General features: G+C 60.8%; 117 protein-coding genes and 2 pseudogenes (1 of these 119 only partly in view). 55 read left to right on the top strand and 64 right to left on the bottom strand.

Annotated features, from left to right (window positions below; genetic code table 11):
* Positions 1-189 precede the first annotated feature (189 nt).
* The 9 genes from aceA to ACEN93_RS06035 all read right to left on the bottom strand — a co-directional run bounded on the left by aceA (position 190) and on the right by ACEN93_RS06035 (position 10,722).
* Positions 190-1,515, bottom strand: coding sequence for an isocitrate lyase (gene aceA / locus ACEN93_RS06075; protein WP_192561603.1), 1,326 nt, complete (start codon positions 1,513-1,515; stop codon positions 190-192).
* A gap of 476 nt (positions 1,516-1,991) precedes the next feature.
* Positions 1,992-2,744, bottom strand: a complete 753-nt coding sequence (locus ACEN93_RS06070) for a secretin N-terminal domain-containing protein (protein WP_490840826.1) — start codon at positions 2,742-2,744, stop codon at positions 1,992-1,994.
* Positions 2,745-2,989: 245 nt separating this feature from the next.
* On the bottom strand, positions 2,990-3,415 hold the full coding sequence (locus tag ACEN93_RS06065; protein ID WP_495611185.1) for a GNAT family N-acetyltransferase: 426 nt from the start codon (positions 3,413-3,415) through the stop codon (positions 2,990-2,992).
* On the bottom strand, positions 3,408-4,583 hold the full coding sequence (locus tag ACEN93_RS06060; protein WP_414882737.1) for a ribosomal protein uL16 3-hydroxylase: 1,176 nt from the start codon (positions 4,581-4,583) through the stop codon (positions 3,408-3,410). Before ACEN93_RS06060 ends, ACEN93_RS06065 begins: the two co-directional genes overlap by 8 nt.
* Before the next feature lie 86 nt (positions 4,584-4,669).
* Positions 4,670-6,040 carry an adenylosuccinate lyase gene (gene purB, locus ACEN93_RS06055; protein WP_039767413.1) on the bottom strand — a complete coding sequence of 457 codons (1,371 nt, stop codon included), beginning with the start codon at positions 6,038-6,040 and terminating at the stop codon, positions 4,670-4,672.
* 127 nt (positions 6,041-6,167) lie between these two features.
* On the bottom strand, positions 6,168-6,791 hold the full coding sequence (gene hflD / locus ACEN93_RS06050; protein ID WP_039767411.1) for a high frequency lysogenization protein HflD: 624 nt from the start codon (positions 6,789-6,791) through the stop codon (positions 6,168-6,170).
* Positions 6,788-7,912 carry a tRNA 2-thiouridine(34) synthase MnmA gene (mnmA, locus tag ACEN93_RS06045; protein ID WP_007951446.1) on the bottom strand — a complete coding sequence of 375 codons (1,125 nt, stop codon included), beginning with the start codon at positions 7,910-7,912 and terminating at the stop codon, positions 6,788-6,790. The genes hflD and mnmA overlap by 4 nt, the downstream gene beginning before the upstream one ends.
* A 59-nt stretch (positions 7,913-7,971) precedes the next feature.
* Positions 7,972-8,418, bottom strand: a complete 447-nt coding sequence (locus tag ACEN93_RS06040) for an NUDIX hydrolase (protein ID WP_007951445.1) — start codon at positions 8,416-8,418, stop codon at positions 7,972-7,974.
* Between the two features lie 78 nt (positions 8,419-8,496).
* Positions 8,497-10,722 carry an NADP-dependent isocitrate dehydrogenase gene (locus tag ACEN93_RS06035; protein ID WP_085667536.1) on the bottom strand — a complete coding sequence of 742 codons (2,226 nt, stop codon included), beginning with the start codon at positions 10,720-10,722 and terminating at the stop codon, positions 8,497-8,499.
* 481 nt (positions 10,723-11,203) lie between these two features.
* Between ACEN93_RS06035 and icd the strand changes: the two genes are divergently transcribed.
* Positions 11,204-12,460, top strand: a complete 1,257-nt coding sequence (gene icd, locus ACEN93_RS06030) for an NADP-dependent isocitrate dehydrogenase (RefSeq protein WP_007951441.1) — start codon at positions 11,204-11,206, stop codon at positions 12,458-12,460.
* A gap of 79 nt (positions 12,461-12,539) precedes the next feature.
* Here icd and ACEN93_RS06025 read toward each other — a convergent pair whose 3' ends face one another.
* On the bottom strand, positions 12,540-12,821 hold the full coding sequence (locus tag ACEN93_RS06025) for a cold shock domain-containing protein (protein ID WP_039767406.1): 282 nt from the start codon (positions 12,819-12,821) through the stop codon (positions 12,540-12,542).
* 224 nt (positions 12,822-13,045) lie between these two features.
* Here ACEN93_RS06025 and clpS point away from each other — a divergent pair, with 224 nt between their 5' ends.
* Together clpS and clpA are read left to right on the top strand one after the other, a co-directional pair.
* The gene (gene clpS, locus ACEN93_RS06020; RefSeq protein WP_011334948.1) at positions 13,046-13,429 is read left to right on the top strand and encodes an ATP-dependent Clp protease adapter ClpS; all 384 of its coding nucleotides are present in this window, start codon (positions 13,046-13,048) and stop codon (positions 13,427-13,429) included.
* A 30-nt stretch (positions 13,430-13,459) separates the two neighbouring features.
* Positions 13,460-15,730 carry an ATP-dependent Clp protease ATP-binding subunit ClpA gene (clpA, locus tag ACEN93_RS06015; RefSeq protein WP_007951436.1) on the top strand — a complete coding sequence of 757 codons (2,271 nt, stop codon included), beginning with the start codon at positions 13,460-13,462 and terminating at the stop codon, positions 15,728-15,730.
* A 787-nt stretch (positions 15,731-16,517) separates the two neighbouring features.
* Here the strand turns inward: clpA and infA are convergent.
* From infA to aat, 3 genes are all read right to left on the bottom strand, one after another.
* Positions 16,518-16,736, bottom strand: a complete 219-nt coding sequence (infA, locus tag ACEN93_RS06010; RefSeq protein WP_002553999.1) for a translation initiation factor IF-1 — start codon at positions 16,734-16,736, stop codon at positions 16,518-16,520.
* A gap of 112 nt (positions 16,737-16,848) precedes the next feature.
* Positions 16,849-17,556 (bottom strand): arginyltransferase, encoded by a 708-nt coding sequence (locus ACEN93_RS06005; RefSeq protein WP_007958178.1) that lies wholly within the window; start codon positions 17,554-17,556, stop codon positions 16,849-16,851.
* Between the two features lie 58 nt (positions 17,557-17,614).
* Positions 17,615-18,295: a leucyl/phenylalanyl-tRNA--protein transferase gene (gene aat, locus ACEN93_RS06000; RefSeq protein WP_085667537.1), complete on the bottom strand. Its 681-nt coding sequence runs from the start codon at positions 18,293-18,295 to the stop codon at positions 17,615-17,617.
* A 522-nt stretch (positions 18,296-18,817) separates the two neighbouring features.
* On the opposite strand from aat, the gene ACEN93_RS05995 reads away from it, so the two are divergent.
* The 6 genes from ACEN93_RS05995 to cysG all read left to right on the top strand — a co-directional run bounded on the left by ACEN93_RS05995 (position 18,818) and on the right by cysG (position 26,337).
* Complete coding sequence (locus tag ACEN93_RS05995) at positions 18,818-21,226, top strand: DNA translocase FtsK (RefSeq protein ID WP_011334945.1); 2,409 nt, start codon at positions 18,818-18,820, stop codon at positions 21,224-21,226.
* 78 nt (positions 21,227-21,304) lie between these two features.
* A complete protein-coding gene (gene lolA, locus ACEN93_RS05990; protein ID WP_011334944.1) occupies positions 21,305-21,925 on the top strand; it encodes an outer membrane lipoprotein periplasmic chaperone LolA in 621 nt (206 codons plus the stop codon).
* 24 nt (positions 21,926-21,949) lie between these two features.
* Positions 21,950-23,272, top strand: coding sequence for a replication-associated recombination protein A (locus ACEN93_RS05985; RefSeq protein ID WP_007958186.1), 1,323 nt, complete (start codon positions 21,950-21,952; stop codon positions 23,270-23,272).
* Positions 23,272-23,646 (top strand): fluoride efflux transporter CrcB, encoded by a 375-nt coding sequence (gene crcB, locus ACEN93_RS05980; RefSeq protein WP_007958188.1) that lies wholly within the window; start codon positions 23,272-23,274, stop codon positions 23,644-23,646. Before ACEN93_RS05985 ends, crcB begins: the two co-directional genes overlap by 1 nt.
* 15 nt (positions 23,647-23,661) lie before the next feature.
* On the top strand, positions 23,662-24,942 hold the full coding sequence (serS, locus tag ACEN93_RS05975; RefSeq protein ID WP_495611184.1) for a serine--tRNA ligase: 1,281 nt from the start codon (positions 23,662-23,664) through the stop codon (positions 24,940-24,942).
* A complete protein-coding gene (gene cysG / locus ACEN93_RS05970; protein WP_210709782.1) occupies positions 24,943-26,337 on the top strand; it encodes a siroheme synthase CysG in 1,395 nt (464 codons plus the stop codon). It begins immediately after the preceding gene.
* A gap of 45 nt (positions 26,338-26,382) precedes the next feature.
* On the opposite strand, the gene ACEN93_RS05965 is transcribed toward cysG, so the two are convergent.
* From ACEN93_RS05965 to ACEN93_RS05930, 8 genes are all read right to left on the bottom strand, one after another.
* On the bottom strand, positions 26,383-27,384 hold the full coding sequence (locus ACEN93_RS05965; protein ID WP_495611183.1) for a glutathione S-transferase family protein: 1,002 nt from the start codon (positions 27,382-27,384) through the stop codon (positions 26,383-26,385).
* Positions 27,385-27,476: 92 nt separating this feature from the next.
* Positions 27,477-28,478 (bottom strand): glycosyl transferase family protein, encoded by a 1,002-nt coding sequence (locus ACEN93_RS05960; protein ID WP_495611182.1) that lies wholly within the window; start codon positions 28,476-28,478, stop codon positions 27,477-27,479.
* Positions 28,475-28,810, bottom strand: a complete 336-nt coding sequence (locus ACEN93_RS05955) for a TusE/DsrC/DsvC family sulfur relay protein (RefSeq protein WP_039767398.1) — start codon at positions 28,808-28,810, stop codon at positions 28,475-28,477. Before ACEN93_RS05955 ends, ACEN93_RS05960 begins: the two co-directional genes overlap by 4 nt.
* Positions 28,807-29,100, bottom strand: a complete 294-nt coding sequence (gene tusB / locus ACEN93_RS05950; RefSeq protein ID WP_039767396.1) for a sulfurtransferase complex subunit TusB — start codon at positions 29,098-29,100, stop codon at positions 28,807-28,809. The genes ACEN93_RS05955 and tusB overlap by 4 nt, the downstream gene beginning before the upstream one ends.
* Positions 29,100-29,456 (bottom strand): sulfurtransferase complex subunit TusC, encoded by a 357-nt coding sequence (gene tusC, locus ACEN93_RS05945; protein WP_085667539.1) that lies wholly within the window; start codon positions 29,454-29,456, stop codon positions 29,100-29,102. The genes tusB and tusC overlap by 1 nt, the downstream gene beginning before the upstream one ends.
* Before the next feature lies 1 nt (position 29,457).
* A complete protein-coding gene (tusD, locus tag ACEN93_RS05940) occupies positions 29,458-29,850 on the bottom strand; it encodes a sulfurtransferase complex subunit TusD (protein WP_074689306.1) in 393 nt (130 codons plus the stop codon).
* Between the two features lie 100 nt (positions 29,851-29,950).
* The gene (locus ACEN93_RS05935; RefSeq protein ID WP_163975819.1) at positions 29,951-30,652 is read right to left on the bottom strand and encodes a YoaK family protein; all 702 of its coding nucleotides are present in this window, start codon (positions 30,650-30,652) and stop codon (positions 29,951-29,953) included.
* Positions 30,653-30,676: 24 nt separating this feature from the next.
* Entirely contained in the window at positions 30,677-31,006 is a 330-nt protein-coding gene (locus ACEN93_RS05930; protein ID WP_039767391.1) for a DUF6388 family protein, read from the bottom strand.
* A gap of 135 nt (positions 31,007-31,141) precedes the next feature.
* Here ACEN93_RS05930 and ACEN93_RS05925 point away from each other — a divergent pair, with 135 nt between their 5' ends.
* Positions 31,142-31,492, top strand: a complete 351-nt coding sequence (locus ACEN93_RS05925; RefSeq protein WP_039767389.1) for a hypothetical protein — start codon at positions 31,142-31,144, stop codon at positions 31,490-31,492.
* Positions 31,493-31,553: 61 nt separating this feature from the next.
* On the opposite strand, the gene ACEN93_RS05920 is transcribed toward ACEN93_RS05925, so the two are convergent.
* Positions 31,554-31,979, bottom strand: a complete 426-nt coding sequence (locus ACEN93_RS05920) for a GNAT family N-acetyltransferase (RefSeq protein ID WP_074688926.1) — start codon at positions 31,977-31,979, stop codon at positions 31,554-31,556.
* A gap of 137 nt (positions 31,980-32,116) precedes the next feature.
* On the opposite strand from ACEN93_RS05920, the gene ACEN93_RS05915 reads away from it, so the two are divergent.
* The 4 genes and pseudogenes from ACEN93_RS05915 (at position 32,117) to ACEN93_RS05900 (ending at position 35,211) form a co-directional block, all read left to right on the top strand.
* Positions 32,117-32,554, top strand: a complete 438-nt coding sequence (locus tag ACEN93_RS05915; RefSeq protein ID WP_039767386.1) for a hemerythrin domain-containing protein — start codon at positions 32,117-32,119, stop codon at positions 32,552-32,554.
* Positions 32,555-32,777: 223 nt separating this feature from the next.
* A complete protein-coding gene (locus tag ACEN93_RS05910) occupies positions 32,778-33,413 on the top strand; it encodes a lytic polysaccharide monooxygenase auxiliary activity family 9 protein (RefSeq protein WP_039767385.1) in 636 nt (211 codons plus the stop codon).
* 39 nt (positions 33,414-33,452) lie between these two features.
* Positions 33,453-34,478, top strand: a pseudogene (locus ACEN93_RS05905) (chitinase); the annotation flags it as partial.
* 142 nt (positions 34,479-34,620) lie between these two features.
* Complete coding sequence (locus ACEN93_RS05900) at positions 34,621-35,211, top strand: NUDIX domain-containing protein (RefSeq protein WP_064380653.1); 591 nt, start codon at positions 34,621-34,623, stop codon at positions 35,209-35,211.
* Here the strand turns inward: ACEN93_RS05900 and ACEN93_RS05895 are convergent.
* Complete coding sequence (locus tag ACEN93_RS05895; protein WP_103385913.1) at positions 35,208-35,723, bottom strand: methylated-DNA--[protein]-cysteine S-methyltransferase; 516 nt, start codon at positions 35,721-35,723, stop codon at positions 35,208-35,210. The two genes, ACEN93_RS05900 and ACEN93_RS05895, sit on opposite strands and share 4 nt — an antisense overlap.
* 136 nt (positions 35,724-35,859) lie before the next feature.
* Between ACEN93_RS05895 and ggt the strand changes: the two genes are divergently transcribed.
* The 3 genes from ggt (at position 35,860) to ACEN93_RS05880 (ending at position 39,315) form a co-directional block, all read left to right on the top strand.
* Complete coding sequence (ggt, locus tag ACEN93_RS05890) at positions 35,860-37,587, top strand: gamma-glutamyltransferase (protein ID WP_495611181.1); 1,728 nt, start codon at positions 35,860-35,862, stop codon at positions 37,585-37,587.
* A 65-nt stretch (positions 37,588-37,652) separates the two neighbouring features.
* Entirely contained in the window at positions 37,653-38,186 is a 534-nt protein-coding gene (locus ACEN93_RS05885; RefSeq protein ID WP_039767374.1) for a cysteine hydrolase family protein, read from the top strand.
* A gap of 109 nt (positions 38,187-38,295) precedes the next feature.
* Complete coding sequence (locus tag ACEN93_RS05880; protein WP_490840830.1) at positions 38,296-39,315, top strand: lysozyme inhibitor LprI family protein; 1,020 nt, start codon at positions 38,296-38,298, stop codon at positions 39,313-39,315.
* 9 nt (positions 39,316-39,324) lie between these two features.
* Here the strand turns inward: ACEN93_RS05880 and ACEN93_RS05875 are convergent, their stop codons facing one another.
* Positions 39,325-39,966, bottom strand: coding sequence for a TetR/AcrR family transcriptional regulator (locus ACEN93_RS05875; protein ID WP_103386010.1), 642 nt, complete (start codon positions 39,964-39,966; stop codon positions 39,325-39,327).
* A gap of 123 nt (positions 39,967-40,089) precedes the next feature.
* Between ACEN93_RS05875 and ACEN93_RS05870 the strand changes: the two genes are divergently transcribed.
* Together ACEN93_RS05870 and ACEN93_RS05865 are read left to right on the top strand one after the other, a co-directional pair.
* The gene (locus tag ACEN93_RS05870; RefSeq protein ID WP_074688916.1) at positions 40,090-40,548 is read left to right on the top strand and encodes a GNAT family N-acetyltransferase; all 459 of its coding nucleotides are present in this window, start codon (positions 40,090-40,092) and stop codon (positions 40,546-40,548) included.
* 123 nt (positions 40,549-40,671) lie between these two features.
* Positions 40,672-41,286: a hypothetical protein gene (locus ACEN93_RS05865; protein WP_236177582.1), complete on the top strand. Its 615-nt coding sequence runs from the start codon at positions 40,672-40,674 to the stop codon at positions 41,284-41,286.
* A 56-nt stretch (positions 41,287-41,342) separates the two neighbouring features.
* Here ACEN93_RS05865 and ACEN93_RS05860 read toward each other — a convergent pair whose 3' ends face one another.
* Entirely contained in the window at positions 41,343-41,888 is a 546-nt protein-coding gene (locus ACEN93_RS05860) for a hypothetical protein (protein ID WP_039767367.1), read from the bottom strand.
* A gap of 77 nt (positions 41,889-41,965) precedes the next feature.
* The gene (locus ACEN93_RS05855) at positions 41,966-42,262 is read right to left on the bottom strand and encodes a DUF7693 family protein (RefSeq protein WP_495611180.1); all 297 of its coding nucleotides are present in this window, start codon (positions 42,260-42,262) and stop codon (positions 41,966-41,968) included.
* Positions 42,263-42,436: 174 nt separating this feature from the next.
* Between ACEN93_RS05855 and ACEN93_RS05850 the strand changes: the two genes are divergently transcribed.
* Positions 42,437-43,882: a SulP family inorganic anion transporter gene (locus ACEN93_RS05850; protein WP_495611179.1), complete on the top strand. Its 1,446-nt coding sequence runs from the start codon at positions 42,437-42,439 to the stop codon at positions 43,880-43,882.
* A 19-nt stretch (positions 43,883-43,901) separates the two neighbouring features.
* Here the strand turns inward: ACEN93_RS05850 and ACEN93_RS05845 are convergent, their stop codons facing one another.
* Complete coding sequence (locus ACEN93_RS05845) at positions 43,902-44,420, bottom strand: carboxymuconolactone decarboxylase family protein (protein WP_074688909.1); 519 nt, start codon at positions 44,418-44,420, stop codon at positions 43,902-43,904.
* A 134-nt stretch (positions 44,421-44,554) separates the two neighbouring features.
* On the opposite strand from ACEN93_RS05845, the gene ACEN93_RS05840 reads away from it, so the two are divergent.
* Positions 44,555-45,376, top strand: coding sequence for a cupin domain-containing protein (locus tag ACEN93_RS05840; protein ID WP_495611178.1), 822 nt, complete (start codon positions 44,555-44,557; stop codon positions 45,374-45,376).
* Positions 45,377-45,379: 3 nt separating this feature from the next.
* Here the strand turns inward: ACEN93_RS05840 and ACEN93_RS05835 are convergent, their stop codons facing one another.
* Positions 45,380-46,273 (bottom strand): DMT family transporter, encoded by an 894-nt coding sequence (locus tag ACEN93_RS05835; RefSeq protein ID WP_495611177.1) that lies wholly within the window; start codon positions 46,271-46,273, stop codon positions 45,380-45,382.
* Positions 46,274-46,362: 89 nt separating this feature from the next.
* Here ACEN93_RS05835 and ACEN93_RS05830 point away from each other — a divergent pair, with 89 nt between their 5' ends.
* From ACEN93_RS05830 to ACEN93_RS05820, 3 genes are all read left to right on the top strand, one after another.
* A complete protein-coding gene (locus tag ACEN93_RS05830) occupies positions 46,363-47,694 on the top strand; it encodes an aminotransferase-like domain-containing protein (protein ID WP_495611176.1) in 1,332 nt (443 codons plus the stop codon).
* A gap of 55 nt (positions 47,695-47,749) precedes the next feature.
* Positions 47,750-48,133, top strand: a complete 384-nt coding sequence (locus ACEN93_RS05825) for a c-type cytochrome (RefSeq protein WP_074688901.1) — start codon at positions 47,750-47,752, stop codon at positions 48,131-48,133.
* A 153-nt stretch (positions 48,134-48,286) separates the two neighbouring features.
* A complete protein-coding gene (locus tag ACEN93_RS05820; protein ID WP_163975800.1) occupies positions 48,287-48,982 on the top strand; it encodes a hypothetical protein in 696 nt (231 codons plus the stop codon).
* Between the two features lie 6 nt (positions 48,983-48,988).
* Here ACEN93_RS05820 and ACEN93_RS05815 read toward each other — a convergent pair whose 3' ends face one another.
* Together ACEN93_RS05815 and ACEN93_RS05810 are read right to left on the bottom strand one after the other, a co-directional pair.
* Entirely contained in the window at positions 48,989-49,219 is a 231-nt protein-coding gene (locus tag ACEN93_RS05815; protein ID WP_414882792.1) for a hypothetical protein, read from the bottom strand.
* A complete protein-coding gene (locus tag ACEN93_RS05810; protein ID WP_074688895.1) occupies positions 49,212-50,891 on the bottom strand; it encodes a sensor domain-containing diguanylate cyclase in 1,680 nt (559 codons plus the stop codon). The genes ACEN93_RS05815 and ACEN93_RS05810 overlap by 8 nt, the downstream gene beginning before the upstream one ends.
* Positions 50,892-51,065: 174 nt before the next feature.
* Between ACEN93_RS05810 and ACEN93_RS05805 the strand changes: the two genes are divergently transcribed.
* On the top strand, positions 51,066-51,401 hold the full coding sequence (locus ACEN93_RS05805; protein ID WP_039767351.1) for a hypothetical protein: 336 nt from the start codon (positions 51,066-51,068) through the stop codon (positions 51,399-51,401).
* Positions 51,402-51,474: 73 nt separating this feature from the next.
* On the opposite strand, the gene ACEN93_RS05800 is transcribed toward ACEN93_RS05805, so the two are convergent.
* Positions 51,475-51,915, bottom strand: coding sequence for a phage infection protein (locus ACEN93_RS05800; protein WP_495611175.1), 441 nt, complete (start codon positions 51,913-51,915; stop codon positions 51,475-51,477).
* A 126-nt stretch (positions 51,916-52,041) separates the two neighbouring features.
* Positions 52,042-52,611 (bottom strand): chorismate mutase, encoded by a 570-nt coding sequence (locus ACEN93_RS05795; protein ID WP_495611174.1) that lies wholly within the window; start codon positions 52,609-52,611, stop codon positions 52,042-52,044.
* A 66-nt stretch (positions 52,612-52,677) separates the two neighbouring features.
* Here ACEN93_RS05795 and ACEN93_RS05790 point away from each other — a divergent pair, with 66 nt between their 5' ends.
* The 4 genes from ACEN93_RS05790 to ACEN93_RS05775 all read left to right on the top strand — a co-directional run bounded on the left by ACEN93_RS05790 (position 52,678) and on the right by ACEN93_RS05775 (position 55,737).
* Entirely contained in the window at positions 52,678-53,004 is a 327-nt protein-coding gene (locus ACEN93_RS05790; RefSeq protein WP_414882871.1) for a low molecular weight protein tyrosine phosphatase family protein, read from the top strand.
* A 57-nt stretch (positions 53,005-53,061) separates the two neighbouring features.
* The gene (locus ACEN93_RS05785) at positions 53,062-53,622 is read left to right on the top strand and encodes a nucleotidyltransferase family protein (protein WP_495611545.1); all 561 of its coding nucleotides are present in this window, start codon (positions 53,062-53,064) and stop codon (positions 53,620-53,622) included.
* A gap of 115 nt (positions 53,623-53,737) precedes the next feature.
* The gene (locus tag ACEN93_RS05780; RefSeq protein WP_074688883.1) at positions 53,738-55,093 is read left to right on the top strand and encodes an MATE family efflux transporter; all 1,356 of its coding nucleotides are present in this window, start codon (positions 53,738-53,740) and stop codon (positions 55,091-55,093) included.
* Positions 55,094-55,179: 86 nt separating this feature from the next.
* Positions 55,180-55,737 (top strand): YceI family protein, encoded by a 558-nt coding sequence (locus ACEN93_RS05775; protein ID WP_074688882.1) that lies wholly within the window; start codon positions 55,180-55,182, stop codon positions 55,735-55,737.
* A gap of 6 nt (positions 55,738-55,743) precedes the next feature.
* Here the strand turns inward: ACEN93_RS05775 and ACEN93_RS05770 are convergent, their stop codons facing one another.
* Positions 55,744-55,971: a YXWGXW repeat-containing protein gene (locus ACEN93_RS05770; protein WP_039767335.1), complete on the bottom strand. Its 228-nt coding sequence runs from the start codon at positions 55,969-55,971 to the stop codon at positions 55,744-55,746.
* 182 nt (positions 55,972-56,153) lie between these two features.
* Between ACEN93_RS05770 and ACEN93_RS05765 the strand changes: the two genes are divergently transcribed.
* The gene (locus ACEN93_RS05765; protein WP_495611173.1) at positions 56,154-56,840 is read left to right on the top strand and encodes a GNAT family N-acetyltransferase; all 687 of its coding nucleotides are present in this window, start codon (positions 56,154-56,156) and stop codon (positions 56,838-56,840) included.
* 71 nt (positions 56,841-56,911) lie between these two features.
* On the opposite strand, the gene ACEN93_RS05760 is transcribed toward ACEN93_RS05765, so the two are convergent.
* A complete protein-coding gene (locus tag ACEN93_RS05760; protein ID WP_495611172.1) occupies positions 56,912-57,352 on the bottom strand; it encodes a hotdog fold domain-containing protein in 441 nt (146 codons plus the stop codon).
* 156 nt (positions 57,353-57,508) lie between these two features.
* Here ACEN93_RS05760 and ACEN93_RS05755 point away from each other — a divergent pair, with 156 nt between their 5' ends.
* The gene (locus tag ACEN93_RS05755; RefSeq protein ID WP_074688878.1) at positions 57,509-58,135 is read left to right on the top strand and encodes a TetR/AcrR family transcriptional regulator; all 627 of its coding nucleotides are present in this window, start codon (positions 57,509-57,511) and stop codon (positions 58,133-58,135) included.
* A 193-nt stretch (positions 58,136-58,328) separates the two neighbouring features.
* On the opposite strand, the gene ACEN93_RS05750 is transcribed toward ACEN93_RS05755, so the two are convergent.
* Entirely contained in the window at positions 58,329-58,961 is a 633-nt protein-coding gene (locus tag ACEN93_RS05750; protein WP_103385928.1) for a TetR/AcrR family transcriptional regulator, read from the bottom strand.
* 114 nt (positions 58,962-59,075) lie between these two features.
* Here ACEN93_RS05750 and ACEN93_RS05745 point away from each other — a divergent pair, with 114 nt between their 5' ends.
* A complete protein-coding gene (locus ACEN93_RS05745) occupies positions 59,076-59,660 on the top strand; it encodes an NAD(P)H-dependent oxidoreductase (RefSeq protein WP_163975786.1) in 585 nt (194 codons plus the stop codon).
* 3 nt (positions 59,661-59,663) lie between these two features.
* Here ACEN93_RS05745 and ACEN93_RS05740 read toward each other — a convergent pair whose 3' ends face one another.
* Positions 59,664-60,782 (bottom strand): DmpA family aminopeptidase, encoded by a 1,119-nt coding sequence (locus ACEN93_RS05740; RefSeq protein ID WP_163975784.1) that lies wholly within the window; start codon positions 60,780-60,782, stop codon positions 59,664-59,666.
* 39 nt (positions 60,783-60,821) lie between these two features.
* Positions 60,822-61,925 carry a polyamine ABC transporter substrate-binding protein gene (locus tag ACEN93_RS05735; protein WP_163975782.1) on the bottom strand — a complete coding sequence of 368 codons (1,104 nt, stop codon included), beginning with the start codon at positions 61,923-61,925 and terminating at the stop codon, positions 60,822-60,824.
* A gap of 112 nt (positions 61,926-62,037) precedes the next feature.
* On the opposite strand from ACEN93_RS05735, the gene ACEN93_RS05730 reads away from it, so the two are divergent.
* Entirely contained in the window at positions 62,038-62,811 is a 774-nt protein-coding gene (locus ACEN93_RS05730) for a helix-turn-helix transcriptional regulator (protein ID WP_163975780.1), read from the top strand.
* 5 nt (positions 62,812-62,816) lie between these two features.
* Here ACEN93_RS05730 and ACEN93_RS05725 read toward each other — a convergent pair whose 3' ends face one another.
* Entirely contained in the window at positions 62,817-63,758 is a 942-nt protein-coding gene (locus ACEN93_RS05725) for a class I SAM-dependent methyltransferase (protein ID WP_210709799.1), read from the bottom strand.
* 188 nt (positions 63,759-63,946) lie between these two features.
* On the opposite strand from ACEN93_RS05725, the gene ACEN93_RS05720 reads away from it, so the two are divergent.
* A complete protein-coding gene (locus ACEN93_RS05720) occupies positions 63,947-64,360 on the top strand; it encodes a response regulator (protein WP_039767308.1) in 414 nt (137 codons plus the stop codon).
* A gap of 63 nt (positions 64,361-64,423) precedes the next feature.
* Complete coding sequence (locus ACEN93_RS05715) at positions 64,424-65,092, top strand: HAD family hydrolase (RefSeq protein ID WP_039767305.1); 669 nt, start codon at positions 64,424-64,426, stop codon at positions 65,090-65,092.
* Here ACEN93_RS05715 and ACEN93_RS05710 read toward each other — a convergent pair.
* Entirely contained in the window at positions 65,086-65,745 is a 660-nt protein-coding gene (locus ACEN93_RS05710; protein WP_074688868.1) for a methyltransferase family protein, read from the bottom strand. The genes ACEN93_RS05715 and ACEN93_RS05710 overlap by 7 nt on opposite strands.
* A gap of 88 nt (positions 65,746-65,833) precedes the next feature.
* Here ACEN93_RS05710 and ACEN93_RS05705 point away from each other — a divergent pair.
* Both ACEN93_RS05705 and ACEN93_RS05700 read left to right on the top strand, forming a co-directional pair.
* Positions 65,834-65,971, top strand: a pseudogene (locus ACEN93_RS05705) (pyridoxal-phosphate dependent enzyme); the annotation flags it as partial.
* 108 nt (positions 65,972-66,079) lie between these two features.
* Positions 66,080-66,679, top strand: coding sequence for a DinB family protein (locus ACEN93_RS05700; RefSeq protein ID WP_039767301.1), 600 nt, complete (start codon positions 66,080-66,082; stop codon positions 66,677-66,679).
* On the opposite strand, the gene ACEN93_RS05695 is transcribed toward ACEN93_RS05700, so the two are convergent.
* Together ACEN93_RS05695 and ACEN93_RS05690 are read right to left on the bottom strand one after the other, a co-directional pair.
* Complete coding sequence (locus tag ACEN93_RS05695) at positions 66,594-67,520, bottom strand: LysR substrate-binding domain-containing protein (protein WP_039767299.1); 927 nt, start codon at positions 67,518-67,520, stop codon at positions 66,594-66,596. The genes ACEN93_RS05700 and ACEN93_RS05695 overlap by 86 nt on opposite strands.
* Positions 67,521-67,583: 63 nt before the next feature.
* Positions 67,584-68,477: a LysR substrate-binding domain-containing protein gene (locus ACEN93_RS05690; RefSeq protein ID WP_414882798.1), complete on the bottom strand. Its 894-nt coding sequence runs from the start codon at positions 68,475-68,477 to the stop codon at positions 67,584-67,586.
* 112 nt (positions 68,478-68,589) lie between these two features.
* On the opposite strand from ACEN93_RS05690, the gene ACEN93_RS05685 reads away from it, so the two are divergent.
* From ACEN93_RS05685 to ACEN93_RS05675, 3 genes are read left to right on the top strand one after another with little or no spacing between them, the layout of a single operon-like run.
* Positions 68,590-69,612, top strand: coding sequence for an aldo/keto reductase (locus tag ACEN93_RS05685; RefSeq protein WP_495611171.1), 1,023 nt, complete (start codon positions 68,590-68,592; stop codon positions 69,610-69,612).
* The gene (locus ACEN93_RS05680) at positions 69,609-70,406 is read left to right on the top strand and encodes an SDR family NAD(P)-dependent oxidoreductase (protein ID WP_495611170.1); all 798 of its coding nucleotides are present in this window, start codon (positions 69,609-69,611) and stop codon (positions 70,404-70,406) included. Before ACEN93_RS05685 ends, ACEN93_RS05680 begins: the two co-directional genes overlap by 4 nt.
* 25 nt (positions 70,407-70,431) lie before the next feature.
* Entirely contained in the window at positions 70,432-70,842 is a 411-nt protein-coding gene (locus ACEN93_RS05675) for an SRPBCC family protein (RefSeq protein ID WP_262161188.1), read from the top strand.
* A 121-nt stretch (positions 70,843-70,963) separates the two neighbouring features.
* Here ACEN93_RS05675 and ACEN93_RS05670 read toward each other — a convergent pair whose 3' ends face one another.
* Positions 70,964-72,358 carry a sensor histidine kinase gene (locus ACEN93_RS05670; RefSeq protein WP_134333886.1) on the bottom strand — a complete coding sequence of 465 codons (1,395 nt, stop codon included), beginning with the start codon at positions 72,356-72,358 and terminating at the stop codon, positions 70,964-70,966.
* Positions 72,336-73,019 (bottom strand): response regulator transcription factor, encoded by a 684-nt coding sequence (locus ACEN93_RS05665; RefSeq protein ID WP_007952956.1) that lies wholly within the window; start codon positions 73,017-73,019, stop codon positions 72,336-72,338. Before ACEN93_RS05665 ends, ACEN93_RS05670 begins: the two co-directional genes overlap by 23 nt.
* A gap of 297 nt (positions 73,020-73,316) precedes the next feature.
* Here ACEN93_RS05665 and ACEN93_RS05660 point away from each other — a divergent pair, with 297 nt between their 5' ends.
* From ACEN93_RS05660 to hcnC, 4 genes are all read left to right on the top strand, one after another.
* Positions 73,317-74,255, top strand: a complete 939-nt coding sequence (locus ACEN93_RS05660; protein WP_085667552.1) for a hypothetical protein — start codon at positions 73,317-73,319, stop codon at positions 74,253-74,255.
* Between the two features lie 406 nt (positions 74,256-74,661).
* Positions 74,662-74,976, top strand: a complete 315-nt coding sequence (gene hcnA / locus ACEN93_RS05655) for a cyanide-forming glycine dehydrogenase subunit HcnA (protein WP_064384070.1) — start codon at positions 74,662-74,664, stop codon at positions 74,974-74,976.
* Positions 74,973-76,382 carry a cyanide-forming glycine dehydrogenase subunit HcnB gene (hcnB, locus tag ACEN93_RS05650; protein ID WP_495611169.1) on the top strand — a complete coding sequence of 470 codons (1,410 nt, stop codon included), beginning with the start codon at positions 74,973-74,975 and terminating at the stop codon, positions 76,380-76,382. The genes hcnA and hcnB overlap by 4 nt, the downstream gene beginning before the upstream one ends.
* A complete protein-coding gene (hcnC, locus tag ACEN93_RS05645) occupies positions 76,375-77,634 on the top strand; it encodes a cyanide-forming glycine dehydrogenase subunit HcnC (RefSeq protein ID WP_103385935.1) in 1,260 nt (419 codons plus the stop codon). Before hcnB ends, hcnC begins: the two co-directional genes overlap by 8 nt.
* Positions 77,635-77,694: 60 nt before the next feature.
* Here hcnC and ACEN93_RS05640 read toward each other — a convergent pair whose 3' ends face one another.
* The gene (locus tag ACEN93_RS05640) at positions 77,695-79,503 is read right to left on the bottom strand and encodes a monovalent cation:proton antiporter-2 (CPA2) family protein (RefSeq protein WP_414882804.1); all 1,809 of its coding nucleotides are present in this window, start codon (positions 79,501-79,503) and stop codon (positions 77,695-77,697) included.
* 164 nt (positions 79,504-79,667) lie between these two features.
* Here ACEN93_RS05640 and ACEN93_RS05635 point away from each other — a divergent pair, with 164 nt between their 5' ends.
* Positions 79,668-80,582, top strand: a complete 915-nt coding sequence (locus ACEN93_RS05635; protein ID WP_495611168.1) for a LysR family transcriptional regulator — start codon at positions 79,668-79,670, stop codon at positions 80,580-80,582.
* Here ACEN93_RS05635 and ACEN93_RS05630 read toward each other — a convergent pair.
* The 5 genes from ACEN93_RS05630 to ACEN93_RS05610 all read right to left on the bottom strand — a co-directional run bounded on the left by ACEN93_RS05630 (position 80,572) and on the right by ACEN93_RS05610 (position 85,528).
* Positions 80,572-81,342: a substrate-binding domain-containing protein gene (locus ACEN93_RS05630; protein ID WP_074688852.1), complete on the bottom strand. Its 771-nt coding sequence runs from the start codon at positions 81,340-81,342 to the stop codon at positions 80,572-80,574. The genes ACEN93_RS05635 and ACEN93_RS05630 overlap by 11 nt on opposite strands.
* 10 nt (positions 81,343-81,352) lie before the next feature.
* Positions 81,353-82,645 (bottom strand): MFS transporter, encoded by a 1,293-nt coding sequence (locus tag ACEN93_RS05625; RefSeq protein WP_495611167.1) that lies wholly within the window; start codon positions 82,643-82,645, stop codon positions 81,353-81,355.
* Between the two features lie 143 nt (positions 82,646-82,788).
* On the bottom strand, positions 82,789-83,850 hold the full coding sequence (locus ACEN93_RS05620) for a M48 family metallopeptidase (protein ID WP_414882805.1): 1,062 nt from the start codon (positions 83,848-83,850) through the stop codon (positions 82,789-82,791).
* 10 nt (positions 83,851-83,860) lie between these two features.
* A complete protein-coding gene (locus tag ACEN93_RS05615) occupies positions 83,861-84,907 on the bottom strand; it encodes a M48 family metallopeptidase (protein ID WP_074688848.1) in 1,047 nt (348 codons plus the stop codon).
* A 24-nt stretch (positions 84,908-84,931) separates the two neighbouring features.
* Positions 84,932-85,528, bottom strand: coding sequence for a LemA family protein (locus ACEN93_RS05610; protein ID WP_495611166.1), 597 nt, complete (start codon positions 85,526-85,528; stop codon positions 84,932-84,934).
* A 200-nt stretch (positions 85,529-85,728) separates the two neighbouring features.
* Here ACEN93_RS05610 and ACEN93_RS05605 point away from each other — a divergent pair, with 200 nt between their 5' ends.
* Positions 85,729-86,037: an RcnB family protein gene (locus ACEN93_RS05605; RefSeq protein WP_011334872.1), complete on the top strand. Its 309-nt coding sequence runs from the start codon at positions 85,729-85,731 to the stop codon at positions 86,035-86,037.
* Positions 86,038-86,045: 8 nt separating this feature from the next.
* On the opposite strand, the gene ACEN93_RS05600 is transcribed toward ACEN93_RS05605, so the two are convergent.
* A complete protein-coding gene (locus ACEN93_RS05600; protein ID WP_495611165.1) occupies positions 86,046-87,122 on the bottom strand; it encodes a diguanylate cyclase domain-containing protein in 1,077 nt (358 codons plus the stop codon).
* A gap of 160 nt (positions 87,123-87,282) precedes the next feature.
* Between ACEN93_RS05600 and ACEN93_RS05595 the strand changes: the two genes are divergently transcribed.
* Entirely contained in the window at positions 87,283-87,621 is a 339-nt protein-coding gene (locus ACEN93_RS05595) for an FKBP-type peptidyl-prolyl cis-trans isomerase (protein WP_007952931.1), read from the top strand.
* Positions 87,622-87,707: 86 nt separating this feature from the next.
* Here ACEN93_RS05595 and ACEN93_RS05590 read toward each other — a convergent pair whose 3' ends face one another.
* Together ACEN93_RS05590 and ACEN93_RS05585 are read right to left on the bottom strand one after the other, a co-directional pair.
* Positions 87,708-87,989: a hypothetical protein gene (locus ACEN93_RS05590; RefSeq protein ID WP_039767262.1), complete on the bottom strand. Its 282-nt coding sequence runs from the start codon at positions 87,987-87,989 to the stop codon at positions 87,708-87,710.
* 9 nt (positions 87,990-87,998) lie between these two features.
* A complete protein-coding gene (locus ACEN93_RS05585) occupies positions 87,999-88,370 on the bottom strand; it encodes a DUF6124 family protein (RefSeq protein ID WP_039767261.1) in 372 nt (123 codons plus the stop codon).
* Positions 88,371-88,881: 511 nt separating this feature from the next.
* On the opposite strand from ACEN93_RS05585, the gene ACEN93_RS05580 reads away from it, so the two are divergent.
* Complete coding sequence (locus tag ACEN93_RS05580; protein WP_039767259.1) at positions 88,882-89,196, top strand: helix-turn-helix domain-containing protein; 315 nt, start codon at positions 88,882-88,884, stop codon at positions 89,194-89,196.
* Positions 89,197-89,215: 19 nt separating this feature from the next.
* On the opposite strand, the gene ACEN93_RS05575 is transcribed toward ACEN93_RS05580, so the two are convergent.
* Complete coding sequence (locus ACEN93_RS05575) at positions 89,216-90,316, bottom strand: cytochrome P450 (protein ID WP_495611164.1); 1,101 nt, start codon at positions 90,314-90,316, stop codon at positions 89,216-89,218.
* 662 nt (positions 90,317-90,978) lie between these two features.
* Here ACEN93_RS05575 and ACEN93_RS05570 point away from each other — a divergent pair.
* Complete coding sequence (locus ACEN93_RS05570) at positions 90,979-91,740, top strand: ArsR/SmtB family transcription factor (protein WP_495611163.1); 762 nt, start codon at positions 90,979-90,981, stop codon at positions 91,738-91,740.
* Here the strand turns inward: ACEN93_RS05570 and ACEN93_RS05565 are convergent.
* The gene (locus tag ACEN93_RS05565) at positions 91,737-92,480 is read right to left on the bottom strand and encodes an SDR family NAD(P)-dependent oxidoreductase (RefSeq protein ID WP_074688838.1); all 744 of its coding nucleotides are present in this window, start codon (positions 92,478-92,480) and stop codon (positions 91,737-91,739) included. The genes ACEN93_RS05570 and ACEN93_RS05565 overlap by 4 nt on opposite strands.
* Before the next feature lie 262 nt (positions 92,481-92,742).
* On the opposite strand from ACEN93_RS05565, the gene ACEN93_RS05560 reads away from it, so the two are divergent.
* The gene (locus ACEN93_RS05560; protein ID WP_163975743.1) at positions 92,743-93,963 is read left to right on the top strand and encodes a putative DNA modification/repair radical SAM protein; all 1,221 of its coding nucleotides are present in this window, start codon (positions 92,743-92,745) and stop codon (positions 93,961-93,963) included.
* Entirely contained in the window at positions 93,960-94,799 is an 840-nt protein-coding gene (locus ACEN93_RS05555; protein WP_495611162.1) for a TIGR03915 family putative DNA repair protein, read from the top strand. The genes ACEN93_RS05560 and ACEN93_RS05555 overlap by 4 nt, the downstream gene beginning before the upstream one ends.
* Before the next feature lie 52 nt (positions 94,800-94,851).
* Here the strand turns inward: ACEN93_RS05555 and ACEN93_RS05550 are convergent, their stop codons facing one another.
* The 5 genes from ACEN93_RS05550 to ACEN93_RS05530 all read right to left on the bottom strand — a co-directional run bounded on the left by ACEN93_RS05550 (position 94,852) and on the right by ACEN93_RS05530 (position 101,053).
* Positions 94,852-95,871, bottom strand: a complete 1,020-nt coding sequence (locus ACEN93_RS05550; protein WP_085667560.1) for a branched-chain amino acid aminotransferase — start codon at positions 95,869-95,871, stop codon at positions 94,852-94,854.
* A gap of 236 nt (positions 95,872-96,107) precedes the next feature.
* The gene (gene lpdA / locus ACEN93_RS05545; RefSeq protein WP_085667561.1) at positions 96,108-97,481 is read right to left on the bottom strand and encodes a dihydrolipoyl dehydrogenase; all 1,374 of its coding nucleotides are present in this window, start codon (positions 97,479-97,481) and stop codon (positions 96,108-96,110) included.
* Between the two features lie 4 nt (positions 97,482-97,485).
* Entirely contained in the window at positions 97,486-98,757 is a 1,272-nt protein-coding gene (locus ACEN93_RS05540; RefSeq protein ID WP_414882812.1) for a dihydrolipoamide acetyltransferase family protein, read from the bottom strand.
* A complete protein-coding gene (locus ACEN93_RS05535; protein ID WP_003224000.1) occupies positions 98,758-99,816 on the bottom strand; it encodes an alpha-ketoacid dehydrogenase subunit beta in 1,059 nt (352 codons plus the stop codon).
* A gap of 1 nt (position 99,817) precedes the next feature.
* Positions 99,818-101,053 carry a 3-methyl-2-oxobutanoate dehydrogenase (2-methylpropanoyl-transferring) subunit alpha gene (locus ACEN93_RS05530; protein WP_007965287.1) on the bottom strand — a complete coding sequence of 412 codons (1,236 nt, stop codon included), beginning with the start codon at positions 101,051-101,053 and terminating at the stop codon, positions 99,818-99,820.
* 185 nt (positions 101,054-101,238) lie between these two features.
* On the opposite strand from ACEN93_RS05530, the gene bkdR reads away from it, so the two are divergent.
* Entirely contained in the window at positions 101,239-101,727 is a 489-nt protein-coding gene (gene bkdR / locus ACEN93_RS05525; protein WP_025111414.1) for a Bkd operon transcriptional regulator BkdR, read from the top strand.
* 71 nt (positions 101,728-101,798) lie between these two features.
* Here bkdR and ACEN93_RS05520 read toward each other — a convergent pair whose 3' ends face one another.
* Positions 101,799-102,662: an MBL fold metallo-hydrolase gene (locus ACEN93_RS05520; RefSeq protein ID WP_163975737.1), complete on the bottom strand. Its 864-nt coding sequence runs from the start codon at positions 102,660-102,662 to the stop codon at positions 101,799-101,801.
* Between the two features lie 104 nt (positions 102,663-102,766).
* Here ACEN93_RS05520 and ACEN93_RS05515 point away from each other — a divergent pair, with 104 nt between their 5' ends.
* Genes ACEN93_RS05515 through ACEN93_RS05505 form a run of 3 tightly spaced genes read left to right on the top strand, consistent with a single transcriptional unit; the run spans position 102,767 to position 105,198 of the window.
* Positions 102,767-103,105, top strand: coding sequence for an ArsR/SmtB family transcription factor (locus ACEN93_RS05515; protein ID WP_007952897.1), 339 nt, complete (start codon positions 102,767-102,769; stop codon positions 103,103-103,105).
* 38 nt (positions 103,106-103,143) lie between these two features.
* The gene (locus ACEN93_RS05510; RefSeq protein ID WP_495611161.1) at positions 103,144-104,388 is read left to right on the top strand and encodes an NAD(P)/FAD-dependent oxidoreductase; all 1,245 of its coding nucleotides are present in this window, start codon (positions 103,144-103,146) and stop codon (positions 104,386-104,388) included.
* Positions 104,389-104,397: 9 nt separating this feature from the next.
* Positions 104,398-105,198 carry a sulfite exporter TauE/SafE family protein gene (locus tag ACEN93_RS05505; RefSeq protein WP_064597548.1) on the top strand — a complete coding sequence of 267 codons (801 nt, stop codon included), beginning with the start codon at positions 104,398-104,400 and terminating at the stop codon, positions 105,196-105,198.
* Between the two features lie 48 nt (positions 105,199-105,246).
* Here ACEN93_RS05505 and ACEN93_RS05500 read toward each other — a convergent pair whose 3' ends face one another.
* The 4 genes from ACEN93_RS05500 to ACEN93_RS05485 form a co-directional block, all read right to left on the bottom strand.
* Positions 105,247-106,527, bottom strand: a complete 1,281-nt coding sequence (locus tag ACEN93_RS05500; protein WP_039767236.1) for a TRAP transporter large permease — start codon at positions 106,525-106,527, stop codon at positions 105,247-105,249.
* Positions 106,527-107,054 carry a TRAP transporter small permease gene (locus tag ACEN93_RS05495; RefSeq protein ID WP_074688820.1) on the bottom strand — a complete coding sequence of 176 codons (528 nt, stop codon included), beginning with the start codon at positions 107,052-107,054 and terminating at the stop codon, positions 106,527-106,529. The genes ACEN93_RS05500 and ACEN93_RS05495 overlap by 1 nt, the downstream gene beginning before the upstream one ends.
* Positions 107,055-107,132: 78 nt before the next feature.
* On the bottom strand, positions 107,133-108,104 hold the full coding sequence (locus ACEN93_RS05490) for a TRAP transporter substrate-binding protein (RefSeq protein ID WP_064597546.1): 972 nt from the start codon (positions 108,102-108,104) through the stop codon (positions 107,133-107,135).
* Between the two features lie 60 nt (positions 108,105-108,164).
* Positions 108,165-108,986, bottom strand: partial view of an SMP-30/gluconolactonase/LRE family protein gene (locus ACEN93_RS05485; protein ID WP_495611160.1) — the 3' portion only. Its footprint extends 72 nt past the window's final position; only the last 822 of its 894 coding nucleotides appear in the window; its start codon lies off the right edge, out of view; it ends in the stop codon at positions 108,165-108,167.

Below are 108,986 nucleotides of genomic sequence, written 5' to 3'. Positions count from 1 at the left end.
TAGCCGATTTTTGCGATGCGGATACCGTTCTGGATCAATGTTTTGCCTGACAGGCTGTGCCAAATCCTGAGGTGCCCGGAAGACCGCAGGCAAAAAAAACGCCCCGAACCAGTCGGGGCGTCAGTTTTTTCGGCAATGCGGTTAGCTTTCTATACGGTCCGCAAAGGCCGTTCGCTCAGGCGAAGTCGATCAGTGGAACTGTTCTTCTTCGGTCGAGCCGGTCAGCGCGGTCACCGAGGACGTGCCGCCCTGGATCACGGTGGTCATGTCGTCGAAGTAGCCAGTGCCCACTTCCTGCTGGTGAGCCACGAAGGTGTAACCCTTGGCGGCGTCAGCGAATTCCTGCTCTTGCAGCTTCACGTAGGCAGTCATGTCGTTGCGGGCGTAGTCGTGCGCCAGGTTGAACATGCTGTGCCACATGTTGTGAATGCCGGCCAGGGTGATGAACTGGTGCTTGTAACCCATGGCGGACAGTTCGCGCTGGAACTTGGCGATGGTCGCGTCGTCCAGGTTTTTCTTCCAGTTGAAGGAAGGCGAGCAGTTGTACGACAGGATCTGGTCCGGGTATTCCTTTTTGATCGCTTCAGCGAAACGACGGGCTTCTTCCAGGTCTGGTTTAGCGGTTTCGCACCAGATCAGGTCGGCGTACGGCGCGTAGGCCAGGCCACGGGCGATTGCCTGGTCCAGACCGGCACGAACCTTGTAGAAGCCTTCCTGAGTACGATCGCCGGTTACGAACGGCTTGTCGTACGGGTCGCAGTCGGAAGTCAGCAGGTCGGCAGCATTGGCGTCGGTACGGGCCAGAATGATGGTCGGTACACCGGCAACGTCGGCAGCCAGACGAGCTGCGGTCAGCTTCTGTACGGCTTCCTGGGTTGGAACCAGAACCTTGCCGCCCATGTGGCCGCATTTCTTCACGGAAGCCAGCTGGTCTTCGAAGTGAACGCCGGCGGCGCCTGCCTCGATCATGCTCTTCATCAGCTCGTAGGCGTTCAGGACGCCGCCGAAACCGGCTTCGGCGTCAGCCACGATTGGTGCGAAGTAGTCGATGTAGCCTTCGTCGCCCGGGTTCTTGCCGGCTTTCCACTGGATCTGGTCGGCGCGACGGAACGAGTTGTTGATGCGCTTGACCACGGTTGGAACCGAGTCCACCGGGTACAGCGACTGGTCCGGGTACATCGATTCGGCGGAGTTGTTGTCCGCCGCGACTTGCCAGCCCGACAGGTAGATCGCCTGGATACCGGCTTTAACCTGCTGCACAGCCTGGCCGCCGGTCAGGGCGCCCATGCAGTTGACGAAATCTTTCTCTGGGCGGAAGGACGGCTTGGCACCCTGGGTGACCAGGTTCCACAGCTTCTCGGCGCCCATTTTTGCAAAGGTGTGCTCTGGTTGAACCGAGCCACGCAGACGGACGACGTCAGCAGCGGAGTAATTGCGAGTCACGCCTTTCCAGCGCGGGTTTTCAGCCCAGTCTTTTTCAAGGGCTGCAATTTGCTGTTCGCGTGTCAGTGCCATGGAGATAAACCTCGTCGCGTCTTTATGAAAAGTTGTTCTGCGGTGGAAAGTTCCTTGCGCTCGCTGACCAGAAGCTTAGGCGGTCAGGTCGGGTTCGGCGGGGCAGGCGACGGGATGAACGATAGGCTCGAGGGGAAGTGAGCAGGTAAAGGCGAACTGGTGGGCGCATTCGGGCGTCGTGGGCCTTTATACGAACGACAGTGTAAAGCCGGGTTACCTAATTACGCTTCCGTCCCTCGGGACAACTTCGTTCCAGTCGGCAACCTCGTCAAACACGCCTTGTGGGCGGTACAGACACGAAACGGCTCGCGGGGATGGTTGCGAGCAGCGCTTCGAAGGCCCTTGCCAGGGCCTCTGATTAGCGGGAGCGAGGCCATCATGCCTTCGCTTTTTTGGCTCGTCAAACGTTTTGTAGTGCTTTTTTTAAAGCACTACATCTTTCGTCTAATACGACTAATCAGTCAGTTTTTGGTGCTTTAGTCCAGCGTGTCGACTTTCACCCGCAACGTCATGTCATCCCGGCCTTGAGTAGAGTAGCTGCGGGCCAGGCTCTGTTTGTCGGCCTGGGTCTGGCGATTCACGCCGGCGAGGGTGATCCATTCGCCCAGGCGTCCGGTGACGGTTGTGTCGGTGCTTTGCACGTTCACTACATCGGGACGTTCCTGGCTCATTCGGTCACGGTTGGTACTGATGGCCAGGTGAACGGTTTCGCCGGTGACGCTGGCGGTGACGTAAAACCCTTGGGTGACGTTGCGATATTGCGTCTGGCTGCTGTAATCGCCGTAGGAGTTGGTCTGGCTGCTGGTGATCGGCACGCTCTGACCAACCTGGATCAGTGCCGGTGCACCTTCGCTGGCCTGAATTTGCTGAATGCCGCCGTCGCGGCTGGCGGTGCTGCGGCTGATGATCCGGGTTTGCGCGCCATTGACTGAATAGCCTTCATCGCCACGACCGTTGTTTTCGTTGGTGTCGACCGTGATCAGCAGGCGCTTGGGCGCGGTGTCGAGCTGCGAGAGCAGGTCCTTGAGTTCTTCGATCTTGCCGGGCTCGGCTTTCACGATCAGTTGGTTGCCATAAGCGCTGACCTGGCCGTCCTTGCCGATGAAGTCCTGAGCCACCGGCAGCATGTCGGCACTGGTGTGGTACTTGAGGGGCACGATTTCTGTGGCTGCCATCACCGAAAAACTGCAGCCGAGCAGCAGGGTGGTGAGCAGGGTGCGTAGGGACATGTCCGTTATCTCCGCTTTCGAAAGGCTTGATATTGCCAGTTTGTCGGCCCGGGTTGGGGCAAGTTGAATCGTAGACAGCAAAACGCCCCGGCATCGTGAGATGGCGGGGCGTTTTAGGTGTTGATCGTTCCCACGCTCTGCGTGGGAATGCAGCCAGTGACGCTCTGCGTCACATGCCGCAAGGGACGCGGAGCGTCCCGAGATGCATCCCCACGCGGAGCGTGGGAACGATCGGTGCCTGGGTCTTAAGCCGAATGACGAACCATGTCGACATGCGGAATCCCGGCTTCGAGGAATTCCTCGCTGATCAGGTTGAAACCCAGACGCTCATAGAACGCTGTGGCCTGAACCTGGGCGCTGAGCATCTGCTGCTTCAGGCCGCGTGCTTCCGCTTCGGCAATCACCGATTGCATCAGCGCATCGCCGACCTTCAGGCCGCGCCAGTCCTTGAGCACCGAAACCCGGCCGACATGCCCGTCGGGCAAAAGGCGGGCAGTGCCGATCGGAAAGTCGCCTTCGAAAGCCAGGAAATGCACCGCCGTGGCATCATCGGCGTCCCACTCAAGCTCGGGTGGAACCGATTGTTCGGCAATGAACACCGTTTCGCGAATGCGGCGGATCTCGGCGTTGTCCTTTTGCCAGTCTGCAACACGTACGCGAATCTTATTCATCGTCGGCGAACCCCAGACTGCCCTGTTTGACCAGTTCGCACAGCAGGCCGCGACCGTCTTCGTCGCTCAGCCAGTCACCGAGGTTATCGGTGTGCAGGGCGTCGGCGGAGCAGATCAGCTTCAGCAGTTCGCGCAGCTTGCCCGGCAGGTAACGGCTCTGGCCGCTGGCGAACAGCAGCAGGTCGTCATCGACGTCCGACCACGCCAGGCGCGCGCTCGGGTTGCGGATCAGGATGGCGCCGTCTTCGAGTGCGCCGAGCAAGTCTTCTTCCTCGACCTCTTCCGGGCCTACCACCAGCTCTGGATAACGCGGCTCGGTCATGTACTGGCCGAACCAGGTCAGCAGCAGGCGCTCATCGCTCATGTGCTCGGCGAGCAGCGCTTTCAGGCGGTCGAGTGCATCGTGCTGGATCTGATGTGGATCATCGCTGACCGGTTTTGCATCGGCGTCGGTGTAGCGCTCTTCGTCAGTCAGGAACTGGCTGAGGAAGTCGGTGAAGTGGGTCAGCACTTCAGCGGCGCTCGGTGCGCGGAAACCGACCGAGTAGGTCATGCAGTCATCGACGGCAACGCCGCAGTGGGCCAGGCGTGGTGGCAGGTAGAGCATGTCGCCCGGTTCGAGCACCCACTCTTCGGTCTCGTGGAATTCGGCGAGGATGCGCAGGTCCGCGTGTTGCAGCAGCGGGCTTTCGGAGTCGCACATCTGGCCGATTTTCCAGTTGCGCTTGCCGTGGCCTTGCAGCAGGAACACGTCGTAGTTGTCGAAGTGCGGGCCGACGCTGCCACCCGGGGCGGCGAAGCTGATCATTACGTCGTCGACGCGCCAGCTCGGCAGGAAGCGGAAATTTTCCAGCAGCTCGCTGACTTCCGGCACGAACTGGTCGACCGCCTGTACCAGCAGGGTCCACTCGCGCTCCGGCAGTTTGCTGAATTCGTCTTCGGCGAACGGGCCGCGACGCAGTTCCCATGGACGCTCGCCGTGCTCGATCACCAGGCGCGATTCAACTTCTTCTTCCAGGGCCAGGCCGGCGAGTTCGTCGGCGTCGATCGGGCTTTCGAAATCAGGAATCGCCTGACGGATCAGCAGTGGTTTTTTCTGCCAGTAATCGCGCATGAATTCGCGCGCCGTAAGACCACCCAGAAGTTGAAGAGGAATATCGGGATTCATATGTAACCTATTGAAAAAAAGCATTTTTCAGACGGGAATAAAAACGCCCGGCGCGGCCGGGCGTCTCAAACGGGTCAAGCAGTCGATCAGATGCGTTTGGCTTGCGCTACAGCGTTGCCGATGTAGTTGGCCGGGGTCAGTTGCTTGAGCTCGGCTTTCGCAGCGGCCGGCATGTCCAGGCCATCGATGAAAGTCTGCAGCGCCTCAGGGCTGATGCCCTTGCCGCGGGTCAGTTCTTTCAGCTTCTCGTACGGGTTTTCGATGTTATAGCGGCGCATCACGGTCTGGATCGGCTCGGCCAGGACTTCCCAGCAAGCGTCCAGATCGGCAGCGATCTTGTCAGCGTTCAGCTCGAGCTTGCTGATGCCTTTGAGGCTCGCTTCGTACGCGATCACGCTGTGGGCGAAGCCGACACCGAGGTTGCGCAGAACGGTGGAGTCGGTCAGGTCGCGCTGCCAGCGGGAGATCGGCAGTTTGCTCGCCAGGTGCTGGAACAGTGCGTTGGCGATGCCCAGGTTGCCTTCGGAGTTTTCGAAGTCGATCGGGTTGACCTTGTGCGGCATGGTCGACGAACCGATTTCGCCGGCGATGGTGCGCTGCTTGAAGTAACCCAGGGAGATGTAGCCCCAGATGTCACGGTCGAAGTCGATCAGGATGGTGTTGAAGCGCGCAATGGCGTCGAACAACTCGGCGATGTAGTCGTGCGGCTCGATTTGCGTGGTGTACGGGTTGAAGCCCAGACCCAACTCGTCTTCGATGAAGGCGCGGGCGTTGGCTTCCCAGTCGATCTGTGGGTAGGCCGACAGGTGAGCGTTGTAGTTGCCGACAGCGCCGTTGATCTTGCCCAGTAGCGGAACGGCAGCGACCTGAGCGATCTGACGCTCGAGGCGGTAAACCACGTTCGCCAGCTCTTTGCCCAGGGTGGTCGGCGAAGCCGGCTGGCCGTGGGTGCGCGACAGCATCGGCACGTCGGCGAAGCGGATGGCCAGTTCGCGGATGGCGTTGGCGGTCTGGCGCATCAGCGGCAGCATCACGTCGTCACGGCCTTCGCGCAGCATCAGGGCGTGGGACAGGTTGTTGATGTCCTCGCTGGTGCAGGCGAAGTGGATGAATTCGCTGACCTTGGCCAGCTCCGGCAGCTTGGCCGCCTGCTCTTTGAGCAGGTATTCGATCGCTTTGACGTCGTGGTTGGTGGTGCGCTCGATCTCTTTCACGCGCTCGGCGTGCTCCAGCGAGAAGTTCTCGGCCAGTTCATTCAGAACGGCGTTGGCTTCGGCGGAGAAGGCTGGCACTTCCGGGATGCCGGCGTGAGCGGCCAGGCGCTGGAGCCAGCGCACTTCAACCAGAACGCGGGCACGGATCAGGCCGTACTCGCTGAAAATTGGGCGCAGGGCCTGGGTTTTGCCGGCGTAGCGGCCGTCAACAGGGGAAACCGCAGTGAGCGAAGAGAGCTGCATGGGGTGTTCTCGGACAGTCGGGCAACGAAATGGGGCGCGTATCATACATGAAAAAATCCGCCGGTCCGTCGCCAACTGACCGGCGTATTACGCGTTACAGACTACAAAGCTTTTATTGCGCGGCGATTTACTCGCTGCGCATCAACGGATACAGCTCTTTGAGCAATTTGCGTCGGCTGACGACCAGCTGCCAGCGGTGACCGCCGAGCTGGCGCCACAGGCGTGCCGAGCGAATGCCGGCGAGCAGCAGGGCGCGGATCTTCGAGGCATTGCTCGGCTGCTGCAGATTGCGCATGTCGCCATGCACCTGAATGCGTTGGCGCAGCGTGCTCAGGGTGTCCTGATACAGCGCACCGCAGGCCGCGATCACGTTTTCGTGGGCCGGGCCGAAATGCTCGACCTGCGACTGGATCTGCGGCAAGCGCTTGCCGATCACGTCGAGCATGTCGTTGCGCTTGGCCAGTTGTCGCTCAAGGCCGAGCATCGACAGCGCGTAGCGCAGCGGTTCGCGCTGCAAGGTGCTCGGGTCGCGCTCGAGGGCGCCGATCAGTGCGCGGTAACCCTCGCGCAGGTTGATGTCGTCGCCGCCGTAAACATCCAGGGTGTCTTTCGGGTCGCGAACCAGCAGGCTGCCGAGCATGCAGCTCAGGCCGGCCTCGTTGGTCTGGCCGGTCTTGGCGATGCGGTCGACCAGCACGGCGGCGAGAAACACGCCGCCCAGAGCGGTCAATTGCTCCTGAGTCGGGCTCATGCCTGGCCGCTCCACGGCTCGGCGACTTCGATCACGCCGCCACCGAGGCAGATTTCACCGTCATAGAACACCACTGACTGGCCCGGCGTGACCGCGCGTTGCGGCTCGTCGAACACGGCACGATAGCCGGTCGCGGTTTTTTCCAGGGTGCAGGCCTGATCGCTCTGGCGATAACGAACCTTGGCGGTCAGGCGCAATGGCTGGCTCAGATCGATCGGGTTGACCCAATAGATTTCCGAAGCGAGCAGGGCGCTGGAGAACAGCCACGGATGGTTGTTGCCCTGGCCGACGATCAGCTCGTTGGTGTCCAGGTCCTTGCGCAGCACGTACCACGGCTCGTCGCCGGCGTCTTTCAAACCGCCGATGCCCAGGCCCTGACGCTGGCCGATGGTGTGGTACATCAAGCCGTGGTGGCGGCCGATGACTTCGCCTTCGGTGGTCTTGATCTCGCCCGGTTGTGCCGGCAGGTATTGCTTGAGGAAATCGCTGAAGCGACGCTCGCCGATGAAGCAGATCCCGGTGGAATCCTTCTTCTTGGCGGTTGCCAGCTCGTATTTCTCGGCAATTGCGCGGACTTCCGGCTTTTCCAGCTCGCCGACCGGGAACAGGGTCTTGGCGATCTGTTCGCCGCCGACGGCGTGCAGGAAGTAGCTCTGATCCTTGTTCGGATCCAGGCCCTTGAGCAGTTCGGTGCGGCCATCGATGTCGCGGCGGCGCACGTAGTGACCGGTAGCGATCAGGTCGGCGCCGAGCATCATGGCGTAGTCGAGGAACGCCTTGAACTTGATCTCGCGGTTGCACAGGATGTCCGGGTTCGGCGTGCGGCCGGCCTTGTATTCGGCCAGGAAGTGCTCGAACACATTGTCCCAGTACTCGGCGGCGAAGTTGGCGGTGTGCAGCTTGATACCGATCTTGTCGCACACGGCCTGGGCATCCGCCAGGTCGTCCATGGCGGTGCAGTATTCCGTTCCGTCGTCTTCTTCCCAGTTCTTCATGAACAGGCCTTCCACTTCATAGCCCTGCTCGATCAGCAGGAGAGCGGAAACGGAAGAGTCCACGCCGCCGGACATGCCGACAATGACGCGCTTCTTGGATGTGTCAGAAGGGGCTGGATCACGCATAGGGATTCAATGAGTGTCTTGAAAAAGGACGCGATTCTATCAGGCTCACGGCCTCAAGGCTAAAGGGAAGGGCGGATCAGTTCGAGGCCGAAGCGATTGCCGGCCAGATAATCGTCGATGCAGCGGATGATCAGCTCGCTGCGCCAATTATCGCGCTGGGCCAATAATTCGTCGCGGGTCAGCCACTTGGCGCCGACGATGCCGTCGTCCAGCTGATAATCCGGGTGATGTTTCACGGCTTTGGCGCTGAAGCATACGCGCTGGTAAGTCACGCCGTTACTTGGGGCGGTGTACAGATAAATGCCGACCACTGCGGTGGGTTCGACGTCCCAGCCGGTTTCTTCGAGGGTTTCGCGTACGGCGGCTTCGATCAGGGTTTCGTCCGGATCCAGATGGCCGGCAGGCTGATTGAGCACGTTTCGCCCGGCCTTGTGTTCCTCGACCATCAGGAAACGACCGTTGTCCTCGACGATAGTGGCGACGGTGATGTGGGGGAGCCATTGCATTGATTGAATCTCCTGGGCGAAAGGCAGAAACACAAACCCCGGCGCATGGCCGGGGTTTGTGATGTTCCCTTTACAACCTTATACCAGCGCAGCGATGGCCGCGTTGAGGGTTGCGCTTGGGCGCATGGCCTTGCTGATCAGCTCGGCATCGGCGTGGTAGTAACCACCGATGTCCACTGGCTTGCCCTGAACGGCGTTGAGCTCGGCGACGATGGTCGCTTCGTTCTCGGTCAGGGTCTTGGCCAGAGTCGCGAACTGCGCTTGCAGTGCAGCGTCTTCAGTCTGGGCGGCCAGGGCTTGTGCCCAGTACATTGCCAGGTAGAAGTGGCTGCCGCGGTTGTCGATGTTGCCGACTTTGCGCGATGGCGACTTGTTGTTGTCGAGGAACTGGCCGGTGGCCTGGTCCAGAGTCTTGGACAGTACCAGCGCTTTCGGGTTGTTGTAGTTCACACCCAGGTGCTCGAGAGAAGCGGCCAGGGCCAGGAATTCACCCAGCGAATCCCAGCGCAGGAAGTTCTCTTCGACCAGTTGCTGCACGTGCTTCGGAGCCGAACCGCCGGCGCCGGTTTCGAACAGGCCACCGCCGTTCATCAGCGGCACGATCGACAGCATCTTGGCGCTGGTGCCCAGTTCCATGATCGGGAACAGGTCGGTCAGGTAGTCACGCAGTACGTTGCCGGTCACCGAAATGGTGTCCTTGCCTTCGCGGGTGCGCTGCAGGGTGTATTTCATGGCGTCGACCGGCGCCATGATCTGGATGTCCAGACCGGTGGTGTCGTGATCCTTCAGGTAAGCCTGAACCTTCTCGATCACCACGCCGTCGTGGGCGCGCATCGGGTCCAGCCAGAAAATGGCCGGGGTGCTGCTTGCGCGAGCGCGGTTGACGGCCAGTTTGACCCAGTCCTGGATCGGCGCGTCCTTGGTCTGGCACATGCGGAAGATGTCGCCGGCTTCAACAGCCTGTTCCATCAGCAGGGTGCCTTTGCTGTCGGTCACGCGAACCACGCCGTCGGCCTTGATCTGGAAGGTCTTGTCGTGGGAGCCGTATTCTTCAGCCTTTTTCGCCATCAGGCCAACGTTTGGCACGCTGCCCATAGTGGTCGGATCGAAAGCGCCATTGGCTTTGCAATCTTCGATCACGGCCTGGTAGATGGTGGCGTAGCAGCGATCCGGGATCACAGCCTTGGTGTCGTGCAGCTGACCGTCGGTGCCCCACATCTTGCCGGAGTCACGGATCATGGCCGGCATCGAGGCGTCGACGATAACGTCGCTCGGCACGTGCAGGTTGGTGATGCCTTTGTCGGAGTTGACCATCGCCAGCGACGGACGAACGGCGTAGACCGCCTGCACGTCAGCTTCGATCTGGGCTTGCTGCTCGGCCGGCAGGGATTTGATGCGGGCGTACAGGTCGCCGATGCCGTTGTTCAGGTTGAAGCCGATTTCGGCCAGCACGTCGGCGTGCTTGGTCAGGGCGTCCTTGTAGAACTCGGCAACGATCTGGCCGAACATGATCGGGTCGGAGACCTTCATCATGGTGGCTTTCAGGTGAACCGACAGCAGCACGCCTTGTTGCTTGGCGCTGTCGATTTCAGCGGCGATGAACGCGCGCAGGGCCTTTTTGCTCATCACGGAGCAGTCGAGGATCTCGCCCGCCTGAACGGTGGTTTTTTCTTTCAGGACAGTGGTGGTGCCGTCTTGGGCGACCAGCTCGATTTTCACGGTGTCAGCGGCGTCGATCAGGGCCGCTTTTTCGCTGCCGTAGAAATCGCCGGTGCTCATGTGAGCGACGTGGGACTTGGAGTCCTTGGCCCAGGCGCCCATTTTGTGCGGGTGCTTGCGAGCGTAGTTCTTGACCGACAGCGGCGCGCGACGGTCGGAGTTGCCTTCACGCAGGACCGGGTTCACGGCGCTGCCCTTGACCTTGTCGTAACGCGCCTTGGCATCTTTGTCGGCGTCGCTGGTCACGGTTTCCGGGTAGTCCGGCAGGTTGTAGCCCTGGGCTTGCAGTTCTTTGATCGCGGCTTGCAGTTGCGGAACCGAGGCGCTGATGTTCGGCAGCTTGATGATGTTGGCTTCAGGCGTAACGGCCAGGTCGCCCAGTTCGGCGAGGTGGTCGGCTACGGCTTTGTCGCCCAGTTGCTCGGGGAAGCTGGCCAGAATACGCGCTGCAAGAGAGATATCGCGGGTTTCCACGGCGATATCGGCCGAGGCGGTGTAAGCCTCGATGATCGGCAGCAGGGAATAGGTGGCGAGGGCTGGAGCTTCGTCGGTGAAGGTATAGATGATCTTCGAGCGGGTGGGCATATTCGGATTAACTCTCTCTTCTTTGCTAAAGCGTGCGCAGAAACTCGAGGGGCGCCGGGTAAGCGCGTTCGTTCAAAGTCATCCATGAACCGAATGTCGAGAATCTTCGCGGTGATGTTGGGTGCATCAGTAGAGCGTCAAGCAGTCGGACTGCGGTAACAACCCGACCAATCAGGCGGAAAGTCTCGTGCTAGAGAGGCCAGCCGTCGTGACCCTGTGGTCAGCGGGCGGCATTATACATAGGTAGCTGGCAATCTGCCGATGGTTCATGTGCAACGATTCTCGTCCATTGGTCTAAAGGTCGCAGGCCGGGGTGGGGCGTAGAGTCGCCGTGAATGCTTGAGATTGGCGCTTTTCCCTTTGCTTTCAGGCTTGTACGAACCGAGATGTGGTCGCGCCCGGAACAGAGGGTTTGCGTGTTGATTTAACTGGGTTACGCTCGAACCAAGCCAGATGTTCAATCCAAACAATGGAGTTCAGCATGGGTTACAAGAAGATTCAGGTTCCAGCCGTCGGCGACAAAATCACCGTCAACGCAGACCATTCTCTCAATGTCCCCGATAACCCGATCATTCCCTTCATCGAAGGTGACGGCATTGGCGTCGACGTCAGCCCTGTGATGATCAAAGTGGTTGATGCTGCCGTAGAAAAAGCCTACGGGGGCAAGCGCAAGATTTCCTGGATGGAGGTTTATGCTGGCGAAAAAGCAACTCAGGTTTATGACCAGGACACCTGGCTGCCCCAGGAAACCCTGGACGCGGTCAAGGATTACGTGGTTTCCATCAAGGGCCCGCTGACCACTCCGGTCGGTGGCGGCATCCGCTCCCTCAACGTGGCCCTGCGTCAACAACTCGATCTCTATGTCTGCCTGCGCCCTGTGGTGTGGTTCGAAGGCGTGCCGAGTCCGGTGAAAAAGCCCGGCGACGTCGATATGGTGATCTTCCGCGAGAACTCCGAAGACATTTATGCCGGTATCGAATGGAAGGCCGGCTCCCCTGAGGCCACCAAGGTCATCAAATTCCTGAAAGAAGAAATGGGCGTCACCAAGATCCGTTTCGACCAGGATTGCGGTATCGGCATCAAGCCTGTTTCGAAAGAAGGCACCAAGCGTCTGGTGCGCAAGGCCCTGCAATACGTGGTGGACAATGACCGCAAGTCGCTGACCATCGTGCACAAGGGCAACATCATGAAATTCACCGAAGGTGCCTTCAAGGACTGGGGCTATGAGGTGGCGAAGGAAGAATTCGGCGCCGAGCTGCTCGATGGCGGCCCGTGGATGAAATTCAAGAACCCGAAAACCGGCCGCGAAGTCGTCGTCAAGGACGCCATCGCCGACGCCATGCTCCAGCAGATCCTGCTGCGTCCGGCCGAGTACGATGTGATCGCTACCCTTAACCTCAACGGTGACTACCTGTCCGATGCCCTGGCGGCGGAAGTGGGCGGTATCGGTATCGCGCCGGGTGCCAACCTGTCCGACACCGTGGCCATGTTCGAGGCGACCCACGGTACCGCGCCGAAATATGCCGGCAAGGACCAGGTCAACCCGGGCTCGGTGATCCTGTCGGCGGAGATGATGCTGCGCCACCTGGGCTGGACCGAGGCGGCCGACCTGATCATCAAGGGCACCAATGGCGCCATCAAGGCCAAGACCGTGACCTACGACTTCGAACGTCTGATGGAAGGCGCCACGCTGGTGTCTTCTTCGGGCTTCGGTGAAGCGCTGATCAAGCACATGTAAGAAAGCCAGCTGCAACGAAACCGCCCGGCTCGAGTGATCGAGCCGGGCGGTTTGTTTTCCGGCAGGTGTCCGGGTCGCTTCAGCTGGTCACTGACTGGTGCCGAGCAGCGGCCGAGGCGGCATCTTTTGCGGCTTCGACATTCTGAATTTTTGTGGCGTGCAGGCCTTTGGGCCCTTGCACGATCTCGAATTTGACGATTTGCCCGGCTTTGAGGGTTTTGTATCCGTCCATTTCAATGGCGGAATAGTGGGCAAAGAAATCGATCTCCTTGCCGTCTTCGTCCTTCCCTTCGCGGGCGTCGGTGTTGATGAAACCGAACCCCTTGGCATTGTTGAACCATTTCACCTTGCCGACAGCCATGCTCAAATCCCTCTGCAACAGTCTCCATCGCTGGAGTATCATCCAATTCATCCGCAGTCGAATCCGTTAAAAAGATTGACTCCGCGGATCTTTTTTCCCCACTGTGGGTTCTATTGGTTGTAACACCGTTTTCCCGATAGTCAAGGTGACCGGGCAGTCGGAGTTGAAAACGTGTCAAGCCGCCCCCACCACTGTATTTGCACAACTGACGAACCTTTCTTTCCATGCATGCAATCAGCCAGATTCGACTAACATTCAATCAGGATCGCCCGCTTCTCCAAAAGGATCTTCCACAGGAGCACGACGACGATTCGGCAGGCGTTGCTGTTCAGGAAGCAAAGCCTGCGTTACAGGCGCCGCCGATGTACAAGGTGGTTTTGTTCAATGATGACTACACACCGATGGATTTCGTCGTCGAAGTGCTCGAGGTGTTTTTTAACCTGAATCGCGAGCTGGCGACCAAGGTCATGCTGGCCGTCCATACAGAAGGGCGGGCAGTATGTGGAGTGTTTACCCGCGACATCGCCGAGACAAAGGCCATGCAGGTCAACCAGTACGCCAGGGAAAGCCAGCATCCGCTACTCTGTGAAATCGAGAAGGACGGTTAATCGCCGACCACTTGGGTATGAGGTGAAGCTATGTTAAACCGCGAGCTCGAAGTCACCCTCAATCTTGCCTTCAAGGAGGCACGTTCGAAACGTCATGAGTTCATGACCGTCGAACACCTGCTGCTGGCCCTATTGGACAATGAGGCTGCCGCCACCGTATTGCGTGCCTGCGGCGCAAACCTCGACAAACTCAAGCACGACCTGCAGGAGTTCATCGACTCCACCACGCCATTGATCCCCGTCCACGACGAGGATCGCGAAACCCAGCCAACCCTGGGCTTCCAGCGTGTACTGCAACGTGCTGTCTTTCATGTGCAGAGCTCGGGCAAACGCGAAGTAACCGGCGCCAACGTGCTGGTTGCAATCTTCAGTGAGCAAGAGAGTCAGGCGGTGTTCCTGCTGAAACAGCAGAGCGTTGCACGCATTGATGTCGTCAACTATATCGCTCACGGCATTTCCAAAGTGCCGGGGCATGGCGATCACTCTGAAGGTGAACAAGATATGCAGGACGATGAGGGCGGTGAGTCTTCTTCTTCAGGCAATCCGCTGGACGCTTATGCCAGCAATCTCAACGAACTTGCACGCCAGGGCCGGATCGATCCGCTGGTCGGGCGTGAAACGGAAGTCGAGCGTGTCGCGCAGATTCTGGCGCGTCGTCGCAAGAACAATCCGCTGCTGGTCGGCGAGGCGGGCGTGGGTAAAACCGCGATCGCCGAGGGCCTGGCCAAGCGCATTGTCGACAACCAGGTGCCGGACCTGCTGGCCAACAGCGTCGTTTACTCCCTCGATCTGGGCGCTCTGCTCGCGGGCACCAAGTATCGCGGTGATTTCGAGAAGCGCTTCAAGGCGCTGCTCAACGAACTGAAAAAACGTCCGCAGGCGATCCTGTTCATCGACGAAATCCACACCATCATCGGTGCGGGTGCTGCGTCCGGTGGCGTCATGGATGCCTCGAACCTGCTCAAGCCGCTGCTGTCGTCTGGCGACATTCGCTGCATCGGTTCGACCACGTTCCAGGAATTCCGTGGCATCTTCGAAAAAGACCGCGCCCTGGCGCGTCGCTTCCAGAAGGTCGATGTTGTCGAGCCGTCGGTGGAAGACACCATCGGTATCCTGCGCGGTCTGAAAGGGCGTTTCGAACAGCACCACAACATCGAATACAGCGATGAGTCGCTGCGCGCCGCTGCGGAACTGGCTTCGCGCTACATCAATGACCGGCACATGCCGGACAAGGCTATCGACGTGATCGACGAGGCGGGCGCCTACCAGCGTCTGCAACCGGTCGAGAAGCGCGTGAAACGCATCGAAGTCCCTGAAGTCGAGGACATCGTGGCGAAGATCGCGCGGATTCCGCCGAAGCACGTCACCAGCTCCGACAAGGAACTGCTGCGTAATCTGGAGCGTGACCTGAAGCTGACGGTGTTTGGTCAGGACGCGGCGATCGATTCGCTGTCGACTGCGATCAAATTGTCCCGTGCCGGCCTCAAGTCGCCTGACAAGCCTGTCGGTTCGTTCCTGTTCGCAGGGCCGACCGGTGTCGGTAAAACCGAAGCCGCGCGTCAATTGGCCAAGGCGTTGGGGATCGAACTGGTGCGCTTCGACATGTCCGAGTACATGGAGCGCCACACCGTATCGCGTTTGATCGGTGCACCTCCGGGGTACGTCGGTTTCGACCAGGGCGGTCTGTTGACCGAAGCGATCACCAAACAACCGCATTGCGTATTGCTGCTCGATGAAATCGAGAAGGCGCATCCGGAGGTCTTCAACCTGCTGCTGCAGGTGATGGATCACGGCACGCTGACCGACAACAACGGGCGCAAGGCGGACTTCCGCAACGTGATCGTGATCATGACCACCAACGCCGGTGCTGAAACAGCGGCACGTGCTTCGATCGGTTTCACCCATCAGGACCACTCGTCCGATGCGATGGAAGTGATCAAGAAGAGCTTCACGCCGGAATTCCGCAACCGTCTGGATACCATCATTCAGTTTGGTCGCCTCAGTCATGAGGTTATCAAGAGCGTGGTGGACAAGTTCCTCACCGAACTTCAGGCGCAGCTGGAAGACAAGCGTGTGCTTCTGGAAGTTACCGATGCGGCGCGCAGCTGGCTGGCGGCCGGTGGTTACGATTCGGCCATGGGCGCTCGTCCGATGGCGCGTCTGATCCAGGACAAGATCAAGCGTCCGCTGGCGGAGGAGATTCTGTTTGGCGAGCTGGCCGAGCATGGCGGTGTGGTTCACATCGACATCAAGGATGGTGAGTTGACGTTTGACTTCGAGACCACTGCAGAAATGGCTTGACGGCTGGCTTGGCTGTAAAGCGAAAAGGCGCCTTCGGGCGCCTTTTTTTGTTTTGGGTGTTTCCTCGGGTTTTGTTTGTATATCCGTTGCTGCGGTAACGGCTTCTTAGGGTTCCGCCCTTACGGCGGGTCACTTTTTCCAAACGCCGAAAAAGTAACCAAAAAGGCTTTACCCTGACGTACGGCCCTCGCTGTGGCTCGGGTTCCTTCGCTCCGGGATTGATCCGGGGGCATCGCCTACGGTTTGCTTCGCTGCACCTCCTCTCGATGCATGCGGCTGCGCCGCACGGTCGCTGCGCTCCCACCCCCGGATCAATCCCTCCACTCAGCCTGCCGACGGGCCCTGCGATCAAAAGCGGTACTCGAGCTAACGCTCATCGTGTTGCGTGGTGAGGAGTGGGGGCTCTTGATCTGGCTTTGGCTTTTGATTTTTTGCCCCTTCGGCAGGCCGAGCGTAGGTGTCCATCAGGGGGTAGGCGCGTAGCGCCGTGCGGCGAAGCCGCATACATCGAGAGGAGGTGCAGCGAAGCAAACCGTAGGCGATGCCCCCTGATGGACACCGTAGCGAGGGAACACTGAGCCTAAGCGAAGTGCCGTACGCCGGGGCTCAGCCTTTTTGGTTACTTTTTCGGCGTTTGGAAAAAGTGACCCGCCGTAAGGGCGGAACCCTGAGAAGCCGTTACCGCAGCAACGGATATACCCCCAAAACTCAAGCACAAACCCAAAACACCAAATCCCAGACAAACAAAAACGCCCGGCATTAAGCCGGGCGTCTTGTATTGACTTGATTAGCGAGCGCGGTAAGTAATACGCCCTTTGCTCAAGTCATAGGGCGTCAGCTCGACGCGCACTTTGTCACCGGTAAGAATACGAATGTAGTTCTTGCGCATCTTGCCGGAAATATGCGCGGTTACGACGTGCCCATTTTCCAACTCCACACGAAACATGGTGTTGGGCAGGGTGTCGACGACAGTGCCTTCCATTTCGAAGCTGTCTTCTTTCGACATGCAGTAAAGCCCTCGGTATCCAATGAATGGCCCGGTGCAACTGCGCCAGGCAAAAGCGGCGTGCATTGTGCCCGAAAAATGGGGTTTACGCCAAGGGGTTTAGGGTTTGCATTCAGTTCAGGATGACCCAGCGCTGATTAATGAGCAGTTCAATGGGCCGATATTGGGTCTTGTAGTTCATCTTTTTGCAGTTTTTGATCCAGTAGCCCAGGTACACCGCCTCAAGCCCCAGGCGCTGGGCTTCGGCGATTTGCCAGAGGATGGCGTAGCGCCCCAGGCTGCGGCGTTCTTCCTGCGGCTCGTAAAAGGTGTAGACCGCGGACAGGCCGTTGGGCAGCAGGTCGGTGACGGCGACTGCAAGTAACCGTCCGTCGAGCCGGAACTCGTAGAAGCGTGAGAAGGGCAGGTCGCGTACCAGAAAAGTCGAGAATTGATCGCGGCTGGGCGGATACATGTCGCCGTCGGCGTGGCGCTGTTCGATGTAGCGCTGATAGAGATCGAAATATTCTTCGCTGAACGCCGGCTTGACCGGACGTACCTGCAAATCGATGTTGCGCTTGAAAATGCGTTTTTGTTGGCGGTTGGGGTTGAACTGCGCCACAGGAATGCGCGCAGGCACGCAGGCATTGCAGTTCTGGCAATGCGGGCGGTAAAGATGATCGCCGCTGCGACGAAAGCCCATTTCTGACAGATCTGCGTAGACATGCACATCCATGGGCTGGCTCGGATCGAGAAACAGGGTCGTCGCCTGTTCCTCGGGCAGATAACTGCAAGAGTGAGGCTGAGTGGCATAAAACTTCAAACGCGCCAACTCGGTCATGATCAACCCTCAAGGGTAAGCTGGTGAATTAAGTGTAAGCCACGCGCGCAAAAGTCGCTCAGCAAACCCAGGTCGCATGATTGGGTTGATCGAGGTGCCGGGCCAGATAGTCGGCGAATGTCTGCCGTGAAATGGCCCGGGCGCCAAGGCTGTGCAGGTGATCGGTCGGCATCTGGCAGTCGATCAGCACGAAGCCCGCTTCCTTAAGATGTTGCACCAGCGTGGCAAAGCCGTACTTGGAAGCATTGTCCGCACGGCTGAACATCGACTCACCGAAGAACAGTTGCCCCATCGCCAGGCCATACAGGCCTCCGACCAGTTCGCCCTGATCCCAGACTTCCACCGAGTGGGCAAAGCCGCGCCGATGCAGTTCGATATAGGCGTTCTGCATAGCCTCGGTGATCCAGGTGCCATCGGCGTATTCCCTGGGGGCGGCGCAGGCGCGGATCACGGCGTCGAAATCCTGATCGAAGGTCACTTGATAACGCTGTTTGCGCATCAATTTGCCGAGGCTGCGCGAGACGTGCAGTTCGTCGGGAAAAAGCACGGTGCGCGGATCCGGCGACCACCAGAGAATCGGCTGACCCTCGGAAAACCACGGAAAACAGCCGTGGCGATAGGCCTGGATCAGGCGATCGGCGGACAGGTCCCCGCCGGCCGCCAGCAATCCGTTGGGATCGCGCATGGCCTTTTCCAGTGGCGGGAAAGTCAGTGAGTTGCGTTGTAACCAAGTCAGCATGGCGTCCAGGCTTGCAGAAGGGGAGGGCGGTGGGCAGTGGGCTCGCGGTAAAGTGTGCCGGGAAATGACGCGGATGTCCTCCGTTGCAGTGCGGCTTTTGCGTAGCTGCAACTTGAGCATCCGGATGCGGTCGTAATCGGGCGTTGCACCGGTGCGGGCAAGGTTGCTGATGCCAATGTGTGGCACTCAGGGGAGATGAGGCGCGAATGCTTCGCTACGTTCATCAAATACACCTCATAAGCCTTTGTCACAAAAGACAATGCATGCTCAAATTGAACGCCGGGTGTTGTGCGTTTGGCTATGCTTGAACCAGAGACCTGGAAGCATGGCATCGAACGCGCAAACCCGTACAATGCCGGGCTGTTACAGAATATTCGCCGCGTGCCGTGTTTATAAAAGGCGGGGCGCAGTGTTAAAAGTAGTCTCCGTTGCGCCCGTCAATTTTTTTACCTGCCTGGATTGGGCAGTTTTTTATCGTCATTCAATAGATGGACGCGCCTCTGGCGCAGGAAAAGAAGCGTTTTGAAGAAATCCACGGAAGCACCAAAAACAGTCGTTCCGCTCTGGCGTCAACAGTTGCACTACCGGCTCAAGGAAGGTGCATTGATCGCCATCGGCGCCTTGTGCCTGTTCCTGATGATGGCCTTGCTGACTTACGGCAAGGACGATCCGGGCTGGAGCCACAACAGCAAGATCGACGACGTGCAGAACTTCGGCGGCCCTGCCGGTTCCTACAGCGCCGACATCCTGTTCATGGTGCTGGGTTACTTCGCGTACATATTCCCGTTGCTGCTGGCGATCAAGGCGTATCAGATCTTCCGTCAGCGTCACGAGCCGTGGCAGTGGAGCGGCTGGCTGTTTTCCTGGCGCCTGATCGGTCTGGTGTTTCTGGTGTTGTCCGGCGCTGCGCTGGCGCACATTCATTTCCATGCAGCCACCGGATTGCCGGCCGGCGCGGGTGGTGCGCTGGGTGAAAGCCTCGGTGACCTGGCCCGCAACGCCCTGAACATTCAGGGCAGCACGTTGCTGTTTATCGCGCTGTTCCTGTTCGGCCTGACGGTGTTCACCGACCTGTCGTGGTTCAAGGTGATGGACATCACTGGCAAGATCACGCTTGACCTGTTCGAACTGTTCCAGGGCGCGCTAAACCGCTGGTGGTCGGCTCGTACCGAGCGCAAGCAACTGGTCGCGCAGCTGCGTGAAGTCGACGATCGCGTGCATGACGTGGTTGCACCGACGGTCACCGACAAACGCGAACAGGCCAAGGTCAAGGAACGTCTGATCGAGCGCGAGCAGGCCCTGAGCAAGCACATGTCCGAGCGTGAGAAACAGGTGCCGCCGGTCATCGCCCCGGCCCCGGTCAAGGCGCCGGAGCCAAGCAAGCGCGTGCAGAAAGAGAAGCAGGTGCCGTTGTTCGTCGACAGTGCCGTGGAAGGCACCTTGCCACCGATCTCGATTCTCGATCCTGCGGAAAAGAAACAACTCAACTATTCGCCCGAATCCCTGGCGGCGGTCGGCCATTTGCTGGAGATCAAACTCAAGGAATTCGGCGTCGAAGTCACCGTGGATTCGATCCATCCGGGCCCGGTCATTACCCGTTACGAAATCCAGCCTGCTGCGGGCGTGAAGGTCAGCCGTATCGCCAACCTGGCGAAAGACCTTGCACGTTCGCTGGCCGTGACCAGTGTGCGGGTGGTGGAAGTGATTCCGGGCAAGACCACGGTCGGCATCGAAATTCCCAACGAAGACCGGCAGATCGTGCGCTTCTCTGAAGTGCTGTCGACCCCTGAGTACGACAACTTCAAATCGCCGGTCACCCTGGCCCTGGGCCACGATATCGGCGGCAAGCCAGTCATCACTGACCTGGCGAAGATGCCGCACCTGCTGGTGGCCGGTACCACCGGTTCCGGTAAGTCGGTGGGCGTGAACGCGATGATCCTGTCGATCCTGTTCAAGTCCGGCCCGGACGACGCCAAGCTGATCATGATCGACCCGAAAATGCTCGAGCTGTCGATCTACGAAGGCATCCCGCACCTGTTGTGCCCGGTCGTGACCGACATGAAAGACGCCGCCAACGCCCTGCGCTGGAGCGTGGCCGAGATGGAACGTCGCTACAAGCTGATGGCGAAGATGGGCGTGCGAAACCTGTCCGGCTTCAACGCCAAGGTCAAGGAAGCCCAGGACGCCGGCGAGCCGCTGAGCGATCCCCTGTACAAACGCGAAAGCATCCACGACGAAGCGCCGCTGTTGCAGAAGCTGCCAACCATCGTCGTAGTCGTGGACGAATTCGCCGACATGATGATGATCGTCGGCAAGAAGGTAGAAGAATTGATCGCCCGTATCGCCCAGAAGGCGCGTGCGGCCGGTATCCACCTGATTCTTGCGACCCAGCGGCCATCGGTGGACGTGATCACCGGTCTGATCAAGGCGAACATCCCGACGCGGATGGCGTTCCAGGTATCGAGCAAGATCGACTCCCGGACCATCATCGACCAGGGCGGCGCCGAGCAACTGCTCGGCCACGGTGACATGCTCTACATGCCGCCGGGCACCAGCCTGCCGATCCGGGTTCACGGCGCCTTCGTGTCCGACGATGAAGTTCACCGGGTGGTTGAAGCCTGGAAACTGCGCGGCGCGCCGGAATACAACGACGACATCCTCAACGGTGTCGAAGAGGCGGGCAGTGGTTTCGAAGGCAGCAGCGGCGGCGGTGACGGCGACGATCCGGAAGCCGACGCGCTGTACGACGAAGCCGTGCAGTTCGTGCTGGAAAGCCGTCGCGCCTCCATCTCCGCTGTACAGCGCAAGCTGAAGATCGGCTACAACCGTGCCGCGCGCATGATCGAAGCCATGGAAATGGCCGGGGTCGTGACGTCGATGAACACCAACGGTTCCCGCGAAGTCCTGGCCCCTGGCCCGGTACGCGACTGATTCGATACCCTGATCCAAATGCAATGGGCGGTGCATGAAGCGCCGTCCACTTTCCCACGAGTATTCAAGAGGACTCCCATGCGTCTTATCCGCATGTTGCTGCCGGTACTGGCTCTGACCACCCTCACGGCTCACGCCGATGACAAGGATGTGGCTCGCCTGACCCAATTGCTCGAAACATCCAAGACCCTGACCGCCAATTTTTCCCAGTTGACCCTCGACGGCAGCGGCACCCAGTTGCAGGAAACCACCGGCGACATGACCCTGCAGCGTCCGGGCCTGTTCTACTGGCACACCAATGCGCCAGCCGAGCAGACCATGGTGTCCGACGGCAAGAAAGTCACGCTGTGGGACCCGGACCTGGAGCAGGCCACCATCAAGAAACTTGATGAGCGCCTGACCCAGACGCCGGCGCTGTTGCTGTCTGGCGACGTATCGAAGATCAGCCAGAGCTTTGACATCACCGCGAAAGAGGCCGGTGGCGTGATCGACTTCACCCTGAAGCCGAAAACCAAGGACACGCTGTTCGACAGCCTGCGCCTGTCGTTCCGCAACGGTCTGGTCAATGACATGCAACTGATCGACAGCGTCGGCCAGCGCACCAACATCCTGTTTACCGGTGTGAAGGCCAACGAAGCGGTCCCGGCCTCGAAGTTCAAGTTCGACATCCCCAAGGGTGCCGATGTGATCCAGGAATAAACACAGAGGTTTCAACGGTACGTGATGGATCTGTTTCGCAGTGCACCGATTGCCCAGCCACTGGCCGCCCGTTTGCGGGCGACCAATCTGGATGAGTACGTCGGTCAGGAACACGTGCTCGCTCGCGGCAAGCCTCTGCGCGAGGCGCTGGAGCAGGGTGCCCTGCATTCGATGATCTTCTGGGGCCCGCCGGGCGTGGGCAAAACCACGTTGGCGCGGTTGCTGGCGGAAGTTTCGGATGCGCACTTCGAAACGGTTTCGGCGGTGCTGGCCGGGGTCAAGGAGATCCGTCAGGCGGTGGAAATCGCCAAGCAGCAGGCCGGCCAGTACGGCAAGCGCACGATCCTGTTTGTCGATGAAGTGCACCGCTTCAACAAGTCTCAGCAGGACGCCTTCCTGCCGTACGTTGAAGACGGCACCCTGATTTTCATTGGTGCCACCACTGAAAACCCTTCGTTCGAACTGAACAATGCATTGCTGTCGCGGGCGCGGGTCTACGTACTCAAGAGCCTCGACGAAGCGGCGTTGCGCAAGTTGGTGCACCGCGCGCTGACTGAAGAGCGTGGCCTGGGCAAGCGACATCTGACCCTCAGTGATGAAGGCTTCCAGATGCTGCTGTCCGCCGCCGACGGCGATGGCCGGCGTCTGCTGAACCTGCTGGAAAACGCCTCGGACCTGGCCGAAGACAATAGCGAGATGGGCACCGAGCTGCTGCAAAGCCTGCTCGGCGACACTCGCCGGCGTTTCGACAAGGGCGGCGAAGCGTTCTACGACCAGATTTCCGCGCTGCACAAATCGGTGCGCGGCTCGAACCCTGACGGCGCGCTGTACTGGTTTGCGCGGATGATCGACGGGGGCTGCGATCCGCTGTACCTCGCCCGGCGGGTGGTGCGCATGGCCAGCGAAGATATCGGCAATGCCGATCCTCGCGCCCTGAGCCTGTGCCTGGCGGCGTGGGAAGTGCAGGAACGCCTCGGCAGCCCGGAAGGTGAGTTGGCAGTGGCGCAGGCCATCACCTATCTGGCCTGTGCGCCGAAAAGCAACGCCGTGTACATGGGCTTCAAGACTGCGCTACGCGCCGCCGCCGAACACGGCTCGCTGGAGGTGCCGCTGCACCTGCGCAATGCGCCGACCAAATTGATGAAGCAATTGGGCTACGGCGACGAATACCGTTACGCCCACGACGAACCGGACGCCTACGCGGCCGGCGAAGACTATTTCCCGGAAGAACTCGACCCGATTCCGTTCTACCAACCGGTGCCCCGTGGCCTGGAATTGAAGATCGGCGAAAAGCTCAACCACCTCGCCCAACTTGATCGTTTAAGCCCCCGGCAGCGGAGAAAATAGTGGTTCCATTGATTGTTGCAGTCTCCGTCGGCGGGATTGCCGGCACTTTGTTGCGCTTCGCCACCGGCAATTGGGTCAACGCCAATTGGCCGCGGCACTTCTATACCGCGACGCTGGCCGTTAATATCGTGGGCTGTCTGCTGATTGGCGTGTTGTACGGCCTGTTTTTGATACGCCCGGAAGTACCGATCGAGGTACGTGCCGGGTTGATGGTCGGCTTCCTAGGGGGGCTGACGACTTTTTCATCCTTTTCACTGGATACGGTGCGCCTGCTGGAAAGCGGGCAAGTGCCGCTGGCCCTGGGCTATGCGGCCATCAGCGTATTCGGCGGGCTGCTCGCGACCTGGGCTGGCCTGTCCCTGACCAAACTTTGATAACGAGAAACCGACATGCTCGATTCCAAACTGTTACGTAGCAACCTCCAGGACGTAGCGGACCGCCTGGCTTCCCGTGGCTTTGCCCTGGATGTCGCGCGCATCGAAGCGCTGGAAGAACAGCGCAAGACCGTCCAGACCCGCACCGAAGCACTGCAGGCTGAGCGTAACGCGCGTTCCAAATCCATCGGTCAGGCCAAGCAGCGCGGCGAAGATATCGCGCCGCTGATGGCGGACGTCGAGCGCATGGCGGGCGAACTGAGCGCCGGTAAAGTCGAGCTGGACGCGATCCAGGCCGAACTGGATTCGATCCTGCTGGGCATCCCGAACCTGCCGCACGAATCGGTACCGGTCGGCGAAGACGAAGACGGCAACGTCGAAGTCCGCCGCTGGGGCACGCCGACCGCGTTCGATTTCCCGGTTCAGGACCACGTGGCTCTGGGCGAGAAGTTCGGCTGGCTCGACTTCGAAACCGCCGCCAAGCTGTCCGGCGCACGTTTCGCTCTGCTGCGCGGCCCGATTGCCCGTCTGCACCGCGCACTCGCGCAGTTCATGATCAACCTGCACGTCACCGAGCACGGCTACGAAGAGGCCTACACGCCTTATCTGGTTCAGGCCCCGGCGCTGCAAGGCACCGGTCAACTGCCGAAGTTCGAAGAAGACCTGTTCAAGATCGCTCGCGAAGGTGAAGCCGATCTGTACCTGATCCCGACCGCCGAAGTGTCGCTGACCAACATCGTGGCCGGTGAAATCGTCGATTCGAAGCAGCTGCCGATCAAGTTCGTTGCCCACACTCCGTGCTTCCGCAGCGAAGCCGGCGCGTCGGGTCGTGACACTCGCGGCATGATCCGTCAGCACCAGTTCGACAAAGTTGAAATGGTGCAGATTGTCGAGCCGTCGAAGTCGATGGAAGCGCTGGAAGGCCTGACCGCCAATGCCGAGAAAGTCCTGCAACTGCTGGAGCTGCCTTACCGTACTCTGGCGCTGTGCACCGGCGACATGGGCTTCAGTGCGGTCAAGACTTACGACCTGGAAGTGTGGATTCCGAGCCAGGACAAGTACCGTGAAATCTCGTCGTGCTCCAACTGCGGCGACTTCCAGGCCCGCCGCATGCAGGCGCGTTTCCGCAACCCGGAAACCGGCAAGCCTGAGCTGGTGCATACCCTGAACGGTTCCGGTCTGGCAGTCGGTCGTACCCTGGTGGCCGTGCTGGAAAACTACCAGCAGGCCGACGGTTCGATCCGTGTGCCGGACGTGCTGAAGCCGTACATGGGTGGCCTTGAGGTCATCGGCTAAATGAAATATCTGCCGCTGTTTCACAACCTGCGCGGCAGTCGTGTGTTGGTCGTCGGTGGGGGGGAGATTGCCTTGCGCAAGTCCCGCCTGCTGGCCGATGCCGGTGCGCTGCTGCGGGTGGTCGCACCTGAAATCGAAGCGCAACTGCGCGAACTGGTCGCCGCCAGCGGTGGCGAATGCCTGCTGCGTGGCTACGCCGAAACGGATCTGGACGGTTGCGGGCTGATCATTGCCGCCACCGACGACGAAGCGTTGAACGCGCAGGTCTCCGCCGATGCCCATCGGCGTTGCGTGCCGGTCAATGTGGTCGATGCGCCGGCGCTGTGCAGCGTGATTTTCCCGGCAATCGTCGATCGCTCACCTCTGATCATCGCGGTTTCCAGCGGCGGCGATGCGCCGGTGCTGGCCCGGCTGATCCGCGCCAAGATCGAAACCTGGATTCCCTCGACCTACGGCCATCTGGCCGGTCTGGCCGCGCGGTTTCGCGATCAGGTCAAAGGCCTGTTTCCCGATGTGCAGCAACGTCGCGGTTTTTGGGAAGACGTGTTCCAGGGGCCGATCGCCGACCGGCAACTGGCAGGACAGGGCGCCGAAGCCGAACGTTTGCTGCAAGCCAAGATTGACGGCGAAGCCATGGTTACGACCGGTGAGGTGTATCTGGTGGGCGCAGGGCCGGGTGATCCGGATCTGCTGACCTTCCGCGCCTTGCGCCTGATGCAGCAAGCCGATGTGGTGCTGTACGACCGCTTGGTCGCTCCGGCGATTCTTGAACTGTGCCGCCGCGATGCCGAGCGGGTTTACGTTGGCAAGCGTCGCGCCGATCACGCCGTGCCGCAGGATCAGATCAACCAGCAATTGGTGGATCTGGCCAAGGCCGGCAAGCGTGTGGTGCGGTTGAAGGGCGGGGATCCGTTCATCTTCGGCCGTGGCGGCGAAGAGATCGAGGAACTGGCGGCCCATGGCATCCCGTTTCAGGTGGTGCCGGGGATCACGGCGGCCAGCGGTTGCGCGGCATATGCCGGGATTCCGCTGACTCATCGCGACTACGCTCAGTCGGTGCGTTTCGTCACCGGGCACTTGAAGGACGGTTCGACCGATCTGCCGTGGTCGGACCTCGTCGCGCCGGCTCAGACGCTGGTGTTCTACATGGGGTTGGTGGGATTGCCGATCATCTGCGAGCAGTTGATCAAACATGGTCGTGCGGCCGAAACGCCGGCCGCGCTGATCCAGCAGGGCACCACGGTCAATCAGCGGGTCTTCACCGGCACGCTGGCCGACCTGCCGCGTCTGGTGGCGGAGCATGAAGTGCATGCGCCGACGCTGGTGATCGTCGGCGAAGTGGTGCAACTGCGCGAGAAACTGGCGTGGTTCGAGGGCGCTCAGGGTCAGATCTGACGACTCTGAAGGGATCGTTCCCACGCGGTGGGAACGATCCTGCTCTCAACCTCTGCGCCAAACCCCTTTCCCGCCCAACCGGTCCCGGTCATGGGCAACAGTGAAATCCTGCTCCGGCCCCTTCGGCACAACCCCGGTCGGGTTGATGGTCTTGTGGCTGCCGTAGTAGTGGTTCTTGATGTGCTGGAAATCCACGGTCTCGGCAACGCCCGGCCACTGGTACATCTCACGCAGCCAGTTCGACAGGTTCGGATAATCGCTGATCCGCCGCAGATTGCATTTGAAGTGCCCGTGGTACACCGCGTCGAAACGAATCAGCGTGGTGAACAACCGCACGTCCGCCTCGGTCAGGTATTCACCCGTCAAATAACGGTTGGCGCCCAGCACCTGCTCCAGATGATTCAGTTCGGCAAACACGTCATCGAACGCTTCTTCATAGGCTTTTTGCGAGGTGGCAAAACCGGCGCGATACACGCCGTTGTTCACGGCAGGGTAGATCCGCTCGTTCAGCGCATCGATTTCGCTGCGTAACGGTGCCGGGTAGAAGTCCAGATCGTTGCCGGTCAAGTCATCGAACGCACTGTTGAACATGCGGATGATCTCCGCCGATTCGTTGCTGACGATGCGCTTGAGCTTCTTGTCCCACAGCACCGGCACGGTGACGCGGCCGGTGTAGTCGGCGGTGTCGGCGGTGTAGCGCTGGTGCATGAAATCGAAGTGGTCGAGTTTGTCGCCGGTCGAACCGAGGTTCTGATCGAAGGTCCAGCCGTTTTCCAGCATCAGCCAGCTGACGACGGAAACGTCGATCAGGCTTTCCAGGCCCTTGAGCTTGCGCAGGATCAGCGTGCGATGCGCCCACGGACAGGCGAGAGAGACATAAAGGTGATAACGCCCGGCTTCGGCGGCAAAACCGCCTTCACCGCTCGGGCCCGGCTCGCCATTGCGAGTGACCCAGTTGCGGCGCTGCGCCTGTTCGCGCTGGAACGCGCCGTCCTTGCTGCTTTCGTACCACTTGTCCTGCCAGCGGCCGTCGACGAGTAAACCCATGATCAAGACTCCAGAAACCAATAATTCGTTGGAGTTGAGTCTATTCCGATGAGTTCGAACAAAAAGCGCAAAGATCGGGCGTTAATGATCGGTTAAATCGATTTATCCCGCGCGGCCCAGTATTGCTCCGCGGTTTCAAAAGCCTGTTCACGGCTTTGGCCGAGGCCGCGCAGCGCCAACGCCATGGTCGAGATCAACGCCATTTGCGGGTAACTGTCGACCACATCGCCGCGCCAAACGGCCTTCAAATGCTCGATATCCAGCGACGCCGGTTTGACGTGACGCTGCGCCGACAGCTGCGGCCATTCCTCGTCCCAGCTCTCGCCGCCAGTGGTGCCGTACAAATGGCTGTCGGCATCCGGGTTGATCTCGATTTCGCCGCCGTCGCCCTTGATCACGATCGCCGTGTCGCCAAGCAGGCCGCTGGCATCGCGGTGGACCGCTTGATAGCCGGGGTGGAAAATACTCTGCAAGCCGCAACGCGCGCCCAATGGATTGAGAATCCGCGTCAGCGAGTGGATCGGCGAGCGCAGGCCGAGGGTGTTGCGCAGGTCGATCATCCGTTGCAATTGCGGCGCCCAGTCCACCAGCGGCATGAACGCCAGACCACCGTTGTCCAGCGCCGCGCCAACCTGTTGCCAGTTGCGGCACAGCGGAATGTTCAGCTCACCGAGCAATTGTTCGGAGTACAAGCGCCCGGCGGTGTGTGCGCCGCCGCCGTGCATGAAAATGCGCAGGCCGTTCTGCGCCAGGCACTTGGCGGCCAACAGATACCACGGCAGGTGACGCTTCTTGCCGGCGTAAGTCGGCCAGTCCAGATCGACGTTCAGCGCCGGGGCCTGCAAGCGCTCGCGAAGGGCCTCGGTGAAACCGGCCATCTCCTCGGCGCTTTCTTCCTTGTGCCGCAGCAACATCAGGAACGCGCCGAGCTGGGTTTCTTCGACCGCTTCGTCGAGGACCATGCCCATGGCTTGCCGGGCTTCCTCGCGGGTGAGGTCGCGGGCGCCGCGCTTGCCCTTGCCGAGGATGCGCACGAACTGGGCGAATGGATGCTCGGCGGGCGTTTCGAGGGTCAGCGCTGGATAGTCGGTCATAGGCAATTCGTCGGTTTGGGCAGGCCCGCCAGTTTCGCGGCGAGTTTGGCAGGGGTGCCTTTGAACAGTCGGTTCAGGTGCAGGCTGTTGCCTTTCTCCGCGCCGAGCTTGAGTGCGGTGTACTTGATCAGCGGCCGGGTGGCCGGTGACAGCTGGAATTCGGCGTAGAAGCTGCGCAGCAATTCGAGGACTTCCCAGTGTTCCGGGCTCAGTTCGATATCTTCGGCAGCGGCGAGGGCGCTGGCGACTTCGGCCGACCAGTCGTTGAGGTCGACCAGAAAGCCGTCCTTGTCCAGTTCAATGGCGCGGGCGCCGATGGTCAACGCATTCATAGCCAGCTGTTGACCTTGTCGTGGTGGATCGACAGCTCGACGAAGGCCGGATAATCGATGGCTTCGGCCCAGTCCGGAACCTGCACGGCACGGGCTTGCGCGTCTTCGGCCAGCACGAACAATTTCACCTGACGTATTTCCAGCGCACTGAACGGCGCGGTGCCAGGCTGCAGCGCATAAACGGCATCGCCAGACAGCAACAGTGCATCGGCAGAACCGAGCAGGCGCAGGCAACTGGTCAGGCGTTCGTCGCCGAACGGGGAGTGGGACAACACATGCAAAGTCGACATCAGAGGGTGATCACCTGGTCGTAACGGTCAATGAGGGCGGTGATTTGCTCGGCGGCCAAAGGCTGCGCCTCGTCCAGCGAACGATCGCCGAGGCCGCGAATACTGGCGCTGTCGGCGCAGTAGAACAGCTCTTCGACGCCAAACATCGGCAACGCTTGCAGGTTGGCGCTCAGGTCTTTCTGTTGCAGGGCCTTGGCGTTTTGCCCGGCGGCCAGTTGCAGCACGCCGTCGTCGAGAAACAGCAGACCGATCGGCAGATCGAAGGCGCCGCCGGCCAGCACGATGTCCAGCGCTTCGCGGGCGCCGGGACCGGACCACGGCGATTGACGGCTGATAATCAGAAGGGATTTGGCCATGTCATGCGCCTCCGAAACAGATGAGGCGGTCGGCATCCTGCACCGCGTCATGCAACTGACCGAGGCCGGACAATTCCCACGGCGCGCTGACGGCCACGGCATCACGCTGATAACGCCCGGCTTCCTCGGCATTCAACACGCCACGGCGCAGGGCGGCGGCGATGCACACCACGCCATCGAGGTTCTGTTCGCTGATGAAGGTTCGCCACTGTTTGGGCAGGTCCAGTTCGTCCTGCGGCGTGACCACGGCGTCGGACGCGTTGTGGACCCCGTCCTGATAGAAAAACAGCCGGACAATCTCATGCCCGCCGGCCAGCGCAGCCTGGGCGAACAGCAGGGCGCGGCGCGAGGAGGGCGCATGGGCGGCGGAAAACAGCGCAATGGCGAACTTCATGACGGACTCGATCAGCAAAACTGCGGCCATGATAAAGCTTTCTCGGCGGGGCGGCGAAGTGGATGTTTCCCGCGCCCGTCTCGATACGAGCAGGCGTCCGTCAGCGCGGCATGTAGCCCAGCTGCCAGCGCCGCGGAATTTTCAGGGTCAGCAGCCCCAGTACGGCGGCGAACATACCGCTGACCAACATGGCCTTGAGTCCCAGATGATGTTCCAGCGCTGCCCCCAGAATGGCGCCGACCAGCATTCCGCTCCACGGCACCAGTTGCACCCGCCAGCCGCTTCGCCGTTCGCCGAGCACCCAGCGGCCCAATCCACGGCCGAATCGGGACAGGGCGCCGGTGACGTACGTCAGCCCGACCGGCAGGCCGTTCACTTCTTCCACCGCCGCGTTGAGCATGCCCATCGCAATGATCGCCGCCAGCAGGGCCGGCAGTTGCGTGTCAAAGGGCCAGGCTGCCAAGCAGAGCAGAGCGGCGATGGACAACAATAAGGGCAGCGCCCGCCGACCACCCAGTCGGCTGACCACAACCCCGAGTGCATTACCGACAATGAACGTCGCGACCAGCAGGATCAGCCTTAATGTCAGTCCGCTGTCGCCATCACTGATCGCCACCGCCAGCCGCGTGGTGTTGCCGCTCATAAAGGAAACGAAATCGCCGCTGGCCATGAAGCCGATGGCGTCGGTCATGCCGGCCAGTACCGACAGGCTGGCAACCAGCGCCAGCCCCACACGGCCGCGCCATTTCTGTATATGAAGATGTCCGGGGCTGGCGCGGTGGGTCGAAATGGAAGGCAGCATCGAGGCAGCGTCCTTGAGCGGGGTTTACGGTTCTATGCCATACAGATCGCAATATTCCAGCCAGTCCATGCCGGCCATTTCCGCCACTTCGCGATGCACCTCCAGGCGTTGTGCCTGATACTCTTCGGGCGTCGCGGCGGTGAGCTGCAACGTCAGCTCCCAGGCAAACAAACCTTGGCTTTCGGCCTCGGCTTCGAAGGCTTCGTGCAGACGTTCTTCGCGGTACTGCGCCTGGGTTTCGCCTTTGGCCTGTGCCAGCAGCGGATTGAGGTGGTCAAGGGCTTCGCGCAGTTCCGGGCGCGCTTCTAGAAACAGTTTCAGAGCCTGTTCGTGTCGTTGGTCTGTAGGCGCCATTGGCTTTCCTTGTAAGGCTGATGACCGTTAATGTGCCGCAGCGGCCGGCATGTGTCGCGCTCTAAATGCAGTAAAGCAGAACGATTTTTGGCGTTGCGGTGGTACAGTCCGGTTTTTTCCGAATGAGCGAATGCAATGCGAATGCTGATGGTGGCACTGGCGGCAGCCCTGCTGGCCGGTTGCGCGGGTTCGGCGATGGAAGACGCCCGCACGCAAACCCCTTACAAGACCCTGAATTCGGACAAACCCGAAAAAGTCGTGGCCCAGTGCGTGCAATTTGCCTGGCAGGACGAAGCGGTGTTCGGCGTGGACGCGGCGGCGTATCTGCAACCGGGCAAGAAGGGCGGTTCCACGGTCTATACGCGCTCGGCGGAGTCGTTTGTCGACTTGACCACGGATGCGTCCGGTACCGTATTGAATTACTACGCGCAGAAGGATGATTTTGTGGCCAAGCGCCGCTTGGCGGCGCTGGCGACCTGTCTGTAACGGGCGGCTGGATGCGTTGATTTTGCGACCCTCACCAGCCTGCGGGCGAGGGTCGCTGAAATCAATCAATCAAGCGTTTCTGGAAGAAATGCCGCTTGTGCCCCAGCGGATAATCCACAATCTCGCCACATTCGCTATAACCCAGTTTTTTGTAGAACCCGGGCGCCTGAAAATCAAAGGTATCGAGCCAGATCCCAACGCAGTCCTTTTCCCGTGCAAACTCCTCGACCATGTTCATCAGCTTCGAGCCGATGCCCTGTCCCCGGCCTTGTTCCGGCACCGCCAGCAACTCGATAAACAGCCATCGATAGAACGTGTGCCCATAGAGGCCACCGAGGATCGCGTCGTTGTCGTCGCGCACCAGCAGCGCGACCGGTTCGTACAGCGACGGCCCGGCCTTGGCAATGTTGTAGGCACGCAGCGGCGCCAGGATGGCCGCGCGCTGTTCTTCGGTGGGGTCCTGCGACAGCTCGATCCGCAACGTCATGTTGTCTTCCTTGTAGTAATGAATCGGCAGCCTATCGCGCCACAGCCGATTGAAGCAATCGCTTGGAACCGTCGCTCCTGCGCCGCGGTCTAGCCCTTCAGGGCGTCCATCCGGTACGCGTTTGCCTGGGAGATTCCATGAACATTTTCGAAGCCCTGCGTGAAAGCCACGATCGTCAGCGGACCTACGCGAAATCGTTGATCAAGACCAGCGGTGACACCCCGGAAAGGGTTGAGGCCTACAAACAGCTGAAAGCTGAGCTTCAGGCCCACGAAACCGCCGAAGAGCGCCATTTCTATATTCCGTTGATGGAGATCGACAAGGGTGTCGACCTCAGTCGCCATGCCATTGCCGAACACCATGAAATGGACGAGATGATGGAAGAGCTCGACGAGACCGACATGTCCAGCCCGGCCTGGCTGGCGATGGCAAAAAAGCTCGCGGATAAGGTCCATCACCACTTGCAGGAGGAAGAGCAGAAATTCTTCCAGATGGCCGGCAAGCTGCTCGACGACAAGCAAAAGGAACAGCTCGCCGGGCAGTATGAAAAGGAGTTCAGAGCGCAGCTTCCCTGAACCGGTGAACGCAGGTGTTTGTAATGACGCGGTGTAGTCTTTTTGCCATGCGTTGAGTGAGCGTCGTCGCAGCGAGCTGTGTTTATATACAGTGTTTTCGGCATTTTTGAAGTTTCGCCGAGGCCGACTGCGACAAAACCGCCGATGGACAAAAAATCCCCCTCCGTTAGCTTGAAGGCCTCTCCTCGGACTGGAGAGTTCTTAAATCAACGGAGTGAAAAACATGAACCAACCACAAGCTCAAACCCAACTGCGACACGGTCGCGTCATTTCCCCTGCAAGCCGCGGCGCGGTGGCCATCGAGCAAGGATTGCTCGGTGGCTGGCAGGTCAATGAAATGGAGGGCGGCAAGAACTTCCCGGCACTCGCGGCTGGTCCGTTCCCCGCGCCGTTCGAAAGCGACAACCCGAGCGTCGTACCGCCCGCTGACGGCTATATTCTCAGTGGCGGCAAGAACGACGCACGTGACTGTGTGAACTTCACCGCAGAAGAAATGAGCAAGAAACTCGGGCGCCCGTTCTCCTGGCCACTGCTCAATGTCACTCCCGGCCAGACCCTTGAGGTCAAATGGGAATACACCGCGCCGCACACCACTCGCGGTTACCGCTGGCTGATCACCAGAGATGGCTGGGACCCGAAACAACGCATCACCCGAGCGCAATTGGAAGCGCAACCGTTTGCCGAGGATTTCTATCCGCAAGTGCCGTACTACAGTCATGCGGCGGAATTGAAAGCCAAGGTCACCCACACGGTGCAACTGCCGGGCAACAAGCAGGGGCATCACGTCATCGTTCTGATGTGGATCGTCGCCAACACCGGCAACGCCTTCTATCAGGCCTTCGATGTGGACTTCAAATAAGTCCGCAACGTCCACCCACACGTTCTGAAGGATTAGAACATGTCAAACATTGACTTCACCCTATTGAATAACCAGGCCAGCGATGCGGCATCGCTGATGCCGAGCCTTGCCGGCAAGAAGATCCTCATGGGTTTCTGGCACAACTGGCCGGCCGGCCCGAGCGATGGTTACCAGCGCGGCCAGTTCGCCAACATCACCCTGGAAAACGTCCCGAAGGAATACAACGTGGTCGCGGTGGCCTTCATGAAGGGCAGCGGGATTCCGACCTTCAAGCCGTTCAACGTCTCCGATGCCGAGTTTCGCCGTCAGGTCGGCGTGCTCAACAGTCAGGGGCGGGCCGTTCTGATTTCCCTGGGCGGTGCCGATGCGCACATCGAGTTGCGCGCCGGTCAGGAGCAACCGCTGGCCAATGAAATCATCCGTCTGGTGGAAACCTACGGTTTCGACGGCCTGGACATCGATCTTGAGCAGAGCGCGATTGATTTCGCTGCCAACAAGACCGTCCTGCCTGCCGCATTGAAACTGGTCAAGGATCACTACGCAGGCCAAGGCAAGCATTTCATCATCAGCATGGCGCCGGAATTTCCGTACTTGACCGCCTCCGGCAAATACGTCGGATATCTGCAGGCGCTGGAAGGCTATTACGACTTCATCGCTCCGCAGTTCTACAACCAGGGTGGCGACGGGGTCTGGGTGCCGGAAGCCAATAACGGCAGCGGAGCGTGGATCGCCCAGAACAACGACGCGATGAAAGAGGATTTCCTCTATTACCTGACCGAGAGCCTGGTGACCGGCACTCGCGGTTTCACCAGGATCCCGGCGGACAAGTTCGTCATCGGCCTGCCGGCCAACGTCGATGCCGCCGCCACCGGTTACGTGATCGACAAGACCGTGGTCGGCAACGCGATGAAACGCCTGGCGGTCAAAGGGCATCCGATCAAGGGCCTGATGACCTGGTCGGTGAACTGGGACAATGGCACCAGCAAGGATCGCGTGCCGTACAACTGGGAGTTCTGTCGGCGTTATGGGCCGCTGATTCACGGCGCGCCCTCTGCGGCACAGGGTGCTGATGCAGCGACGGTGAACGTGGCACATCAGTAGTCAATGAAGGAAAGCCCGGTAGCGCTGCCGGGCTTTTTTTCGTCGGCGGTTTGCATCATTTCACCTACCATGGCCTTCTTCCGATGACAAAAAAGGATCACGCGTCATGTCCAACACAGCCGAGCGGGTCAACATCGTCGATACCCAGGTGTTGTCCCACGACTGGTATCTGCTGAAGAAAATCACCTTCGACTATCACCGCAACAACGGTGACTGGCAGCGTCAGACGCGCGAGGTCTACGACCGTGGCAATGGCGCGGCGATTCTGCTGTTCAACCGCGAGCAACGCACCGTGGTGCTGACCCGACAGTTCCGCCTGCCGGTGTTCGTCAACGGTCACGACGGTTTGCTGATTGAAGTGGCGGCCGGACTGCTTGAAGGCGCGGCGCCGGAGCAGCGCATTCGCGACGAGGCGGAGGAGGAAACCGGTTATCGCGTCCATGACGTGAAGAAGGTGTTCGAGGCTTACATGAGCCCCGGCTCGGTGACCGAGAAATTGCACTTTTTCATCGCCGAGTACGATGCCTCGTCAAAGGTCAGTGAAGGGGGCGGTCTGGAAGAGGAAACCGAAGAACTGGAAGTGCTGGAGTGGCGTTTCGACGACGCGCTGGCGGCATTCCAGCGAGGCGAGATCTGCGATGCCAAGACCATCATGCTGCTGCAATACGCGGCGATGAATAACCTGTTTGGCGGTTAAAACAGATCACCGGTTTTACCGATGCCTGACCACTGGACACCTTCCAGGGTCAGCAGACGCTCCTTGGCTTCCAGGCCTCCGGCAAACCCGGTCAGTTTTCCTGAGGCGCCGATGACCCGATGGCACGGCGCAATGATTGAAATCGGATTGCGCCCGTTCGCCGCGCCGACGGCACGCACCGCACTCGGGTGGCCGATCTGTTCGGCAATCTGGCTGTAGGTGCGGGTTTCGCCAAACGGAATGGTCAGCAACGCGGCCCAGACCTTTTTCTGGAATTCGGTGCCGGCAAAGTCCAGCTCCAGATCGAACGCGTTTCGCGTTCCTGCAAAATATTCTTCCAGCTGTCGCGCGGTTTTCAGCAACAGCGGATTGTCCGGTGCCTCGCTCATCGGCCCCAGGCGCACCCGGTTCGGTTTGTCGTTTTCCCAGAGGATGGCGGCCAGACGTGATCCGTTCGCGACCAGCTTCAACTCGCCGACAGGCGAGGGCAGGGTGATGAACGTGTAGGCCATGGGCAAAACTCCGGGATGGGGCGGGGAACAGCGCCCAGCATACTGCCGGATCGGGGAGGCGCAAACCGCAATCGCGACCATACTGGCTGGTGCTCTTGAAGCGCTTTCCTACCTTATAAAAAGAAGAGACCGACTCATGAAGTACGAACCTTTTGCCAAATCGCTGATTGCGACCTCATTGGCGCTCAGCTGCCTTATGGCCCATGCGGCTTCGGTTGCCCCGGTGGCCGCCGAAAACGGCATGGTGGTCACCGCGCAGCACCTGGCCACTCACGTGGGTGTCGACGTGCTGAAAAGTGGTGGCAACGCGGTGGATGCGGCGGTCGCCGTGGGTTATGCACTGGCAGTGGTTTACCCGGCGGCGGGCAACCTCGGTGGCGGTGGTTTCATGACCATTCAACTGGCGGACGGACGCAAGACCTTCCTCGACTTCCGGGAAAAAGCCCCGCTGGCCGCGACGGCCAACATGTACCTCGACAAGGACGGCAACGTCATCCCTGATCTGAGCACCCGTGGCCACCTCGCGGTCGGCGTTCCGGGCACTGTGTCCGGCATGGAGCTGGCGCTGAGCAAGTACGGCACCAAACCGCGCAAGGAAATGATTGCCCCGGCCATCAAACTGGCTGAAGAAGGGTTTGAACTGGAACAGGGCGACGTCGAGCTTTTGGAGTACGCCACGGACGTGTTCAAGAAAGACATCAAGGATTCCGGCGCGATCTTTCTGAGCAACGGCGAGCCGATGCAGGTCGGGCAGAAACTGGTGCAGAAGGACCTGGGTAAAACCCTGCGCACCATTTCCGAAAAAGGCGCCGACGGTTTTTATAAAGGCTGGGTGGCCGACGCCATCGTTACCTCCAGCCAGGCCAACAAGGGCATCATTACCCAGGCCGACCTCGACAAATACAAGACCCGCGAACTGGCCCCGGTGGAGTGCGACTATCGCGGCTATCACGTCGTATCGGCACCGCCGCCAAGCTCCGGTGGCGTCGTGATCTGCCAGATCATGAACATCCTCGAAGGCTATCCAATGAAGGATCTGGGCTTCCATTCGGCCCAAGGCATGCACTACCAGATTGAGGCAATGCGCCATGCGTACGTGGATCGCAACAGCTATCTGGGCGACCCGGATTTCGTGAAGAACCCGATCGAACACCTGCTGGACAAGAATTACGCGACCAAGCTGAGTAACGCGATCCAGCCGCAGAAGGCCGGTGTGTCGGCGGAACTCAAACCCGGCGTCGCGCCCCATGAAGGCAGCAACACCACGCACTATTCGATCGTCGACAAGTGGGGCAACGCGGTCTCGGTCACCTACACCCTCAACGACTGGTTCGGCGCGGGTGTGATGGCGAGCAAGACCGGGGTGATCCTCAACGATGAAATGGACGACTTCACTTCCAAGGTCGGCGTACCGAACATGTACGGCCTGGTGCAGGGTGAGGCCAACGCCATTGCTCCGGGCAAGGCGCCGCTGTCCTCGATGAGCCCGACTATCGTCACCAAGGACGGCAAAGTGGTGATGGTGGTCGGTACGCCGGGCGGCAGTCGCATCATCACCGCGACCCTGCTGACCATGCTCAACGTCATCGACTACGGCATGGGGTTGCAGGAAGCGGTCGATGCGCCACGCTTCCACCAGCAGTGGATGCCGGAGGAAACCAACCTCGAAGACTTCGCCGCCAGCCCCGACACGAAAAAGATTCTCGAGAGCTGGGGCCACAAGTTTGCGGGCCCGCAGGACGCCAACCACATCGCCGCGATTCTGGTCGGTGCACCGTCGCTGGGGGGTAAACCAGTCGGAAAGAACCGCTTCTACGGCGCCAACGATCCACGGCGCAACACCGGGTTGTCATTGGGTTACTGAGCGGAGTAAAAAGGGGGCGGGCACAGGTCCGCCCCTGTCCAAGGACCGATCAAGGAAGGCTCACCATGACCACCGCATTGCTGATCATCGATGTCCAGCGCGCCCTGTGCGCGGGCGAATACGAGTGCCACGACGCCAAACGGGTAATCGACACCATCAACGGCCTCAGCGCCCGTGCGCGCCAGTCGGGTGTGCCGGTGGTGCTGATCCAGCACAACGAAAAGGACAGCCCGTTCGCCCACGGCGCCGAAGGCTGGCAATTGGCTGAAGGCCTGAACACTGCACCTGGCGATCTGCGCGTCGACAAGACTGCCAACGACTCGTTCTACCAGACCAATCTGCAGAAACTGATCCCCCGGGAAGACTTCGACCGCCTGGTGATCTGTGGCATGCAAACCGATTACTGCGTCAACGCCACCGTGCGTCAGGCCCATCAACTGGGCTACGACGTGGAGCTGGCGGCCGACGCCCACACGACGGTCGACAACGGCAACATGAGCGCCGAAGACATCATCGCCGAACACAACAAGGACTGGGCGCACCTGACCGGTTCAGTGGCGCGGATCGATGTGAAGCCGGCGGCCGGGATCACATTCTGACTCTTTCTTGCGCTAGAGCCCGGTTGTCCGCCAGCAACCAGTGAAAAATCCAGAGCATCGATAGCCCGAGCCCGGCATACTGCCGCCGCCTCAGGAATGGAATCTGTCGATGCTCGCTTTCAATCTCCGTCACGCCTTGCTGCTGACGTGTCTCGTATTTGCTACCACGTCCCACGCTGCCAGTTTTGACTGTGCTGGCGCTTCCAGCCCCGTTGAAAAAGCCGTTTGTGCGGATCCGTATACCTCGAGTCTCGATGAGAAACTCGGGGCGCTCTGGCGGACAACGTTGGCGCAGGTGGCTGACCCGCAAGCGCTCAAGGCTGATCAGCGTTCATGGTTGAAACAGCGCAATCAATGCGCTGCCAATAGCTCCTGCCTGCGCCGTGAATATTTGATGCGTCTGAAAGCGCTTGAATACGTGGCCAAGCCTTTCAGCTGGGATGCCACCTGGCAGATGATTCCGTGGGGCGTTTCATCGGCGGCAGAAGTCATAACCAAGCGTGTGGACGCCACGCATATTGCCTTTGATGTTTCTGCGTCAAATGGTGGCAACTCTGGTGACATGGACGGTGTGGCCACAATCGACGGTGCCGTAGCGCAATTCGCTGAAGGCAACTGCACCCTGAAATTCAGCGCCCTCAACGGTTTGCTGGATGTTGATTCCGATGGCGGTGAGGGGGCTTGTGGTGGCGGGATGGGCGTTTACTACGATGGAAGGTATGTGGCATCTGACCAACCGATCGCGATTGAATACGACTTGCTGAGCCTTGGCGTCGTGCGTACGCAGCAAGAAGATCAGGCATTACGCACGTTGCTCAAAAATGACTATCAGACGCTGCTGCAAAATAGCGGCTCAATGGCAGCCGGCGAGACCTCTAGTGATGTGCCGGGGGGTGAGGTCAATGAGTTCTGGCTGCGAGGTCTGGCTTCCAGCAACGCGGCGATTCTGATGAGCGCGCCGGGAGGCCGAGTTTGGCTGGTGTTATTGGTTTTCGATGAGCAACGCAAAGTCAGGGCGCGGTATTACACCAACGTTCCCAAATGGAAAAAGCGGGTGCCTGATGTGCTGCTGGCATGGCGTGAACGCTTGTCGGGGGATGCGACACTGCCTCTGGACCTGATGCCCTGACTCTCACGTTCAGGTCGCAAACATCAGCCTGCGAACATCACTCACCGGCTCGGACACGGCACCGCTCAACACCAGCCGCGTAATCGTCTGCGCCGCCACCGCATAATCCTCATCCTGCGGCACCTCCCGCCCGGTGATGCGCCCCATCTGCCAGCCAATGTTGGTGTAGGTGCGCGTCGCCGACCAGATGAACAACATCAAATGCTCGGGATCGACCGGCGCCAGCAGACCACGGTCGATCCAGCTGCGCAGGCACTCGACATTCCGCCGTGCCTCACCGTGCAATAGGTCGCGGCATTCGTCGGGCAACTGACGGCCGCCGAGCAGCAACTCACTACTGAAAACCTTGGCGATCGCCGGATGCTCGCGGGCGATGCGGATGCGGGCGGCAACGTAGGCGCGCAGGCCAATCAGTGGGTCGTCGCTTTCGCGCAGCACCGCCGAGGCTTCCAGCAACGGTTCGACGAAGCCGAGCAACACTTTGCCGTAGAGGTTTTCCTTGCTCTGGAAGTAGTAATACAGGTTGGCTTTGGGCACACCGGCGCGTGCGGCGATGTCGCGGGTCTGGGTCGCGTCGAAGCCGTTGGCGGCGAATTCTTCACTGGCGGCGGCCAGGATCAGTTGCTGGTTGCGTGCGCGGATGCTGCTCATGGACGGCATGGAGGTCTGGCCATTTCGGGTTCGAAATATACAAAACTATATAGCGATTAAGCCAGCGAACTCGTTTCTCGGCGCTATGCTGGTTTCAATTTCAATAACGTCAGGAAAAGGCCAATGACTCTCCGGGCCCTGCGCGCCACGACGACTCACCTCGACGCGGTGGCGAAGCTGTTCGACGCCTATCGCGGCTTTTATGGCCAGCCGTCGAACCTCGAGCAATCGCGAGCCTTTATTGCCGAGCGCATGGCCGGCAATGAATCGGCGATTTTTCTGGTGGAGGATGAAAGCGGTGAGGCGCTCGGATTCGTCCAGCTGTATCCGACGTTTTCCTCGATTGATGCCCATCGCACCTGGCTGCTCAGCGACCTGTTCACCACGCCGGCCGCCCGTGGCCGTGGAGTGGGGCGGCTTTTAATGAACACCGTCCGCGACTTCGCCGTCGAAACCGGCGCCAAGGGACTGGTGCTGGAAACCGCCACCGATAATTTCAGCGCCCAGGGTTTGTACGAATCACTCGGTTGGGTGCGCGATACGGGCTATTACACGTACACCCTCGATTTGCGCCAAAGCTGAGCTGGCGCACTCTTTTTCAGGTTTTTCCCGAATCAGGTCTTTTCCTGAACGTAGACGATCACTAGAATCCGCCCCGGTGCTCCGCAATGGAGGCTCTTTGATATCACTTTTAGGGAAGACATCATGCAATTCGGGAAAATCCTGGCGCTGGGTCTGGTGCTCGCGCTGGGCGGCTGTGCCAGTTTCACCCAGGACGAAGTGGCTCCGGTCACGCTGCCATCGATGGCCAGTTATGCCAACAAGCCAAACGTCTATGTCGATTTCGACTTTTACCAGGGCGAGCCGAAAAGCGCTTCCGCCGTGGAAATGCCACAAGCTCGGGACATGCTCAAACCGCAATTGCAAACCGTCCTGAAGGATTCGGGTTTGTTCGGTCGTGTGACCTTCGACCAGTTCGAGAAGCAGCCAGGTGACTACAGCCTGCGTCTGAAAATGTACAACCATCCACCGAATGGCGGTCAGCTGGTGCTGGCGTTCATCAGTGGTCTGAGCATGACGATCATTCCAGCCTATGCCACCGACCAGTACACCATGAGCCTGGAAACCCTCGATCAGCAAGGCCAGCCGCTGTCCACCGCGAGTAACCACGACGCGGTCGGCACCTGGATGGGCATCTGGTTCCTCCCGCTGGCGTTCAATACGCCGAAAGCGGCGGTGACCGATACATTCACTCGGCAGGTCAATGCGTTGCTCAAGGAATGGGCCGATAGCAACCGTCCGAAGTATTCGGGTATCTGACTCACTCCAGCGAGTGGGCAAAAAAAGAGCCGCAATCGCGGCTCTTTTTTTTGCCCTTACTTCAGGGCCTGAATGAACTGTGGATCGCTGTACAGATTCTTCAGCAAGTCCTGCAGCATCGGGTTGTAGGCGTTGGTCGCGTTGGGAATCGCGATAAAGCCGAAAAAGCTGCTGTTCCACTGATGGCTGACATCCTTGGTGGCGTCGTACACCACATCGTTGCCATTGCGCAGGGTGAAACGCGCAGCGATGGTGCCATCACCGGTACCCATGCCAGCGTTCAACTGGTTTTTCACGACCAGTACCTGCAGATGACGCGTCGCCTGCGGATCGAGCAGACCAGCCTTGCGCAGTTCTTCGGTGATCGCGTCCTGGATATGCGCCGGGATGCTGCCGGTCGGCGACTTGATCGGGTTGGCGCGGACCATCAACGAGCCTTCGCCCGATTCAGCGGTCACCTGTGGATTGCTGATCGCGTGCAGCGGCGGGGTTTGCTTGAGCTTCTGAACATTGTCGAAGCTTGGCTCGTAACGGGCCATGGTCATGCCACAGCCTTGCAGGAGCAGAGCAAACAACGGGATCAACAACAGCGATTTTTTCACGGCAGTTCCTTGCGCGTAGAAGAGGGGGGCGAATTATGGGCAGAGTGCCATCATTGAGCAACTCTGATTGCCGTCTCTCATTCACGTTGCCGCAACAAGCTTTCGATCTGCGCCAGTTCCCAGGTACTCAACAGACTGACCGGATCGGTGCCGAAGCGCTGCCGGGTGTCGAGCGTCCATTCGCGACCGTCCGGGCACAGACAATCAGCGCAGTGATGCAGGCGCTGGCCGTCGAAGTCCAGTTGCAAGCGCCAGCCTTCAATGTCGACCGCAACCCGATCCGCTCGCGCGTCCATCACCCGAAAGGCACACACGCCCAGCGCGGCATCGCGCAAGCGCTGGCACACTTCGCGGCTGGTCAATTCGCTCGGCATCCGAGGCTCCACTGGCAAAAACTGCGCGCCAGCATAAAGCGCGTGCCGACGGTTGTCAGCGATGACTGGCCCACGCCGGTGCATTTGCGTAACATCCGCAACCCTCTTTTTCCGCGGCGCTCTTTTGCGCCAATGCATGCGGCCGCGCCCGTCGGCCACTCTGTCAGGTAAGCCATGAAACCGATTCGTCTGCGCGCCGATGTCCTGGCCGGACTCACCACCTCGTTTGCCCTGTTGCCCGAATGCATTGCGTTTGCGCTGGTGGCTCACCTCAATCCGCTGATGGGCCTGTACGGCGCCTTCATCATTTGCACGCTGACCGCGCTGTTCGGTGGCCGGCCGGGCATGGTCTCCGGAGCGGCGGGTTCGATGGCGGTGGTGATCGTTGCGCTGGTGGTGCAGCACGGCGTGCAGTACCTGTTGGCGACGGTTTTGTTCGGCGGCTTGATCATGATGGCGTTCGGGCTGTTGCGGCTGGGCAAACTCGTGCGAATGGTGCCGCACCCGGTGATGCTGGGGTTCGTCAACGGTCTGGCGATCATCATTGCATTGGCGCAACTGGAGCATTTCAAGAGCGGTGAACAGTGGCTCAGCGGCACGCCGTTGTACGTGATGACCGGGCTGGTGCTGCTGACCATGGCCATCGTCTACATCCTGCCGCGCCTGACCCGCGCGGTGCCGCCGGCACTGGTGGCGATCCTCGGCGTCGGTTTGCTGGTTTATCTGCTTGGCCTGCCGACCCGCACCCTCGGCGACATGGCGCACATCGCCGGCGGCCTGCCGAAATTTGCGCTGCCGGACATCCCGTGGAATCTCGACACACTGCGCATCATCGCGCCCTACGCGATTCTGATGGCGCTGGTCGGTTTGCTGGAAACCCTGCTGACCCTCAACCTCACCGACGAAATCACCGAAACCCGTGGCTACCCGGATCGCGAGTGCGTGGCGCTGGGCGCGGCAAACGTGGTCTCCGGTGCATTCGGCGGCATGGGTGGTTGCGCGATGATCGGCCAGACCGTGATCAACCTCAGCTCCGGCGGACGCGGACGGTTGTCTGGCGTGGTAGCGGGTGTGTTGATTCTGCTGTTCATTCTGTTTCTGTCGCCGCTGATCGAGCGGATTCCGCTGGCGGCGCTGGTGGGGGTGATGTTCGTGGTGTCGCAGCAGACGTTTGCCTGGGCTTCGTTGCGGGTGCTGAACAAAGTGCCGCTCAACGATGTGCTGGTGATCATCGCGGTAACCACCATCACCGTGTTTACCGACCTGGCCACGGCCGTGCTGTGCGGGATCATTATCGCGGCGCTGAATTTTGCCTGGCAGCAAGCGCGCGAGCTGTACGCCGATGAACACCTGGAAGCGGACGGCAGCAAACTCTATCGCCTGCATGGCACGTTGTTTTTTGCCTCGACCACACCTTTCCTCAATCAATTCGACCCGGCCAGCGATCCGCAACGGGTGACGCTGGATTGCCGGCACCTGAGCTTTGTCGATTACTCGGCCATCGCCGCGCTGAAAACCCTGCGCGAACGCTACGCCAAGGCGGGCAAGCAGTTGCAGGTGTTTCACCTGTCCGAGCGCTGCAAGAAATTGCTGAAACGCGCCGGGGTCGATCACGACTGAGATCGACCCCGGTCACTGATCAGGCATCGATGGCGGGGAAATCGATGTCGGTCAGCGCCGCGTTGTTCAGGTAGTTGGTGAGGGTTTGCACAGCGACGAGGGCGATCACTTCGATGATCTTCTTGTCGTCGATGCCGGCAGCGCGGGCGGCGGCAATCTGTTCATCGCTCAAGTGACCACGGGTTTCGGTCAGTTGATGGGCGAGGGTGGCAAAGGCATTGAGCCGGCCATGACGCGCTTCGATGATTTCTTCTGCTGCCAGCCCGGCCTTGCTGGCGAACAGAGTGTGCGCCGCCAGGCAATAGTCGCAACCGTTGACTTGCGAGGTGGCCAGGTACACCGCCTCTTTTTCCTTGGCACTCAGGGATGTCTTGCCCAAGGTTGCCGAGATTTGCACGTAGGCATCCAGCGCGACAGGTGCGACGGCCAGGGTCTTGAACAGGTTGGGCAGGAAGCCGATTTTTTTCTGTACGCCTTCAAGCACTGGGCGAGTGGCGTCGGTGGCGGTTTCGAGGCTGAGAGGGGCGATGCGGCTCATGGTGATTCTCCGAAAGTCCGGTGCGAAGTGCGCCGGGGATGGAGGTCATGTTATTGAGCGCGGCTGGTGCTTTGGGTGCAAATCGTCGAGGATATGCGACAGATCGTCCAAACCTGTCCTTGCGAGAATCAGTCATGGATCGCCTTTCTACGTTGCTCAGCCATTTCGGCGTCAATGCCGGCACCTTTCACAGCGGCACGTTCTGTGGAGTGAGCGCCTACGGCGGCGACCAGGTGTGCGGGCATGTGCATTTGCTCCAGGCGGGAGAGTTGTTGCTCAAGCCGGGGAGTGATCCTGAGATTTCGCTCAATGAACCGACCCTGATCTTTTTCCCGCGCCCCATGGCCCATCGCTTGTTCGCCAACGAAGCCATGGGCACGCAGCTGGTGTGTGCTTCGCTGACCTTCGACGGCGGCGCGGGCAATGCTTTGGCGGCAGCGCTGCCGGATTATCTGGTGCTGAAACTCGCCGACCTGCCGGAAATGGCCAGCACCCTGGAGTGGCTGTTCAAGGAAGCTTTCGACGGCCACTGCGGGCGCGAAGCGGTGATGGACCGGCTGTTCGAATTGCTGGTGATCCTGTTGCTGCGCCACCTTATCAGCAGTCGCAACCAGCAGCCCGGCATGATGGCGGGGCTGGCCGATCCGAAGATTTCCCGAGCCTTGAATCTGATGCACGACCAACCGGCCAAGGCCTGGAGCGTCGCCGAACTGGCGAGCGCCGCCAACCTGTCCCGCGCCGGTTTCGCCGACCACTTCCGGCGGGTGGTGGGGCAGACGCCGGTGGATTATCTGGTGAACTGGCGGATCAGCCTCGCGCAGAAACGCCTGCGCGAGGGACGACCGATCGCCCTGATTGCCGAAGAAGTCGGTTATGAAAGTCCTTCGGCGCTGGCCCGGGCGTTTCGACGCAAGACCGGGCTCAGTCCGCGGGAATGGAAGGCTGGCGCGAGTTGAAGACTATCTGGCGAATTTCTTTGCCCCGGCCACGCACAGGATCACCCCCAGCGTAACCACCAGCATGCCCACGCTGACATGCTCATGCAGCAAGGTCGCGGCCAGTGCCAGGCCGAAAAACGGTTGTAGCAATTGCAGCTGTCCGACCGCCGCAATCCCGCCCTGAGCCAGCCCGCGATACCAGAACACGAAACCGATCAGCATGCTGAACAGCGAAACGTAAGCCAGACACACCCACGCCGACACGCTGATACCGCTGAACGAGGCGGGCGCAAGCCATACGCTCAGCACGGCCATCACCGGCAACGACAACACCAGCGCCCAGCAAATCACCTGCCAGCCGCCGAGGGTGCGCGACAGTTTTGCGCCTTCGGCGTAACCGAGGCCGCAGGCGAGAATCGCCGCCAGCATCAGCAGATCGCCGGCGGGCGAGGCAGTCAGGCCTTGCGAGATCGCGAAGCCGACCACCAGCGAACTGCCCAGCACCGAAAAAATCCAGAACACCGGACGCGGCCGTTCGCCACCGCGCAACACACCAAAAATCGCCGTCGCCAGCGGCAGCAATCCTACAAACACAATCGAATGCGCCGACGTCACGTATTGCAGCGCCAGGGCCGTCAACAACGGAAAACCCACCACCACGCCCAGCGCGACGATCAGCAAGGACAACCACTGATCCCGCGCCGGACGCCGTTCGCGAAACAGCCACAACAGGCACAACGCCAGGGCGCCGGCGATGGTCGCGCGGATGACGGTGAGAAACACCGGGTCGAATTCCAGCACCGCCAGCCGCGTGGCGGGCAGCGAGCCGCTGAAGATCACGACGCCGATGAAGCCATTGATCCAGCCGCTGGTTTTTTCCAGGGCCGGGGTGCCGAGTTGGGTGGTTCGTTCCATACGCATTGCGCTCAGTGGTGGGTTGCGTTGAAACAATCCTAGGGACGAGAATCAGCACAATCAAAGAATTGTCATGGATACAGCCCGACATGCCGCGCTCCCGCTACAAGACCCTCGTCGACACCTATGCCGCCGACATTCGCTCCGGTCGCCTTTTGCCCGGCACTCGCTTACCGACTCACCGGCAATTGGCAGCCAGCGAAGGACTGGCGCTGGTCACGGCCTCGCGCGTATACGCCGAGCTCGAGGCCATGGGCCTGGTCAGCGGCGAAGCCGGGCGCGGCACGTTCGTGCGGGAAACGTCGTTGTTGCCGGGGCAGGGCATCGACCAGAAAGACGTCGCGGTGGGCATGATCGATCTGAACTTCAACTACCCGTCATTGCCGGGGCAGGCCGAGCTGCTGCGCACCGCGTTGCGGCAGCTGGCGTTGTCCGGCGACCTTGAAGCGCTGCTGCGCTATCAGCCCCACGCCGGTCGCCAGCATGAACGGGCCTCGGTGGCGCGGCACCTGCAAACACGGGGCTTGAGTGTCGAGGCCGAGCAGGTGCTGATCGTCAACGGCGCGCAGCAAGGGTTGGCGGTGACGCTGATGGCGCTGCTCAAACCCGGCGATGTGGTTGCCGCCGACGCCTTGACCTATTCGGGATTCAAAGTGCTGGCCGAAGCGCTGCACCTGGAAGTGGTGGCGATTCCCGTGAAAGAGCAGGGCCCCGATCTGGCGGCCCTCGACAGACTTTGCCGCCAACGACCGGTGCGTGCGGTGTACAGCATGCCTACCCTGCACAACCCACTGGGCTGGGTGATGCCTTTGGAGCAACGTGAGGACTTGATCGCGATTGCCCGCCGGCATGATCTGACAATCATCGAGGACGCGGCCTACGCCTTTCTGGTCGATAACCCGCCACCTCCCTTGGCGGTTCTGGCACCGGAGCGCACGGTCTACGTCTCAGGCCTGTCGAAAAACATTGCCACCGGCCTGCGTGTCGGCTTCATCGCCGCGCCGGTCGAACAGGTGGCGGCGCTGGAGCGGATCATCCGCGCGACCACCTGGAACACCCCCGGGGTGATGACCGCCATCGCCTGCGGCTGGCTCGACGACGGCACCGTCAATTTGCTCGAAGCACAAAAACGCAGCGACGCCCAGGCCCGGCAAGCCCTGGCCGCGCAGATTCTCGAAGGACTGTCGACTGTCGGCCATCCCTCTTCGTATTTTCTTTGGCTGCCGCTGCCGGAAGATATTCGGGCCGACCACATCGTGGTCGAGTTGATGCACGAACAGGTTTCCGTCACGACCGCAGAACCCTTCACCGTTTCAGCCCATGTGCCCCATGCGATTCGTCTGGCGTTGGGATCGGTGGACATGCTTGCCCTGCGTCAAGCCTTGCTCAAAGTCCGCCAGGTCGTGGGCGCCTACCTGTAGCGCAAGTGACCGCGCAGGATTACCCTTGGCGCCGCCGAAGCTCTGGAAATCCCTGATGAAAAACGCTGCAGTGACTTTCGCCCTGATCCTCAACGCTGGCCTGCTCAGCACACCCGTTCTGGCCGCTGGTGACGCCGAGGCCGGCGCAAAAATCTTCCCGCGCCTGTGCGGCGGCTGCCATCAGGTCGGTGAATCTGCCCGCCCGGGCTTCGGTCCGGAACTCAACGGCATCATCGGCCGCCCGGCGGGGACGTCGGCGAATTACGTGTATTCGGACGCGATGAAAAACTCCGGCCTGACCTGGGATCGTGAAACGCTGACGAAGTATCTGAAGGATCCGAAGGGCGTGGTGCCGGGTACGCGGATGATCTTCTGGGGGCTGAGTGACGAGGAGAAGATTGATAATTTGTTGGCGTATCTGCAGACGTTTTCTCAGTAATGAAGCGCCTGTGCGGGAGCTGCACATTTGAGGGGGCGGGGCGTTAGCCTTGCACGCGCCCCAATTTTTCCGTGGCAATGAGTCATGCCAGGTTCAAGGATTGGCGAGTGCGGGCGATAAGTCTGATGTCCAATCCCTCGAACTTTCCCCACCATGAAAAAATTGCTCGTTGTTATTGGCGCACTCTTGCTGTTATGTGGATGCGTCACCAAGAACTTCAGTGTCGAAGATCGTCAACAGATCAAGACACTGAAGGTGCTACCGGTATTTGTTGCCGTCGATAACTTCAAATACACCAGCATGACTCAAGCCTGGAGCGCGGGACTGGGGGCCGGCGCCGGGGCGGCCACCGGGATGGCGGCCGGTGCATCGACGACACAAGTCAATGCATTGGCAGGCGCGGGGTCCGTTGAGGGGACAAAAAATGGTGATGTGCTGACGGGGGATATTTCCCGGGCAATCCTCAACAACATGAAGGCCAATGATATCGACCTGGCCAAACTGGTCCGCCAGAGTTTCGTTGACCGGGTTCAGCAGGAGCGGCTGTTCACAATAGTCGGAGAAGGCGAGCAGGCCGACGCCGAAATCGAAATCATGGTCGGACAGTGGGGGCTGTGCCTCAAAAACTTCAGCGAGGTGCTGTATCCGGTGATCGGCGCCAACGCCCAGATCAAGCGCAAGGGTTCGGCGGTCTGGCGAAACTTTGAAACGATCACGGTATTCAATGATGCCAACAACCTTGCCTATCTACCGGAGCAATACGCGAAAGATCCGGAAGTCCTGCGCAAGGCATTTACCCATGTGTCTGATCTGCTGATGGCTGAACTGGTCAAAGATATGAAGCAATAAAGCGGTTTACTTCAGCGCCAGCCTCAATCGCGCAGTCACATCTTTGATCGACGCCCCCTGAATCGCAGGGGGTGTCGGGCTTTCGCCAAACTCTCGCCAGATAAACAACGTCAACTCGGCGCCATCGGTGGCAGTCTGCGCATTCTCCAGACTGCCGAATGCCATGTGGTGATTGAGTAGCCAGTGTTCGGTTTCGTGGAGGATGAATCGTGGCGGGATCGAGTGCGCATCAGCCATTTTCGCTCACCTCGATGAGCGAAGCCTGGCAGGCCACTTGATTGCGACCTGCCGCTTTTGCCTTGTACAACCGCTGATCGGCACGTTTGACCAGTGCTGTCGGGGTGTTGTCGGCCGGGTCGGCCAGGCCGACACCAATGCTTACGGTAACGAGCCCGACCAGCGGAAATGTCGCTTCGGCAATGGTGGTCCGGATCTTCTCGGCGACCACTTCCGGGGTGTCCGGTTTGGCGATTTCCGGCAGCAGCACGGCAAACTCCTCACCGCCATAGCGTGCGACAAAATCGGTGGCCCGGGTGCTGATCTGTATGAGTTGCGCCAGTTGTCGCAGCACGTCATCTCCGACCGCGTGGCCGTGGGTATCGTTGATGCGTTTGAAATGATCGACGTCGATCAGCAACAACGCAAACGGCCGTCCGGTACGGCGAAACAAAAGACTGTACTCGGTGAGCTTTTCGTCAAGCCGGCGACGGTTGAACGCGCCGGTCAAACCATCATGAGTTGCCAGACTCAGCAGTTCGGCATTGGCCTGGGTGAGGGCAGCGGTACGTTGTGCGACCGTGGCTTCCAGCGAAGCGTTGGCTTCCTGCAACTCGCGCTCCTTGGCCAGCAGCGATTGGGTCATCGTGTCGATGGACTGGCCGAGCTGGGCGATTTCCCGAACCGGATGCTGCAACTGAAAACGCGTCCCCGGCTGATTGTTCTGCACCTGTTGAGCCGAGCGTGCCAATTGCTCGATCGGGCGACTCAGGTACAGCGCCAGATAGTAGGCGACCAGTGCAAACACCACCGCAGCCATCACCCCCAGCAGCAACAATTTATAGAGCAGCAGGCGCGCCGGTTGCAGCGCGGTGTCCAACGGCTGGCGCACGGCAATCGACCAGGATAACGCGGTGCTCAAGGGCGTCGGCACCGTCACCGCACTGGTCAGGTAACCGTCGCCGACGGTCCACCCCGGCGAGTCGGGATTATTCGCTGCCAGTTGCTGGCCAACCAGCGCTTCCGGATACAGCACCTTGCCGTCGTGATCGACGATCAATGCCTCGATGTCCGGCGCGACGCCTTTGTGCGAAAGCGCCGCCGATTCGACGATGCGTGTCACCCAACTCCAGTGCGCGTGGGCGCCGAGCACGCCGATCACCTGGCCGTCGGCATTGTGAATCGGCGCGGCGAAATCGATGAAGCGCAGCGGTTCGCCATTCGCCAGCGCCGGCAACATTTTTGCCAGCAACACGGCTTCGTGTGGGTCGCCGGTGTATTCACCGCGCAAACCCGCCTGGAACCACGGACGCTGTTGGACAGACTGGCCCACCAGCAATCCGTTGACGGCCTGATGCACCTGACCGTTGGCGTCGGCGATGCCCATCCACGCATATTCGGCGCGGGCCTGGGTGCGCAGCTGCATCGATTTGAGGATCGCCGGGTTATCCAGATCACCACGCTCCAGATGCGGCGCACGACTGAGCAGATAAACCTCCAGTTGTCGCTCACGCAATTGCTCACCCAGCAATGCTGCGGCCGACCGTGCGGTGCTCAACAGGGCATTGCCGCTGGCCTGTTTCATTTGTTCGGTGGCGATGTGGCCGACATAGAAGCCAACGCTCAACAGCGTCAGCAGGGACAAACCGGCAAACCAGAGAGTCAGGTGGCTACGCAGACTGGCTTTGAGCATGGAGAAATGGCTGTCTTTATTGGAGTGGCGCCATGGTATGCGACATCGCGGACGGGCTGCCAGCAAGGCGTTTAATGAAAGTCTGCCGAGGCCGATATCAATGAGCCACTGTGTTCGGTAAAGTGTGCGCCGCCCGAGAGACGGATCCCGGGCGTTTACCCATGGAGTCTTGCAGTGAAATACCTCAGCAAAGTAGTCGCCGCCGCACTGTTCGGTGTGGTTCTGGCAGGTTGCACCGGCACCCCGATGAACACCAGACATTACGACAGCAGCCAATACACCGTGATTGGCCACAGCGAAGCCACTGCCACCGGCCTGATGCTGTTCGGCGTGATCCCGATCCGGCAGAACAGCCGTTTCGTCCGTGCGCAAGAGGCCGCCATCCAGGCCAAGGGCGGCGATGCCATGATCAACACTCAGATTCAGGAAAACTGGTTCTGGGCATGGGTCCTGAGCGGCTACACCACCAAGGTCTCCGGTGACGTGGTCAAACTGAAAACCGTGCAATAAGCACCGGTTGGACGTGAAAAAGCCCGGCTGATCAGGCCGGGCTTTTTGTTTGTACAGCGCTAGAGCGTTTGATTCAGGCGACGCGGCGTTCTTGCAGGCGATCAGCGCCACCTTCGGCAACGCGGCGTTCCAGCAGACGATCCGAGCCACCTTCAGCAACGCGGCGTTCTTGCAGGCGATCAGCGCCACCTTCGGCAACGCGGCGTTCTTGCAGGCGATCAGCGCCACCTTCGGCAACGCGGCGTTCGATCAGACGATCCGAACCACCTTCAGCCACGCGACGTTCGATCAGACGATCAGCGCCACCTTCAGCAACACGACGTTCGATCAGACGATCCGAACCACCTTCAGCCACACGGCGTTCGATCAGACGATCCGAACCACCCTCGGCCAAGCGACTTTCAATCAACCGATCCGAACCGCCTTCGGCGATCATGGTGTGGGCGGGTTTGGCTGCAAAAGCGTTGACTGCAAGAACCGAGAAAGCGATGCCGAGAAGGATTTGGCGTTTCATGATCGTGTGCTCCAGGGGTGTTGTTTGTTGGGTATGGAGCCGATGTTACGCCGCGGATTTTTTATGAGAACTTCATTGAACTGATGGTGACTATCGACGCCAGCAATGAATGCCAAGACCCTTGTTCTAGGGCGCCAGCGGCCGAATGCACAGCTCTCCGGTGGCGCGGGTCAGGGCCAGATCATGCAGCGCATCGCGGGTCAGACCGGTGCGTGCCTTGGCCAGCCACACCGGGCAGTTCGGGTCCTGACGGTAGGGCGCGAAGTCGGCGTATTGCTGCAACAGACGGGCTTGCAACTCGTCCAGACGCGGGCGAATCTGTTTGCCCAGATCCGGGCGCGGCGTGTCCGGCGCGGCACCGGCTGCCTGCCACTGTGCGAGCAAACCGTACTGCACCAGTTTGTTGGCCTCCATCTGTGCGGCGATCAACTGCGCGACATCTTCCGGGTCGAGCTTGCGTTCGGCGGCCAGCTTGCGGGCGTTGTCGATCACCTGCGCCTCACGGGGACTGTCCTGGATCGGCTTGCCGCTGTCCCATTTGGTCAGGGCGACGAGGTCGCCGATGTTCAGGCGTTCGTTCAGGGTTGCCACTAAAGGTTGCAAGGATTCGTGTGCGGCACCCGTTGTGGCGGCTTGCGTGGTATTAGTGACCAGCACCAGGAGCGTGCAGGCGAGCAGGCGTGGAGATTGAAGCATGATAAATTCTCGAACGTTGTAGAGTTGGAAGAGCGTCATGGTCGAGTATTGGCATGGAGTCAGCCGGTGTTGAAAGTACTTTTTATTTGTAGCCAGAATCGTTTGCGCAGTCCGACCGCCGAACAACGGTTCGATGATTGGCCCGGCGTGGAAACTGCGTCGGCGGGTACCGATCGCGAGGCGGATGTCCCGATCAGCCCTGAACTGCTGCATTGGGCTGACCTGATTTGTGTGATGGAGCCAGCCCATCGCAAAAAACTTTCCAGTCGATTCCGCTCGGCGCTGGCGAACAAACACGTTGTTTGTCTGCACATACCGGATGAGTACGAGTATATGGAACCAGCGCTGATCAAATTACTGGAAGAGAGCGTTATTCGGTATTTACCCGCTTGAATTTCAGTTCAGGCACCCATGCATACCGAGCTTCGTCATGACGACCGCAGAAACCCAATGATGCTAAAAGCCAATCTTCATGCACTCATGGCAAGTGATCGCGCACGCATGCAAATTCTTGAGATTGTAAGAGGATTGCAGTTGCGTGATTGCTGGGTCGCCGCCGGATTCGTACGTAGTCTGGTCTGGGATCATCTTCATGGGCGGGCGTTCTCTGCGTTGCCTTCTGATGTAGACGTCATTTGGTACGACTCGGATGACGCAAGTCCAGAGCGTGACGCGCAGTTGGAGTCATTGCTAATGACGCTGGACAGCAGCATAAGTTGGTCGGTCAAGAATCAGGCAAGAATGCATCAGCGTAACGCAGATCAGCCCTATGCTTGTGCAACCGAAGCAATGATGTTCTGGCCTGAGACGGCCACAGCCATAGGCGTCAGACTTGGTGCCAACGGCGTTATTGAAATAGCTGCACCCTTGGGCCTGCAGGATCTGTTTTCCCTCGTTGTCCGCCCTACGAGCAGGTTCCTCGCCGAGAAGCATTCGATCTATCTGGAGCGCGTCCGCGCCAAGTGCTGGCATCTTGATTGGCCGCTTTTGCAGATCATGATGGAACGATGAACTCAGCTTCGTCCGCTTTTAATCAGACAGAAAAACCTTCACCGCTATTACCTCCGACAAGTCTCAAAACATCTAGCGTAATATCCAGGCAATCCTCCACCCGAGACGGACCTCAATGCAAACCCCCGCTCAATCCCCCCTCTGGAAAACCTACCTGCTGTTCCTGGCCCCGATGGTGCTGTCGAACTTCCTGCAATCGATGTCGGGCACGGTCAACAGCATCTACATCGGCCAGATGCTCGGTACGCAGGCGCTGGCGGCGGTGTCGGGGATGTTTCCGATCATTTTTTTCTTTATCGCGCTGGTCATCGGCCTGGGTGCCGGGGCAGGGGTGTTGATCGGTCAGGCGTGGGGCGCGCGTGAGTCGCACATGGTCAAGGCGATTGCCGGGGCGACGCTGTTGCTTGGGGTATTGATCGGGCTGGTGGCGGCGGTGCTGGGCAGTGTGTTTGCGCGTCAGGCCTTGCAGGGTTTGGGTACGCCGGCGGATGTGCTGGACGATGCGGTGGCCTATGCCCGGGTGATGATGTGGACCTTGCCGTTTGTGCTGGTGTACGTGCTGTTCACCCAGTTGTTACGCGGGGTGAGCGACACACTGTCGCCGATGTTGGCGCTGCTGCTGTCGACCGTTGTCGGGCTGGCGCTGACTCCGGCGTTCATTCGCGGCTGGATCGGCTTGCCGCAATTGGGGATCCAGAGCGCGGCGGTTGCAGGTCTGGCCGGTACGCTGGCGTCGATGGCGTGGCTGTCATGGAGCCTGATCCGCAAGGGTCATCCACTGGCGCCGGATCGTGAGTTCTTCGCGGCGCTGCGACTGGACGGCGCAATTCTCGGCAAGGTGTTGCGTATCGGCCTGCCGACCGGGGTGCAGATGATTGTGCTGTCGCTGTCGGAGCTGGTGATTCTGGCGCTGGTCAACCAGCACGGCTCGCAGGCGACAGCGGCCTATGGCGCGGTGACGCAGATCGTCAACTACGTGCAGTTCCCGGCGCTGTCGATTGCGATCACCGCGTCGATCCTCGGCGCCCAGGCGATCGGTGCCGGGCGGTTGGAGCGAATGGGCCCGATCCTGCGCACCGGGCTGTGGATCAACGTGTGCCTGACCGGTGGCTTGATCCTGTCGGGTTACCTGTTGTCGCACTGGTTGCTGGGGCTGTTCCTGACCGAAGACTCGACCCGGGCGATGGCCGAGCACCTGTTGCACATCATGTTGTGGAGCCTGTTGATCTTCGGTTTCCAGGCGATCATCGGCGGCATCATGCGCGCCAGCGGCACGGTGCTGGTGCCGGTGGGCGTGGCGATCATCTGTGTGCTCGGTGTGCAGTTGCCGGCGGCCTACTGGCTGGACGGGCAGTTCGGTCTGCAGGGTGTGTGGATGGCGTTTCCGATCGCGTATCTGGGGATGCTGGTGCTGCAGACGCTGTATTACACACGGGTCTGGCAGCATCAGAAGATCGAGCGACTGGTGTGACGGGCCGGGCGGGCCTTGGCGGGGCTGGCGCAAGTGCCGGATGTTTGCTTAAGTCATTCGAGCCCCATCGGGCGCCGGAGCATTGCATGTCGATTCGATTGTTGTGGGCTGCCGCGTGTTGCCTGATTGTCGTCCCTGCTGCGCAGGCGGTGGAGTACACCCGCGTCAACACCACCGCCAGCCAGATCAGTTTCACCTACAACCAGATGGGCTCGCGGATGTACGGCACGTTCGGCAAGTTCGATGCGACGCTGGATTTCGACAGCGACAATCTCGCCAATGCCCGCACCACGCTGCACATCGACCTGACCAGCATCGACGCCGGCAGTGAGGACGCCAACACCGAGCTGGTGAAACCGGCATGGTTCGACACCGAGAAATTCCCGGTGGCTGTGTTCGAATCGACCCGCTTCAGCCCGGCCGGCGACAACCGTTATCTGGTCGACGGCCATCTCACGCTCAAAGGCATCACCCGTGAGGTGCAGGTGCCGGTGCAACTCAAACCCGACAGCAGCATCGGCATTTTTGACGGCGAACTGGTGCTCAAGCGCGACCAGTTCGGGCTCGGTGCAGGGGAGTGGGCGGACACCGTGGTGTCCAAGGACATCGACATCAAGTTCAAGGTCGTTGCCCCCGCGCAGTGACCGGCCTCAGTACGCTCGCCAATGCCCTGGCATCCAGCGCCATTGGTTGCCGGCCCAGCGGTAATGCCCGGCGACCCAGTGATAACCCGGCGCAGGCATGACCGGAACCACCTCAACGATCGGTGGTGGCCGATGCGGGCGAACCGGTTCGACGACACAGCCCGACAGGGTGATCGCTACCAGCGCGGCAGCGAGCAAGGATTTGATGGTTTTCGCGGAACGCAGAACGTTCATGGCAACTCCTCAAGGCCTGCGTCGGGAATGAACGCAGCTGAAAAATTGGACGCCAAATCGGCGAAAGATCCGTTCTCGGGCAGATGAAATTTTTGTCAGGCGTGCACAAGGTATGATGTCGCGGTTCGCCGGTCGCTCAACTCGCCCGGCAACCTGTGTTTTACCGTTGGAGTCCGCCCGCCATGCCCCGCATCACCCACTACAAATCCCCATGCCCCGAAGGCGTCAACAGCCAGATCCTGCAGATGGTGGTCGACTACCTGACCGACATCAGCGCCATCGGGCTGGGTCCGAGTAACCTGCTGTACAACGTTTATCAGTACGCGGTCGGCTACGAGGTGCATCTGTATCTGGAGGCGTTGAACGGCGAGAAGGGCACCGAGGTGGAATTGCTGGTGGCCACCGACGACGATGATCCCGAGCAGGTGATCGGCTTCCTGTTGTACCTGCCGGTGCAGGGTGATTGGGAGGCGTGCAACGTGGCCTATCTGGCGGTGCGCGAGGGGCATCGGCGTCAGGGTGTGGCCCGTTCGTTGATCGCGGACATGGTGGCGCGTTACCCCCATGCCGAACTGACCTGCAGCGTCGGCAAGGTGCCGTATTTCGAGGCGCTGGACTTCGAGGTGCTGGGCCAGCTCGAAACGCAGGTGCTGATGAGCACTCGGCATTACCGCAGCAACGGGTTGCGCGGTTTTATCGACAAGACACCGATCTACCGTTCGCTGGAAGTGCAGCAAATCCACACCTACCTTCTGCAAAAGCACGGCAAGCGGGCGATGCTCGATGCCGAGAAACAGCGCGATCGGCATCTGGATCAGGTCACCCGCCGCACCGAAGAATTTGTTCGTCAGCGCCTGACCGTTCACTGATCCCTTCTCTTTGAAACGACGAAAGCCCTTGTTGCGATCAGCGCAGCAAGGGCTTTTTTGTGCCGGTGATTTCAGGGCAGTTTCACGTTCATGGTGATTCGCGCCGTGAACACTTTCTTGCCTTCGGCGTCGTGAACATCCACTGGCACGATCTTGTCGCCTTCGGTCTGCCAGTCCACTGCTTCGCCATTGGCCACGGCGGTCACGTCGGTCTTGGCCTTGGCCAGGTATTCGACGGTCATGCCTTTTGGAATCCAGCGTGCGCCGGCGGGAATCGACACGTCGGTCATCATCCCGGCTGCCAGTTCAGCGGCGTTGCACAGGGCGATGGCGTGGACGGTGCCGAGGTGGTTGGTGATCTCGCGGCGAAACGGCACTTGCACCTGCGCGGAACCTGCCCGCAACTCGGTGACCAGTGGGTTGATGGTGCTGAAATAGGGAGCGACCTGGCAGGCCATCTGGCTGAACGCCTGGGAACCGACACTGTTGAACATGCTGAGAAACTGACTCATGGGTGGAGCCTCGCGGTTAGGGGATTTACAGAATCATGTTCCGTAACAGAATATTGTTCTGTAACGGAACGGTATTCTGTCTGCGGGAAATCTGTCAACCTGTGCGCGTTTCGCTCACCGGCACGGATGTGCCCTTTACCCGGATTTTCAAGGCCCATGGACACCGCAGATCTTCTCGAACGCAGCTACCCCGGCCGCCGCGCCGAACTCAAGCGCGACATCTTTCGCAAGGCCCTGCGCCTGTTCAACGAGCAGGGCATCGAGGCCACCACCATCGAAATGATCCGCGCCGAATGCGACACCAGCGTCGGGGCGATCTACCACCACTTCGGCAACAAGGAAGGGCTGGTGGCCGCGCTGTTCTTCACTGCGCTGGAGGACCAGGCGCGCCTGCGCGATGCCTATCTGGCCGACGCGACGACCACCGAAGAGGGCGTGCAGGCGCTGGTCTACAGCTACGTGGATTGGGTCGAGAACCAGCCGGAGTGGGCGCGGTTCCAGTATCACGCGCGCTATGCCGTGACCCGGGGCCCGCACAAGGACGAACTGGCCGAGCGCAACAAGACCCGCAACCTCGGCTTGCGTACCTGGCTGAGCGAGTCCGGGCGCGCGGCTGAACTCAACGAGTGCCCGGCCGAGTTGTTGCCGTCGCTGATCGTCGGTCAGGCCGACAGCTATTGCCGCGCGTGGTTGTCCGGGCGAGTGCAAGGCAGTCCGAAGGCCTATCGCGAATTGCTGGCTCAGGCCGCGTGGCGTTCGATCCGCCGTGAACCCGAACGCTGATTTTCCGAGACAAAAAAAGAGCCTCAAGACTCTTTGATGGGGAGGAAGTAGAGCCCGCGAGGCTCAAGATGCGCATGAAGCCAGGTGCAGGCTTGATTGGGGTTCAGAGCACCCGCACCTACGCAACGGCTTGGCGGACCAAGCGACTGCGTAGTTCCATCGTAGGAAGGTGGGGGGATGCGCTCAAGTACCGTCAGTCACCTGCCTGGGTGGCGCGGGCGGCGGCTCTTTCGACCATCGCAATGATGGTTGCCAGCAGCTCGTCACGGGCCTGTTCGGCGCTGATTTCGTCGGTGGCTGCCGCTTGCGACAGCGCTTCGGCGGCGCCGAGCATGGCGCGTAATCCTGCCTGACCGATCTCTGCGCCTTCAGCGAAAGGTGAGAGCACGCTGCGGCACTTCTCCAGGAAAATCGCCTCGTATTCGCGCTTGATCCTCTCCAGTTCCGGCGTGCTCGCCAGGGCGGCGATCACTCCCGGAATCTCGTTGCCCTGGGTCAGCACGCAATCGACATACGCCGTCGCAATCACCGTCGCAATGCCGTTCAAGGTTGCTTCGGCGTTGGCCAGCGCGGCGTCCATCAGCGCCGTCTGGCGTCGGTCGAAATCCTGATACAGCGCCGCGAGCAGACCGGCGCGGGTGGTGAAATGGTCGTAGACCACCGGTTTGGTCACGCCGGCCTTTTCCGCCAGATAGCCGAGGGTCAGGGCATCGGTGCCTTCTTCGCGAATCAGTTGCCAGGCCATGTCGAGCAACTGGCGCTGGCGATCTTCCCGGGACAGGCGGCGACGGGGTTGTGTGTGTTCGGGGATTTCAGTGGTTGACATTGCTTATATACCAAACGTAACTTACTGAAGGTAACTTACTAGTAGTAGCTTACCAATCGTAGCTTTTCGCAAGGGTAAGCCCTTGGTCAGCAATCACCAACCGGAGATTTCCCCATGCACGCATTGATTGTTGTAGATCACGATGATCCACGTTCGCTGACCCGCGCGTTGGCGCAACAGATTGCCAAAGGCCTGTCGGAAAGCGATCCATCCAGCACCTTCGAAATCGCCGACCTGCACGCCGAAGAATTCGACCCACGCTTTGGCGTGGCCGACTGGGCAGTGCATCACCGCGAATCCGCCCCACCCGCTGATGTACTGGCCGAGCAGGCACGCATCGACCGCGCCGACGTGCTGGTGCTGGTCTATCCGGTGTTCTGGTGGTCGATGCCGGCGCTGCTCAAAGGCTGGATCGACCGGGTATTCAGCAACGGTTGGGCGTACGATTTCGACGGTGATAAGACGCTGAAGAAGCTCGGACGACTGCGTGTGCACCTGGTCGCACTGGGCGGGGCGGATGCAGGCACCTATGAGCGCCATGGCTACGACGCGGCGATGAAGACGCAGATCGATCACGGGATTTTCGATTACTGCGGGGCGACGGTGGCGGGCTCGGCGTTGCTGCTGGAGTCCGAGTCGAGCGATCCTGCGGTGCAGCTGCAGGCGGCGCGCGAACTCGGACTTGGGTTGTTCCGCTGAGTGTCAGCGAGCGCCCGGCCATCCGGCTTTATCCAGGGCCGCGAGCAGGGTGGCGGCATCCAGCCCCGGCACCGAATGCCCGTTGCCTTCGGTGCTGTCGCTGGCCAGCAGGGCGTTGATGATCGCTTCTTCCACAGCCTCGGTCGCTGCCAGAAACAGCTCGCTGATGTGATCGTTGTTGACCATCCGCAAGCCATCGCAGGTCGATGCGCCTTTACCTTCGTAGGCGGCGGGCGGGATATGACCGTTGCCGGTGGCGAAGGCGATGAAGATGTCGCCGCTATGATCCTCATTGCCACCGCCAGTACGCGCCAGACCGAGGCTCGCCCGTTGCGCCAGTCGCGTGCATTGATGCGGCAACAGCGGTGCATCGGTGGCGAGGGCCACTACGATCGAGCCCATGCCCGGATGCGGCAACGAAGCGCGCAGGAACGGCGAATCCACCTGTTCCATATATCGCCCGACCGGGTAGCCATCGACCCGCAATTCGCTGCGAATCCCGTGGTTGGCCTGCACGATGGCACCCACTGTCCAGCCGCCCTGAGCCTTGCTCAAACGGCGCGACGCGGTGCCGATCCCGCCCTTGAATTCATGGCAGATCATGCCGCTGCCACCGCCCACCGCACCTTCCTGCACTGGGCCGTCAACGGCATTACTCATCGCTTCGGCCACATGCTTGGGCTTCACATGAAAGCCGTTGATGTCGTTGAGCAACCCATCGAAGGTTTCCAGCACCACCGGCATGTTCCAGTAGAGACGACCGTCGTCCGGTTGCTGCGCGCGATCCAGTTCGATCAAGGCATCACGCACCACGCCGAGGCTGTGAGTGTTGGTGAAGGCGATCGGGCTGGTCAGCAGGCCGGCTTCGCGAATCCACTCCAGTCCTGTGGCATCACCGTTGCCGTTGAGTACGTGGACGCCGGCGAAACACGGTTGTGCGTTGGTCGAACCGGCGCGTGGTTCGATCAGGGTAACGCCACTGCAAATGTCACGACCGCTGGCGCTGCGGCCGCGCACGTTGCTGTGGCCGACCCGTACGCCGGGTACGTCGGTGATGGCGTTGAGCGGGCCGGGTTGCATTTGACCGATGCGGATATGGAGATCGCGGGCACGTGGTTTCATTGATGTTCTCTCTGTTGAAGGCAGTGATTCGAAGGGCTGTTACTGCCCGTTTTTGACCTTGCTCCACACCCGCGTACGCACCCGTTCGGTGGCTTTGGGCAAGGGTTCGAGGGTGTACAACGTGGCCATCGCCGTGGCTGACGGGTACACCGCAGGGTTGTCGCGGGTGGTCTGGGCAACCAGCGCCGTGGCGGCGCGATTGCCGTTGGGGTAGGACAGGTGATCGCTGACCGGCGCAATCACCTCGGGCCGCAGCAAATAGTCGATGAACGCCAGGCCCTGGGCCGGATGCGGCGCGTCCTTGAGCAGCACCAGCGTGTCGAACCACACCGGCGCGCCTTCCTTCGGCAGGCTGTACTGGATCTTCACGCCGTTGCCGGCCTGCTCGGCGTTGGTCTTGGCTTCGAGCATCGCGCCGGACCAACCGACCGCCACGCAGATGTTGCCGTTGGACAGATCGCTGATGAATTTCGAGGAGTTGAAGTAGGCAATGTGCGGGCGCAGTTTCAGCAGCAGCGCTTCGGCTTTCTGATAGTCCTCGGCGTTGGTGCTGTTCGGCGGCATGCCGAGATAATGCAGCGCGACCGGGAGCATTTCCGAAGGCGAGTCGAGCATCGCCACGCCGCACTCGCCGAGTTTGGCCAGGTTCTCTTCCTTGAACACCAGATCCCAGGAATCCAGCGGGGCCTTGTCGCCCAGCGCGGCGCGCACCTTGTCGACGTTGTAGCCGATGCCGTTGGTGCCCCACAGATACGGCACGGCGTACTGGTTGCCGGGGTCGTTGTTGGCCAGTTTGTTCAGCAGATCGTTGTCGAGGTTCTTCCAGCCCGGCAGTTGATCGCGGGGCAGCGGGGCGAGGGCGCCGGCCTTGATCAGGGTCGGCAGGCTGAAATTGCTTGCCACCACCACGTCGTAGCCGCTGCGGCTGGTCATCAGTTTGCCTTCCAGCACTTCGGCGCTGTCGAAGGTGTCGTAGACCGGTTCGATACCGCTGTCACGCTTGAAATCATGCAGGGTGTTCGGGCCGATGTAGTCGTACCAGTTATAGACATGCACGCTCGGCGCATCGGCCGCCTGCGCACTCAGCGCCGCGGACAAAATGCCCATCAGACCCAGGTTGATATACCCACGATGACCACGCATGATGCGGCACTCCTGGCCTGTTGGCAGGCCGGTGATGAACAGGAGTGGTCAGCCTATCGAGCGGGCCGCGCCGCACCCATTCCCATCATGGGTTACTCAAAAGGGGTAGAGCGTGGACGCGTTGCTGCAGGAATTGCCGGTGCATCAGAGCCTGTCGCGAGTGTTCGCCACAGTGGGGCAGGACGGTTTCTGGCGGGCGCTGGTCGATACGCTGCGGTTGCTGGTGCCGCTGGACAATGCGCTGGTGGCGGTGATGCAGACGGGGCGCCCGCCGCAATTGCTGATCGACTTCGACAGTCAGGGGCGGGCCGACGAGCAGGAAGAACTGGCCGGTTACTGTGCCGGCATGTACCTGCTCGATCCGTTCTATCAGGCCGCCTGCGCCGGGATCGCCGATGGTTTGCACAGCCTCGCGTCGGTTGCGCCGGACCAGTTTCTGCACAGCGAGTACTACCAGAGTTACTTCCGCTCGGTGGTCGGCGCAGATGAGCTGCAATTTCTGGTCAACCTCGACGACGGCGTGCTCGGCTTGTCGATGGGCCGCTCGACGGCGTTCGGTTTGCAGGAGCAGGGGCGCCTGCTCTGCGTGCGGGATTGGGTGCTGTCAGCGATGCGCCGGCATGTGCAGTTGATGCCGCCACAAGGCGCGGCGGTCGAGGCGCCGGTCGGCGATATTGCGGCGCTGCTCGACCGCTTCGACGCCCGTCTGACCGCGCGCGAAATCGATACGGCGCGCCTGATTCTTCAGGGTTTTTCCAGCAAGGCCATCGCCCAGCACATGAACATTTCGCCGGAGACCGTGAAGGTGCACCGGCGCAATCTCTATCACAAGCTCAACGTCACCGGGCATGGCGAGTTGTTTGCGCTGGTGTTGCGGCCGCGCTGACCGGGTCAGCCGATCTGCTTGAATAGCAGCGCCTTCAGACCGCTTTCCGGGTCGATATCCGGAAACTCCGGTGGATTCTCCAACCGCTGCTCGAAGCGCAGGCTCGGTGCCTCTTGGGTCACACCATCAATCAGGAAGTCCGAACCGAACGAAGGATCGTTCATGCACGCCAGCACGGTGCCCTGCGCCGTGAGCAATTCCGGCAGACGACGCAGCACGCGCTGGTAATCCTTGGTCAGCAGAAAACTGCCTTTCTGGAACGACGGCGGGTCGATGATCACAAGGTCATACGGGCCGCTGTTGATCACCTTGCCCCAGGACTTGAACAGGTCGTGGCCGAGGAAACTCACCTTGCTCAGATCATGCCCGTTCAACCGGTGATTGTCGCGGCCCCGGCTCAGCGCGGCGCGGGACATGTCGAGGTTGACCACATGGCTGGCGCCGCCCTCGATGGCCGCCACCGAAAAACCGCAGGTGTAGGCGAACAGGTTCAGCACCCGTTTGCCCGCCGCCTGCTCACGCACCCAGTTGCGCCCGTAACGCATGTCGAGGAACAGCCCGGCGTTCTGCTTGCGGCCCAGATCTACGCGGTATTTCAGGCCGCCCTCGACGATGGTCATTTCGTCGATTTCTTCACCCAACAGCCATTCAGCGGTGCTCTGCGGCAGGTAACGATGCTGGATCAGCAGGGTGTGGGCGCCGGACTGCTGCCATGGCGCCGAAGCGGTGATTTCCAGCAACAGACGCTTGAGGTCTTCCAGCTGCGAAGTCTCGGGCTCCTTGAACAATGACACCAGCACCACGCCCTGCAGCCAATCCACGGTGACCTGCTCCAGCCCCGGCCAGCAACGCCCGCGCCCATGGAACAGACGCCGGGTTTCGGCCGGTGCCGAAGTCAGTGCGGTGAGCAGGTGGGCATGGAGAACGGCGAGGGCTTGAGGGTTCATCAATCAGGATCGGCCAGTAAAAGGGCGCGCATTTTAACCGCAATTACGCGCCGGCGACTGCCCGTCGACCGGGTGTTATCGAAAAGAGCTGTATCAAAAATGAATTTCTGTAGAAGGTGCTGCTCATACCTGATAAGCAGCGGATTCAAGCCGCTAAATCGTTCATGCAATTCAGGGAGTGCCAGTTCATGTGTCCAATTTCGACGTCGAGCGCGCACCTTCCTGGCGGATTGATTCTGGTAGTCGAGGACGATCCGTTGATTCTGGAGTTTCTGTGCGAAATTCTTCAGGAGGAAGGTTTCAAGGTCGAGCCGCAGACCAGTGCCGATGCGGCCTCGCAATACCTGGAAGAGCACGCGCCGGAAGTTGCGTTGCTACTGACCGACATCACCATGCCCGGCACCCTTAACGGCGCGGACCTGGCCAATCTGGTCGGCGATCGCTGGCCGGACAAACCGGTGATGGTCATGTCCGGTTATGAAACGCCGGAAACCTCAGGGGTGAAACATCCGGTAGCGTTTATCAAGAAGCCTTGGGCAATCGGCCAGTTGCTCGATTGCGTGGACAGTGCGTTCAAATCCAGGGCGCCGCGTCTGCACTGAAGCGTCCCGCAAGTGCTACATTGCCGGGCATCGTTGCCCGGCCCCTTGCGAGGAAGTGATCTTTTGTCAGCTCACGAGACTGTTTTCAACCGCGCGTTCGGCGCGTTCCTGTTCGACATGGACGGCACCGTCCTCAACTCCATCGCCGCCGCCGAGCGGATCTGGTCCGCCTGGGCCGTGCGGCACGGGGTGAACGTCGAAACGTTCCTGCCGACCATCCATGGCGTGCGCGCCATCGACACCATCACGCGTTTGAACCTGCCGGGCGTGGACGCCGAGGCGCAAGCGGCGTTCATCACCAAGGCGGAAATCGAAGACGTCGAAGGCATTGTCGAAATCCCCGGTGCAGCGGCATTTCTCAAGTCGTTGCCGGCGGATCGCTGGGCCATGGTGACCTCGGCGCCACGGGATCTGGCGTTGCGGCGGATGGCGGCGGCGGGGATTCCTGAGCCGGCGGTGATGATCACCGCTGAAGACGTGAGCGCCGGCAAACCGGATCCGGCCGGTTATCGACTGGCGGCCAAACGCCTGGGCCTGGAGCCGACGGACTGCCTGATTTTCGAAGACGCCACCGTCGGCATCCTGGCCGCTGAAGCCGCTGGCGCGCCTTTGATGATCATCACCACCACTCACCAGCATCCGCTTGAAACTGCACACGCGACCATCGCCAGTTACCGCGACATTGCGCTGAGCATCGACAGCGACGGCCAGCTGCGCCTGCAACCTCAATAAACCCCGGGCACCAGTCGCCAGCTGCGCGCGCAATAAGCGTCGTATTCGGCGCCGAACTGCGCACGCAGCAGGGCCTCTTCGGCGTGGATGCGGGCGATCAGCGGGATCAGCGTCAGCGCCGCCAGTAACAGGCCGACCACCGAACGAAACGCCAGTGCCCAGCCGATCGCATTGATCACCAGCCCCAGATAACTGGGGTTACGCAAATGCCGGTAGATACCGTCGGTAACCAATCGGTGCCCCGGCTGAATCGCCACCAGCCCGCTGAACCGATGACCCAACACAAACACCGGCCATAAACGCAATCCGCCGCCGACGATAAACAACAGCGCTCCCAGCCAACGGGTGCCTTCGCGGCCGATGGTCCAAAAGCCGATGCGGTCGCAGTAAGCCGGCAGAAAGGCACTGACCAATCCGATTACGGCGAACGCCGGAATCACCCAGCGATTGGCCCGGTCCTCGCGCTCGCCGGTGCTCAGATTCACTTCCGTGAACAGCGACGCCACCACCATGGCCAGCGTGGCCAGGGCCACCACGACCAATGCGCCGTGAGAAAAAAACACCGCCACGCCACCGATGCCCCACATCGCCAGGCCCAGATAGGCGAGGGTGGCGAGCACGGCGACCACGGTCATTTGCGCAGACATTTTCATAGGCACCTCACGGGCTGTTCCGTTCAGTGTAGATCCCGGCACGATCCCCGGCGTTTAGCCGCTGGCAACGGCGTATGGAGGATCAACGGCGTGCGGGATTTCACTGGAGGTGGCGTATCTTGACCTCCCGGCGCTGGCGGGGGCACGGGATGTGGTGATCATTGTTTGTGGCGGGGTAAGTATCAGTGCGCAACTGGTGACGGGGTGGGCGCGGTTGGGGGCTTGAGCGCAAGCGGAAGGTATTCACCTTCGACCAATAGTCAGCACCACCGCCATTCCCGCGAGAGAGGTCTATCCTAGGCGAAGCCCTTTTTCGTGCCTACGGTGACCCGCGATGATCAATCTGGCCACGGCCCATCTGCTCACGGACTACAAGACCTGGGCCAATCAGCGTCTGTTCGACAGCCTGCAAGCGCTGCCGGCGGGGGAGACGACGAGGGAGCGCAAGACGGTTTTCAAAAACATGATCGGTACGCTGAACCACATCTACGTGGTCGACCGGATCTGGCAGGCGCACCTCGAAGGGCGCGAGCACGGTTTCACGACGTCCCATGATCTGGTGCACGCCGACCTCGGCGAGTTGCGCCAGGCCCAGCAGGAAGTCGATGGCTGGTATCGCACCTGGAGCGCGCAGCAGACCGAAGCCTCGCTGAACCGCTCGATCGATTTCAAATTTGTTTCCGGCGATGGCGGCACCATGAACGCCGGGGCGATCCTGATGCACGTGATCAACCACAACAACTACCACCGTGGCTGGGTGGTGCAGATGTATTTCGAGATCCCGCAGATGCCGCCGATGACCGACCTGCCGGTGTACCTGCGCGAGGTCGATCCGGGGTTCAAGCCGATCAGTGCGCCTGTGGCGGAAGCGGCGCCGACATGTGATGGGCAATCAGCGAGCGCAACCAGCGTTCCGCCGGATCGTTGTCGTTGACCCCGTTCCAGACCATCGACAGCTCCGAAGGCACGATGTCGAACGGCGGGTCGTCGGCGCGCAGCACGCTGCTGCCTTCGACCAGCGCACAAGCGGCGAAATCCGGCACGGTGGCGAGCATGTCGGTGCCGGCCAGAATCGCCCGCAGCGGAGCGAATTGCGGCACTGCCAGCACGACACGACGTGCACGGTTGATTCGCGCCAGATCGCTGTCGATGGCACCGCCCAGATCGCCGGAAAACGACACCAGCGCATGGGGCCGTTCGCAGTAGTCGTCGAGGGTCAGCGCGCCGGGACGATCATCGCCGCGCAGGATCTTGCAGCGCAGGTCCCGCAGTTTTTTGCGTTTGGCATTGGCCGGCAGCTCAGTGGTGTAACTGACGCCGACGGAAATCTCCCCGGACGCCAGCATCGACGACATCAGCAGGAAATTAACCCGGCGGATGACGACCACCACGTCCGGCGCTTCCTCGCGCAATTGCTTGAGCAGCGGCGGCAGCAGGCCGAACTCGGCATCGTCCGACAGACCGATGCGAAACACGTCGCGGCTGCTCAGCGGGTCGAAATCCTTGGCCCGGCTGACCGCGCCGGAAATGGTGTCCATCGCCGGCTGCAATTCCTTGAGGATCGCCAGCGCCCGCTGGGTCGGCTCCAGCACGCGACCGTTGCGCACCAGCAACGGGTCGTCGAATAGGTCGCGCAGTTTCGCCAGTGACGCACTGACGGCGGGCTGGCCGAGGAACAGCTTTTCCCCGGCGCGGGTCAGGTTCTTTTCGAACATCAGGGTTTCGAAAATCACCAACAGATTCATGTCCACGCGACGCAGGTCATTGCGGTTCATGCCGGAAGACTCGCTGGTTTTTTGAGTCTTTTCAGTAAAGCAGCAAAGTCTTGCGCTGTCGGGTCACTGGGCGGGATCGACGCCGGTCAATACCTTGCGAAACGTTTCCACCAGCGGCCGCAGGTTGATCCGGTGCCAAGCCGCCCACAACGGCGTGGTAAACGCCAGCCACGGCACTTCCCGCAGCACCACGCCCGGCGGTGCGTTGTGGCTCAGGCCTTTCTGGATCATCGCGATCCCCAGACCCGAAGCGACCAGCCCCAGCGCGGTAAACGGCTCGGTGGCCTGCATCCGCACATCCGGGGTGAAGCCTGCGCGGATACAGGCGCTGACGAACTCATCGTCAGCGCCTTGGCGTGGCTGCACGCCGATCCATTCCTGATCGGCCAGATCCGCCGGGGTCAGCGATGCCAGTTGGTTCAGCGGGTGATGTTCGGGCAGCGCCAGCAACATCGGGTCGTCCAGCACCTGGAAGCCCAGCAGGTCAGGGTCGTCGATCGTCGGCGGCTCACTGACCAGCGCGATATCGAGGCTACGCTGACGCAGGCCTTCCAGTTGTTCGGCAGAACTCAGGTTGTACAGCGCGACATGCACGTTAGGCCGGTCGACCCGCAGTACGCGCAAGGCATTGGGCAAAACCCCGGCGTGCATCGCGTTCTCGATGTAGCCGATGCACAGGCCGCCTTCTTCGCCACGGCCCAGGCGTTTGCCGAGGGATTCCAGGCGATTGGCGTGGGTCAGCAGGGCGCGGGTTTCGGCGAGAAAGGTCTGGCCGTCGCGGGTCAGGCGTATGCGCTGCTGGCTGCGTTCGAACAGGGTCAGGCCCAGGCGTTCTTCGAGCTGGGCGATCTGTCGGCTCAGGGGCGACTGGGAAATGTGCAGGCGCTCGGCGGCGCGGCCGACGTGTTCTTCCTCGGCGACGACGACGAAGTAGCGCAATTGGCGGATGTCGATCATGTCAGACCTTCAGGGACTCAAGTGCTGCTGATTATGTCTTGGACGGTCTGAGTGGCGCAATCTAGGATCTGCTCAACGGTCAACACCGACCACGAACTACGAGGACAGCATCATGAGCTTGAAAGACAAACTCCCCGGCCAACTCGGCTTCGGCACAGCGCCACTGGGCAACATGTTCCGCGCCATTCCTGATGAAGAAGCCCAGGCCACCGTGCACGCAGCGTGGGATGCCGGCGTGCGTTACTTCGACACCGCGCCGTTCTATGGCTCGGGCCTGTCGGAAATTCGCCTCGGCGAAGCACTGTCCCGCTACAAGCGCGACGACTATGTGCTGAGCACCAAGGTTGGCCGGGTGATTCTCGATGAAGTCGAAGACGCTGCCGCCCGGGATCTGGGCGAGAAAAGCGGGGTGTTCGAACACGGCCGCCCGAACAAGATCGTCAACGACTACAGCGCCGACGCCACCTTGCGTTCGATCGAAGACAGCCTCAAACGTCTGAAAACCGATCGCCTCGACATCGTCTGGGTCCATGACATCGCTCAGGATTTCTACGGCGACCAATGGCTTGAGTACTTCAATCAGGCCCGCACCGGCGCCTTTAAAGTCCTGACCCGTCTGCGTGAAGAAGGCGTGATCAAGGGTTGGGGCCTGGGCGTGAACAAGGTCGAGCCGTGCGAGTTGACGCTGGACCTGACCGAGGCGCAGCCTGACGGCTTCCTGTTGGCCGGCCGCTACACCTTGCTCGATCACGATCGCGCCTTGCAGCGTTTGATGGATTCGGCACGGGCGCAGAACGTTGAAATCGTGGTCGGCGGCCCCTACAGCTCGGGGATCCTGGCCGGCGGCGCGCACTTCGAATACCAGAAGGCCAGCCCTGAGATCGTGGCGAAGGTCGAGCAGATCAAACGCATCGCCGCGGCCCATGGCGTGGATGTCAAAGCCGCTGCACTACAATTCTCGCTGGCCAATCCGGCCGTGGCAGCCGTGATTCCCGGCGCGAGCAAACCGGGGCGTATCGCTGAAGATGTGGCGGCGCTGTCGGCGGTCATTCCGGCCGGTTTCTGGCAGGCCATGCGTGAAGCGAAACTGGTGTCCGAACGTGCACCATTACCCATCGACGAGGTGAAAGCATGAAGATCGATCTGAGCGGAAAACTGGCGATTGTCAGCGGCAGCACGGCGGGCATCGGTTTGGGCATCAGCCAGTCGCTGGCCGAGGCGGGCGCCACGGTGGTGGTGATCGGTCGCGACGCGGCCAAGGTCGAGCAGGCGCTGGCAAGCATTCGAGACAAAGTGCCGGGCGCGCAACTGCGCGGTCTGACGGCGGATCTGGGCACGGCCGAAGGCGCGCAGAAACTGTTCGCCGCTGAACCGAAAGCCGACATCCTGGTGAACAACCTCGGCATCTACAACGCCGTGGATTTCTTCGATGCGCCGGACGATGAGTGGACGCGCTTCTACGAAATCAACGTGATCTCCGGCGTTCGCCTGTCGCGGCATTACGTACCGGCGATGGTCGAACAGGGCTGGGGCCGGGTGATCTTCCTGTCTTCGGAATCCGGCGTGGCCACTCCGGCCGACATGATCAATTACGGCGTGACCAAAAGCGCCAACCTCGCGGTGTCCCACGGCCTGGCCAAACGCCTGGCGGGCACCGGGGTTACGGTCAACGCGATCCTGCCCGGTCCGATCTTCACCGACGGTGTCGAGGAAATGCTCAAGGATGCCGCCGCCGAATCTGGCCGCAGCCTGCGGGACGAGGCTGACGCCTTTGTGCGCCGGGCCCGTCCGAGCTCGATCATCCAGCGCGTGGCGGATGTCGAAGAGGTCGCGCACCTGGTCACCTACATCGCTTCACCGCTGTCCTCGGCCACCACCGGCGCCGCTTTGCGGGTCGACGGCGGCGTGGTCGACAGCCTGACTATCTGAATTTATCGAGAGAGACTTTTTATTTATGGCAACAGCATCAGCAACGATCGACATCCCGGCTTCGGCCGAACAGGTCTGGCAATTGATTGGCGGCTTCAACACCCTGCCGGACTGGCTGCCGTTCATTCCCAACAGCGAACTGAGCGAAGGCGGGCGCGTGCGCACTTTGCAAACCGCTGACGGTGGCGTGGTGGTCGAGCGTCTTGAGACGTTCGATAACGCGGGCAAAACCTACAGCTATTCGATTCTGCAGGCACCGTTTCCGGCCACCGATTATCTGGCGACGATTCGCGTTGAAGCCCAGGGGCAGGGCGCGAAGGTAACGTGGTCGGGACGCTTCACGGCCAAGGGCGTGAGCGATGAGGAAGTGGTGGCGCTGTTCAGCGGGATCTATCAGGGCGGCCTGGAAGCGCTGCGCGCCAACTATCCCGCTTAGTTGATGATCGTTCCCACGCTCCGCGTGGGAATGCAGCCCGGGACGCTCCGCGTCCCTTCCGGAGCTGGAACGCGGAGCGTCCCTTGAGGCATTCCCACGCAGAGCGTGGGAACGATCTATCTCAAGACTGTGAAATCAGGCTCTGCCGGCAATCCAGCACCAGCTTCGCCCCGCCCAGATCGCTGCGTCCCACCTCAAGGCTGAACCCGTGCAGGTTGACGATTGCCGCAACGATCGACAGCCCCAGGCCAAAGCCGTTCTGCGGTTGCCCGCCCTCGGCGCGATAAAAGCGCTGGAACACCGCCTCCCGTTCGGATTCGGGAATACCGGGGCCGGAGTCATGCACTTCGATCCGCGTATGCCCTGCATCATTGACCCCGCGCAACACTACCGTGCCACCGGCCGGGGTGAACTTGATCGAATTGCTCAACAGGTTCGCCAGCGCTTCAAACAGCAACGCCCGATCACCGTTCAGCATCGGCAGGGTTTCCGGCATGTTCAGTTCGAAACGCAACTCGTCGTCTTCGGCCAGCGGCAAATAGAACTCGTGCAGTTCCTGCAGCAACAACACCGGATCGAGCTCGACAAAACCCGAGCGCCGCTGACGATCCTCCAGTTCGGAAATCCTCAGCAACCCGCGAAACCGCGCCATCAGCGTATCGGCCTCGGCCAGCACCAGATCCAGTTGCGCCGCTTCCGGCGAGCCTTCGCCAGCCTGCTGTTGCATGCGATACAACTGCGCGCGCAAACGGGTCAACGGGGTGCGCAGGTCATGGGCGATGTTGTCGCACACGCCTTTGACTTCGTTCATCAAGCGCTCGATGCGATCAAGCATGGCGTTGACGATGGCGGCGAGCATGTCCAGTTCATCGCGGCGATTGGACAGCGGCAAACGGTGCGTCAGGTCGCCAGCGACAATCGACTGGGCGCTCGCCTGGATCGCCCGGATCCGCCGCAACGGCCGCCGACGCAGCAGATGCCAGCCAATGATCCCCGGCACAATCGTCAGCGACACGCCCCAGAGCAGCGCATGCAGAATGATCTTCGTCACCGCGAACAGCGAACCGTTGTCACGCAACAACACCAGCCAGCGGCCGTCGCGGGTCGGGGTGGCGACTGCGTCGCAGCTGTCGGCGGGCAGGGTCGGATCGTCGGAGTCGGCGCATTCGCTGAGCATGTGGATCTTGCCGTCCAGCGGCAGGCCCTCGGGGATCCTCTGCAACGCGCCGCCGAGGTAGCGATGCTGGGCGTCGAACAGACCGTAGGCGTCGATGCCGCGAATATCGAAGGTCATGCTGGCGGCGAGCGCGTCTTCCAGCTGATCACCGCGAAAGTGCGAAAACAGGTGCTGACGTTGCATCAGCGAATGTTTGGCCAGATTGTCGAGGTAACCGGAGACCTCGAAGTACATGACCCCCATGAGGATCGCGCTCCAGGCCACGAACAACGAACTGTACAGCGCCAGCAAGCGGCTGCTGGAGGAGCGCCAACCGTCAGACGGGTTCGGCAATGACATAACCCGAGCCTCGCACCGTGCGGATCAACGGGACATTGCCCGGCGGGTCGATCTTCTTGCGCAAGCGGCCGATGTGCACGTCGATCAGGTTGGTGCCAGGGTCGAAGTGATAGCCCCAGACCTCCTCGAAAATCATCATCCGCGACAGGATCTGGCCGCTGTTGCGCATCAGGAATTCCAGCAACTTGTACTCGGTCGGCAACAGCGTCAGCACCTGCTCGGCGCGGCGGGCTTCGTGGCTGATCAGGTCGAGTTGCAGATCCGCCACCTGCAACGTGGTCGGTTGTGCGCCGTTGCTGTTCTGGCGACGCAGCAATACTTCGACCCGGGCGGCCATTTCATCGGTGGCGAACGGTTTGGTCAGGTAGTCATCGCCGCCGGCGCGCAAGCCACGCACGCGCTCGTCGACGTCGGAGAGGGCGCTGATCATCAGGATCGGCGTGGCCACGCCCATGGTCCGCAGCGTGGTGACGATGGCCAGGCCATCGAGCTCCGGCAGCATACGGTCGAGGGTGATCAGGTCGTAGTTGCCGCTGACGGCGCGGTCCAGGCCTTCACGGCCATTGTCGACCCAGTCCACGTCGAGGCCGTGGCTGCTCAGTTCGGCGACAATTTCCCGGGCGGTCACGGCGTCGTCTTCGATGGTGAGGATGCGAGTCATGGTGGGCCTGCTGGTCTGTTCAAACGCAATGGCAGCATTTTGCCAAGATTTTGCGCGGGCGCTTTAAATTAACTTTCATGTTTTAGCGGATACAAACGCTACGACCGGGCTTTTGTGCCAATGCATAAAACCCGCTGTTATCGAGCCGTTGTTGCAAATTGCATGGTCCTAAGAAGTTCAGAGTTTTTAACTGATTGAATTAAAACGATTTATTTAATGTTGGCGACTGGCACGGTCACTGCAATTCATCTGATGACGAGTTGTAACACCATTTTTCATGCCTGGAGCACTACAACAATGAATAGATCCTCTGATGGGTTTTATCCTGCCTACGAAGGAGAGTCGAGCAACGTCTCGGGCGTGTCCTGGGGCGCGATCTTCGCCGGAGCTGCCGCTGCGGCGGCGCTGTCGCTGATTCTCGTGCTGCTGGGTTTCGGTCTGGGCTTCTCCGCCGTTTCACCGTGGGCCGGGGAGGGCGTCAGCGCCAAAGGCCTGGGCATTTCCACCATCATCTGGCTGGCCGCCACGCAAATCATCGCCTCGGGGCTCGGTGGCTATATCGCCGGTCGCCTGCGGGTGAAGTGGGCCAACATGCACGGTGACGAGGTGTATTTCCGCGACACCGCTCATGGCTTCCTCGCCTGGTGCGTGGCCACGCTGGTCACCGCTACGCTGGTGGTCGGTTCGGTCAGCAGCATCGTCAGCGGTGGCGTGCAGGCCGGTGCGAGTGTTGCCGGTGGCGCAGCCAGTGCGATGACTCAGGCGGCGGGTACTGCCGCGGCCAACACTGACAGCGATCAGTACGGTTACTTCGTCGACAGCCTGTTCCGTGACGATCGTCCCGCCGCCGTCAGCGATGACGCCGCCCGTGGCACCGTGACCCGGATCTTCGCCCAGAGCCTGGCCAACGGTCAGCTCAGCGCCGAAGACCGGACCTACCTCGCCCAACTGGTCGCCCAGCGTACCAACCTGACCCAGGCCGACGCCGAACGTCGGGTCGATGAAATCTACGCCCGCACCCAGAAGGCAATCGCTGACGCCAAGGTTAAAGCGCAACAAGCCGCCGACACCGCCGCCAAAGTCGCTGCCTGGACTTCGCTGTGGATGTTCATCGCGTTGCTGGCCGGTGCGTTCTTCGCCAGCCTCTCGGCCACCTTCGGCGGTCGCCGCCGGGATGCGGTCGAGTACGTCGAAGTCGAAACCTACACCACGACCACGCTGCCGCCAGTCCGTTAATCAAGGAGACTCACCATGCGCTCACTACTGCTGTTTTTCCTCGGCGTACCGATCCCGATCATCATCCTGATCGCCCTGTTCGTGCACTGATTCCTTGAGGCATATGCCTTGGCCGCTTCCACCTTCGGGTTGAAGCGGCTTTTTGCTTTCTGCGCGGGGCCGAAGGCGCAGAACCGACCAGTCATTTCCATGGCCTGGATCAATATTCGTCGGCGCAATATCCCCTACCGTGAAATTTCCAGGCCCTTGCCGCTGGATCGACTACATTGCTTGCGCGCACTTTGCTGCGCGAGCCCAATCAACCTGCCGGCCCGATAGAGAGCGATAACCCCCACGAGCCGGCGAGGTGTAGTGCAGCAAGGAGCTGTTTCAACCTCACCTGAACTTTTCACGGATGATCATCGCAATGCACTGCCTAGAAAGAACCTTCGATATCCAGCCTTTGGCGCAGGCGGATATGACTGTCCACATCAACGGCCAGCCGGTCACTGCCGCTATTGGCGAAACCGTGCTCAGCGTCATTCAGTCCCTCGGCGTGCGCCAGGTCGCGCGCAACGATCACAACCAGATCAGCGGCGCCTATTGCGGCATGGGCGTGTGCCAGTGCTGCCTGGTGAAAATCAACGGCCGGCACAAGCGGCGTGCCTGCCAGACCGTGGTGCGCGACGGCATGCTGATCGAGACCCGGGTCAACCGCATTCACGGGCAGGAGGTGCTATGAGCCAGAATCCGGTGATCGTAGGGGGTGGCCCGGCGGGAATGGCGGCGGCCATCGAACTGGCCCTGCACGGGGTGCGCTGCACCTTGCTCGAAGAAGCATCGCGCCTGGGTGGCGTGGTCTATCGCGGGCCGCTGCGTGACGGCGTGCAGCTGGATTATCTGGGGCCGCGCTATTCCGAGGTGTTGGGCAAACTGCACGGTGATTTTCAGGAGCAGTCCGGGCTGATCGACGTGCGCCTCAACCATCGCGTGGTGGGCGCTGAAGGCACGTGCTCGCTGGTGGTGCTGGACGGCGACGAGCGTCTGCACGAAATCGAATACCCGCAGTTGCTGCTGGCCGCCGGTTGCCACGAACGCAGCGTGCCGTTTCCAGGCTGGACGCTGCCCGGCGTGATCATGCTGGGCGGTCTGCAATTGCAGATCAAAAGCGGGGTGGTCAAACCGCAGGGGCCGGTGGTGATCGCCGGCACCGGGCCGCTGTTGCCGCTGGTGGCGACCCAGTTGCACGCGTCGGGCGTGAGTGTGGCGGGGGTCTACGAGGCTTGCGCATTCGGCAAGATCGCCAAGGAGAGCCTGGCGCTGCTGAACAAGCCGCAGCTGTTCCTCGATGGCTTGAGCATGCTCGCCTATCTGAAATTGCATGGCATCCCGATGAACTACGGCTGGGGCGTGGTCGAGGCGCACGGCGACGGCGAACTGAAAAGCGTCAGCGTGGCGCCGTATTCGGCGACGTGGGAGCCGGACATGAGTCGCGTCGAACGCTTCGAGGCGAAGACACTCGCGGTCGGTTACGGCTTCATTCCGCGTACCCAACTGAGTCAGCAGATGGGCCTGGATCACGGCTTCAGCGACGACGGCTACCTGCGCGCCAACGCCAACATCTGGCAGCAAAGCAGCGAGCCCCACGTACACCTGGCCGGTGACATGGGCGGGATTCGTGGTGGTGAAGCGGCGATGCTGGCCGGCAAGATCGCGGCGACCTCGATCCTGCTGCAACGCGGTGTGCTCGAAGAGGAACTGGCGCGCGTCCGTCGCGACCGTTATCTGGGCAAACTCAAAGCCATCGTGCGCTTCCGCGCGGCGGTGGATCGCTACACCGAACGCGGCGTCGGGCAGACCGCATTGCCGGCCGCCGACACGGTGATCTGCCGCTGCGAACACGCGACCCGCGCCGACATCGACCGCGCGCTGGAGCAGGGCGTGCAAGACATCGCCAGCCTGAAAATGCGCACCCGCGTAAGCATGGGCGACTGTCAGGGGCGGATGTGCGTCGGCTATTGCAGCGATCGTTTGCGACAGGCCACCGGGCGCAAGGATGTCGGCTGGCTGCGCCCGCGTTTCCCGATCGATCCGATTCCTTTTTCCGCGTTCCAGTCCCTCGGCACGGAGGCCGTTTCCCATGAGTAAGTTCTATGACGTGGTCATTGCCGGCGGCGGTGTGATCGGCGCGTCCATCGCCTATCAACTGTCCAAGCGCAAAGGCCTCAAGGTTGCGCTGATCGACGCCAAGCGCCCGGGCAACGCGACCCGCGCTTCGGCCGGTGGCTTGTGGGCCATCGGCGAGTCGGTGGGGCTGGGCTGCGGGGTGATTTTCTTCCGCATGATGTCGGCCAACCGCAAGCGCGAAACCCAGGGCGCGGCGGTGGCAGTGGACGCCAGCACGCCGCACATTCTGCCGCCGTCGTTCTTCGATTTCGCCTTGCAGTCCAATGCGTTGTACCCGGCGTTGCACCGCGAACTGCGCGACAACCACGGGATGGATTTCAAGTTCGAAAAGACCGGGCTCAAATTCGTGATCTATGACGATGAAGACCGGTTGTACGCCGAGCACATCGTCGGCTGCATTCCGCACCTGGCCGATCAGGTGCGCTGGCTGGATCAGGCGGCATTGCGCGAGTCCGAGCCGAGCGTCAGCCATGAAGCGCGCGGGGCGCTGGAGTTTCTCTGCGACCACCAGGTCAGCCCGTTCCGCCTGGCCGACGCCTACACCGAAGGCGCCCGGCAGAATGGCGTGGACATGTTCGTCAACACCAACATCACCGGCGTGTTGCATCACGGCACGCGGGTGACCGGGGTGCAGACGGCTGAAGCCGGGGTGTTCCACTGCAAAACCCTGATCAACGCCGCCGGCGCCTGGGCAGCGGACTTGAGCGAGTGGGCCACGGGCATCCGGATTCCGGTGAAACCGGTGAAAGGCCAGATTCTGCTGACCGAGCGCCTGCCGAAAATCCTCAACGGATGCCTGACCACCAGCGATTGCTACATGGCGCAGAAGGACAACGGCGAAATCCTGATCGGCAGCACCACCGAGGACAAAGGCTTCGACGTCACCACCACCTGGCCGGAAATCGCCGGGCTGGTGCAGGGCGCCGTCCGTTGCCTGCCGGAACTGGCGGACATCAACCTCAAGCGTACCTGGGCCGGATTGCGGCCGGGTTCGCCGGACGAGTTGCCGATTCTCGGGCCGATGGCCGGGGTAGAGGGGTATCTCAACGCCTGCGGGCATTTCCGTACCGGGGTGCTGACGTCGGCGATCACCGGGGTGTTGCTGGACAAACTGGTCAACGATGAACCGCTGCCGCTGGACATCACGCCGTTTCTGGCGGACCGGTTTGAAGTGGCGCCGGCCAAAGAAGAGAGGGAGCTGGAGATAGCCTGAGCCTGCTAGCTGTGATCGTTCCCACGCAGAGCGTGGGAACGATCATCAACTCTGCAAACGTCAGGACTTGCCCGATTGTTCTTCCAGTTGATCCGACTCGAACAACCGGGCCAGTTCCGCCCGCGCTTCCTGCGCGGTCTGCAGGACTTTGGCCGCGTCGTCGTACACCGCGTGTTGAGCTTCCAGCACCTGTTCATCATGGTGCTTGAAGCGCTTGATCCGCGCATCGGCCTGGGCCTGGGTCAAGCCGAGGCCAACCAGCGTACGGCGGCTCATTTCCAGACTGGAGTAATAGGTTTCCCGGATTGGATCGGCCCCCACATCCACCAACCGATGCACATGCTGCCGGTTACGCGCCCGGGCGATGATCTTCATGTGCGGGTAGAGCTTGCGCACGATCTCGGCGGTCTTGATGTTGGTTTCCGGATCGTCCGTGGCAATCACGAAATACTCCGCTTCCCCGGCCTTGGCCGCATTGAGGATTTCCGGACGCATCGGATCACCGTAGAACACCGGCACACCCCCAAAACTGCGCGACAGTTCGATAGTCTCCACCGAGGTATCCAGCGCCACGAACTTGATGTTCTGCGCCCGCAGGATCCGCGCCACGATCTGGCCCATCCGGCCCATGCCGGCGATCACCACCCGTGGGGTTTCGGTCTCGATCTGGCGGAACTTCTCCGGCACTTCCACCGGCTGCACCTTCGGGCTGACCAGTCGTGCGCAAATCAACAGCAACAGCGGCGTGACCGCCATCGACAGGGTGATGGTCAGCACCAGCAGATCGTACAGACGCGGTTCGAACAGCCCCTGATCGCGACCGATCTTGAACACCACAAACGCAAATTCACCGCCCGCCGCCAGCACGATGCCGAGGCGAATCGCGCTGACCTTGTTCAACCCGCCGGCCAGACGCCCGACCACAAACAGCAGCGGCAACTTCAGGGCGATCAGCAGCAGCGTCAGCCCCAGCACCGTGATCGGCGCGCTGAGCAGCAGACTGAGGTTGGCGCCCATGCCGACGCTGATGAAAAACAGCCCCAGCAGCAGGCCCTTGAACGGTTCGATCTGCGCTTCCAGCTCATGGCGATATTCCGAATCCGCCAGCAGCAGGCCCGCGAGAAACGCGCCCAGCGCCATCGACACACCAACCATGTCCATCAGCCACGCCGTGCCTATCACCACCAGCAACGCGGTGGCGGTGGAGACTTCCGGCAGACCGGTTTTCGCCACGATGCGAAACACTGGACGCAACAGATAACGTCCGCCGATCACCACCACCGCGATGCCGCCGAGCACCTGCAAACTGTGGCGCACGTCGTCGGCGGTGCTGGTGTGGTGATCGACCCCCGCGAGCATCGGCACCAGGGCGATCAGCGGGATCGCGGCGATGTCCTGGAACAGCAGAATCGCAAACGCCAGGCGACCGTGGGGGCTGGTCAGCTCTTTGCGTTCCGCCAGGCTTTGCAACCCGAACGCGGTGGACGACAGCGCCAGACCCAGGCCCAAGACAATCGCGCTGTTCAACGGCTGACCGAACACCGACAGCGCCAGCACCCCGATCACCGAACCGGTCAGCAGCACCTGCGCCAGACCCACGCCGAATACCGATTTGCGCATCACCCATAAACGTCGCGGCGACAACTCCAGACCGATGATGAACAACAGCAGCACCACGCCCAGTTCCGAGATATGGCTGACGCTCTGCGGATTGCCGATCAGGCCCAGCACCGACGGGCCGATGATCACCCCGGCAAACAGATAACCGAGCACCGCGCCCAGTTGCAGGCGCTTGGCCAGGGGAACGGTGAGCACGGCGGCGAAGAGAAAGACGACGGCGGCTTGCAACAGATTGCCTTCATGGGGCATGAGCGGAACTCCAGTAACGCGGTACGGCGGGGGGCGACAAGGATAAAGGCTGAAATGATTGCAGATCCAGCGCAGAGCCTGATTGAGCAGATGTGCTTCTGTAATAATTTGCATCAATTGGTTACATTTATAGCCTCAGCGAATCAATTCCTCCCGAGTCTTCCATGGCCATCAACTTCGACCTCAACGACCTGCAAGCCTTTCGCGCCGTCGTCGAGCAGGGCAGTTTCCGCAAGGCCGCCGACACCGTGCGCCTGTCGCAACCGGCCCTGAGCCGGCGCATCGAAAAGCTCGAAGACGCTCTCGGCGTGAAGCTGTTCGAGCGCACCACGCGCAAGGTCAGCCTGACCCAGGCCGGACGCGGTTTCATGCCCAGCGTCGAACGCTTGCTCGACGATCTGGACGTCGCGTTGCTCGGCATCAGTGAGGTCGCCTCGAATCGGCAGGGCCACGTGACCGTCGCTTGCGTGCCGTCGGCGGCGTACTACTTCATGCCGAGCGTCGTCGCCCGTTATCACCGGCAGTTTCCGCGAATCAAAGTCAAAGTCCTCGATTCCAGCGCCCACGACGTGCTGAGCGCAGTGGTCAACGGCGAGGCGGATTTCGGTCTGAGTTTCATGGGCACCCAGGAGGCGGGCGTGGATTTCGAACCGCTGGTGCAGGAGAGCTACGTAGTCGCCTGTCGCCGCGATCATCCGCTGGCCGGGCGCAGCAGCGTGACCTGGGAGGAGTTCTACCGGCAGGATTACATCTCGCTGGACAAGACTTCCGGCAATCGTTTTTTGCTCGATCAGGCGCTGGCCAAAGTGGTGCCGCAGCGCCCGAGCATTTGCGAGACGCGGCATGTGACGACCATGATCGGTCTGGTGGAGGCGGGGTTGGGCGTGGCGGCGGTGCCATTGATGGCGATGCCGGCGGCGGATCATCCGATTCTGACGCGGGTGCCGCTGACTGACCCGCAAGTGATGCGCAGCGTCGGCATCATCAAACGCCGGGGTCGTACGCTGACCCCGGCGGCACTGGAACTGGAGCGGCTGGTGGTGGAAATGAAAGTCCAGCCGCCGACGGTCAGCGCTTGACCGAATCCAGCCCGGTGGCCTGCACGTCAGCCTGGGCGGCAGGCGCGGCGAGATAAGCGAGCAACGCCTTGGCTTCCTGCGGATGCTGCGCACCTACCGGAATCCCTGCTGCAAATCGCGTCACCGACTGCACCGACTCCGGAATCTTCGCCACAAAACTCACCCCCGGCACCGGCAGCAATTCGCTGACCTGCTGGAAGCCCAGTTGATAGTCGCCGGTGGCGACCACCGAGCCCACCGGGATTTTCGGGATCATCTTCGCCTTCGGTTTCAGCTGATCTTCGATACCCAGTTTTTTGAACAATTGCTGCTCGATGTACACGCCGCTGGCGCTGTCGGAGTAAGCCACCGATTTTGCATCCAGCAGGGTTTTCTTCAGGGCATCGACGTTGCTGATGTCCGGTTTCGGCGCGCCTTCGCGCACTACCAGGCCGATTCGCGAATCCGCCAGCTCCACCCGCGAAGCCGGATCAACCTTGCCTTGCTTGATCAGATCATCGAGGGCGTAGCCGACCATGATCACCACGTCGGCCTTTTCACCACGGGCGAGGCGATTGGGGATTGCCTCCGGCGCCTTGCCCATCGACGGACCGAGTTGGGTGTCCAGCGTGTTGCCGGTGGCGGCGGCGAATTTCGGCCCGAGGATCTTGTAGGCGGCGGTGAAACCGCCGGAAGTCATGACCCGCAGTTCTTCGGCCTGGGCCGCAACGTTGAACGCAAGACCGGCGAGCAGGGCGGTAACGGTAAACAGTTTTTTCATGGTGATGTTCTCAGGCAGTAACAGGTTGCAGACGACCGCCGGCCCGGCGATACAGATAAAGCGTCGCGCCCAATGCGCAGAGCGCGCCGATGCTCATCCAGTAACCCGGTGCGGCTTTGTCGCCGGTGTACTCAATCAGGAAGGTCGACATTGCCGGGGTGAACCCGCCGAACACGGCAGTGGCGAGGCTATAGGCCAGGGAGAAACCGGCCACCCGCACTTCCACCGGCATGATCTCGGTCAGGGCCGGGATCATCGCGCCGTTGTACAAACCGTAGATGAACGACAGCCACAACAGCGACAACAGCATGTGGCTGAAGCTCGGCGCCTGCACCAGGTACGACAGCGCTGGATACGTGGTGGCCAGGGCCAGCAACGCCATGGCGATCAGCACCGGACGGCGGCCGACGCGGTCGGACAATGCACCGCCAATCGGCAGCCAGAAGAAGTTGGAAACGCCCACCAGCAGCGTCACCAGCAATGCATCGGAAGTGCTCAGGTGCAGCACGGTTTTGCCGAAGGTCGGTGCGTACACGGTGATCAAGTAAAACGCGGTGGTGGTCAGGGCAACCATCAGCATCCCGCCCAGCACCACGCCCCAGTTCTGGCCGAGGGTGCGGAACACTTCCTTCATGCTCGGACGATGTTTACGAGCGGCGAACTCTTCGGTCTCCGCGAGGTTGCGCCGCAGAAAGAAGATGAACGGCACGATCATGCAACCGACGAAAAACGGAATACGCCAGCCCCAATCGGCGACCGCTTCCGGCGCCATCCATTGGTTCAAGCCATAACCGAGCGCGGCGGCGACGACGATGGCCACCTGCTGACTGGCCGACTGCCAGGCGGTGAAAAAGCCTTTGCGACCGGGCGTGGCGATCTCCGAGAGATACACCGAAACCCCGCCCAGTTCGGCACCGGCGGAGAAGCCTTGCAGCAGCCGCCCGATCAACACCAGCGCGGGGGCAAACAGGCCGATGGTTTCATATCCGGGCACCAGCACAATCAGTATCGTGCCGCTGGCCATGATCGACAGGGTGACAATCAAACCTTTGCGACGACCGACGTCATCGATGTATGCGCCGAGCACGATAGCCCCCAGCGGACGCATCAAAAAGCCTGCGCCGAACACTGCAAAAGTCATCATCAGGGACGCGAACTCACTGCTCGCCGGAAAGAACACCGCCGCGATCTGCGTGGCGTAGAAGCCGAACAGAAAGAAGTCGAACTGTTCGAGGAAGTTACCCGAGGTCACCCGGAAAATGGCGCCGGCCCGCGAGCCGCCGTGTGGGATTGAGGCTGTCATAGAAAAGTACTCCACCGCTTTTATGACGTGCGCGACGGGGAGGCGGCGCACGGTTTTTATTGGGGCGGATAGTGGCGCGCAGGGATCGATTTGTTAATTGCATTGTTGGCATGGATTGATGTGCTATGCAGATCAATGGCGTGCTATGGCAGCTGTTTTGGCGTCGCTGCCTGTACGGTTCTGGCTACCATCGAGTCTTGCGCTGGTGCGGCGATGTTCACAAAAGTCCCGTCCCAGTCAGGGTCTATCCTGCGAATGCGTTCACGCAGATCCGGATGGCCCGAGAGCAGAAGAGAGCTGGAAGTGCCAGGGCCGAAAAACAGGTGGCTGAACTCGGCGGCACGAGCGGCCTTGAGGGTCGAGCCCATTTTGTATCCGCCGATTTTCTTCAGTGCCCCGGCAATACTGTCGGGGTTGCGGGTGTATTGCACGGCGGTCGCATCGGCCAGGAATTCGCGTTGCCGGCTGACTGCAGCCTTGATCAGGTTGCCGAAGAACGTCCCGGAGAATCCGACAATGCACAGCGCAGTGCCAAACATGCTGACCAGAATGGTCGGCTGCTTACGATTGGCAGATGAGTGTGGTGTGTCCTCAAGACCGCGCAAAAGATGGTTTCCCGCCAACCCGATCACCATGATCCCGTGAACGATCGCGACCAGTTGGGTGTTCAGGCGCATGTCGCCGTTATAGATGTGGCTGAATTCGTGGGCGATCACGCCTTGCAGTTCATCGCGTGACAACAGGCTTATCGCACCTTGAGTGACGCCAATCACTGCATCCTGAGGGGTGAAACCGGCGGCAAATGCATTGATGCCCTGATCCGGCAACAGATACACGCAAGGAACGGCGGTGCCAGACGCCAACGCCATTTCCTCCACCACGTTGACCAGGCGGCGCTCTTCCAGAGTCCGCGCGTCATGGTTGATCAGACGACCGCCCAAACGGCGCGCGACCACTTTTCCACCCCCTGTCAGTTCGACGTATTTGATTAGCCCGCCGAGCAACACAACACCCGTTACCAGCGTCGCAACGGTCGCGAAAAACTGCCAGTTCGACGCCATGTTCTCCAGCGTTTTGCCGTATGAGAACGGCAGAATCAGGAGCATGCAGGACACAAGAATCAAGCCGAGTACGGCGAGAAACATCAAGATCACGAGCTGCACCGAGCGACGTTTGGCCCGGCACTGTTGTTCAAAGAAATTCATCTAGTCTGAATCAATCCGCCGTTGCCGCCATCTGATCTGGCACCGGTCTGCCCGCTGCGGCAGCCGTCGTAAAACTCCCGTCCCACTGCGGATCGATCCGACGAATCCGTACGCTCAGATCAGGGTGGGTCGCAAACATCCGGCTCAGCAAACCTGAGCCGCCGGTACTGAAAAACAAATGGCTGAACTCGGCGGCACGGGGCGAGCTGATCACCGAGCCTTGTGCATGGGCGCCGATTTTTTTCAGGGCACCGACAATGCTTTGCGGATTGCGCGTGTATTGCACCGCGCTGGCATCGGCGAGGAATTCACGCTGGCGACTGACAGCCGCCTTGATCAAATTGCCATAGAGATTTCCGATAAATCCGGCCACGCACAGTGCGGCACCGAGCGCAAAAACCACCAGCATCAACCGCACGTCGCGTTTGTCGCGCTTGAGCAGGCTGGCCATTATGTAAGTGCCAGCCAGCCCCAACACCAACAGGCCGTGCACCACTGCCACCAGTTGCGTGTTGAGGCGCATGTCCCCGTTGAAGATGTGGCTGAGTTCGTGGGCGATCACCCCTTGCAGTTCTTCTCGGGTCAGTAGTTTCACTGCGCCACGGGTCACACCAATGGCCGCGTCCTCCGGTGTAAATCCGGCCGCGAAGGCGTTGATGCTTTCGTCCGGTAACAGATACACCGCCGGCAGGCAGGTGCCGGAGGCGATCGCCATTTCTTCGACGACGTTCATCAACCGCTGCTCGTCCAGGGTTCGCACATTGCCATTGAGCAGGCGGCCACCCAGTTTCTCCGCGACGACTTTGCCGCCCGCGCGCAGTTGCCGATATTTGAGCAGACCGCCAATCACCACGATGCTGCTGATGAACGATGCGATAACGGCCATTGCCAGAAACGCGTCCGCCAGCGTGCCAGTCCCGCTCAGGTAATCCTCAAAGCCATTGAAGACGAAGGGCAGGCTGGTCATCCCGATCAGCATGACAATCGCCAGAATCATCAGGTAAACCAGCCGGGACGTTTGGTTTCGGGCCTGGGTTTGTCGTTCAAAAAAATTCATCGGGCCATCCATGGAGAGCAGCAATCAGAAAGAAACGTTGGGCGCGGTCTTGATGGCCAGCGTATCGGCAAACTTCAGCGGAACCGCATCCTCGCGATGGCCAAAACTGGCCGCCAGCAGCACCGCCGGAAAGCTCTGCTTGAGCGTGTTGTAGGCCATCACCGCATCGTTGAACGCCTGGCGCGCGAAGCTCACCTTGTTTTCGGTGCTGCTCAGCTCTTCGCTCAGTTGTTGCATGTTCTGCGAGGCCTTGAGTTCCGGATAAGCCTCCAGCGTCAGGTTCAAGCAACCCACCGCGCTGCTGAGTGCGCTGTCCGCCAGCCCCAATTGCGCGATGTTCTGGGCGCTGCCCGGTTTCGCCTGTGCAGCCTCAAGTCCGGCCACGGCGGCATTGCGCGCGGCGATCACCGCTTCAAGGGTTTCGCGCTCATGGGCGAGATAACCCTTGGCGATGCTGACCAGATTGGGGATCAGGTCATAGCGGCGTTTGAGCTGCACTTCGACCTGGGCAAATGCGTTTTTGATCTCGTTGCGCCGGGCAACAAGTTTGTTGAAGAGACTGACAGCGTAGAGCCCCAGCAGCGCCAGCAACACCAGATTGACGATGAGATAGATTTTCACGGTGATGTCCTTGCTCACTCTGTGGGGGCGCGCGATCTTATCGCAAATGGATGCCGTTGACTGTATTCGCCCGGTGGCGGACGAGCCCGGATCGCGTTCCGGGGCGCGACTACAATCTCAACTTCCATCAATAAACAAGGAATGATTCCGGAACCCCGCAGTCGGAGTTCAGGTATCACACATCTGAAGGAGGTTCACCGATGAACAACAAGACCCTAATCGCCAGCCTGGCCCTAGTCGCCGGCATCGCCGGGATCAGCCCCCTCGTTCAAGCGGCGCAAACCTCGAACGACACTGTCGAGCAATCACCGACCGGCAACCGCGAACTGAACGTCAACGACCGCGCCCCGGATATCTACCAGCGCAGCGAAAAAGCCATCAAAAACTGGAAACAGAAAGGCCTCAAGCAGCCGGAACCGCAAGCGCAGTGGGTGCAGATCAATGACAAGTACGTGATGGTGATGATTACCAACGGGACGATTGTGGCGATTCAGCCGGTGGAGAAATAGCCTCGGGCTCAATCAGCCCGGCCATGACTCAGCGCTTGCCCGCCGCCCAATCGATACTGATTATTCCCGCTGCGCTTGGCCTCATACATCGCCAGATCCGCAATGTGCAGCAAGCGGTCCATGGTCGGTGCGTGGTCGGGGAATACGGCGACGCCGAGGCTGGTGCCGATATGGCGTTGTTCGTTGCCGATGGGAGTCGGCGGGGACAGTTCGATGAAGATTTTCTGGCAGATGCTGCGCGCTTCGTCCTGCAGGTTCAGGCCGGGGGCGAGGCCTTGCAGGATGACCACGAATTCGTCGCCGCCGATCCGCGCGACGGTGTCGCTGACCCGCAGGATGCGTTTCAGGCGCGTAGCGGTGGTGATCAGAACGCGGTCGCCGGCGGCGTGACCGTAGCGGTCGTTGATCGCTTTGAAGCCGTTGAGATCGATGAACACCAGCGCCACCCGCGTTTCGGTCACGCGGGCATGTTCCAGTGCTTCCGATAGCCGTTCCTCCAGCACCAGCCGATTCGGCAGGCCGGTCAACGGGTCGAAGTGAGCCAAGTGCTGGAGGTAGCTGGCCGAGGCCTTTTCTTCGGTGATGTCGCGTACCACACCCATCATCTTGATAACCGCGTCGTGATCGTTGCGCACCACGTTACCGGTTTCCCGCAGCCAGCGAATCGTGCCGTCGGGCCAGACCACGCGGTATTCCTCATCATGGTTTTCACCGGTCTTCAGGCACCGCAATTCCCCGGCGCGCACCCGGGCGCGGTCGTCGGGGTGTACGCAGGAGCAGAACAGGGCGTAGGAGGGTGTCACTTCGCCGATCTTGAAGCCGAACATGCCGAATATTGCGTCGGACCAATAGAGTCGATCCGTGTCGACTTCCCAATCCCAAGTGCCGATCCGCGCAAAATACTGGCTGCGCTTGAAGCGGTCGGCGTCGCCATCCTGACGGATGTTCTGGCCCTCGGCGGCGCGGGTGAGCAGTTCGCGATACTCGGCGATTTGCTGACGAAGCTCGCGCACTCGGCGGATCAGAACGGCGATCACGACCAACAGCACAACGACAATGGCGAAGCTGATCCAGAGTTGAGTCATTCAAGCGTCGCTGACATGGCGTATCGATCCGGGAGTGATGGCGCGTCGCTATCTTAATTCACGGCCAACGCCGGAAACAGCGGCAACCTTGGGCCAAACGGTTGCCAATGGCCGGTATTTCTGGGAAAACGGCGGCCAGCGGAACAATAGAGCGAATGTTATGAATGATGAACTGCAGATAATCGATCTTCAGCCCGGAGACGGAAAAGCCGCCGTCAAAGGCGCGTTGATCACCACCCAATACACCGGTTGGCTGGAAGACGGCACCGAATTCGATTCGTCCTGGAGCCGGGGCAAGCCGTTTCAGTGCGTGATCGGCACGGGCCGGGTGATCAAGGGTTGGGATCAAGGGATCATGGGCATGCAGGTGGGCGGCAAGCGCAAGCTGCTGGTGCCGGCGCATCTGGGTTACGGCGAGCGGACGATGGGCAAGATTCCGCCGAATTCGAATTTGGTGTTCGAGATTGAGTTGCTTGAGGTTTTGACGCGGGAGGATTGATTGCCCGTTTCATCGCTGAAGTCATAAAAACCCGCTGCCTCCCTTCACGGAGGCAGCGGGTTTTTTCTTGCCTTATGCCCCAGGTGTTACGCAGCCATCGCCATCTCATCCAGCGTCGCGGCAACCGTGCCGGTCAGGCTTGGGAATCTGCGTTTTACGCTGGTGAGTGCCGGCAGCAGGCGGCTGCGGTCCAGTTCGCCATGGTCACGGGCGAGTTGGGTGAGTGCGGTGAGTGCGGCGCTGACGATGGATTTCCGTTCGCTCTCGAGCAGTAGCAAACAGGCTTTCTGGGCCCATTGGCTGTCTTTCTCGTTGAGGCCGATGGAGATCAGGGCGGCGACGATGTGTGCATCGGATTTGCTTTCCATGGGTGTTCCTCAGGTCGTGGCATCGAGAGTGTCCAGCGCCCGGTTCACAGCCAGTTCGCCACACATCACCACTTGGGCGATGCCCAGCACGGTGCTGCGGTAGGGTGGGTCCAGCAGCGCGGCGAAGTCGCTGAGCATCACGCTGGCCGAAGTCATCGATTCGCAGGCGTGGGCCAGCAGCGCATGTTGATCCAGGTCGGGGGCGACGAGGAACATGCGGCCGGGGCAGTGTTGTTTCGGGGCGGTGGGTTTCAGGTAATGGTCGAGGGCGCGCTCGGCGGCTTCGTGGAGTTTTCTGGAATCGGCGGAGGCGTAGGGCGAGGCCGGATCGGATTCGCTGGGTTTGTCTGTTTCGGGTGGATCGGGGACGTATTTGAACATTCGGGAAAGCCTCAAAGTGATGCCGACACCACCTCGCGACTAAACGAAAAGGTGGCAGCTGTACGCAGGTTAGTCGACCGGCGACTTCCCAAAACCGGCGCACCCGAGGGTGCCCTGCACACAGCCGCCATAGAGTGCAGATGAAGGTCACCTGACTGTCTGGAGCACATGTAAAGTTTTGAGAAATCATCGAGCGACTAAACCCGATCACTGACCATTCAGTGACGCGGACCAAGTTACTGACGCCCTCAAAACCGCACAAGCCGGCGGATTCTGGCGTAGTTGTAGGCAAAGGCGCAAGGCGATGTAGCCTCGCGGATGAGGGCAAAATGATGCTTCATTTGTCAGGCTTTATGGCTCACGTAAAAGGTCGCCGTCGGCCTGTGAAGCGTGTTTGCTTGTGAACATCCTCTTTGTGATACCGAATATTTAATAAGCCACTTTGAGCTTGATTTATATCGGTTTCGATATAGCCTGCGTGGCACGTTCAAATGCCAGGAACAGGTGAAACATGAAGGATCATCAAAACCCACCCCAACGTTTCTCAAACATCTGGGACGCACTGGAAGACACGCCGCATGAAGCGGCCAACATGCGTCTGCGGGCCAAGCTGATGCGCACGCTTTGCGAAACGATTCGTGCGTGGGAGCTTCCCCAGAAAGAGGCGGCCAAGCGTCTTGGCATCACTCAGCCGCGTCTCAACGACGTACTCAACGGCAAAATCGACAAGTTCTCGCTGGACGCGCTGGTCAACCTGTCGGCCGCCGCAAAACTGGAAGTAGACCTCTGTTTCCAGTTGCCTGCATCCCTGGAATGGGCCACCTGATCCTTGATTGCAGCGATGCTTAAGTCTGCATCTCGCTGAACATCGGAATTCGTCCATTCAGCGAAGGCCGGTAGTGCCACGCGAGTCGCCCCGGATCGATGTCGCGGGCGAGGATTTCAGTGAGCGTGGCGCGGGCGATCGTCATCGCCAGCATTTGTCCGGGACATTGATGCCGACCGCTGCCAAACGTGAAGCTGCGGCGGTTCGGGCGATCCGGCATAAAACGATCCGGGTTTTCATTGAGTGCCGGATCGCGATTGGCCGAGGCCAGCAGCACCAGAATCACGTCACCTGCTTCCAGCCGCACGCCGTCGATTTCACAGCTGTTCGCCACAAATCGACGGGTGTTCTGTACCGATGGATCGAAGCGTTGGACTTCAGCCAGCAACGAATCCACTGACGCCAAGCGTAATTCAGGCTGACGCTGCAACGCCACCAGCGCATTACCGATAAGCCCGGCGGTGGCCTCGAACGTCTGCGAACAGAGGCCGATCAGGTTGGCGAGTAGCACGTCCTCATCGCCGACAAAACGCTGGCGAATGTCGGCGAGAAACGGGTTCGGGTCCGACAGCAACTCAATGAAGTATCCGCGCAATTGCTCCGCCGCCCGATGCGCTGCCGCCAGTTGCAGGTCATTGCTCAGCGGCGACAGGCACGCCGCGAAATCCGCCGTCAGTTCACTGATTACGCGGGCTTGCGCCGGGGTGAATCCGAGCAGCGACGCAACCACGCACACGGGGCCGCGAAACATTGCTTTGTAGAGGCCGTCGGCATCGTTTGTGATCAGCCGCGCGGACACCAGCGCGCTGACTTCTTCCCGATCAATCAACCCCAACGGCGGCTCTATGGCCGAACGCGGGCAGCGCTGAGCCTCACCGTCATTCATGCGCATCAACTGGCCGAACACCTTGCCCGCCATGCCATCGACGATGGCTTTGGGCACCGGTTCCTGCACCGGGCGCACGCAGCAATCTGGATGCGCCAGCACCGCGCACACCGCCCGGGAGCTGCTGGCGACCCACAGTTTCAGTCCGTGATGAAAAGTCAGCCCGCCCGCTGCGCGCAGTTCGGCGTAGTAGGGGTAGGGATCGGCGTGAGTCGCAGCGATGATCGGGTCCATGGATCGCAACCTTGTCGGTGGGGAAAGTGTTGCTACTATCTCCAGTCCTTGAGGGCGGTGATTCGTCCGGGAGCGAAATATGCACGCCAGAAAAGCAGTACAAGATTCGGCTTAACGATGTAGGCACTTTTCCGAAGAGTAAGAGGGATTCATGTCATGTGCAGGTTCCCCTTCCATGAGTCGGAGAGAAGGGGAAAGAGGGGGGTAGCCAAGCTAAGCGACTGGCAAAGGATCGCTTAATAGGGTGCCCGCTGGGCCTGTGGTTATGGTGTACGAAACCTTACTTCCGATTTTGAATGAGTTGGGATTATTCACCCGAAATGATGTAGAGCTGCCTCCATCATCGGGTTTGACGGATATAAAGAATTCATTGCCGTTGGTAAAACTCTTCTCGACTGTTCCGGTTTTACGCGTAGTGACGATTGGTGTAGACATGTCCTGTTTCCTCCCATCGCTGAAATCATTAAAAGGTGTGTGGAGTTGCTATTACAGGAAAGGCTTTTTGAAGATTCTTTTCTACTGTCATTTCTGTCAGGTTTTGCCACCGTTCATCGTTTTCCAACGCCTGCATGGATTTGATCCTCAAGCCCCAAAATTGGGATGCGTGGAGGACTGCTAACATTTCCAGTCCTTGAGGGCGATGATTCGTCCGGGAGCGAAATATGCACGCAGAACATCAAGACATCGGCGTCTCGCAAGTGGCCGCCGCCATCGCGGAACCGGCGCGGACCAAAATGCTGTGCTCGCTGATGGACGGCCACGCCCGCACCGCCACGGAGCTGGCGACCCTCGCCGACGTCAGCGCCTCGACCGCCAGCGCGCACCTGGCCAAGCTCAAGGACCTGGCCTTGGTGCGCCTGCATGTGCAGGGCCGTCACCGTTATTACAGCCTCGCCGACAAGCGCGTGGCCCAGGCGCTGGAAGCGCTGATGGTGATCGGCCAAAACCCCGCGCCGACCTTCAAACCACACACGCCGGATCGCCTGCAATTTGCCCGCACCTGCTACGACCATATGGCCGGGACGCTGGCGGTGTTGCTGCATGACCGCTTGCTCGAGGCGGGATGGCTGGTGGAAACCGATGAGCAGGGTTATCGCCTCAGTGAAAGCGGGGAGGCGTTTTTTGAAGGGCTGGGCATTGAGGTCAAGGATCTGTCGACGATGCGCCGCCGCTTTGCCTGCCCGTGCCTCGACTGGAGCATGCGTCGGCCGCATCTGGGCGGTTCGCTCGGGGCCGCGTTGTTGCAGGCCGCGTTGAAGCGCAAATGGGTGACGCAGGATCTGGACAGTCGGGCGCTCACTTTGACGGTGCAGGGGCGCCGGGAACTGGCGTCGCGCTGGGGACTGGTTTTGCCTGGGTCCGGGCGGGAATCGTCAGGTCGCCAACTGACTGACTCCCCGCCCGGATCGGTGCATGCGCGTTAGCTTAGGGTGTATCCGCTATCGACCACCCAATCCTGCCCGACGACGCCGCGTGCGCCATTGCCCAACTGAAAAAGAATGACGTCGGCCACTGCCGCAGGTTCCAGGAATTGTCCGCCCAATAGCCGTTTGTTGACGCCCTGGGCCACGTCGCCGAGCGCTTCGTCGCTCAAGCCCAGTGTCGACCAGATCGGCGTTGCGGTCGGGCCGGGGGAGACGCAATTGATGCGCACACCGTGGGGTGCCAGCTCGACCGCGAGGGTTCGGGCGTGGGCGATCAATGCTGCTTTTGATGCGATATAGGCGGCCAGTCCCGCGAAACTGATTCCGGCCAGAAAAGTACCGATGAACACCACTGACGCCTTGTCTGCAAGGTGCGGGCGCAGGGCGGCCAAGGTGTTCAGGGCGCCGGCGCCGTTCACTGCCCATTGGCGATCGAACGCCGAGCTGTCGAGCCCGTCGGCGAGCTCTGCGATACCGGCATTGGGCACCACGAAGCTCACCGGGCCCAGACTCGCAGCCTGCTCGGCCAAGGAGCCAAGGTCAGAGGCTTGAGTGACATCGCCGGGATGCCAGACCAGTTGGTGGGGATACCGTTCAAGCAGTTCGGCCAGTGCGCCGAGTTTTCGCGACATGGCCAATACGCGCGCGCCTTGATCCAGCAGACGCTCGGTAGCGGCCAGGCCTATGCCCGAACTGGCACCGGTGAGGACGGCAAGCTTGCCCTGAAAAACATGATCCATGTTCGACTCCCGTTTTTGGTCTTCAGCCAAATGGCTACGGGGGAGCAGTCAATTTTCGGGCCATGCCGGACAGCCTTTGATATCAAGGGTTGCGCAGGGTTGGTAGTCATTATGACTCTTTTGGAATCGAGTCAATCTGACTGCCTTTGAGTCAAATTGACCTGACTCCTGCGGCGCGACATTCCGACGAAGAGCGGTATTGCGCCTTGTGTGAGCCAATCGCTCTCTATACTGTATATGCGAACAGTATCGAGTCCGTGCCATGCAAATCATCGACAAGCTCAGCATCCTCGCCGACGCCGCCAAGTACGACGCCTCCTGCGCCAGCAGTGGCGCGCCCAAGCGCAGTTCCGAGGGCAAGAGCGGGCTGGGGTCGACCGATGGCATGGGCATCTGCCACAGCTACACGCCGGACGGGCGTTGTGTGTCGCTGCTCAAGATTCTGCTGACCAATTTCTGTCTCTACGACTGCCAATACTGCGTCAACCGGCGCTCCAGCGACGTGCCCCGTGCGCGTTTCACGCCCGAGGAAGTGGTGACGCTGACGCTGGATTTCTACCGGCGCAACTGCGTCAGCGGGTTGTTCCTCAGCTCGGGGATCATTCGCTCGGCGGACTACACCATGGAGCAACTGGTGCGCGTCGCGAAGCTGTTGCGCGAAGAGCATGAGTTCCGTGGCTACATTCATCTCAAGACCATCCCTGACGCGGATCCCGTTCTGATCGAAGAGGCCGGGCGTTATGCCGACCGCTTGAGCGTCAACATCGAATTGCCCACCGATGCCAGCCTGCAAACCCTGGCGCCGGAGAAGCACATCGGTTCGATCAAGCAGGCGATGAATACCATCTACACCGGCGTGCAGACCGTGCTCAACGAACCCCGCGCACCAAAGTTCGCCCCGGCCGGGCAGAGCACGCAGATGATCGTCGGTGCCGATGACACCGACGACAGCACCATCCTGCACAGCGCTCAAGCTTTGTATGGCAACTTCCGTCTGCGCCGGGTCTATTACTCGGCGTTCAGCCCGATTCCCGACAGTCCGAAAAGCGTGCCGTTGGCCGCACCGCCGCTGATGCGCGAGCACCGCTTGTATCAGGCGGATTTCCTGTTGCGCGGTTATGGCTATACCGCCGGTGAGTTGCTCACGGGGCCGGGCAATCTGGCGTTGGACATCGACCCGAAACTGGCCTGGGCGCTACAGAATCGCGAGGTATTCCCGCTGGATCTCAATCGTGCCGAACCGGCGTTGATTTCACGCATTCCCGGCATCGGCTTGCGCACCACCGAACGTCTGGTGGAACTGCGTCGGCAGCGGCGCATTCGCTACGAAGACGTGGCGCGCATGCGCTGTGTGCTGGCCAAGGCCAAACCGTTCATCATCACCAGCGATTACCACCCGCAGCAGGCAGAAGTCACCAGCCAGATGCTTTATCAGCAATTGCGCGACCGACCAATGCCGCAACAGATGGGGCTGTGGGGATGATCAACCTTGACTGCGACGACCTGTTCGACATCTGGCGCCAACAGGCGCGCTGGCTGCTCAGCCATGAAATCGATCCGAGTCTGGTGAGCTGGGCGTCGGAAGGCGTGAGTGATCTGTTTGCCAGTGACGTGTCGGTGCCCGAGGGGCAGGGGCCATTTCAGGCGCGTATTCCGCGTGCGTTGCTCGACACTCTGGAACAGGCGTCACGCTACCGTGGCGATCAACGCTGGAGTCTGCTGTATGAAGTGCTGTGGCGGGTCAGCCATGGTGATCGCACGGCAATGATGGCCGGCGACAAACTGGGCAGCGAGTTACAGCGGCGGATCAAGCAGGTGCAGCGCGAAGCCCATCATCTGCATGCGTTCGTGCGCTTCATCGAGCGCCCGCCAGAGCTGCCGGGCCCGCAATACGTCGCATGGCACGAGCCGGCCCACGACATTCTGCACAGCGCCAGCGAACACTTTATCGGGCGCATGGGCCGGCATCGCTGGCTGATCGCCACGCCCCGCGATGGGGTTTATTACGATGGTGAACAACTGATCCATGAACGTCAGTGTCCGCTGGAGTGGCAGCAACTGGCGCAGAACGTCGATGATCCCCACGGGGACTTATGGCTGACGTACTACAGCCACATCTTCAACCCGGCGCGTTTGAACGAGAAAGTCATGCAGGGGCATTTGCCGACGCGGTTCTGGAAGAACCTGCCGGAAGGAGAGCTGATTCCCGGATTGATTACCCAGGCGCGAATGGGCAAGCAGCAGAACGGACAGGCGAGCGGGATTGCCGGTCGCGCGGGCAAGCGGATTGCCATGAAGGCCACCGAGCCAAACGAATAAAAAAGCCCCCATCGATCACTCGATGGGGGCTTTTGTGCATCTGGCCGTCAGATCAAACCTTGACGATCCAGCCTGCTGGCGCTTCAACGTCGCCGGTCTGCACGCCGGTCAGCTCTTTGTAGAGCTTCTGGGTGACCGGGCCGACTTCGGTTTCGCTGTGGAAGACGTGCAGGTGGTCGTTGTAGCTGATGCCGCCGATCGGGGTGATCACCGCAGCAGTACCGCAAGCACCGGCCTCTTTGAAGTCCGACAGCTTGTCGATGAACACGTCGCCTTCGACCACTTCCAGGCCCAGACGGGACTTGGCCAGTTCGATCAGCGACAGACGGGTGATGCCTGGCAGTACTGACGGCGAGTTCGGGGTCACGAACTTGTTGTCGTGGGTGATCCCGAAGAAGTTGGCCGAACCGACTTCTTCGATCTTCTTGTGGGTCAGCGGATCCAGGTAGATGGCGTCAGCGAAGTGCGCTTTCTTGGCCTGGGAACCCGGCATCAGGCTGGCGGCGTAGTTGCCACCGACCTTGGCGGCACCGGTGCCTTGTGGCGCGGCGCGGTCGAAGGTGGAGATCTGGAAGTTGTGCGGGGTCAAGCCGCCCTTGAAGTAGGCGCCAACCGGAATGCAGAAGATCGAGAAGATGAATTCGGGTGCGGTACGCACGCCGATGTTGTCACCCACGCCGATCACGAACGGACGCAGGTACAGCGCGCCGCCGGTGCCGTAAGGCGGGATGAAACGCTCGTTGGCGCGAACCACTTCCTTGCACGCTTCGATGAACTGCTCGGTGGACACATGCGGCATCAGCAGGCGGGCGCAGCTGCGTTGCATGCGCGCGGCGTTCTGGTCGGGACGGAACAGGTTGATCGAGCCGTCCTTGCAACGATAGGCCTTCAGGCCTTCGAAGCATTGCTGGCCATAGTGAAGGGCAGTGGAGCCTTCGCTGATGTGCAGCACGTTGTCTTCGGTCAGGGTGCCTTTGTCCCACTCGCCGTTGCGAAAGTACGACAGATAGCGTTTGTCGGTCTTGATGTAGTCAAAACCCAGCTTGTCCCAGTTGATGCTTTCGTTACCCATGACACCCTCTATCACTGAACAACCGCCGAAGCGGTTCAAGGCTTCTGACGTTTTTTTGGATGGGCACAACAATACTTCATTCTTGAGCGGTTTCGCAGCCCGAAATCTCTGCCTTTGATCGTTCCCACGCTCTGCGTGGGAATGCAGTCCGGGACGCTCTGCGTCCCAACAGCCGAACGCGGAGCGTCCGTGGAGGCATTCCCACGCGGAGCGTGGGAACGATCTGCGACCGAGAGTTACAGGTGCAACGCGTGCCCAAGCGCACGCAACGCCGCTTCCTGCACCGCTTCACCCAAGGTCGGATGCGCATGGATGGTGCCGCCGATGTCTTCCAGTCGCGCACCCATTTCCAGACTTTGGGCGAACGCGGTCGACAATTCCGATACCCCGACACCCACCGCCTGCCAACCGACAATCACATGGTTGTCCCGACGAGCGACCACCCGCACGAAGCCGGTTTTCGATTCCAGGGTCATCGCCCGGCCATTGGCCGCGAACGGGAAGTTCGACACGATGCAGTCCAGTCCTGCCGCTTTGGCCTCGTCCGGGGTCTTGCCGACCACCACCAGTTCCGGGTCGGTAAAGCACACGGCAGCGATGGCGGTCGGGTTGAACTCGCGGGTCTTGCCGCTGATCAGCTCGGCAACCATCTCGCCCTGAGCCATGGCGCGGTGGGCCAGCATCGGCTCGCCGCTCAGGTCGCCAATGGCGTAGACGTTGCGCATACTGGTCTGGCAACGGCTGTCGATCTTGATCGCCGAGCCGTTCATGTCCAGGTTCAGGGCTTCAAGGTTCCAGCCCTGGGTATTGGGTTTGCGACCGACAGCCACCAGCACCTGATCGGTTTCCAGATTCAGCATGTCGCCGTTTGGATCGCGCACCTGCAAAGTCCCGTCGAAACCCAGCACGCTGTGTTTCAAATACAGCTTTACGCCGAGTTGCTTCAGCGCGTCGTGCACCGGTTGGGTCAGTTCGGCGTCGTAGGCCGGCAGAATGCGATCCTGCGCCTCTACCACGCTGACCTCGGCACCGAGCTTGCGATAGGCAATGCCCAGCTCCAGGCCGATGTAACCTCCGCCGACCACGATCAAGCGTTTCGGAACCGACTTCGGTGCCAGCGCTTCGGTGGACGAAATGATCGGCCCGCCAATCGGCAGGATCGGCAGGTTGACGCTTTTCGATCCGGTGGCCAGCACCAGATGCTCGCACTGGATGCGGGTATCGCCGACTTCCACGGTCTTGCCGTCGATGACCTTGGCCCAGCCATTGATGACCTGAACCTTGTGCTTCTTCAGCAACGCGGCGACGCCGGTGGTCAGGCGATCAACGATGCCGTCCTTCCATTCGACGCTCTTGGTGATGTCGAGGGTCGGCGCCGAAACGCTGATGCCCAGTGCCGAATGCTGGTTGTGATGTTGAGTCTGGTGAAACTGCTCGGCCACATGGATCAGCGCTTTCGACGGAATGCAGCCGATGTTCAGGCAGGTGCCGCCCAGCGATTCGCCCTCGACCAGAATGGTCGAAATGCCCAGTTGCCCGGCACGAATGGCCGTCACGTAACCGCCGGGGCCGCCACCAATGATCAGCAGCGTGGTGTTCAGAGATTGCATGCCATCACTCCACAAACAGGGTCGCGGGTTGTTCGAGCAAGCCACGAATGGCCTGGATGAAGAGCGCCGCGTCCATACCGTCGACCACGCGGTGATCGAAGGAGCTGGAGAGGTTCATCATCTTGCGGATCACCACTTGGCCTTTGACGACCATCGGACGTTCGACGATTTTGTTCACGCCGACGATGGCCACTTCCGGCAGGTTCAGCACCGGGGTACTGACGATGCCGCCAAGGGCGCCGAGGCTGGTCAGGGTGATGGTCGAGCCGGACAGCTCATCGCGGCTCGCCTTGCCGTTGCGTGCAGCGGTGGCCAGGCGGGAGATTTCCGCCGCGCTGTCCCACAGGCTGCGAGCTTCTGCGTGACGCACGACCGGCACCATCAGGCCGACATCGCTTTGCGTAGCGACGCCGACATGCACCGCGCCGAGGCGGGTGATGACCTGGGCTTCGTCGTCGTAGCGGGCGTTCATCTGCGGGAAGTCGCGCAGGGCAACGACCAGTGCACGCACCAGGAACGGCAGCAAGGTCAGCTTGCCACGGCTGGCGCCGTGTTTTTCGTTCAGATGGGCACGCAGTTCTTCAATTGCGGTGACGTCGATTTCCTCGACATAGCTGAAGTGCGCAGCACGCTGAGTAGCGTCCTGCATGCGCTGGGCAATCTTGCGGCGCATGCCGATCACTTGAATCTGTTCTTCATCGTGACGCTGGGCGTACGCGGCAGCGACCGGCGCCGAAGCGTTCGATTGACCTTGCGCCAGATACGCCTCGAGGTCTTCGTGCAACACGCGACCGGCCGGGCCGGAACCGCGCACCAGACGCAATTGAATGCCCAGGTCCAGCGCATGCTTGCGCACGGCCGGCGAGGCCAGCGGACGCTCATCGGCTTCGCGAGCGACCACCGGGCCCTGGCAAACCGGAGCCGTACGCGGCGCGGCGGGTTTGCTTTCAACGACAGCTTCAACTTTGGGTGCGACTGGCGTTTCTTTCGCCGTAACTGGCGCCGGTTTGTCCGACTCCTTCAGATTGCCGGCGCCCTCGACCTCGATGCTGATCAGCACACTGCCGACCGCCATCACTTCACCCGGCTGACCGCCCAGCGCAATCACCTTGCCGTGGACTGGCGAGGGAATATCGACCATCGCCTTGTCGGTCATCACATCCGCCAGCACCTGATCCTCAACGACCAGATCGCCAACCTTGACGTGCCACTGCGACAGTTCTACTTCTGCGATGCCTTCGCCGATGTCCGGCATCTTGATAACGTGCGTGCCCATTCAGACCTCCATGACCCGTTTCAGCGCCGCGCCCACTCGGGACGGCCCAGGGAAATACGCCCACTCCTGCGCGTGCGGGTAGGGGGTGTCCCAACCAGTGACGCGTTCGATCGGCGCTTCCAGGTGGTGGAAGCAATGCTCTTGCACCAGCGACACCAGTTCGGCGCCGAAACCGCAGGTGCGGGTGGCTTCGTGAACCACGACGCAACGACCGGTTTTCTTCACGGATTTGACGATGGTTTCCAGATCCAGCGGCCACAGGCTGCGCAGATCGATGACTTCCGCATCCACACCGGATTCTTCGGCGGCGACTTGCGATACGTAAACGGTGGTGCCGTAGGTCAGCACGGTCACGTCCTTGCCCGGACGGGTGATGGCGGCCACGTCCAGCGGCACGGTGTAGTAACCGTCCGGCACCTGGGCTTGCGGGTGTTTCGACCACGGGGTTACCGGGCGGTCGTGGTGCCCGTCGAACGGGCCGTTGTACAGGCGTTTTGGCTCGAGGAAGATCACCGGGTCATCGTTTTCGATGGAGGCGATCAGCAGGCCTTTGGCGTCATACGGGTTGGACGGCATGACGGTGCGCAGGCCGCAGACCTGAGTGAACATCGCCTCGATGCTCTGGCTGTGGGTCTGGCCGCCGTAGATGCCACCGCCGCACGGCATGCGCAGGGTCATCGGGGCGGTGAACTCGCCGGCCGAGCGATAACGCAGACGGGCGGCTTCGGAAATGATCTGGTCGGACGCCGGGTACACGTAGTCGGCGAACTGAATCTCGGCCACCGGACGCAAGCCATAAGCGCCCATGCCCACCGCGACGCCGACGATACCGCTTTCGGAGATCGGCGCATCGAACACCCGCGAGGTGCCGTACTTGGTCTGCAAGCCTTCGGTGCAACGGAACACGCCGCCGAAGTAACCGACGTCCTGGCCGAACACCACCACGTTGTCGTCACGCTCAAGCATCACATCCATGGCCGAGCGCAGGGCCTGGATCATGGTCATGGTGGTCGTGGTCATGGCGGTTTCCAACTGAATATTGTTGTTGTGATCGTTCATGTCAGATCCCCAACTGCTGACGCTGGCGCTTCAAGTGCTCCGGCATCTCTTTGTAGACGTCTTCGAACATGGTCGCGGCGCTTGGAATCTGGCCGCCGGCGAGGGTGCCGTACTGTTCGGCCTGTTTCTGCGCGGCGATCACTTCGGCTTCGAGCTCGGCGCTGACGGCGGCGTGCTCCTCTTCCGACCAGTGGCCGACCTTGATCAGGTGCTGTTTCAGGCGGGCAATCGGGTCGCCCAGCGGGAAGTGGCTCCAGTCGTCGGCAGGACGGTACTTGGACGGATCGTCGGAGGTCGAGTGCGGGCCGGCGCGGTAGGTGACCCATTCGATCATGGTCGGGCCGAGGCCGCGGCGGGCGCGTTCGGCAGCCCAGGCGGAGGCGGCGTAGACCGCGTAGAAATCGTTGCCATCCACCCGCAGCGAGGCGATGCCGCAACCGACGCCGCGTCCGGCGAAGGTGGTGGCTTCACCACCGGCGATGGCCTGGAAGGTCGAAATCGCCCACTGGTTGTTGACCACGTTGAGGATCACCGGCGCACGGTAAACGTGGGCGAAGGTGAGGGCGGTGTGGAAGTCCGATTCGGCGGTGGCACCGTCGCCGATCCAGGCCGAGGCGATTTTGGTGTCGCCCTTGATCGCTGAGGCCATGCCCCAGCCCACGCCTTGAATGAATTGGGTGGCGAGGTTGCCGGAAATGGTGAAGAAACCCGCATCCTTGACCGAGTACATGATCGGCAACTGACGGCCCTTGAGCGGATCGCGCTCGTTGGACAGCAGTTGGCAGATCAGGTCGACCAATGGCACGTCGCGGGCCATCAGGATGCTTTGCTGGCGGTAGGTCGGGAAGCACATGTCGTCGATGTTCAAGGCCAGGGCCTGAGCGCTGCCGATGGCTTCTTCGCCGAGGCTCTGCATGTAGAACGACATTTTTTTCTGACGCTGGGCGACCACCATGCGGTTGTCGTAGATGCGGGTCTTGAGCATGGCGCGCATGCCTTTGCGCAGGATCTCGACCGGCACGTTTTCGGCCCATGGGCCGAGTGCGTTGCCCTGGTCATCAAGCACGCGGATCAGGCCACGGGCCAGGTCGGCGGTGTCGGCCGGTTCTACGTCGATGGAAGGTTTGCGCACCGTGCCGGCATCGGTCAGATGCAGGTAGGAGAAATCGGTTTTGCAGCCTGGGCGGCCCGAGGGTTCAGGGACGTGCAGACGCAGCGGTTCATACGCTTGGGTCATGGCTTCTACGCTCGATCTTGTGAATTTCTTGTAGTGAGCTGGCAGTCATTCTTCGATAAAAGAAATCTTGTCCTACAACAATCATAGGCCCGGCCAAGAAGAATATTTCTCTCTGTTTCGTTGCGCTGAAGATCATTTGCAGATAGAAATTCTGCATAAACATAAAAAACAGGTGGTTTTGTCTCATGCGCAAACTGGACCGTACCGATATCGGCATTCTCAACAGCCTTCAAGAGAACGCGCGCATCACCAACGCCGACCTGGCCCGATCGGTCAATCTGTCGCCGACGCCGTGCTTCAACCGGGTCAAGGCGATGGAGGAACTGGGGCTGATCCGCGAGCAGGTAACCCTGCTGGATGCCGACCTGCTGGGGCTGCACGTCAACGTGTTCATTCACGTCAGCCTGGAGAAGCAGGTGGAAGAGGCCCTGCAGCATTTCGAAGAGGCGATTTCCGATCGCCCGGAGGTCATGGAGTGCTACTTGATGGCCGGCGACCCGGACTATCTGATCCGGGTGCTGGTACCAACCATCCAGTCGCTCGAGCGCTTCATGATGGACTTTCTGACCAAGGTGCCGGGCGTGGCCAACATTCGGTCGAGCTTTGCGCTCAAGCAGGTGCGCTACAAGACGGCGTTGCCGTTGCCGGCGAACGGTTTGACATTGGGTGCTTGAAGATGATCGTTCCTACGCTCTGGGTGGGAATGCCGCCATGGACGCTCCGCGTCCCGCTTCCGATCAGTTGATTACAGTTTGTTGAGCGGAATCTTCAGGTACACAACGCCGTTATCTTCCGCCGCCGGAAAATCCCCCGCCCGCACATTCACCTGAATCGCCGGCAGCAACAGCGTCGGCATTCCCAACCCCGCGTCCCGCCGCGTGCGCATTTCAACGAACGTGGCTTCATCGACGCCGTCATGCACATGGATATTGCTTTTGCGCTGTTCACCCACGGTGGTCTGGCACTGCGAGTCGCGACCCAGCGGCGGGTAGTCGTGGCAGACGTAAAGCTTCACGCTGGCGGGGAAGGCCAGCAGCTTGTGAATCGAATTGAACAGTTGATGTGCGTTGCCGCCGGGGAAGTCGCAACGGGCGGTGCCGACGTCGGGCATGAACAGTGTGTCGCCCACCAGGATCTGTTCGCCGTCGATCAGATACGCCATATCCGCCGGAGTGTGGCCGGGGACGTGCAGGGCGGTGGCCTTGAGATTGCCGATCCGGAACGACTCGTTGGGTGCGAACAGGTGATCGAACTGCGAGCCGTCGACACGAAATTCCGGCTCCAGATTGAAAAGCGCCTTGAACACGTTTTGCACTTTGCTGATCGATTCGCCAATCGCGATTTTCCCGCCCAGTTCCCGGCGCAGGTACGGCGCGGCGGACAGGTGATCGGCGTGGGCGTGGGTTTCCAGCAGCCACTGCACTTGCAGGTTATGGGCGCGAACAAAGGCGATGATCCTGTCCGCCTGTGCCGTGCAGGTGCGACCGGCGGCACCGTCGTAATCGAGCACCGGATCGACGATCGCGCATTGCCCACCGTCGGCTTCGTAGACCACGTAGCTGTAGGTCGAGGAGGCGGGGTCGAGAAAGGCTTCAATCAACGCGGGCATGGACATGAACCTGTGGCAGAGGACGAAAAGTCAGTCGTGGGTTGCAACACTTTATGTAAACACATAATGTCCGCAGCTTAAGTGACGTTGAAGGCATCCTGCAAATGCAATCCAGTCTGACCGAATGTGAAGTCGCCCAACTGCGCGCCTCGGCTTCCAAGGCCTGTTCGCTGCTCAAGGCATTGGCCAATGAAGATCGGCTGCTGATCCTGTGCCAGCTGACCCAGGGCGAGCGCAACGTCGGCGAGCTGGAGAAAATGACCGGCGTGCGGCAGCCGACCCTGTCCCAGCAGCTGGGTATCCTGCGTGATGAAGGGCTGGTCGCGACCCGTCGTGAAGGCAAGTACATTTTTTACGGTCTCGCCAGTCACGAAGTGATCCAGGTGATGAAAACCCTTTCCGGACTCTACTGCGGAGCCGTGCTCAAAAGCTGGGCGCAATAGACCCGGCTATCCTTGCGTGCAGCCATAAGGAACAAACAATGAACGATCAACACTGGGGCCCATCCATCAGTGCGGACATCGTGGTCATCGGCGGCGGCACTGCCGGCATCGGTTTTGTCGCGAGCCTGCTCAAGCGCGATCCCGGCCTGAAAATCACGGTGATCGAGCCGAGCACCCTGCATTACTACCAGCCGGCGTGGACGCTGGTCGGCGGTGGTGCCTTTGATGCCAAAGACACTGCCCGACCGATGAACAAAGTGATGCCGCGTCAGGCCACCTGGATTCAGGCTGCAGTGACCGGCATCGACCCCGACCAGCGCCGTCTCACCCTCAACGATCAACGCACCATCACCTATCAGAACCTGATCGTCTGCCCCGGCCTGCGCCTGGCGTGGGAGAAGATCGAAGGCTTGCAGGAAAGCCTCGGCCAGCACGGCGTCACTTCCAACTACAGCTATCAGCACGCGCAATACACCTGGGATCAGGTGCAGAAACTGCGCGGCGGCAGAGCGCTGTTCACCCAGCCGCCAATCCCGATCAAGTGCGCCGGCGCGCCGCAGAAGGCGCTGTACCTGTCCTGCGATCACTGGCTCAAGCGCAACGTGCTGAGCAAGGTCGAGGTCGAGTTCAATCTGGCCGGCGCCGCATTGTTCGGCGTCCCGACCTTCGTACCGCCGCTGATGAAGTACATCGACAAATACAACGCGCGGCTGGCGTTCAATTCGAATCTGGTAAAGGTCGACGGCGCGGCGAAAACCGCCTGGTTCGACATCAAGGATGCGGACGGCAATGTCACCCGTCAGGCCAAGACTTTTGATTTGTTGCACGTCGTCCCGCCGCAGGTTTCGCCGGATTTCATCGCGCAGAGTCGGTTGGCCGACGCCGGCGGCTGGTGCGAGGTCAATCCGCACACGCTGCAACATCCGCGTTATCCCGACGTGTTTGCCCTGGGCGATATCTGCGGCACCACCCATGCGAAAACCGCCGCGGCAGTGCGCAAGCAAGTCGTGGTGGTGGCGGAAAACCTTCTCGCCCTGCGCAAGGATCTGGCACTGCCGCTCAAGTACGACGGCTATGGTTCCTGCCCGCTGACGGTAGAGAAGGGCAAGGTGATCCTCGCCGAGTTCGGCTACGGCGGAAAATTGCTGCCGACCTTTCCCCTCGACCCGACCGTGCCGCGCCGCTCCGCGTGGTGGCTGAAGGCGACGCTGCTGCCGTGGTTCTACTGGAACGGCATGCTCAAGGGCCGCGAATGGCTGACGCGTCTGTCCAGGGTCGAATGAGAACACGCTATGTTGCTGGCAAGTCTGTTTGGCGTGGTGATGGGATTGGTCCTTGGTCTGACCGGGGCCGGCGGCGGGATTCTCGCCGTGCCGGCGCTGGTGCTCGGGCTGGGCTGGACGATGACGCAAGCGGCGCCGGTGGCGTTGTTTGCAGTGGGCAGCGCGGCGGCGGTCGGCGCGATCGATGGTTTGCGTCACGGTCTGGTGCGCTATCGCGCGGCGCTGCTGATTGCAGCGCTCGGCGCGGTGTTTTCGCCAGTGGGCATCTACTTCGCCCATCAGTTGCCGGAAAAGGTTTTGATGATTCTGTTCAGCCTGCTGATGGTGATGGTGGCGTGGCGCATGCTGCGCCGTGAACGCCAGCAGGAGGGGCCGAGCGATCATGGCCACGCCAGCTGGGGCCAGAAGAACTGCATGCTCAATGAACAGACCGGCCGTTTCGACTGGACCGCCAAATGCACCGCGACCCTCGCGGCACTGGGCGCGGTCACCGGTGTGGTGTCCGGTTTGCTGGGGGTGGGTGGCGGGTTTTTGATCGTGCCGGCGTTCAAGCAACTGACCGACGTGCAGATGCGCGGGATCGTCGCCACTTCACTGATGGTCATCAGCCTGATTTCCGCCATCGGCGTGATCGGCGCGTTCCACGCGGGCGTGCGGATAGATCGACTGGGTGCTGCGTTCATTGTGGCGAGCATCGTCGGCATGATCATCGGTCGCCAACTTTGCGCGCGAGTACCGGCGAGGACGTTGCAGGTGGGGTTTGCCAGTGTGTGCCTGGTGGTTGCGGCTTACATGTTGCTGCGGGCTTGATATGAAGTCTGTGACGAGGGACCAGGCGCCCTCGCCACAGTGATCGCGTTACAACACCAGGTGCGGTAACCACAGCGACAGCGCCGGAACGTAGGTCACCAGCATCAGCACTAGGAACAGCACCGCATAGAACGGCAGCAGCGCCTTCACCGTGCTTTCGATACTGACCTTGCCCACCGCCGAACCCACGAACAGCACGGCGCCCACCGGCGGCGTTATCAGGCCGATACCGAGGTTGACCAGCATGATCATGCCGAACTGCACCGGGTCGACGCCGATACCGAGGATCACCGGCATCAGAATCGGCGTAAGGATCAGGATCAGCGGCGCCATGTCCATCACGGTGCCGAGCAACAGCAGCATGACGTTGATGCACATCAGGATCACGTAGCGGTTGTCGGACAGGGTCAGGAACAGCGTGGTGATTTTCGCCGGGATCTGCATCAGGGTCATGATGTAGCCGAAGCTGGCGGCGAAGCCGATCAGGATCATCACGATGGAAATGGTGCGCACCGTGCGATGCATCAGTTTCGGCAGCTCACTCCATTTGTAGTCGCGGTAGATGAACATGGTGACGAAAAACGACCACAGCACGGCGATGGCCGCCGACTCGGTGGCCGTGAAGATCCCCGACAGAATTCCGCCGAGAATGATCACCATCGCCATCAGCCCCCACAGCGCTTCGCCGCAGATCTTCAAGGCTTCGCGCATCGGGATCACTTCGCCTTTGGGATAGTCGCGTTTGCGCGCGAAAATCAGGCACAGCACCATCAGGCACGCGCTCATCAGCAGGCCCGGCACGACACCCGCCATGAACAGCGAAGCGATGGACACGGTGCCGCCAGCCGCCAGCGAGTAGAGCACCGAGTTGTGACTCGGCGGGGTCAGCAAGGCCTGCACCGAACCACTGACGGTCACTGCCGTGGAGAAGTCCCGGGGATAACCCTTGCGCTCCATTTCCGGGATCAGCACCGAACCCACCGACGCGGTATCGGCCACCGACGAGCCGGAAATCGCACCGAAAAACGTCGAGGCCATGATGTTGACCAGCGACAGCCCGCCACGCACGAAGCCCACCAGTACCCCGGCGAACGCCACCAGCCGTCGCGACATGCCGCCCTCGGCCATGATCGCGCCGGCCAGCACAAAGAACGGAATCGCCAGCAGCGAGAATTTGTTCACCCCGCCCGCCACCTGAATCATCAGGGCCTGGAACGGGATGTCGATCCACCACGCGCCGATCAGCGCCGACAGCCCGAGCGCATAGGCCACCGGCATGCCGATCAGGATCAGTGCGATAAAACTGCCCAGCAGAATCAATGCGTCCATCAGGCAGCCCCTTCGTTTTCTTCAACCAGGTCGAACTGCACCACGCGGCGATTGCTTTGATCGCCGAGCAAGAGTTTTTCCAGCACGAAAATCAGCGTCAGCGCGCCGCCAATCGGGATCGGCATGTAGGTGATGCCGACGCGCAATGTCGGCAGGGCGCTCATGAACTGGTTCCACGTCGACAGGCAGAGCTTGGTGCCCCAGATGGTCATGAACAGGCAGATGGTGCCCATGAGCACTTGGGAAACGATGCTCATGGTTCGACGCATGTTCGGTTGCAGGCGGTCGGTGACCATCGCCACCGCCATGTGCGCCCCGGCGCGGTAGCTGGCGGCGGCGCCGATGAAGGTGAAGACCATCATCAGCAGGATGGCGGTGGGCTCCGGCCAGCTCGAGCCGGTGCCGAGGACGTAACGGGCGAACACGCCCCAGGGAATGATCAGGGAAATGGTCAGCACCGACAGGCCGGCGACCCAGATGCAGGCCATGTAGATCCGGTCATTGATGCGCAGCAGCAAATTCTTCATCGGGTTCCACCGTAACCGGGCAGGCGTGAGGGTCGAGCGACGCCAGCGCTGCCGGGCCTTGTATTGAGGGCAGGGAGGTTACTGAACGGCTTCGATGCGTTTGATCAGGTCGACGTAGGGCGCGCCGTATTTTTCGCGAATCGAAGCGGTGGCCTCGTAGAAGGGTTTCTTGTCGACGGTGATGAACTCGACGCCGGCGGCCTTGAGTTTCTCTTCACTGCTGGCCGACTTGGCATCCCACAAGGTGCGCTCCTGGGCCTGCGCAGCCTTGGCGGCTTTTTTCACCAGGGTCTGCTGATCGGGGCTGAGTTTTTCCCAGGTGATTTTCGACATCACGATGGGCTCGGGCAGGATCAGGTGCCCGGTCAGGCTGTAGAACTTGGCGTTCTGGTAGTGGTTGTGTTCAAGCAGGGTCGGCGGATTGTTTTCCGCGCCATCGATGACGCCGGTCTGCAGGGCACTGAAGATTTCGCCGGTGTCCATGGCGATACCGTTGCCGCCCATGGCGTTGATGGTCTCGATGAACATCGGGTTGCCCTGCACGCGGATTTTCATGCCCTTGAGGTCCGCCAGGCTGCGCACCGGTTTCTTGGTGTAGATGTTGCGCGTGCCGCCATCCATCCACGCCAGCGCCACGAGGTTGAATTCGGAGTTGGTGATCTTGTCGAGGATCTCGTCACCGATTTCACCGTCGATGATTTTGCGCATGTGCGCCTGGTCACGGAACACGAACGGCATGTTGAACACGTTCACGTCCGGCACCACAGGGCCGACGATCCCGAGGCTGACGCGGGCCATCTGGATGGCGCCGACCTGGGCCTGTTCGACCACTTCCTTTTCCGAGCCGAGTACACCGCCGGGGAACATCTTGAAGGTCAGCTTGCCGTCACTTTCGGCAACCAGGGTCTTGCCCAACTGTTCTTCGGCGACCACGGTCGGATACCCGGCGGGGTGGATGTCGGCGAATTTGATTTCCAGCGCCTGGGCCGCGCTGCCGAAGGTGAGCGCGAGGGGGAGGGCGACGGCGAGCAACGTGCGTTTGAAGTCCATGAGGGGTTCTCCAGTCTTGTTATTTTTGTGTTCAAGGCACAGCAATGCAGCAAGGGCGGGTTACAGCAGATCGTCGAACATTGGCTCCGGCAGGCCTTTGACGCCGGGGTTGAGGGCGAACACGCCGCCGGCCAGGGACTGCGGATCCTGGTCGTCGCCGGGGCGAATCGAAGTCACGAACAAGGTGTCCATCCGGCTGCCGCCGAAGGCGCACATGGTGGGTTTTTTCACCGGCACCGACAGCGAGCGGTCAAGGCGACCTTGCGGGGTGAAACGATGGATCAGGCCGACGTCGTTCGCGCAGATCCAGTAGCAGCCATCGGCATCCACGGCAGCGCCGTCGGGGCGGCCGTAAAAATGGTTCATGTCCACGAACACCCGCCGGTTGGAGGGTGTGCCTGTCTCGGTGTCGTAGTCGAAAGCCCAGATCAGTTGGACGTTCGGGTGCGAGTCCGACAGGTACATGGTTTTGCCGTCCGGGCTGAAGCCCAGGCCATTGGGCACGATGAAGCCATCAAGCTGTGCCTCGATCACGCCTGTTTGCCCGGCACCGTAACGATAGAGCCGGCCCTCGGACAGATTCAGGCCCATGTTCAGCACCATGCTGCCGGCCCAGAACCGGCCCTGGCGGTCGCAGCGACCGTCGTTCAGACGCATGTCCTGGCGGTTGTGTTCCACGGTCGCGAGCAGGTCGCTGTCGAGGCTGCCATCGCCATGCGGTTGCAGATGAAAGAACCCGCTCTCCATCCCGGCAACCCAACCGCCCTTGCTGTGGCGGGCGATGCAGGCAAGCATTTCGGGAGTCTTCCAGGCATGGACATGGCCAGTGTCGGCGCTCCAGCGCTGCAGGCCGCCGTTGGGGATATCGACCCAGTACAAGGC

The organism is Pseudomonas sp. Pseusp21, assembly GCF_059492145.1.
Note: the sequence above shows the minus strand (reverse complement) of the source record. Positions and strands in the feature narration are given on the sequence as shown.

Bases quoted from the DNA above. Each gene is read 5' to 3' on its own strand.
- ACEN93_RS05680 (WP_495611170.1), top strand. From the start codon at position 69,609: ATGAAGATCGATCTGAGCGGAAAACTGGCGATTGTCAGCGGCAGCACG.
- ACEN93_RS05675 (WP_262161188.1), top strand. From the start codon at position 70,432: ATGGCAACAGCATCAGCAACGATCGACATCCCGGCTTCGGCCGAACAG.
- ACEN93_RS05870 (WP_074688916.1), top strand. From the start codon at position 40,090: ATGACTCTCCGGGCCCTGCGCGCCACGACGACTCACCTCGACGCGGTG.
- ACEN93_RS05750 (WP_103385928.1), bottom strand. From the start codon at position 58,961: ATGTCAACCACTGAAATCCCCGAACACACACAACCCCGTCGCCGCCTG.
- ACEN93_RS05580 (WP_039767259.1), top strand. From the start codon at position 88,882: ATGAAGGATCATCAAAACCCACCCCAACGTTTCTCAAACATCTGGGAC.
- ACEN93_RS05825 (WP_074688901.1), top strand. From the start codon at position 47,750: ATGAAAAACGCTGCAGTGACTTTCGCCCTGATCCTCAACGCTGGCCTG.
- tusC (WP_085667539.1), bottom strand. From the start codon at position 29,456: ATGGCCAAATCCCTTCTGATTATCAGCCGTCAATCGCCGTGGTCCGGT.
- ACEN93_RS05935 (WP_163975819.1), bottom strand. From the start codon at position 30,652: ATGCTGCCTTCCATTTCGACCCACCGCGCCAGCCCCGGACATCTTCAT.
- bkdR (WP_025111414.1), top strand. From the start codon at position 101,239: ATGCGCAAACTGGACCGTACCGATATCGGCATTCTCAACAGCCTTCAA.
- ACEN93_RS05590 (WP_039767262.1), bottom strand. From the start codon at position 87,989: ATGGAAAGCAAATCCGATGCACACATCGTCGCCGCCCTGATCTCCATC.
- ACEN93_RS05620 (WP_414882805.1), bottom strand. From the start codon at position 83,850: ATGAATTTCTTTGAACAACAGTGCCGGGCCAAACGTCGCTCGGTGCAG.
- ACEN93_RS05520 (WP_163975737.1), bottom strand. From the start codon at position 102,662: ATGCCCGCGTTGATTGAAGCCTTTCTCGACCCCGCCTCCTCGACCTAC.
- ACEN93_RS05530 (WP_007965287.1), bottom strand. From the start codon at position 101,053: ATGACCCAAGCGTATGAACCGCTGCGTCTGCACGTCCCTGAACCCTCG.
- ACEN93_RS05585 (WP_039767261.1), bottom strand. From the start codon at position 88,370: ATGTTCAAATACGTCCCCGATCCACCCGAAACAGACAAACCCAGCGAA.
- ACEN93_RS05745 (WP_163975786.1), top strand. From the start codon at position 59,076: ATGCACGCATTGATTGTTGTAGATCACGATGATCCACGTTCGCTGACC.
- ACEN93_RS05835 (WP_495611177.1), bottom strand. From the start codon at position 46,273: ATGGAACGAACCACCCAACTCGGCACCCCGGCCCTGGAAAAAACCAGC.
- ACEN93_RS05850 (WP_495611179.1), top strand. From the start codon at position 42,437: ATGAAACCGATTCGTCTGCGCGCCGATGTCCTGGCCGGACTCACCACC.
- ACEN93_RS05600 (WP_495611165.1), bottom strand. From the start codon at position 87,122: ATGACTCAACTCTGGATCAGCTTCGCCATTGTCGTTGTGCTGTTGGTC.
- hcnB (WP_495611169.1), top strand. From the start codon at position 74,973: ATGAGCCAGAATCCGGTGATCGTAGGGGGTGGCCCGGCGGGAATGGCG.
- ACEN93_RS06065 (WP_495611185.1), bottom strand. From the start codon at position 3,415: ATGAATAAGATTCGCGTACGTGTTGCAGACTGGCAAAAGGACAACGCC.
- ACEN93_RS06060 (WP_414882737.1), bottom strand. From the start codon at position 4,583: ATGAATCCCGATATTCCTCTTCAACTTCTGGGTGGTCTTACGGCGCGC.
- ACEN93_RS06035 (WP_085667536.1), bottom strand. From the start codon at position 10,722: ATGCCCACCCGCTCGAAGATCATCTATACCTTCACCGACGAAGCTCCA.
- ACEN93_RS05735 (WP_163975782.1), bottom strand. From the start codon at position 61,925: ATGCGTGGTCATCGTGGGTATATCAACCTGGGTCTGATGGGCATTTTG.
- ACEN93_RS05840 (WP_495611178.1), top strand. From the start codon at position 44,555: ATGGATCGCCTTTCTACGTTGCTCAGCCATTTCGGCGTCAATGCCGGC.
- ACEN93_RS05555 (WP_495611162.1), top strand. From the start codon at position 93,960: ATGATCAACCTTGACTGCGACGACCTGTTCGACATCTGGCGCCAACAG.
- mnmA (WP_007951446.1), bottom strand. From the start codon at position 7,912: ATGCGTGATCCAGCCCCTTCTGACACATCCAAGAAGCGCGTCATTGTC.
- hcnC (WP_103385935.1), top strand. From the start codon at position 76,375: ATGAGTAAGTTCTATGACGTGGTCATTGCCGGCGGCGGTGTGATCGGC.
- ACEN93_RS05810 (WP_074688895.1), bottom strand. From the start codon at position 50,891: ATGCTCAAAGCCAGTCTGCGTAGCCACCTGACTCTCTGGTTTGCCGGT.
- ACEN93_RS05985 (WP_007958186.1), top strand. From the start codon at position 21,950: ATGGATCTGTTTCGCAGTGCACCGATTGCCCAGCCACTGGCCGCCCGT.
- hflD (WP_039767411.1), bottom strand. From the start codon at position 6,791: ATGAGCCCGACTCAGGAGCAATTGACCGCTCTGGGCGGCGTGTTTCTC.
- ACEN93_RS05900 (WP_064380653.1), top strand. From the start codon at position 34,621: ATGTCCAACACAGCCGAGCGGGTCAACATCGTCGATACCCAGGTGTTG.
- ACEN93_RS05800 (WP_495611175.1), bottom strand. From the start codon at position 51,915: ATGAAACGCCAAATCCTTCTCGGCATCGCTTTCTCGGTTCTTGCAGTC.
- ACEN93_RS05575 (WP_495611164.1), bottom strand. From the start codon at position 90,316: ATGGACCCGATCATCGCTGCGACTCACGCCGATCCCTACCCCTACTAC.
- ACEN93_RS05710 (WP_074688868.1), bottom strand. From the start codon at position 65,745: ATGAAAATGTCTGCGCAAATGACCGTGGTCGCCGTGCTCGCCACCCTC.
- ACEN93_RS05820 (WP_163975800.1), top strand. From the start codon at position 48,287: ATGAAAAAATTGCTCGTTGTTATTGGCGCACTCTTGCTGTTATGTGGA.
- ACEN93_RS05780 (WP_074688883.1), top strand. From the start codon at position 53,738: ATGCAAACCCCCGCTCAATCCCCCCTCTGGAAAACCTACCTGCTGTTC.
- ACEN93_RS05770 (WP_039767335.1), bottom strand. From the start codon at position 55,971: ATGAACGTTCTGCGTTCCGCGAAAACCATCAAATCCTTGCTCGCTGCC.
- ACEN93_RS05570 (WP_495611163.1), top strand. From the start codon at position 90,979: ATGCACGCAGAACATCAAGACATCGGCGTCTCGCAAGTGGCCGCCGCC.
- ACEN93_RS06005 (WP_007958178.1), bottom strand. From the start codon at position 17,556: ATGACCGAGTTGGCGCGTTTGAAGTTTTATGCCACTCAGCCTCACTCT.
- ACEN93_RS05895 (WP_103385913.1), bottom strand. From the start codon at position 35,723: ATGGCCTACACGTTCATCACCCTGCCCTCGCCTGTCGGCGAGTTGAAG.
- ACEN93_RS05695 (WP_039767299.1), bottom strand. From the start codon at position 67,520: ATGAACCGCAATGACCTGCGTCGCGTGGACATGAATCTGTTGGTGATT.
- ACEN93_RS05855 (WP_495611180.1), bottom strand. From the start codon at position 42,262: ATGCCGAGCGAATTGACCAGCCGCGAAGTGTGCCAGCGCTTGCGCGAT.
- ACEN93_RS05785 (WP_495611545.1), top strand. From the start codon at position 53,062: ATGATGCTAAAAGCCAATCTTCATGCACTCATGGCAAGTGATCGCGCA.
- serS (WP_495611184.1), top strand. From the start codon at position 23,662: ATGCTCGATTCCAAACTGTTACGTAGCAACCTCCAGGACGTAGCGGAC.
- ACEN93_RS05615 (WP_074688848.1), bottom strand. From the start codon at position 84,907: ATGAATTTTTTTGAACGACAAACCCAGGCCCGAAACCAAACGTCCCGG.
- ACEN93_RS05765 (WP_495611173.1), top strand. From the start codon at position 56,154: ATGCCCCGCATCACCCACTACAAATCCCCATGCCCCGAAGGCGTCAAC.
- ACEN93_RS05490 (WP_064597546.1), bottom strand. From the start codon at position 108,104: ATGGACTTCAAACGCACGTTGCTCGCCGTCGCCCTCCCCCTCGCGCTC.
- infA (WP_002553999.1), bottom strand. From the start codon at position 16,736: ATGTCGAAAGAAGACAGCTTCGAAATGGAAGGCACTGTCGTCGACACC.
- ACEN93_RS05930 (WP_039767391.1), bottom strand. From the start codon at position 31,006: ATGGCGCCTACAGACCAACGACACGAACAGGCTCTGAAACTGTTTCTA.
- ACEN93_RS05550 (WP_085667560.1), bottom strand. From the start codon at position 95,871: ATGGGTAACGAAAGCATCAACTGGGACAAGCTGGGTTTTGACTACATC.
- ACEN93_RS05865 (WP_236177582.1), top strand. From the start codon at position 40,672: ATGCAATTCGGGAAAATCCTGGCGCTGGGTCTGGTGCTCGCGCTGGGC.
- ACEN93_RS06070 (WP_490840826.1), bottom strand. From the start codon at position 2,744: ATGTCCCTACGCACCCTGCTCACCACCCTGCTGCTCGGCTGCAGTTTT.
- hcnA (WP_064384070.1), top strand. From the start codon at position 74,662: ATGCACTGCCTAGAAAGAACCTTCGATATCCAGCCTTTGGCGCAGGCG.
- ACEN93_RS05760 (WP_495611172.1), bottom strand. From the start codon at position 57,352: ATGAGTCAGTTTCTCAGCATGTTCAACAGTGTCGGTTCCCAGGCGTTC.
- ACEN93_RS05640 (WP_414882804.1), bottom strand. From the start codon at position 79,503: ATGCCCCATGAAGGCAATCTGTTGCAAGCCGCCGTCGTCTTTCTCTTC.
- ACEN93_RS05830 (WP_495611176.1), top strand. From the start codon at position 46,363: ATGCCGCGCTCCCGCTACAAGACCCTCGTCGACACCTATGCCGCCGAC.
- ACEN93_RS05965 (WP_495611183.1), bottom strand. From the start codon at position 27,384: ATGGGTTTACTCGTCGACGGCCGCTGGCAGGACAAGTGGTACGAAAGC.
- ACEN93_RS05665 (WP_007952956.1), bottom strand. From the start codon at position 73,019: ATGACTCGCATCCTCACCATCGAAGACGACGCCGTGACCGCCCGGGAA.
- ACEN93_RS05910 (WP_039767385.1), top strand. From the start codon at position 32,778: ATGAACCAACCACAAGCTCAAACCCAACTGCGACACGGTCGCGTCATT.
- ACEN93_RS05875 (WP_103386010.1), bottom strand. From the start codon at position 39,966: ATGAGCAGCATCCGCGCACGCAACCAGCAACTGATCCTGGCCGCCGCC.
- purB (WP_039767413.1), bottom strand. From the start codon at position 6,040: ATGCAGCTCTCTTCGCTCACTGCGGTTTCCCCTGTTGACGGCCGCTAC.
- lolA (WP_011334944.1), top strand. From the start codon at position 21,305: ATGCGTCTTATCCGCATGTTGCTGCCGGTACTGGCTCTGACCACCCTC.
- ACEN93_RS05845 (WP_074688909.1), bottom strand. From the start codon at position 44,420: ATGAGCCGCATCGCCCCTCTCAGCCTCGAAACCGCCACCGACGCCACT.
- ACEN93_RS05720 (WP_039767308.1), top strand. From the start codon at position 63,947: ATGTGTCCAATTTCGACGTCGAGCGCGCACCTTCCTGGCGGATTGATT.
- ACEN93_RS05510 (WP_495611161.1), top strand. From the start codon at position 103,144: ATGAACGATCAACACTGGGGCCCATCCATCAGTGCGGACATCGTGGTC.
- ACEN93_RS05960 (WP_495611182.1), bottom strand. From the start codon at position 28,478: ATGACCGACTATCCAGCGCTGACCCTCGAAACGCCCGCCGAGCATCCA.
- ACEN93_RS05685 (WP_495611171.1), top strand. From the start codon at position 68,590: ATGAGCTTGAAAGACAAACTCCCCGGCCAACTCGGCTTCGGCACAGCG.
- ACEN93_RS05725 (WP_210709799.1), bottom strand. From the start codon at position 63,758: ATGAACCCTCAAGCCCTCGCCGTTCTCCATGCCCACCTGCTCACCGCA.
- cysG (WP_210709782.1), top strand. From the start codon at position 24,943: ATGAAATATCTGCCGCTGTTTCACAACCTGCGCGGCAGTCGTGTGTTG.
- ACEN93_RS05630 (WP_074688852.1), bottom strand. From the start codon at position 81,342: ATGAAAAAACTGTTTACCGTTACCGCCCTGCTCGCCGGTCTTGCGTTC.
- ACEN93_RS05560 (WP_163975743.1), top strand. From the start codon at position 92,743: ATGCAAATCATCGACAAGCTCAGCATCCTCGCCGACGCCGCCAAGTAC.
- icd (WP_007951441.1), top strand. From the start codon at position 11,204: ATGGGTTACAAGAAGATTCAGGTTCCAGCCGTCGGCGACAAAATCACC.
- ACEN93_RS05635 (WP_495611168.1), top strand. From the start codon at position 79,668: ATGGCCATCAACTTCGACCTCAACGACCTGCAAGCCTTTCGCGCCGTC.
- aat (WP_085667537.1), bottom strand. From the start codon at position 18,295: ATGCTGACTTGGTTACAACGCAACTCACTGACTTTCCCGCCACTGGAA.
- ACEN93_RS05540 (WP_414882812.1), bottom strand. From the start codon at position 98,757: ATGGGCACGCACGTTATCAAGATGCCGGACATCGGCGAAGGCATCGCA.
- ACEN93_RS05740 (WP_163975784.1), bottom strand. From the start codon at position 60,782: ATGAAACCACGTGCCCGCGATCTCCATATCCGCATCGGTCAAATGCAA.
- ACEN93_RS05700 (WP_039767301.1), top strand. From the start codon at position 66,080: ATGATCAATCTGGCCACGGCCCATCTGCTCACGGACTACAAGACCTGG.
- ACEN93_RS05535 (WP_003224000.1), bottom strand. From the start codon at position 99,816: ATGAACGATCACAACAACAATATTCAGTTGGAAACCGCCATGACCACG.
- ACEN93_RS05670 (WP_134333886.1), bottom strand. From the start codon at position 72,358: ATGTCATTGCCGAACCCGTCTGACGGTTGGCGCTCCTCCAGCAGCCGC.
- lpdA (WP_085667561.1), bottom strand. From the start codon at position 97,481: ATGCAATCTCTGAACACCACGCTGCTGATCATTGGTGGCGGCCCCGGC.
- ACEN93_RS05915 (WP_039767386.1), top strand. From the start codon at position 32,117: ATGAACATTTTCGAAGCCCTGCGTGAAAGCCACGATCGTCAGCGGACC.
- ACEN93_RS06040 (WP_007951445.1), bottom strand. From the start codon at position 8,418: ATGCAATGGCTCCCCCACATCACCGTCGCCACTATCGTCGAGGACAAC.
- ACEN93_RS05495 (WP_074688820.1), bottom strand. From the start codon at position 107,054: ATGAAGAATTTGCTGCTGCGCATCAATGACCGGATCTACATGGCCTGC.
- ACEN93_RS05925 (WP_039767389.1), top strand. From the start codon at position 31,142: ATGCGAATGCTGATGGTGGCACTGGCGGCAGCCCTGCTGGCCGGTTGC.
- tusD (WP_074689306.1), bottom strand. From the start codon at position 29,850: ATGAAGTTCGCCATTGCGCTGTTTTCCGCCGCCCATGCGCCCTCCTCG.
- ACEN93_RS05505 (WP_064597548.1), top strand. From the start codon at position 104,398: ATGTTGCTGGCAAGTCTGTTTGGCGTGGTGATGGGATTGGTCCTTGGT.
- aceA (WP_192561603.1), bottom strand. From the start codon at position 1,515: ATGGCACTGACACGCGAACAGCAAATTGCAGCCCTTGAAAAAGACTGG.
- ggt (WP_495611181.1), top strand. From the start codon at position 35,860: ATGAAGTACGAACCTTTTGCCAAATCGCTGATTGCGACCTCATTGGCG.
- ACEN93_RS05795 (WP_495611174.1), bottom strand. From the start codon at position 52,611: ATGCTTCAATCTCCACGCCTGCTCGCCTGCACGCTCCTGGTGCTGGTC.
- ACEN93_RS05625 (WP_495611167.1), bottom strand. From the start codon at position 82,645: ATGACAGCCTCAATCCCACACGGCGGCTCGCGGGCCGGCGCCATTTTC.
- ACEN93_RS05775 (WP_074688882.1), top strand. From the start codon at position 55,180: ATGTCGATTCGATTGTTGTGGGCTGCCGCGTGTTGCCTGATTGTCGTC.
- ACEN93_RS05595 (WP_007952931.1), top strand. From the start codon at position 87,283: ATGAATGATGAACTGCAGATAATCGATCTTCAGCCCGGAGACGGAAAA.
- ACEN93_RS05955 (WP_039767398.1), bottom strand. From the start codon at position 28,810: ATGAATGCGTTGACCATCGGCGCCCGCGCCATTGAACTGGACAAGGAC.
- ACEN93_RS06025 (WP_039767406.1), bottom strand. From the start codon at position 12,821: ATGGCTGTCGGCAAGGTGAAATGGTTCAACAATGCCAAGGGGTTCGGT.
- ACEN93_RS05660 (WP_085667552.1), top strand. From the start codon at position 73,317: ATGAATAGATCCTCTGATGGGTTTTATCCTGCCTACGAAGGAGAGTCG.
- ACEN93_RS05885 (WP_039767374.1), top strand. From the start codon at position 37,653: ATGACCACCGCATTGCTGATCATCGATGTCCAGCGCGCCCTGTGCGCG.
- ACEN93_RS05690 (WP_414882798.1), bottom strand. From the start codon at position 68,477: ATGATCGACATCCGCCAATTGCGCTACTTCGTCGTCGTCGCCGAGGAA.
- ACEN93_RS05755 (WP_074688878.1), top strand. From the start codon at position 57,509: ATGGACACCGCAGATCTTCTCGAACGCAGCTACCCCGGCCGCCGCGCC.
- clpS (WP_011334948.1), top strand. From the start codon at position 13,046: ATGCATGCAATCAGCCAGATTCGACTAACATTCAATCAGGATCGCCCG.
- ACEN93_RS05605 (WP_011334872.1), top strand. From the start codon at position 85,729: ATGAACAACAAGACCCTAATCGCCAGCCTGGCCCTAGTCGCCGGCATC.
- ACEN93_RS05880 (WP_490840830.1), top strand. From the start codon at position 38,296: ATGCTCGCTTTCAATCTCCGTCACGCCTTGCTGCTGACGTGTCTCGTA.
- ACEN93_RS05920 (WP_074688926.1), bottom strand. From the start codon at position 31,979: ATGACGTTGCGGATCGAGCTGTCGCAGGACCCCACCGAAGAACAGCGC.
- ACEN93_RS05565 (WP_074688838.1), bottom strand. From the start codon at position 92,480: ATGGATCATGTTTTTCAGGGCAAGCTTGCCGTCCTCACCGGTGCCAGT.
- clpA (WP_007951436.1), top strand. From the start codon at position 13,460: ATGTTAAACCGCGAGCTCGAAGTCACCCTCAATCTTGCCTTCAAGGAG.
- ACEN93_RS05515 (WP_007952897.1), top strand. From the start codon at position 102,767: ATGCAATCCAGTCTGACCGAATGTGAAGTCGCCCAACTGCGCGCCTCG.
- ACEN93_RS05815 (WP_414882792.1), bottom strand. From the start codon at position 49,219: ATGGCTGATGCGCACTCGATCCCGCCACGATTCATCCTCCACGAAACC.
- ACEN93_RS05500 (WP_039767236.1), bottom strand. From the start codon at position 106,527: ATGGACGCATTGATTCTGCTGGGCAGTTTTATCGCACTGATCCTGATC.
- tusB (WP_039767396.1), bottom strand. From the start codon at position 29,100: ATGTCGACTTTGCATGTGTTGTCCCACTCCCCGTTCGGCGACGAACGC.